Source organism: Terrabacter sp. R4-6, from assembly GCF_057529065.1.
Genome location: NZ_CP197224.1, coordinates 1869123 through 1980782, shown reverse-complemented (window position 1 = coordinate 1980782; position 111660 = coordinate 1869123). Strand labels below are relative to the sequence as shown.

The 111660-nt window shown below is 72.6% G+C and carries 106 protein-coding genes and 1 pseudogene (1 of these 107 cut by a window edge); 63 read left to right on the top strand and 44 right to left on the bottom strand.

Translation table 11 applies throughout. The features are described 5' to 3' along the window. The 3 genes from ACSSS0_RS09360 to ACSSS0_RS09350 all read left to right on the top strand — a co-directional run. Positions 1-611, top strand: partial view of a carbohydrate ABC transporter permease gene (locus tag ACSSS0_RS09360; protein ID WP_435984257.1) — the 3' portion only. It extends 217 nt beyond the left edge of the window; only the last 611 of its 828 coding nucleotides appear in the window; the start codon falls outside the window, past its left edge; it ends in the stop codon at positions 609-611. 27 nt (positions 612-638) lie between these two features. After that, positions 639-2948, top strand: coding sequence for a family 43 glycosylhydrolase (locus ACSSS0_RS09355; protein WP_487230913.1), 2310 nt, complete (start codon positions 639-641; stop codon positions 2946-2948). Between the two features lie 101 nt (positions 2949-3049). Beyond that, positions 3050-3976 carry a glycoside hydrolase family 43 protein gene (locus ACSSS0_RS09350; protein WP_487230912.1) on the top strand — a complete coding sequence of 309 codons (927 nt, stop codon included), beginning with the start codon at positions 3050-3052 and terminating at the stop codon, positions 3974-3976. A 189-nt stretch (positions 3977-4165) separates the two neighbouring features. Here ACSSS0_RS09350 and ACSSS0_RS09345 read toward each other — a convergent pair whose 3' ends face one another. Beyond that, complete coding sequence (locus ACSSS0_RS09345; RefSeq protein ID WP_435984260.1) at positions 4166-4858, bottom strand: zf-HC2 domain-containing protein; 693 nt, start codon at positions 4856-4858, stop codon at positions 4166-4168. Then, positions 4855-5343 (bottom strand): sigma-70 family RNA polymerase sigma factor, encoded by a 489-nt coding sequence (locus tag ACSSS0_RS09340; RefSeq protein ID WP_487230911.1) that lies wholly within the window; start codon positions 5341-5343, stop codon positions 4855-4857. Before ACSSS0_RS09340 ends, ACSSS0_RS09345 begins: the two co-directional genes overlap by 4 nt. Before the next feature lie 142 nt (positions 5344-5485). Here ACSSS0_RS09340 and ACSSS0_RS09335 point away from each other — a divergent pair, with 142 nt between their 5' ends. Then, positions 5486-6328 (top strand): uracil-DNA glycosylase, encoded by an 843-nt coding sequence (locus tag ACSSS0_RS09335; protein WP_487230910.1) that lies wholly within the window; start codon positions 5486-5488, stop codon positions 6326-6328. On the opposite strand, the gene ACSSS0_RS09330 is transcribed toward ACSSS0_RS09335, so the two are convergent. Further along, the gene (locus ACSSS0_RS09330) at positions 6312-7295 is read right to left on the bottom strand and encodes an ArsR family transcriptional regulator (RefSeq protein ID WP_487230909.1); all 984 of its coding nucleotides are present in this window, start codon (positions 7293-7295) and stop codon (positions 6312-6314) included. The genes ACSSS0_RS09335 and ACSSS0_RS09330 overlap by 17 nt on opposite strands. 215 nt (positions 7296-7510) lie before the next feature. On the opposite strand from ACSSS0_RS09330, the gene ACSSS0_RS09325 reads away from it, so the two are divergent. Further along, entirely contained in the window at positions 7511-8092 is a 582-nt protein-coding gene (locus tag ACSSS0_RS09325) for a M23 family metallopeptidase (RefSeq protein ID WP_487230908.1), read from the top strand. Between the two features lie 66 nt (positions 8093-8158). Next, positions 8159-8593: a GNAT family N-acetyltransferase gene (locus ACSSS0_RS09320; protein ID WP_487230907.1), complete on the top strand. Its 435-nt coding sequence runs from the start codon at positions 8159-8161 to the stop codon at positions 8591-8593. A 2-nt stretch (positions 8594-8595) separates the two neighbouring features. Here ACSSS0_RS09320 and ACSSS0_RS09315 read toward each other — a convergent pair whose 3' ends face one another. Next, positions 8596-8979, bottom strand: a complete 384-nt coding sequence (locus ACSSS0_RS09315; RefSeq protein ID WP_487230906.1) for a VOC family protein — start codon at positions 8977-8979, stop codon at positions 8596-8598. A 115-nt stretch (positions 8980-9094) separates the two neighbouring features. Between ACSSS0_RS09315 and ACSSS0_RS09310 the strand changes: the two genes are divergently transcribed. Beyond that, a complete protein-coding gene (locus tag ACSSS0_RS09310; RefSeq protein WP_487230905.1) occupies positions 9095-9418 on the top strand; it encodes a hypothetical protein in 324 nt (107 codons plus the stop codon). An 18-nt stretch (positions 9419-9436) separates the two neighbouring features. On the opposite strand, the gene ACSSS0_RS09305 is transcribed toward ACSSS0_RS09310, so the two are convergent. From ACSSS0_RS09305 to ACSSS0_RS09285, 5 genes are all read right to left on the bottom strand, one after another. Continuing rightward, the gene (locus ACSSS0_RS09305; protein WP_487230904.1) at positions 9437-9829 is read right to left on the bottom strand and encodes a hypothetical protein; all 393 of its coding nucleotides are present in this window, start codon (positions 9827-9829) and stop codon (positions 9437-9439) included. Between the two features lie 72 nt (positions 9830-9901). Further along, the gene (locus ACSSS0_RS09300; protein WP_487230903.1) at positions 9902-10432 is read right to left on the bottom strand and encodes a GNAT family N-acetyltransferase; all 531 of its coding nucleotides are present in this window, start codon (positions 10430-10432) and stop codon (positions 9902-9904) included. Between the two features lie 24 nt (positions 10433-10456). After that, entirely contained in the window at positions 10457-11899 is a 1443-nt protein-coding gene (locus ACSSS0_RS09295; RefSeq protein WP_487230902.1) for an HNH endonuclease signature motif containing protein, read from the bottom strand. A 91-nt stretch (positions 11900-11990) separates the two neighbouring features. Beyond that, positions 11991-13766, bottom strand: coding sequence for an ABC transporter ATP-binding protein (locus tag ACSSS0_RS09290; RefSeq protein ID WP_487230901.1), 1776 nt, complete (start codon positions 13764-13766; stop codon positions 11991-11993). Then, the gene (locus tag ACSSS0_RS09285; RefSeq protein ID WP_487230900.1) at positions 13763-15607 is read right to left on the bottom strand and encodes an ATP-binding cassette domain-containing protein; all 1845 of its coding nucleotides are present in this window, start codon (positions 15605-15607) and stop codon (positions 13763-13765) included. Before ACSSS0_RS09285 ends, ACSSS0_RS09290 begins: the two co-directional genes overlap by 4 nt. Positions 15608-15689: 82 nt before the next feature. Here ACSSS0_RS09285 and ACSSS0_RS09280 point away from each other — a divergent pair, with 82 nt between their 5' ends. Then, positions 15690-16037, top strand: a complete 348-nt coding sequence (locus tag ACSSS0_RS09280) for an META domain-containing protein (protein WP_487230899.1) — start codon at positions 15690-15692, stop codon at positions 16035-16037. Between the two features lie 12 nt (positions 16038-16049). Here ACSSS0_RS09280 and ACSSS0_RS09275 read toward each other — a convergent pair whose 3' ends face one another. Next, positions 16050-17243 (bottom strand): TadE/TadG family type IV pilus assembly protein, encoded by a 1194-nt coding sequence (locus ACSSS0_RS09275; protein WP_487230898.1) that lies wholly within the window; start codon positions 17241-17243, stop codon positions 16050-16052. Positions 17244-17471: 228 nt separating this feature from the next. Between ACSSS0_RS09275 and ACSSS0_RS09270 the strand changes: the two genes are divergently transcribed. The 5 genes from ACSSS0_RS09270 to ACSSS0_RS09250 all read left to right on the top strand — a co-directional run bounded on the left by ACSSS0_RS09270 (position 17472) and on the right by ACSSS0_RS09250 (position 24903). Then, positions 17472-17978 (top strand): DnaJ family domain-containing protein, encoded by a 507-nt coding sequence (locus ACSSS0_RS09270; RefSeq protein WP_487230897.1) that lies wholly within the window; start codon positions 17472-17474, stop codon positions 17976-17978. Positions 17979-18077: 99 nt separating this feature from the next. Continuing rightward, positions 18078-19256, top strand: a complete 1179-nt coding sequence (locus ACSSS0_RS09265) for a helix-turn-helix domain-containing protein (RefSeq protein ID WP_487230896.1) — start codon at positions 18078-18080, stop codon at positions 19254-19256. Positions 19257-19371: 115 nt separating this feature from the next. After that, the gene (locus ACSSS0_RS09260; protein ID WP_487230895.1) at positions 19372-21153 is read left to right on the top strand and encodes a flavin-containing monooxygenase; all 1782 of its coding nucleotides are present in this window, start codon (positions 19372-19374) and stop codon (positions 21151-21153) included. Positions 21154-21220: 67 nt separating this feature from the next. Further along, positions 21221-23119 (top strand): glycerophosphodiester phosphodiesterase, encoded by a 1899-nt coding sequence (locus tag ACSSS0_RS09255; protein WP_487230894.1) that lies wholly within the window; start codon positions 21221-21223, stop codon positions 23117-23119. Between the two features lie 146 nt (positions 23120-23265). Continuing rightward, entirely contained in the window at positions 23266-24903 is a 1638-nt protein-coding gene (locus tag ACSSS0_RS09250) for an HAD family acid phosphatase (RefSeq protein WP_487230893.1), read from the top strand. Positions 24904-24924: 21 nt separating this feature from the next. Here the strand turns inward: ACSSS0_RS09250 and ACSSS0_RS09245 are convergent, their stop codons facing one another. Further along, positions 24925-25728 (bottom strand): HAD-IIA family hydrolase, encoded by an 804-nt coding sequence (locus tag ACSSS0_RS09245; protein ID WP_487230892.1) that lies wholly within the window; start codon positions 25726-25728, stop codon positions 24925-24927. 34 nt (positions 25729-25762) lie between these two features. Then, a complete protein-coding gene (locus ACSSS0_RS09240; protein WP_487230891.1) occupies positions 25763-26968 on the bottom strand; it encodes an ROK family protein in 1206 nt (401 codons plus the stop codon). A 154-nt stretch (positions 26969-27122) separates the two neighbouring features. Between ACSSS0_RS09240 and ACSSS0_RS09235 the strand changes: the two genes are divergently transcribed. The 19 genes from ACSSS0_RS09235 to ACSSS0_RS09145 all read left to right on the top strand — a co-directional run bounded on the left by ACSSS0_RS09235 (position 27123) and on the right by ACSSS0_RS09145 (position 49302). After that, positions 27123-28607, top strand: coding sequence for a sugar ABC transporter ATP-binding protein (locus ACSSS0_RS09235; protein ID WP_435984283.1), 1485 nt, complete (start codon positions 27123-27125; stop codon positions 28605-28607). After that, entirely contained in the window at positions 28604-29692 is a 1089-nt protein-coding gene (locus ACSSS0_RS09230; protein WP_487230890.1) for an ABC transporter permease, read from the top strand. Before ACSSS0_RS09235 ends, ACSSS0_RS09230 begins: the two co-directional genes overlap by 4 nt. A gap of 84 nt (positions 29693-29776) precedes the next feature. After that, positions 29777-30838 carry a substrate-binding domain-containing protein gene (locus ACSSS0_RS09225; protein WP_487230889.1) on the top strand — a complete coding sequence of 354 codons (1062 nt, stop codon included), beginning with the start codon at positions 29777-29779 and terminating at the stop codon, positions 30836-30838. A 102-nt stretch (positions 30839-30940) separates the two neighbouring features. Next, positions 30941-32173, top strand: a complete 1233-nt coding sequence (locus ACSSS0_RS09220) for a Gfo/Idh/MocA family protein (RefSeq protein ID WP_487230888.1) — start codon at positions 30941-30943, stop codon at positions 32171-32173. Positions 32174-32271: 98 nt separating this feature from the next. Beyond that, entirely contained in the window at positions 32272-33381 is a 1110-nt protein-coding gene (locus ACSSS0_RS09215) for a sugar phosphate isomerase/epimerase family protein (protein WP_435984287.1), read from the top strand. 207 nt (positions 33382-33588) lie between these two features. Further along, on the top strand, positions 33589-36849 hold the full coding sequence (locus ACSSS0_RS09210) for a PQQ-dependent sugar dehydrogenase (protein WP_487230887.1): 3261 nt from the start codon (positions 33589-33591) through the stop codon (positions 36847-36849). Between the two features lie 89 nt (positions 36850-36938). After that, positions 36939-38096, top strand: a complete 1158-nt coding sequence (locus tag ACSSS0_RS09205) for an inositol-3-phosphate synthase (protein WP_487230886.1) — start codon at positions 36939-36941, stop codon at positions 38094-38096. Next, positions 38066-38989: an SCO3242 family prenyltransferase gene (locus ACSSS0_RS09200; RefSeq protein ID WP_487230885.1), complete on the top strand. Its 924-nt coding sequence runs from the start codon at positions 38066-38068 to the stop codon at positions 38987-38989. The genes ACSSS0_RS09205 and ACSSS0_RS09200 overlap by 31 nt, the downstream gene beginning before the upstream one ends. Further along, positions 38986-39840 carry a sugar phosphate isomerase/epimerase family protein gene (locus tag ACSSS0_RS09195; protein ID WP_487230884.1) on the top strand — a complete coding sequence of 285 codons (855 nt, stop codon included), beginning with the start codon at positions 38986-38988 and terminating at the stop codon, positions 39838-39840. Before ACSSS0_RS09200 ends, ACSSS0_RS09195 begins: the two co-directional genes overlap by 4 nt. Then, positions 39837-40424 (top strand): EboA domain-containing protein, encoded by a 588-nt coding sequence (locus ACSSS0_RS09190; protein WP_487230883.1) that lies wholly within the window; start codon positions 39837-39839, stop codon positions 40422-40424. The genes ACSSS0_RS09195 and ACSSS0_RS09190 overlap by 4 nt, the downstream gene beginning before the upstream one ends. Before the next feature lie 9 nt (positions 40425-40433). Continuing rightward, entirely contained in the window at positions 40434-41330 is an 897-nt protein-coding gene (locus ACSSS0_RS09185; protein WP_487230882.1) for a TatD family hydrolase, read from the top strand. Between the two features lie 3 nt (positions 41331-41333). Next, complete coding sequence (eboE, locus tag ACSSS0_RS09180; protein ID WP_487230881.1) at positions 41334-42530, top strand: metabolite traffic protein EboE; 1197 nt, start codon at positions 41334-41336, stop codon at positions 42528-42530. After that, positions 42527-43951 carry an alkaline phosphatase family protein gene (locus ACSSS0_RS09175; RefSeq protein WP_487230880.1) on the top strand — a complete coding sequence of 475 codons (1425 nt, stop codon included), beginning with the start codon at positions 42527-42529 and terminating at the stop codon, positions 43949-43951. The genes eboE and ACSSS0_RS09175 overlap by 4 nt, the downstream gene beginning before the upstream one ends. 59 nt (positions 43952-44010) lie before the next feature. Next, a complete protein-coding gene (locus ACSSS0_RS09170) occupies positions 44011-45021 on the top strand; it encodes a sugar phosphate isomerase/epimerase family protein (RefSeq protein ID WP_487230879.1) in 1011 nt (336 codons plus the stop codon). Between the two features lie 32 nt (positions 45022-45053). Continuing rightward, the gene (locus ACSSS0_RS09165; protein ID WP_487230878.1) at positions 45054-45425 is read left to right on the top strand and encodes a VOC family protein; all 372 of its coding nucleotides are present in this window, start codon (positions 45054-45056) and stop codon (positions 45423-45425) included. 167 nt (positions 45426-45592) lie between these two features. Next, positions 45593-46570, top strand: a complete 978-nt coding sequence (locus ACSSS0_RS09160) for an alpha/beta hydrolase fold domain-containing protein (protein WP_487230877.1) — start codon at positions 45593-45595, stop codon at positions 46568-46570. 139 nt (positions 46571-46709) lie between these two features. Then, positions 46710-47093, top strand: coding sequence for a YciI family protein (locus ACSSS0_RS09155; protein ID WP_487230876.1), 384 nt, complete (start codon positions 46710-46712; stop codon positions 47091-47093). Positions 47094-47106: 13 nt separating this feature from the next. Further along, positions 47107-48351, top strand: a complete 1245-nt coding sequence (locus ACSSS0_RS09150; protein ID WP_487230875.1) for an RNA polymerase sigma factor — start codon at positions 47107-47109, stop codon at positions 48349-48351. A gap of 9 nt (positions 48352-48360) precedes the next feature. Next, a complete protein-coding gene (locus ACSSS0_RS09145) occupies positions 48361-49302 on the top strand; it encodes an alpha/beta fold hydrolase (RefSeq protein WP_487230874.1) in 942 nt (313 codons plus the stop codon). Positions 49303-49317: 15 nt separating this feature from the next. On the opposite strand, the gene ACSSS0_RS09140 is transcribed toward ACSSS0_RS09145, so the two are convergent. Further along, positions 49318-49842 (bottom strand): flavodoxin family protein, encoded by a 525-nt coding sequence (locus tag ACSSS0_RS09140; RefSeq protein WP_487230873.1) that lies wholly within the window; start codon positions 49840-49842, stop codon positions 49318-49320. Between the two features lie 134 nt (positions 49843-49976). On the opposite strand from ACSSS0_RS09140, the gene ACSSS0_RS09135 reads away from it, so the two are divergent. Next, entirely contained in the window at positions 49977-50597 is a 621-nt protein-coding gene (locus tag ACSSS0_RS09135; RefSeq protein WP_487230872.1) for a class I SAM-dependent methyltransferase, read from the top strand. Positions 50598-50607: 10 nt separating this feature from the next. On the opposite strand, the gene ACSSS0_RS09130 is transcribed toward ACSSS0_RS09135, so the two are convergent. Next, complete coding sequence (locus ACSSS0_RS09130) at positions 50608-50829, bottom strand: hypothetical protein (protein WP_435984304.1); 222 nt, start codon at positions 50827-50829, stop codon at positions 50608-50610. Positions 50830-50968: 139 nt separating this feature from the next. Between ACSSS0_RS09130 and ACSSS0_RS09125 the strand changes: the two genes are divergently transcribed. The 4 genes from ACSSS0_RS09125 to ACSSS0_RS09110 all read left to right on the top strand — a co-directional run bounded on the left by ACSSS0_RS09125 (position 50969) and on the right by ACSSS0_RS09110 (position 52676). Beyond that, entirely contained in the window at positions 50969-51367 is a 399-nt protein-coding gene (locus tag ACSSS0_RS09125; RefSeq protein ID WP_487230871.1) for a VOC family protein, read from the top strand. Positions 51368-51369: 2 nt separating this feature from the next. Next, a complete protein-coding gene (locus ACSSS0_RS09120; protein ID WP_435984306.1) occupies positions 51370-51705 on the top strand; it encodes a YnfA family protein in 336 nt (111 codons plus the stop codon). Positions 51706-51777: 72 nt separating this feature from the next. Continuing rightward, complete coding sequence (locus ACSSS0_RS09115; protein ID WP_435984307.1) at positions 51778-52038, top strand: metal-sensitive transcriptional regulator; 261 nt, start codon at positions 51778-51780, stop codon at positions 52036-52038. Positions 52039-52136: 98 nt separating this feature from the next. Next, positions 52137-52676, top strand: a complete 540-nt coding sequence (locus tag ACSSS0_RS09110) for a hemerythrin domain-containing protein (RefSeq protein ID WP_487230870.1) — start codon at positions 52137-52139, stop codon at positions 52674-52676. A gap of 9 nt (positions 52677-52685) precedes the next feature. On the opposite strand, the gene ACSSS0_RS09105 is transcribed toward ACSSS0_RS09110, so the two are convergent. From ACSSS0_RS09105 to ACSSS0_RS09095, 3 genes are read right to left on the bottom strand one after another with little or no spacing between them, the layout of a single operon-like run. Then, positions 52686-53978, bottom strand: coding sequence for a class I SAM-dependent methyltransferase (locus tag ACSSS0_RS09105; protein ID WP_487230869.1), 1293 nt, complete (start codon positions 53976-53978; stop codon positions 52686-52688). Further along, a complete protein-coding gene (locus ACSSS0_RS09100) occupies positions 53975-55426 on the bottom strand; it encodes an FAD-binding oxidoreductase (RefSeq protein WP_487230868.1) in 1452 nt (483 codons plus the stop codon). The genes ACSSS0_RS09105 and ACSSS0_RS09100 overlap by 4 nt, the downstream gene beginning before the upstream one ends. A gap of 46 nt (positions 55427-55472) precedes the next feature. Continuing rightward, positions 55473-56099 (bottom strand): LysE family translocator, encoded by a 627-nt coding sequence (locus ACSSS0_RS09095; RefSeq protein ID WP_487230867.1) that lies wholly within the window; start codon positions 56097-56099, stop codon positions 55473-55475. Between the two features lie 72 nt (positions 56100-56171). On the opposite strand from ACSSS0_RS09095, the gene ACSSS0_RS09090 reads away from it, so the two are divergent. Continuing rightward, positions 56172-56714: a DinB family protein gene (locus ACSSS0_RS09090; RefSeq protein WP_435984312.1), complete on the top strand. Its 543-nt coding sequence runs from the start codon at positions 56172-56174 to the stop codon at positions 56712-56714. Here ACSSS0_RS09090 and ACSSS0_RS09085 read toward each other — a convergent pair. From ACSSS0_RS09085 to ACSSS0_RS09075, 3 genes are all read right to left on the bottom strand, one after another. After that, on the bottom strand, positions 56701-57954 hold the full coding sequence (locus ACSSS0_RS09085; protein ID WP_487230866.1) for a DUF6596 domain-containing protein: 1254 nt from the start codon (positions 57952-57954) through the stop codon (positions 56701-56703). The two genes, ACSSS0_RS09090 and ACSSS0_RS09085, sit on opposite strands and share 14 nt — an antisense overlap. Then, positions 57955-58383, bottom strand: coding sequence for a YciI family protein (locus ACSSS0_RS09080; protein WP_487230865.1), 429 nt, complete (start codon positions 58381-58383; stop codon positions 57955-57957). It abuts the gene before it with no gap. Between the two features lie 128 nt (positions 58384-58511). Continuing rightward, positions 58512-59558, bottom strand: a complete 1047-nt coding sequence (locus ACSSS0_RS09075; protein WP_487230864.1) for a GTP pyrophosphokinase — start codon at positions 59556-59558, stop codon at positions 58512-58514. 62 nt (positions 59559-59620) lie between these two features. On the opposite strand from ACSSS0_RS09075, the gene ACSSS0_RS09070 reads away from it, so the two are divergent. Next, complete coding sequence (locus ACSSS0_RS09070) at positions 59621-60154, top strand: GNAT family N-acetyltransferase (protein WP_487230863.1); 534 nt, start codon at positions 59621-59623, stop codon at positions 60152-60154. A 27-nt stretch (positions 60155-60181) separates the two neighbouring features. Here the strand turns inward: ACSSS0_RS09070 and ACSSS0_RS09065 are convergent, their stop codons facing one another. Both ACSSS0_RS09065 and ACSSS0_RS09060 read right to left on the bottom strand, forming a co-directional pair. After that, positions 60182-62101 (bottom strand): APC family permease, encoded by a 1920-nt coding sequence (locus ACSSS0_RS09065; protein WP_487231200.1) that lies wholly within the window; start codon positions 62099-62101, stop codon positions 60182-60184. A 67-nt stretch (positions 62102-62168) separates the two neighbouring features. Then, the gene (locus ACSSS0_RS09060; RefSeq protein WP_487230862.1) at positions 62169-63455 is read right to left on the bottom strand and encodes an APC family permease; all 1287 of its coding nucleotides are present in this window, start codon (positions 63453-63455) and stop codon (positions 62169-62171) included. Positions 63456-63535: 80 nt separating this feature from the next. On the opposite strand from ACSSS0_RS09060, the gene pdxR reads away from it, so the two are divergent. Next, entirely contained in the window at positions 63536-65008 is a 1473-nt protein-coding gene (gene pdxR, locus ACSSS0_RS09055; protein ID WP_487230861.1) for a MocR-like pyridoxine biosynthesis transcription factor PdxR, read from the top strand. On the opposite strand, the gene ACSSS0_RS09050 is transcribed toward pdxR, so the two are convergent. Genes ACSSS0_RS09050 through ACSSS0_RS09035 form a run of 4 tightly spaced genes read right to left on the bottom strand, consistent with a single transcriptional unit; the run spans position 64971 to position 68171 of the window. After that, on the bottom strand, positions 64971-66161 hold the full coding sequence (locus ACSSS0_RS09050; RefSeq protein WP_487230860.1) for an MFS transporter: 1191 nt from the start codon (positions 66159-66161) through the stop codon (positions 64971-64973). The genes pdxR and ACSSS0_RS09050 overlap by 38 nt on opposite strands. 59 nt (positions 66162-66220) lie before the next feature. Beyond that, entirely contained in the window at positions 66221-66853 is a 633-nt protein-coding gene (locus ACSSS0_RS09045; RefSeq protein WP_487230859.1) for a cation efflux transmembrane domain-containing protein, read from the bottom strand. Continuing rightward, positions 66850-67791, bottom strand: a complete 942-nt coding sequence (locus tag ACSSS0_RS09040) for a cation diffusion facilitator family transporter (protein WP_487230858.1) — start codon at positions 67789-67791, stop codon at positions 66850-66852. Before ACSSS0_RS09040 ends, ACSSS0_RS09045 begins: the two co-directional genes overlap by 4 nt. Continuing rightward, on the bottom strand, positions 67788-68171 hold the full coding sequence (locus ACSSS0_RS09035) for an ArsR/SmtB family transcription factor (RefSeq protein ID WP_487230857.1): 384 nt from the start codon (positions 68169-68171) through the stop codon (positions 67788-67790). The genes ACSSS0_RS09040 and ACSSS0_RS09035 overlap by 4 nt, the downstream gene beginning before the upstream one ends. 87 nt (positions 68172-68258) lie before the next feature. Here ACSSS0_RS09035 and ACSSS0_RS09030 point away from each other — a divergent pair, with 87 nt between their 5' ends. Together ACSSS0_RS09030 and ACSSS0_RS09025 are read left to right on the top strand one after the other, a co-directional pair. Continuing rightward, on the top strand, positions 68259-69239 hold the full coding sequence (locus ACSSS0_RS09030) for a DUF389 domain-containing protein (protein WP_487230856.1): 981 nt from the start codon (positions 68259-68261) through the stop codon (positions 69237-69239). A 24-nt stretch (positions 69240-69263) separates the two neighbouring features. After that, entirely contained in the window at positions 69264-70262 is a 999-nt protein-coding gene (locus ACSSS0_RS09025; protein WP_487230855.1) for an aminoglycoside phosphotransferase/kinase family protein, read from the top strand. Here ACSSS0_RS09025 and ACSSS0_RS09020 read toward each other — a convergent pair. The 4 genes from ACSSS0_RS09020 to ACSSS0_RS09005 all read right to left on the bottom strand — a co-directional run bounded on the left by ACSSS0_RS09020 (position 70216) and on the right by ACSSS0_RS09005 (position 72672). Further along, positions 70216-70854: a hypothetical protein gene (locus ACSSS0_RS09020; RefSeq protein ID WP_487230854.1), complete on the bottom strand. Its 639-nt coding sequence runs from the start codon at positions 70852-70854 to the stop codon at positions 70216-70218. The genes ACSSS0_RS09025 and ACSSS0_RS09020 overlap by 47 nt on opposite strands. An 85-nt stretch (positions 70855-70939) precedes the next feature. Next, entirely contained in the window at positions 70940-71740 is an 801-nt protein-coding gene (locus ACSSS0_RS09015; protein ID WP_487230853.1) for a pentapeptide repeat-containing protein, read from the bottom strand. Further along, complete coding sequence (locus tag ACSSS0_RS09010; RefSeq protein ID WP_487230852.1) at positions 71737-72216, bottom strand: hypothetical protein; 480 nt, start codon at positions 72214-72216, stop codon at positions 71737-71739. Before ACSSS0_RS09010 ends, ACSSS0_RS09015 begins: the two co-directional genes overlap by 4 nt. 60 nt (positions 72217-72276) lie before the next feature. Then, positions 72277-72672 (bottom strand): DUF2237 family protein, encoded by a 396-nt coding sequence (locus ACSSS0_RS09005; protein ID WP_435984329.1) that lies wholly within the window; start codon positions 72670-72672, stop codon positions 72277-72279. Between the two features lie 41 nt (positions 72673-72713). Here ACSSS0_RS09005 and ACSSS0_RS09000 point away from each other — a divergent pair, with 41 nt between their 5' ends. The 6 genes from ACSSS0_RS09000 (at position 72714) to ACSSS0_RS08975 (ending at position 79283) form a co-directional block, all read left to right on the top strand. Beyond that, on the top strand, positions 72714-73160 hold the full coding sequence (locus ACSSS0_RS09000; RefSeq protein WP_435984330.1) for a hypothetical protein: 447 nt from the start codon (positions 72714-72716) through the stop codon (positions 73158-73160). A gap of 56 nt (positions 73161-73216) precedes the next feature. After that, positions 73217-75385 (top strand): penicillin acylase family protein, encoded by a 2169-nt coding sequence (locus ACSSS0_RS08995; RefSeq protein WP_487230851.1) that lies wholly within the window; start codon positions 73217-73219, stop codon positions 75383-75385. 114 nt (positions 75386-75499) lie between these two features. Beyond that, a complete protein-coding gene (locus ACSSS0_RS08990) occupies positions 75500-76774 on the top strand; it encodes a hypothetical protein (protein WP_487230850.1) in 1275 nt (424 codons plus the stop codon). Between the two features lie 114 nt (positions 76775-76888). Continuing rightward, on the top strand, positions 76889-77314 hold the full coding sequence (locus ACSSS0_RS08985) for a hypothetical protein (RefSeq protein WP_487230849.1): 426 nt from the start codon (positions 76889-76891) through the stop codon (positions 77312-77314). Positions 77315-77362: 48 nt separating this feature from the next. Beyond that, positions 77363-78445, top strand: coding sequence for a DNA polymerase IV (locus ACSSS0_RS08980; RefSeq protein WP_487230848.1), 1083 nt, complete (start codon positions 77363-77365; stop codon positions 78443-78445). Positions 78446-78485: 40 nt separating this feature from the next. Further along, positions 78486-79283: a phosphatase PAP2 family protein gene (locus ACSSS0_RS08975; protein WP_487230847.1), complete on the top strand. Its 798-nt coding sequence runs from the start codon at positions 78486-78488 to the stop codon at positions 79281-79283. On the opposite strand, the gene ACSSS0_RS08970 is transcribed toward ACSSS0_RS08975, so the two are convergent. Beyond that, the gene (locus ACSSS0_RS08970; protein WP_487230846.1) at positions 79245-79688 is read right to left on the bottom strand and encodes a MarR family winged helix-turn-helix transcriptional regulator; all 444 of its coding nucleotides are present in this window, start codon (positions 79686-79688) and stop codon (positions 79245-79247) included. The two genes, ACSSS0_RS08975 and ACSSS0_RS08970, sit on opposite strands and share 39 nt — an antisense overlap. A gap of 145 nt (positions 79689-79833) precedes the next feature. Here ACSSS0_RS08970 and ACSSS0_RS08965 point away from each other — a divergent pair, with 145 nt between their 5' ends. Continuing rightward, entirely contained in the window at positions 79834-81057 is a 1224-nt protein-coding gene (locus ACSSS0_RS08965; RefSeq protein WP_487230845.1) for an MFS transporter, read from the top strand. Here the strand turns inward: ACSSS0_RS08965 and ACSSS0_RS08960 are convergent. Next, positions 80973-82619 carry an FAD-binding dehydrogenase gene (locus tag ACSSS0_RS08960; protein WP_487230844.1) on the bottom strand — a complete coding sequence of 549 codons (1647 nt, stop codon included), beginning with the start codon at positions 82617-82619 and terminating at the stop codon, positions 80973-80975. The genes ACSSS0_RS08965 and ACSSS0_RS08960 overlap by 85 nt on opposite strands. Before the next feature lie 105 nt (positions 82620-82724). On the opposite strand from ACSSS0_RS08960, the gene ACSSS0_RS08955 reads away from it, so the two are divergent. Further along, positions 82725-83561 carry an alpha/beta fold hydrolase gene (locus ACSSS0_RS08955; protein WP_487230843.1) on the top strand — a complete coding sequence of 279 codons (837 nt, stop codon included), beginning with the start codon at positions 82725-82727 and terminating at the stop codon, positions 83559-83561. A gap of 24 nt (positions 83562-83585) precedes the next feature. Here ACSSS0_RS08955 and ACSSS0_RS08950 read toward each other — a convergent pair whose 3' ends face one another. Then, entirely contained in the window at positions 83586-83813 is a 228-nt protein-coding gene (locus ACSSS0_RS08950; protein ID WP_487230842.1) for a mycothiol transferase, read from the bottom strand. A gap of 19 nt (positions 83814-83832) precedes the next feature. Next, positions 83833-84009, bottom strand: a pseudogene (locus ACSSS0_RS08945) (mycothiol transferase); the annotation flags it as partial. Positions 84010-84267: 258 nt separating this feature from the next. On the opposite strand from ACSSS0_RS08945, the gene ACSSS0_RS08940 reads away from it, so the two are divergent. From ACSSS0_RS08940 to ACSSS0_RS08930, 3 genes are all read left to right on the top strand, one after another. Further along, entirely contained in the window at positions 84268-84876 is a 609-nt protein-coding gene (locus ACSSS0_RS08940; protein ID WP_435984341.1) for an ATP-dependent Clp protease proteolytic subunit, read from the top strand. Next, positions 84873-85484, top strand: a complete 612-nt coding sequence (locus ACSSS0_RS08935; protein WP_487230841.1) for a ClpP family protease — start codon at positions 84873-84875, stop codon at positions 85482-85484. Before ACSSS0_RS08940 ends, ACSSS0_RS08935 begins: the two co-directional genes overlap by 4 nt. A gap of 213 nt (positions 85485-85697) precedes the next feature. After that, positions 85698-87776 carry a hypothetical protein gene (locus ACSSS0_RS08930; RefSeq protein ID WP_487230840.1) on the top strand — a complete coding sequence of 693 codons (2079 nt, stop codon included), beginning with the start codon at positions 85698-85700 and terminating at the stop codon, positions 87774-87776. Between the two features lie 47 nt (positions 87777-87823). Here the strand turns inward: ACSSS0_RS08930 and ACSSS0_RS08925 are convergent, their stop codons facing one another. Next, a complete protein-coding gene (locus tag ACSSS0_RS08925) occupies positions 87824-90199 on the bottom strand; it encodes an ATP-binding protein (RefSeq protein ID WP_487230839.1) in 2376 nt (791 codons plus the stop codon). A gap of 232 nt (positions 90200-90431) precedes the next feature. On the opposite strand from ACSSS0_RS08925, the gene ACSSS0_RS08920 reads away from it, so the two are divergent. From ACSSS0_RS08920 to ACSSS0_RS08905, 4 genes are all read left to right on the top strand, one after another. Beyond that, positions 90432-90863 carry a hypothetical protein gene (locus ACSSS0_RS08920; protein ID WP_487230838.1) on the top strand — a complete coding sequence of 144 codons (432 nt, stop codon included), beginning with the start codon at positions 90432-90434 and terminating at the stop codon, positions 90861-90863. 119 nt (positions 90864-90982) lie between these two features. Then, a complete protein-coding gene (locus tag ACSSS0_RS08915; protein ID WP_487230837.1) occupies positions 90983-91732 on the top strand; it encodes a D-Ala-D-Ala carboxypeptidase family metallohydrolase in 750 nt (249 codons plus the stop codon). A gap of 2 nt (positions 91733-91734) precedes the next feature. After that, positions 91735-92829: a peptidoglycan recognition protein family protein gene (locus ACSSS0_RS08910; protein ID WP_487230836.1), complete on the top strand. Its 1095-nt coding sequence runs from the start codon at positions 91735-91737 to the stop codon at positions 92827-92829. Between the two features lie 12 nt (positions 92830-92841). Then, on the top strand, positions 92842-93795 hold the full coding sequence (locus ACSSS0_RS08905; RefSeq protein ID WP_435984349.1) for a phage tail tip lysozyme: 954 nt from the start codon (positions 92842-92844) through the stop codon (positions 93793-93795). 30 nt (positions 93796-93825) lie between these two features. Here the strand turns inward: ACSSS0_RS08905 and ACSSS0_RS08900 are convergent, their stop codons facing one another. Then, the gene (locus ACSSS0_RS08900) at positions 93826-94206 is read right to left on the bottom strand and encodes a helix-turn-helix domain-containing protein (protein WP_487230835.1); all 381 of its coding nucleotides are present in this window, start codon (positions 94204-94206) and stop codon (positions 93826-93828) included. 200 nt (positions 94207-94406) lie between these two features. Between ACSSS0_RS08900 and ACSSS0_RS08895 the strand changes: the two genes are divergently transcribed. Both ACSSS0_RS08895 and ACSSS0_RS08890 read left to right on the top strand, forming a co-directional pair. Further along, entirely contained in the window at positions 94407-95447 is a 1041-nt protein-coding gene (locus ACSSS0_RS08895) for an ATP-binding cassette domain-containing protein (RefSeq protein WP_435984351.1), read from the top strand. Further along, positions 95444-96298, top strand: coding sequence for an ABC transporter permease (locus ACSSS0_RS08890; RefSeq protein WP_435984352.1), 855 nt, complete (start codon positions 95444-95446; stop codon positions 96296-96298). The genes ACSSS0_RS08895 and ACSSS0_RS08890 overlap by 4 nt, the downstream gene beginning before the upstream one ends. 20 nt (positions 96299-96318) lie before the next feature. Here ACSSS0_RS08890 and ACSSS0_RS08885 read toward each other — a convergent pair whose 3' ends face one another. Both ACSSS0_RS08885 and ACSSS0_RS08880 read right to left on the bottom strand, forming a co-directional pair. After that, on the bottom strand, positions 96319-97356 hold the full coding sequence (locus ACSSS0_RS08885; protein ID WP_487230834.1) for a class I mannose-6-phosphate isomerase: 1038 nt from the start codon (positions 97354-97356) through the stop codon (positions 96319-96321). 23 nt (positions 97357-97379) lie between these two features. Then, positions 97380-98411, bottom strand: coding sequence for a LacI family DNA-binding transcriptional regulator (locus ACSSS0_RS08880; protein ID WP_487230833.1), 1032 nt, complete (start codon positions 98409-98411; stop codon positions 97380-97382). Between the two features lie 225 nt (positions 98412-98636). Between ACSSS0_RS08880 and ACSSS0_RS08875 the strand changes: the two genes are divergently transcribed. Beyond that, positions 98637-103766 (top strand): GH92 family glycosyl hydrolase, encoded by a 5130-nt coding sequence (locus ACSSS0_RS08875; protein WP_487230832.1) that lies wholly within the window; start codon positions 98637-98639, stop codon positions 103764-103766. A 64-nt stretch (positions 103767-103830) separates the two neighbouring features. On the opposite strand, the gene ACSSS0_RS08870 is transcribed toward ACSSS0_RS08875, so the two are convergent. Together ACSSS0_RS08870 and ACSSS0_RS08865 are read right to left on the bottom strand one after the other, a co-directional pair. Further along, positions 103831-104232 carry a DUF3224 domain-containing protein gene (locus ACSSS0_RS08870; RefSeq protein ID WP_487230831.1) on the bottom strand — a complete coding sequence of 134 codons (402 nt, stop codon included), beginning with the start codon at positions 104230-104232 and terminating at the stop codon, positions 103831-103833. Between the two features lie 52 nt (positions 104233-104284). Beyond that, positions 104285-104689, bottom strand: coding sequence for a DUF6855 family protein (locus ACSSS0_RS08865; protein ID WP_487230830.1), 405 nt, complete (start codon positions 104687-104689; stop codon positions 104285-104287). A gap of 130 nt (positions 104690-104819) precedes the next feature. On the opposite strand from ACSSS0_RS08865, the gene ACSSS0_RS08860 reads away from it, so the two are divergent. Next, positions 104820-105650: a DUF4118 domain-containing protein gene (locus tag ACSSS0_RS08860; protein WP_487230829.1), complete on the top strand. Its 831-nt coding sequence runs from the start codon at positions 104820-104822 to the stop codon at positions 105648-105650. A gap of 78 nt (positions 105651-105728) precedes the next feature. Here the strand turns inward: ACSSS0_RS08860 and ACSSS0_RS08855 are convergent, their stop codons facing one another. Both ACSSS0_RS08855 and ACSSS0_RS08850 read right to left on the bottom strand, forming a co-directional pair. Then, on the bottom strand, positions 105729-106625 hold the full coding sequence (locus ACSSS0_RS08855; protein ID WP_487230828.1) for a trypsin-like serine peptidase: 897 nt from the start codon (positions 106623-106625) through the stop codon (positions 105729-105731). A gap of 116 nt (positions 106626-106741) precedes the next feature. Beyond that, a complete protein-coding gene (locus ACSSS0_RS08850) occupies positions 106742-107536 on the bottom strand; it encodes a deoxyribonuclease IV (RefSeq protein WP_487230827.1) in 795 nt (264 codons plus the stop codon). A gap of 80 nt (positions 107537-107616) precedes the next feature. On the opposite strand from ACSSS0_RS08850, the gene ACSSS0_RS08845 reads away from it, so the two are divergent. Both ACSSS0_RS08845 and ACSSS0_RS08840 read left to right on the top strand, forming a co-directional pair. After that, positions 107617-109176: an MFS transporter gene (locus ACSSS0_RS08845; RefSeq protein ID WP_487230826.1), complete on the top strand. Its 1560-nt coding sequence runs from the start codon at positions 107617-107619 to the stop codon at positions 109174-109176. Positions 109177-109250: 74 nt separating this feature from the next. Then, positions 109251-109787 (top strand): DUF4395 domain-containing protein, encoded by a 537-nt coding sequence (locus ACSSS0_RS08840; RefSeq protein WP_487230825.1) that lies wholly within the window; start codon positions 109251-109253, stop codon positions 109785-109787. A 4-nt stretch (positions 109788-109791) separates the two neighbouring features. Here ACSSS0_RS08840 and ACSSS0_RS08835 read toward each other — a convergent pair whose 3' ends face one another. Both ACSSS0_RS08835 and ACSSS0_RS08830 read right to left on the bottom strand, forming a co-directional pair. Continuing rightward, positions 109792-110778, bottom strand: a complete 987-nt coding sequence (locus tag ACSSS0_RS08835) for an LLM class F420-dependent oxidoreductase (protein ID WP_487230824.1) — start codon at positions 110776-110778, stop codon at positions 109792-109794. Positions 110779-110864: 86 nt separating this feature from the next. After that, the gene (locus ACSSS0_RS08830; protein WP_487230823.1) at positions 110865-111584 is read right to left on the bottom strand and encodes an MBL fold metallo-hydrolase; all 720 of its coding nucleotides are present in this window, start codon (positions 111582-111584) and stop codon (positions 110865-110867) included. Positions 111585-111660 lie beyond the last annotated feature (76 nt).

Here is a 111660-nt window from a genome sequence, read left to right as displayed (position 1 = left end):
ACTCGATGCTGGCGGCGACCCTGCACGCCGCGCTCGTGCTCGTCGTCTGCTCGCTCGCCGGCTATGCCCTGGCGCGCATGGAGTTCCGCTTCAAGAAGGCGATCTTCGGCGTCATCATCCTCACCCTCTTCGTGCCGGGCTTCATCTTCCTCATGCCCAACTTCCTGCTCCTCGACAAGCTCGGCTGGCTCGACCAGATCTGGGCGCTCGTCGTGCCCGGGGCGGCGGGGGCGTTCGGTGTCTTCTTCATGCGGCAGTTCTTCATGGGCCTGCCGAAGGAGCTCGAGGAGAGTGCGCGGCTCGACGGCGCCGGCCCCTTCCGCACGTGGTGGTCCATCGTCCTGCCCAACGCGAGGCCCGCGCTCGTCACGCTCGGCGTGCTCAGCTACCTCGCCAACTGGAACGACTTCATCTGGCCGATCTACGTCCTCTTCTCCCCGGAGCGGCTCACGCTGCCCGCCGGCCTCAGCCGGCTCCAGGGTGCCTACACGATCGACTATCCCGTGGTCATGGCCGGCGCCATGCTCGCCGCGATCCCCGTCCTCGCGCTCTACGTCTTCGTGCAGCGCTACGTCATCGAGGGCGTCGCCAGCAGCGGCGTCAAGGGCTGAGGAGTCCGTATGCGTCCCCTGACCTCCGTGAGCGTCCGTGCCCTCGGGCGCGGAACCGCTTGTCTCGCAGCACTCGTCACGGCCGTCGGCGTCAGCATCGCGGTCCCGGCCGCCGGCGCCTCCGCGTCCGCCGGTCGTATGCCGTCCGCCTCCGTCGTGACGGCATCCGACAACGCCGTCTCCGACTTCTTCTCGGACACGTTCGCCGACCCGTCCGTCATCCGAGGACGCGACGGCTGGTGGTACGCCTACGCGACGTCGGACCCGCTGCGGGCCGGTGACGCGCCGGGCGCCATGCACCTGGCCCGCACCCGCGACTGGTCGAGCTGGGAGTATCTCGGCACGGTCTTCGACGCGGGCAACCGTCCCTCGTGGGCGACCCCGACGGCCGGGCTGTGGGCACCCGACATCCGTTACGTGGCAGGGCGTTACGTCCTCTACTTCACCGTCACGGACACGACGCTCAACCCGGGCGACGACTCGGCCATCGGGGTCGCGACGGCTCCCACCCCGGCCGGTCCGTGGACGGCAACAAGCGCCCCGGCCGTGCCGCCGCGGCCCGCACCGGGTGGCGGCTTCCTCTGGACCTTCGACCCCGCGGGCTTCACCGACGCCGACGGGCAGCGCTACCTCTACTTCGGCAGCTACTTCGGCGGGCTCTGGGTGACGCGGGTGTCGCCCGACGGGCTCTCTCCCGTGGGGTCCGCGACCCAGGTGGCGGTCGACAACCGCTACGAGGGCGCGTACGTCGTCCGGCACGGCGACTTCTACTACCTCATGGGCTCGGCCGCGAACTGCTGCGCCGGCCCGACGACGGGCTACTCCGTCTTCGCCGGGCGCTCACGCTCGCCGCTCGGACCGTTCGTCGACGCCGAGGGGACCCCGCTGCTCACGTCTCGCGTCGGTGGCACCACGGTGCTGACGCAGAACGGCAACCGTTTCGTCGGCGCCGGCCACCACGCCGTCGTCACGGATGCCGAGGGACGCGACTTCATCGCGTACCACGCCATCGACCGGACCAACCCGTGGCTCACGACGACCTTCGGCATCAACCGCCGCCCGATGCTCCTCGACCGCCTCGACTGGGTCGACGGCTGGCCGCGCACCCGCGCCGGGGCCGGGCCCTCGGACACGCCCCAGCCGGCGCCGACGTCGGCGTCCGGTCTCGGGATCACCCCGACCGACCCGTCGGCGAGCGGCTTCAGGGGGCTCGACGACGGGCCCGCCGACGCGGTCGCGGGCGAGACCGCCCTCGTGCACGGCACGGCGTCGACGACCTCGTCGGCCCCGGCCGGCCCGCTCCACGTCCGTCTCGACCACCGGGGCACCGAGCCGCTCCGTGTCCTGCTCGGTCGCGACCCGGCGCTCAAGGTCACCCTCGACCCCAGGGCGCGCCGCCTCACGGCCCAGGTCGAGCGCGACGGCACCGTCCGGTCGTCCACGACGGTCCTTCCCGCGCTCCCCACCGGCGCCTGGCGCACGCTCACCGTGGAGGCGACGGACGACGGCCTCACCGCCGAGGTGACCGAGAGCGACCTCGCCGACGTCACGGCCCGCGTGCGGGTGGCCGGCGACGCGCGTCCCGCCGCGGCGCCGGTGCGCCTCAGCAGCAGCCGCGCCGTCGTCGACAACGTCGTCGTCAACCCGGCCGCCCGCGACGCCGCTGCCCTCGTCCCGGTGCCGGTGGCAGGGGCGCTGCTGGAGGCCGAGGAGTTCGACGACCCGGGCCTCGCCGGCTTCACGTGGGTGCGACCCAACGCGGCCGTCACCGTCTCGGGCGGCAGCCTGCGCTGGCCGGTCGAGGGGTCCGACCTCGTCGGCGGCGGCAACACCGCGAGCGTCCTGCTCCATGACACCCCCGGCGACGGCGACTGGATCGCCGAGGCGAGGACGACGCTCGACCTCGGGGTCGACACCGTGCGCAACTACCAGCAGGTCGGCCTCGTCGCCTACGAGGACGACGACGACTTCGCGCGCCTCTCGAACGTCGCCATCTGGAACACGCGCCAGACCGAGTTCGGTCGTGAGACCGCAGCCGACCCGGGCGCCCCTGACGGCCCGACGAGCTACGGCGGCGCCATCATCGGCACCTCCGCCCCGACCCTGTGGCTGCGGCTCGCGCACCACCGGAACGCCGCCGGCGAGCACCTCTACCGGGCCGCCACGAGCCGCGACGGCGTGCACTGGACGTGGGGCGCGACGTGGGCCTTCCGCGCCGGCACCCACCCGCGCATCGGGCTCGTCGCCCACGGCGGTGCGTCCCCGGCCGTGACCGCCGAGGTCGACCACCTGCGCTTCTACGCGTCGAGCTGGCCGGCCGACCCGGGCGCCGGATGACCGGCCGCGGCAGGATCGTCCTCACTCTCGTCGCGGTCGCCGCGACCGTCCTCACCGGCGCCTGCCAGGCGTCCGGCCCCGACAGCACGACAGGAGACCGCGTGACGACCCCCGCGACGCAGTCCGCACCGGCCGCGACGAACCCGGTCTGGCCGAGCAACTTCCCCGACCCGCATATCCTCCCGGACGGCGACGGCTGGGTGGCCATCGCCACGAACGGCAACGGGATGAACGTCCAGACGCTCGTCAGCGACGACCTCGCCACGTGGACGCAGGGCAGCGACGCCCTGCCCGAGCTGGCGTCGTGGACGACCCCCGGCAAGGTCTGGGCGCCCGAGGCGCACCGCTTCGGCGACCGGTGGGTCATGTACTACACGACGATGGCCCCCGACCCGGCCATCCAGTGCATCGGCGTCGCGGTCGCCGACGACCCCAAGGGCCCGTACCGCGACACGAGCAGCAAGCCCCTCGTCTGCGAGCAGGAGCAGGGTGGCTCCATCGACGCGTCACCCTTCGTCGCCAAGGACGGGACGGCATACCTCTACTGGAAGAACGACGGCAACGCCGTCGGCATGGACACGTGGATCTCGGTCCAGCGCCTGTCGGCCGACGGCCTGCGGCTCGAGGGCGAGCCGAAACGCCTGATCCGGCAGGACCTCCCGTGGGAGGGGCAGCTCGTCGAGGCGCCGTTCGTCTGGGAGCGGGACGGCGTCTTCCATCTCTTCTACTCGGCCAACGACTACGGCAGCGACCGGTATGCCGTGGGCCACGCCACCGCGTCGTCGCCGACCGGACCGTTCACGAAGGACCCCGAGCCGGTGCTGACGAGCACCGACGTCGCGGCCGGCCCGGGTCACTGCGCGCTGCTCGAGAAGGACGGGCGCGTCCTCATGGTCTACCACGCGTGGGCGCCCGACTCGATCGGCTCGGAGGTGCCCGGGCGGACCATGTGGCTCAGCGAGGTCACCTTCGACGGGGCAGAGGTCTCCGTCACGCCGCCGGCCACGCAGCTGCCGTCCGGGTTGTGAGGACTGCGGTGTATCACCCCCTGCCGGTGCGGCTCTGAGTGTCAGGGGAAACGGTGCGGGGCAGGGGGGCTGCCCCGCACCACACCCCGAATCGCTTGGGCGGCTGGCCCGTTGAGGTACGTTAACCGCCATCAGGGCCCGGGATCGCAGACCTGATCAGTCGCGAGCCGGGCCCTCAGGCGTGCGCCGTCAGGTGCGGGCGGCGGCGAGCACCTCGCCGGTGCCGGTGCGCACCTCGAGAGCCTGGATCTCGTTGGGGCGCAGCGCCGTCGCCCCGGTCACGCGGGAGTAGCCGGCGGGCGTGGCGCGCCACGAGGCGGCCGTCGTCGCCTTGCCGCTCCGGTCGATGACCCAGAGGGCGAGCTCGCCATCGGTCGGCATGTCCTCGCAGTCGATGTCGAGCTGCGTGCCCCAGCCACGCGTCACGAGGGCGATGTCGATGCGGACCTGGCTGCCCGCGACGGCGGCCGCGGCGACGTGCGTCGTCGGCAGCGTCGGGGTGGCCGGAGACAGCAGCTGCGGACCGAGCCACGCGCCGCCGGCGAAGATGACGACCGCGGCCGCGGCGGCCACGACGGAGAGCCACGCCCGCCGGCGGCGGCGTCGTCGACCGACCTCGTCGAGCAGGGTGACGAGGTGCTCGTCGTCGTGGTCGGTCAGGAGCGGCGCGGGCACGGCGACGGGCTCGTCGCTGAGGTGCGGGCCACCCTCGGGGCCGGCGAGGTCGAGCAGGCGCGGCAGCCCCGAGACCTGGCCGAGCTCCGTCTGGCACTGCCGGCACGAGCGCAGGTGCTCGCTGAAGGCGCGGTGGTCGTCGTCGGACAGGCCCCCGAGCACGTACGCGCCGAGCAGCACGTGCAGGTCGTCCGATCCGGTGGTCATCTCGTCACTCCCATCTCGTCGAGGATGACGCGCAGGTTGCGCACGGCGTAGTAGGCACGCGACTTGACGGTGCCCTCGGGCACGCCGACCCGCGCGGAGGTCTCGGCGACGGTCAGGCGCTCGAAGTAGAGGTAGCGCACGATCTCACGGTGGTTGGTCTGGAGGCGGCCGAGGGCCTCCTCGACGAGCACCTGGTCGAGGGCGAGGTCGAGCGCGGAGTCCGACTCGGCCACGTCGACGAGCTGGGCCTGCTGGGGGCGTCGGCCGGCGGCGCGGTGCTGGTCGACGATGAGGTGGCGGGCCGTGGTGATGAGGTAGGCGCGCAGGTTGTCGGCCTCCGGTGCCTGCTTCCAGACGCGGAGGATGACCTCCTGGACGATGTCGTCGACCCGGTTCGCGTCGCTCGTCGCACGCCAGACGACGCGTCGCAGCATCGGCCCGTGCTCGCGGTAGATCTCAGCGACCGCCTCGTCGTCGAGCGGCATCCCGCAGCCACCTCCTCACTCGTGCTCCCGCGTCCAGAGACGCCTGCGTGGCCCGTCCGGTTCAGCGTGCCGACCCCGGAACCGTCTCACGCCCGTGTGCCGTCCCGCCTCATCCCGAGGCATCCCGGCCTAGCGTGGGGCCATGTGTCCCGTCGACCTGCCGAACCCGGCCCAGCACCCCGTCACCGGCGGGCTCTTCCTGTCGCCCGTGCCCGCGGGCTCCGGCTGGCCGGGTGACCCGGCGACGTCCGAGACGCCGGTCGCGGCCACGGCGGCGCAGGTGCGCCGGCTCGCGAAGGGAGCAGACGGCATACGCGAGCTCGATGCGCGCGTCAGCGTGTGCCGCGCCTGCCCGCGTCTCGTCGGGTGGCGCGAGTCGGTGGCGACGGAGGGACGCCGCGCGGCGTTCGCCGACCAGCCGTACTGGGGGCGACCCGGCCCGTCGTTCGGCGACCCGGACGCGGAGGTGCTCGTCGTGGGTCTGGCCCCGGCGGCCAACGGCACCAACCGGACCGGCCGGATGTTCACCGGTGACCGCTCCGGCGACTGGCTGTATGCCGCCCTCCACCGGGGTGGGTACGCGAGCCAGCCGACGTCGGTGGCCTCGGGCGACGGGCTCGTGCTGACGGGGCTGCGGATCGTCGCCGCCGTCCGGTGCGCCCCGCCCGCCAACAAGCCCACGACCGAGGAGAAGGCGACGTGTGCGGCGTGGCTCGACCGGGACCTCGAGCTGTCGGAGCCGCGCCTGCGCTCGATGCTCGCCCTCGGGTCGATCGCCTGGGACGCCGCGCTCGGAGCGGCCCGCCGCCGCGGCTGGGACGTGCCGCGGCCCAAGCCGAGGTTCGGCCACGGCACCGAGGCAGTGCTGACGACCGACACGGGACGGCAGGTGCGGCTCGTCGGCAGCTATCACGTGAGCCAGCAGAACACCTTCACGGGCAAGCTCACCGAGGCGATGCTCGACGACGTCATCGCGCGCCTCTGAGCGGGGACTCGTCGTCGTGCTCGTCAGGGCACATCAGCGCTCGCCCCGACGCGGTGACGGAGTAGAGGACCGACTTGCCCGCCCGGGCGCCGCGCACGAGGCCGGCTCTCTCCAGGTCGTGGAGCTGCTGGTTGACCGCCGACACCGTCTTGCCGAGGACTGCCGCGAGCTCCGTGGTCGTGCGGGGCTCCGCGAGCGACGTCATGAGGTCGGTCCGGGCCCGGCCCAGCAGTGCTGCGGCGTTGACGGGGGAGACGGGCCGGACCTCCTGCCGCTGACCGCGTGCCGGGTAGATGACCATCGGTGGGGCGGCGTCGCTGTGGGGGTGCGAGGCGGCGAGCGTGAAGAGCGAGGGCACGAAGACGAGCCGCCGGCCGCCCAGCGGCGCGGTGTACGACGGGCCCACGCGGCTGCGGGCGCTGAGGGCGGCCTCGTCGACCTTGATGCTCGGGTGCAGCTCGGACAGTGCGTGCAGCAGCCCGAAGCCGGCGGCCCGCGACGCGCGGTGCCGGACGTCCGCCTCGAGGATGCTGCGATGGCTCGTCCAGAAGGCCGCGAACGCGCGGGCCCAGTAGGCCTCGAGGGCGTCGAGGACCCGAGAGCGCACCACGGTCGACGTGCCCCGCACCGCCTTCGGGACCTCGCTCGGCCAGAGGCGCTCCAGGTCGCCCATGAGGATCTCGGCGGGGGCCGCCGCGAGGGCGGTCAGCTCGGCGGCGAGACGCGGTGACGGCGACTCCGGTCTCGGGTTGATGACGTCGGGCGTCGAGAACTCGTCGTTGACGAGCGCGAGGAGGGTCTCGCGGTGCCCTCGCGACTCCGGCATCACGAGGAAGGACTCGGCGACCCGGGAGGCGTAGGCCCCCGGGGCGCGCAGGCTGCGCAGGGAGAGACACATCTCGTTGAGCGGCGAGATGGCGAAGCGGCACGTCGCCACGTCCATGGGCGTCATCTCGTAGCGCAGCACGCGACCGCTCCTTGCTGATGGCGACGTTCAGTCAGGGGCCGCTCCCACCGTCGCACGGGGGCGCGGGCCCTGCCACCGGAGCCGGGTGGGTCGCATCGTTCAAGCCCAGCACTTGAAGGATTGCCGCTGCCCGGGGCGCTGGCTGGACTGGGGATCGCACGGCCGCGGGCACCGTCCGCACCGTGACAGCCCACCCATCGGAAGGAACGCGACACATGTTCGGAACCACGGCCCTCGTCGGTACGGGGCAGAAGAAGAAGGCACTGGTCCGCAGGCTCGGCGTCCTGGCGAGTGCCGTCGCGCTCGCCGCCACGACGGCCTTCGCCGGCGCGGCGCCGGCCACGGCGGCCGGCTACTTCGAGGCCCCCTACCCGGCGGGGGAGAGCTACCAGGTCAGCCAGGGCAACGGCGGCGGCTACTCGCACACCGACGCCTACAACCGCTACGCGTGGGACCTCGCCCTCCCGGCCAACTACGAGGTGTCGGCGACGCAGGGCGGCACGATCGTCATCTCGAACTGGTCGCCCTACTGGCAGAACGGCATCGAGGTCATCATCCGTCACCCCAACGGGCAGTGCACGCAGTACGCCCACCTCAACCGCTCGTTCTACGAGCCCGGCAACTGGGTGCCTCAGGGACGGATCATCGGCTGGTCCGGCAGCACCGGAGCGGCGTCCGCGCCGCACCTGCACTACTCCGTCATCGACTGCAACACGCGCGTGTCGCTGCCCTCGACCATCGAGGGCTACGTGCCCGCCACGGGGACGTGGGTGAGGAGCTCGAACACCCGGGCCTGAGCCGAGTCGAGGGGGCGCGTCGTGGAGGGCGCGCCCCCTCGGTGCGGCGTGGCAGGATCTGCCGTCGTGACTGAGGCAACGAACTACCGGTCCGTCGTCGGTGAGGCCGACGCGACCCTCGACCAGCGGCTCTCCGACGAGCTCGACGTCGTCAACGCCGCGGCGACCGCGGGCACGCCGGCGGCGCGCGAGCTGACGGTCCGCGTCGACGACGCGTCGGGCGAGCTGGCGGCCGGCGTCAGCGGCTGGACCTGGGGTGTCGCCGCCGGGATCGGCATGACCTGGGTGCGTGAGGACGTGCGCGGGACGGGGCTCGGCGAGCGGCTGCTGGCCGACTTCGAGTCCGAGGCGCGTTCGCGGGGCTGCACCCACGTCTTCGTCACGTCGTTCACGTTCCAGGCGCCCGGCTTCTACGAGAAGCAGGGCTACCGCGAGATCTTCCGCTGGGAGGGTGTGCCGACGGCCGATGCCGCCGACGTGCACTTCCGCAAGGAGCTCTGACCTCAGGCGACGCAGAACTCGTTGCCCTCGGGGTCGAGCATGACGACGTGACCGAGGGCGTCGCCGTAGCTCTCCTCGCGCACGACGGTCGCGCCGAGCGCGACGAGCTCGGGGACCCTGGCGCGGATCAGCCGCTCACGCTCGGCGAGGTCCCACGGGCCCTCGCCCGCGACCCGGATGTCGATGTGGAGCCGGTTCTTGGCCGACTTCGGCTCGGGCACCCGCAGCCAGCCGATCGCGGGGCCCCGGCCCTCGGGGTCGATGATCGAGGCGCCGTCGGGGTCGTCGTAGCCGGGCTCGGCGACGTAGCCGAGCGCCGCCGCCCAGAACGACGCGAGCCGGTGCGGGTCTGCGGCGTCGCAGCCGAGGGTCCAGTGAGTGGCCATGTCGACACCGTAGGAGCCGATCCGGACGTTCGGCGTCCTCGACGCGGACCGGGACCCGGCCACGCTGAGTAGGGGCGCCGATGCGGGCCGGGCGGTCGTGGGCGAGGGTGGGGGCGTGGAGCCACGCAGCGTTCGCCCGTACATCATCGCGCTCGGCCTGCTCTGGATCGTCCCGGCCGTCCTCGTGCTCGTGCTGCACCTGACGCTCCCGGACTACAACGCCTCGGGGCAGTGCACCGGTCTCGGCTTCGGCTGCACCCCGGCTCCCGCGGACGCCGTGCTCTTCCTCGGCTACCTCGCGGCGCTGCCCCTCTTCCTCCTCGGCATGGTGGCCTGCCTCGTCATCGCCGTCGTCCGCACGCGCCGAGACCGACGCGCTGCCGGCCGCGACGAGATCGAGACGCCGGACAGCCGCGAGGACGGCAACCCCGAGAGCTGACCTGCCGGAGCCCCGCCGTCAGAGGCGGGCGAGCGGAAGCAAGGGGTCGACACCGAGGACGGCGACCATCCCGGTCGTGGCCACCACCCCGGTGACCAGGGCGATCGGCAGGGCCGCCAGCACCGGCGGCCACGTGGCCGCTCGGGTCCGCAAGGCGAGTCGCGACAGGCCCAGCGCACCGAAGACGTTGGTGCCGACGCCGACCGCCAGCGCCAGCTCGTAGCGGTCGAGCTCCGGGTGGTCGATGGAGCCGACCTCGAGCACGTAGGTGAAACCGTAGGTCAGGGAGTGCATGACGAGCAGCGCGAACGCCAGACCGGCCAGGAGCACCGTCGTCAGGGCGCCGATGGCCAGCGACCACCACGGCAGGCTGAGTCCCCACCGACTCTCCTCCGGCTCTGTCGCGTCCATGCTCGCCATCCTCGCGACTCCTCGCCGTGCACCGCGTCCGTATGCGTACTCGACCGGGGTTGTCGGGCGCGGTCAGAGGGGGCGGGCGTAGCCGAGGAGTTCGGGGTAGGGCGCGAACGAGCTCCTGCTGCGCTCGCCGGTCGGCTCCCACCCCTGCTTCTCGTAGAAGCGGCGACCGCGACCGTTGCCCGTGAAGACGCGCAGCCGGGCGCGTCTGATGCCGCGCCCACGCATCTGGTCGAGCACGTCGTCGTGCGCGAGCGTCGCCAGACCGCTGCCCCAATGGTCGACGGCGATGCCGAAGTGCAGGAACTCGTCACCACGGGTGGCTGCGAAGCCCGCGACGGCGTCGGCGCTCACGACCACGAAGCAGTCGGTCCCGGGGAGGCCGATCTCGCGGATCCACCGTTCCGCGATCGCCTCCCTCGGGAACGGGTGCTCGTCCTGCGGGAAGACGGCAGCCAGCCCGAGGATCGCCCCCGGCTCCTGGACCTCGATGACCGCCGGAACGTCCGCCGCGGTCATCTCGCGGAGCACGCGCGTCGGCACGCGCGCTTCGGTCGCGCCTGACGTGATCTGGCGCATCGGATCGTCCCCCGTCACGTGGGGAGTATGACCCAGGTGTCGTCAGGTCGGGGTGAAGTCGACGAGGTGCAGGTGCAGGGGTCCGCCGGAGGGCGCGAGATAGCGGCGGCCGAGTCTGGCTGGTGGTCTGGATCGGTTCGGCTGGTTCGGGTCGTGGTCTGGGTGGGGGCTGGGGGCCGGGACCAGGTGTGGTGGTGGTGTCCGGGGTGGTTGGTGGGGTGGGCCGATGAGTAGTCCGGTGTCGGTGTGGAAGAGCAGGCCGTCGGGTCGGGTGGGGTCGCCGGTGATGGTGAACTCGCCGCGGTGGTGTCCGTCGTGGTGGGAGGTGCAGACGCCGAGGAGGTTGGTGTCGTCGGTGGGGCCGCCGTCGCGCCAGTGGATGAGGTGGTGGATCTCGAGGTTGCGGGTGGAGCCGCAGCCGGGGAAGCGGCAGCCGCGGTCGCGGTCCAGGACCAGGACTCGGGTGCGGTGCGGGACGACGCGTTGGGTGCGGCCGACGTTGACGGGGTGTCCGTCGGTCTGCCAGACGGGGGTCAGGGTCCCGTCGCAGGTGAGCTGGTCGGTGATGTGCTGGGGCAGGCGGGGGCGGCCGGTGAGCCAGGCGCCGTCGGTGTCGAGGTGGACCTGGACCCGGTACCGGGCCCGCCGAGCGGCCCCACCCGAGCCACCGGAGGAGCCGGAGGTTCCGTCGCGTGTCGTGGTGGCGGCGTCGAGGGAGCGGGTGGCGAGCACGATGAGGGCGTCGGCCCAGGTGACGCGGGGCCGGCCGCCGCTGGTGCAGGTCTGGTCGGGGTGCAGCACGTCCCCGTTCAGGGCCCGCTTCTGCTCGTCGGTCCAACCCTCGGGTGCGAGGGTGTGGAAGAGGTGGTCCTTGGCCTCCGCCAGGGCCGCTTCGACGAGCGCGCCGACCTCGGCGGGTGCGTCGTAGCGCAGCCGGAACCGCCCGTCGGCGTCGAGGCCCATGCTCAGGTGCGCCGGCTCGACCGGCTCCACCCGTGGCCGATCCAGGGTCGCGTCCTGCTCACCGGGGGATATCTCACCGGGCAGGCCGCGGCCGCGGTCGTCGACGCTGTCGGGTTGGAGGGTGAAGTCGTACCGGGTGACCGTGCGCTGCAGCTGGGTGACCGTCGCGTGCTGCGCGAACTCCGCCACGGTGGCGTCGAACGCGGCCGGGGTGTGCCGGGCCACGACCGCGGCCTGGTCCAGGCTGATCCGCCCCTGGCGCAACGCGGCGGAGGTCGCGGGCAGCTCCTGCGCCCGCCGGGCCAGCAGGACCACCGCGGACGCCTGGCCCCGCGACAGCCCGGCGCGCAGCATCAGCCAGTGCTCGGGTGACCGCAGCCCGGCGGCCTGCCAGGACCCGTCGGTCAGGACGGCCGCGACGAAGTCGACGAGCCGGGCGTGCGCGTCGTGCAGGTCAGCGGCCAGGGACGCGACGTGGTCCCAGTCCTGCTCGATCTGCTGCGCGCTCCGGCTCTGCTCCATACCCCTCATCGTACAGGTGTTCGAATGACCCGACAAGAGTTGTCCACACCGAATCCATTGCAGCACAGACGATCTCGCATCATCCGCACCCTCAGCGATACGACCGTGCCTGCAGCTCGAACAGCTCGGCATAGGCGCCGCCGGCGGCCATCAGCTCCTCGTGCGTGCCCTCCTCCGCGACGCGTCCCTCGACGAGGTGGACGACCCGGTCGGCTGCCCGGACCGTCGACATCCGGTGGCTCACGATGACGGTGATCCCACCGGTGAGCCGACTCGCCTCGCGCGCACGCTCGAGGTAGCCGCCGAGGATCGCGTCCTCGGCCTGGGCGTCGAGGGCCGATGAGGGCTCGTCGAGCAGCATGAGCAACGGCCCGTCCCGGAGCATCCCCCGGGCGATGGCCAGTCGCTGCCACTGGCCGCCGGACAGCTCGGTGCCGCCGGCGAACTGCCGCCCCAGCTGCGTGTCGCGCCCGCCCGGGAGACCGTCCACGAGTCCCGTCGCGTCGGCGCGGTCGAGGGCCGCGGCCACGCGATCGTCCGACGCGCCGGCCAGGTCGCCCATCGCCACGGCCTCGCGCAGCAGCACGTGCGGGGTCGCGTGGTCCTGGAAGACGGCGCCGAGTCGCGCCTGCCAGTCCGCGTGCGGGATGTCGCTCAGGGGGCGGCCGTCGACGAGGATCGAGCCGGCCGTCGGGTCGTGCAACCGGGCGAGCAGCGAGACGAGCGTCGACTTGCCCGCACCGTTCTCGCCGACGAGTGCGACGGTCGTGCCGCGCTCCAGCGTGAGGTCGATCCCCGAGAGGCTCGGCTCGGACGCGCCCGGATAGGTGAACGACACGCCCCGCAGCTCGAGTCCGCGGACCAGCACGGCGGGCGCCGAGCCGGACGGCGTGACGAAACCCGCCGCATACTGCTCCACCTCGTCGAGGCGCGCGACGTGCTGGGAGGTCTGGACGGCATAGACGGCGATCCGTTGGAGCGTCCCGACCATGTCCTCGACCTGGGGCACGAGCAGCACGAGCACGACGAGTGACCCGACGCCGACCGACCCGCCGCGCACGAGCCCGAACACCGCCAGCAGGGCGGCCGCGAGCGCGGCGATCCACGCGAGCCGGGAGAGCACCGCGAGCGTACGCGTGCGGCGGGCCGCCGCTGCCACCGCCGCGAGCCGCACGTCCAGTGCCGCTCCCTGCGCCTCCAGCAGCGTCGCGGGTGCGCCGCTGCAGCGCACCTCGATGCCGGTCGCCGGGTCGCGCGCGATGTCGAGGAGACGGTCGGCGACCCGGATGGCCTGGGCGTTCTCGCGCTCGGCGTCGACGCGCGCGCGGATGGCGCGACCCGATGCCCACGCCGGGAGGAGCGCCGCCGGGATGAGCAGGGTCAGCCACCAGGCGACCGAGGCGAGGACCCCGGCCAGCGCCACGGTCCCGACGAGGGCCGCGAGGTTCGTGGACAGCCGGATGCCGGCGTTGCCGAGCTGCCGGGCGTGCTGGCGCACGAGCGCGACGCGGTCGGCCATCTCCGGCATCTCGTGGTGGGCGACCGTCGGGATGCCGGCGATGACACGGAGGACGTGGTGGTGGGCGTAGCGCTCCCCGAGGTCGTCGACGAAGAACCAGACGAGCGGCCACGAGACCGACTGCAGCACGGCGACGACGATGCCCGCCCCGACGAGCCACAGCCCGCTCGTCACGCCGGCCGCGTCACCCGCTCCGAGGCCGTCGACGATCCGTCCGACCCCCAGCGTGGCGAGTGGTGCGAGCACGGCGGCCGCGAGGGAGATGACGAAACCGACCGTCGCGAGCCACGGGGCCGCGGCCAGACCGAGCACCAGCCACAGGCGCACCCGCCGCACCAGGGTCCTCATCGCCCCTCCCCGGCGAGCAGGCGCGACGACTGCAGCGAGAACAGCCGAGCGTAGGTGCGGCTCGCGACCATGAGCTCGTCGTGCGACCCGTCCTCGGTGATGCGTCCGCCCTCCAGCACGACGATGCGCGGGATGGGCCGCAGCACCGAGAAGCGGTGCGACACCACGAGCGACGTGATGCCGGAGGCCAGCCCGAGCTGGCGCTCGACGAGGTGCGCCTCGGACCGGGCGTCGAGAGCGGCAGCGGGCTCGTCGAGCACCATCATGCCCGCGCCGCGCGTGAGCCCGAACGTCGCTCGAGCCAGGGCGATTCGCTGCCACTGGCCGCCGCTGACGCCCTGGCCGCCGGGGTAGGTCGGGTCGAGCACGGTCTCCCACCCGGCCGTGAGGTCGCCGATGACGGCCGCAGCGCCCGAGCGCGCCGCAGTCACGTCGAGGTCCGCCTGGTCGGACTCCATCCAGCGTCGTCCGGCCCCCAGCGTGACGTTGTCGCGCGCGCTCAGCGGGTAGCGACAGAACTCCTGTGTCAGCACGGCGACCCGACGCTGCCAGCGGGTCACCTCCGCGTCGGACATCGTCGCGAGGTCGACACCGTCGACGACGACGCGTCCGCGGTCCGATCGCAGGGTCCCGGTCAGGAGCCGGATGAGGGTCGACTTGCCCGCGCCGTTGACGCCGACGAGGCCGACGTTCTCGCCCGCCTCGAGGCGGAGCGAGAGGCCGTCGAGCACGGGGACGTCGCGGCCGGCATACGCGAAGGTGACGTCGTGCAGCTCGACGGTCGGCGGTCGCCCGTGACCGCCGCGGTCACCACCGAGGGCGTATGCCGCCCGCCCGCCCCGTGTGGCCGCCGAACCGTCCGGGGGAGCGGGGGACTCAGGCATCGGCCGACCGTAGAGGCGCTCGGTCTCCTCGAAGTCCGCGAGGACCGCCGCGCCCCGGACGAAGAGCGGCAGGCCGCCGATCTCGGCCTGCGCGAGCAGCAGGACGAGCGGGATCGCGGTCGCGACCGCGCCGACGTCGAACTGCCCGTCGAGGGCGCCGCGCACGAGGTGGACGAGGACGCCGACGGCGATCGCAGCCCGACCGCCGTCGAGCGCCAGGGTCCAGACCGAGTTGTGGATGCGCTTGCGCCAGAACGGCTTCCACGACAGCTCCATCCGCTGCCAGTAGCGGTCCCCGAGCCAGTCGGCGAGTCCGAAGACCCGCACCTCCTTCGGGGCGAGCCCGGTGGCCAGACCGAACGCGTAGTCCGCGTGGCGCTGGTGCTCCGTGGCCCCGACCCACTGGTCGAGCTCCCGGCGCATGAGGATCGCCCGCACCACCGCCACCGCGAGCGCCGCACCGGCGAGGAGCAGGGCGCTCGGCCCGCCGACGACGGCGCCGACCGACAGCGTCGCGCCGACGAGCGTGAGGACGCCCGTGACGGCCATGCCGCCCTGCATGAGGCCCTGGTTGATCTCCCAGAGGCGCGACCGCACCCGCTGGGCACGGTCGAGGAAGTCGGGATCCTCGAGGTGCTCGATCCGGACGGGGGCGACGAAGAGACGGGCCAGCCGGCCGAGCACGTCCTTCTCGGTGCGCAGGCTGAGGTCCTGGAAGACCGGCTCCTGCGCGCCGGAGATGACGACCTGTGCAGCGAGCACCGCGACGAGAACACCGAACTCGAGCCCGATGGTGCCCGTCGGACCGCCCGCCGCAGCCGCAGGGAGGTCGGCGACGAGCCCGCCGACGAGCCAGGGCACCCCGACGGCGACGGCGGAGACGAAGAGTGCGTTGACCGCGACGAGCACCACGCCGAGCGGGTGCACGTGGAGCTGGTGGCGCACGAGTCCGAGCACGGTCTCCCCTGTCGTCGTGGACGCTGACTCGTCTCCGGTCTACCCGACCCCACCCACAGGCGCATCCGGTTAACGTGGGCGCATGGCTGACAAGGCGATCGCTGGCACGTCGTGGGTGGTCCAGGAGCTCGGCGGCACGGTCACGTCCGAACCGAAGCCCGAGCTGGCGTTCGGCGACGACGGCCGGCTCACCGGCACGACCGGCGTCAACCGGGTCATGGGGCGCTACGAGGTGGTCGAGGGGCTGCTCACCGTCGCCGATGCCGCGACGACCCGCATGGCCGGCGCGCCCGAGGCGATGGAGCAGGAGCAGCGGCTGCTCGCCCTCCTCGACGAGCCCCGGGCCTTCGTCGTGACGGGCGACCGGCTCGAGGTCGGCGACCGCGAGACCCTCGCCCTGCTCGTGCGGCCGAGCGTCCAGCCCTCCTGATGCCGGGTCGCCTCAGCCGATCGTCGACAGCCGCTTCGGCCCCCGGTCGGTGCCGGTGTTGGGCACGGCGTCCACCGGGATGACCGGCGAGACGAACCAGCCCCACAGGCAGTTCTTCTCCCCCGAGCACGACTCGGTGCCGTTGCCCGTGGGGTCGGTCGGCGTGAAGCCGTCGGTGTCGGAGTTGCCCGTGACGTGGAACCCGGCGAGGTAGAAGGCGGAGACCCCGTCGATCGTGTACTCGGTGTTGGCGCCGCGCCCGTCGACACTCGTGAAGATCGGGATGTAGACGATGGAGCCGACGCTGGCCTGGAGCACCGGGCCACAGCCGCTGGGCACGCTCGTCCCCGGTTTGCCCGAGGCCGAGATCGTGCCCTTGTCGCTCGTGAGGTCGACCGAGCACGTCTTCTTCCCGGTCGAGTCGAGCCAGCCGAAGTTGCCGGGCGTGTACTGGCCCGGGCCGCTCGAGCCGCACTTCTTGGTGCCGTCGACCTTCTCGTTCTTGGTCTGGAGGAGCACCTTGCCGATGTACCTCCCGGCGACCGGCACGCGAGGAAGCGGGTTCACCGCGGGCGTGCCGGACCCGGTCAGCGCGTAGGGCGGAGGGAGTGGGAAGTCGGTGCCGTTCGTCGTCGCGTCGTCCCACGCGCACTGTGACTGCACGACCGGCAGCACGGTCGAGGGGTGGCCGCCCGACCAGCCGACACGCGAGCAGGCGGCGATCGTCGAGCCGTTCCAGCCCATCGCCTGGGCGAAGAAGGGCTTGAGGATCGTCCCGGTGTCGGCGAGGTTCGTCGACGTGCGGGTCCGCACCTCGACGTAGGGTCCGGTGGACCCGGCCGGCGCCGGGAGGCAGTCGGTCAGGGCGCCCGTCGTCGCCGTGCACGGGGTGAAGGCGCCGGCGCTCGGGAACGTCCCGACCGCACACACCCGCTGGATGCCGCCGAAGCCGTCGGCGGCGTTCGCGTCGACGAGCTGCTTGAGACCCGGAGCCGCCGGGTCGCACGTGGCTCGCTGCGTCGCGCAGTCCTGCGCGAGGGCCAGCGTCGCGGCGTCGGCGCCGTTCTGCAGCTGGCGGCGCTCCCACATCATCGACCCGACGTCGACGACGAGCGCCATCATCGCGATGATGACGCCCGTCGAGAAGAGGATCGCGACGAGGGCCGTGACGGCGCCGCGATCCCGTGCAGCCCTTCGGCGCTGCACCCGTTGCAGGGCGCAGCGCAGTGCGGGCCCCCGAAACCCATTCATGGATCCCCCGATCCCCATGGACGTCCCCGAGCCCGTCTCGGGGCTGCTGCGGACAACCTAGAACATGCCGACCCGTCCCGGGCCGGCATCCCGTAGTTTCCCAGCAGCTCGCGCCGCGCGCACGCCGGGGTTGCCCGGGATGGTCCGGAATGTGAGCCCGCGTCATCGGTTAGCGTGGATCGCATGACGGGCCAGCCGTACTGGGAGAGCCCCGTGGACAAGCAGATCCGCGAGGCGCAGGAGCGTGGGGAGTTCGACAACCTGCCGGGTGCAGGCAAGCCCCTGGACCTCAGCGACTCGGGTGATCCCGACTGGTGGGTCAAGCGCTTCGCGGCGCGCGAGAACCTCGACCTCGGGGGTGCGCTGCCGGGGGCGCTGGGGCTGCGCAAGGAGGCCGCGGGCTACCCGGAGTCGCTCGTCGACGTCCGCACCGAGGCGCAGGTCCGCGAGGTCATCGAGGACTACAACACACGCGTCCTCGCCGACCGGCTGCGCCCCGCGGTCGGCAACCTGCCGCCGCTCATCGCCAAGACCCTCGACGTCGACGAGATGGTCGAGCGGTGGCGCCCGCTGCGCGCCGCGCTCGAGGAGCAGCAGCGCGCGGCGCGCGAGGAGAGGGCCGCCGCGGCCCGGGCGGCTGCTGCCGCCGCCCCCGGCCCGTCCTGGTGGCGCCGCCTCCTCGGCCGCTGAACGCGCCCTACCCAAGCGGCCTCCCGCGTGTCACGATCACGGGGAGCCGTGACCCCACGCATCCGACCTCCCGCGGGGCCACCCGTCGCAAAGGTGCGCATGTCCACAGCCTCCGGACTCGAAGCGGCCCTGACTGCGTTCGAGGACCCAGCAGCCAAGGCCCGGGACCTGCTGCGCCTGCACCGGGCCTGGGCGCACACCCACGAGGTGCCGCCCGGCGCCCGGGGTGTCGTCGCCCGCTCGTGGCTCCGGCAGACGCCCGAGGGCGACAAGATCTCGACGCCGATCTCCGACGATGCCCTCCTCGCCCGGCGCGAGCGCTCGCGCCTGCTCGCCTCCGTCGTCCCCGTCCTCAAGGACCGCCTCCTCCCACTCGCGCACGAGGCCGGCAACGAGCTCGTCATCAGCGACGACGAGGGCTACCCGCTGTGGATGTTCGGCCCGTCGCCGATCCGCCGCCGCAGCGACGGGCTCGGCTTCGTCGAGGGCGCCCGCTGGCGCGAGGGCGACGTCGGCACCAACTCGCTCGGCACCGCGATGGAGGAGCGGCGCCCGGTGCAGATCTTCGGCCCCGAGCACGCCCGCGAGGACCAGCACGCATGGGTGTGCACGAGCGCGCCGATCCTCGACCGGAGGGCGCGCACGCCGCTCGGCGTCGTCACCCTGAGCGGCGCCTTCCGCACCGCCCACCCGCACACGCTCATGCTCGTGACCATGGCCGTCCGTGAGGCCGTCGACACCCTCGCCGGGCAGCACGAGCGCGACCTGCGCCGGGTCGCCCGCGCCAGCGAGTCGTATGCCGGGTCGGGGCGTTTCGTCGTCGTCGACCGTCACGGGTGGGTGGCCCGGGCGGAGGGCTACGGCGTCGGCGAGCGCGTCTGGGTGCCGGGCAGCCTGCGCGAAGGCGCCGTCTGGGTGCCCGAGATCGGGCAGGTCCGCGCCGAGGCAAAGGCCGGCGGCTGGGTGCTCCACGAGGCGGTCAGCGCCCCGGAGACCCTCGAGGTCGTGCGTCACCCGAGCCCGCGCGTCCTCGTCACGACCGCGGGGTCGACCGTCGAGATCGCCCTGTCCGAGCGGCACGCCGAGATCGTCGCCCTGCTCGCGCAGCATCCCGCCGGTCTCGACACCGCCGCCCTCATGGCGCTGCTCGACGGCGCGACGACGCCGGTCACGATCCGCGCCGAGATGTCGCGCCTGCGCAAGCGCCTCGGCGGCCTCGTCGAGAGCCGGCCCTACCGGCTCACCACGCGCGCGACGGTGCGGCCCGACGCCACCTGAGCACCCGGCATACGCCATCGCGGTCGACATGCAACGTTCTGCAACCCTGTCCCGCGACCCCACGCGCTCCTAACGTCAGCACCACGACCCCACTACGTGGACAAAGGAGTTGGCGATGGGTGAGCAGTTGACGGCGGGCGAGTGGCTCGGGCGGTTCGGGGAGGCGCTGGCCTCCGGCGAGGTCGACCGGGTGGTCGGTCTCTTCGGTGACGAGAGCTACTGGCGCGACCTCATCAGCATGACGTGGAACATCCACACGTCCGAGGGGCGTGAGCAGATCGCCGACATGCTGGGCGGCGTCGAGCGCGGCTCATGGCCGACCGACGTCGAGCCGACGAGCGAGTCCGAGGCCGACGGCGTCCACGAGGCGTGGTTCACCTTCGGCAACGCCACCTTCACCGGCAAGGGGCTCGTCCGGGTCCGCGACGGCCTGGCCTGGACCCTGCTGACGAGTGCGCAGGCGCTCAAGGACCACCCCGAGCCGTCCGGCACGCGCCGACCGCGCGGTGCCGAGCACGGCGTCAACGTCTCGACGGAGAACTGGCTCGACAAGCGACAGCAGGAGATCGAGTCCTTCGGCGTCGACGCCGAGCCCTACGTCCTCGTCGTCGGCGGCGGGCAGGGCGGCATCGGCCTCGCCGCGCGGCTCAAGCGGCTCGGTGTGCCGACGCTCGTCATCGACACGTACCCCAGGCCCGGCGACCAGTGGCGCAGCCGCTACCACTCCCTGTGCCTGCACGACCCGGTCTGGTACGACCACATGCCCTACCTGCCCTTCCCCGACCACTGGCCGGTCTTCACGCCCAAGGACAAGATGGGTGACTGGCTCGAGAGCTACACCACGATCATGGAGCTCGACTACTGGAGCAACAGCGAGGCGACGTCGGCGAGCTTCGACGAGGCCACCGGAGCATGGACGGTCCACGTGACCCGCGAGGGCCGTGAGATCGTGCTCCACCCCGCGCAGCTCGTCCTCGCCACCGGCATGAGCGGCATCGCCAACGTGCCGACGCTGCCCGGGCAGGACGTCTTCCAGGGCGACCAGCACCACAGCAGCAAGCACCCGGGCGGTGCGCGCTACGCCGGCAAGAAGGTCGTCGTCATCGGGTCGAACAACTCGGCCCACGACATCTGTGCCGACCTGTGGCAGAACGGTGCCGAGCCGATCATGCTCCAGCGGTCGAGCACCCACATCGTCCGGTCCGACTCGCTCATGGACACGGTCCTCGGCCCGCTCTACTCCGAGGAGGCCGTCGCCAACGGGATCGACCACGACACAGCGGATCTCGTCTTCGCCTCGATCCCCTACAAGATCCTCGCCGACTTCCAGCGGCCCGCCTTCGACGCGATCCGCGAGCAGGACAAGGACTTCTACGCCGCGCTCGAGGCGGCCGGCTTCGACCTCGACTTCGGCGACGACGACTCGGGCCTCTTCCTCAAGTACCTCCGGCGTGGCTCGGGCTACTACATCGACATCGGCGCGTCCGAGCTCGTCGCCAAGGGTGCGATCCGGCTCGTGCGCGGGCAGGTCGACCACCTGACCGAGCACGCCGTCGTGCTCGCGGACGGCACGGAGCTCGAGGCCGACGCCGTCGTCTACGCCACCGGCTACGGCTCGATGAACGGCTGGGCGGCCCGGCTCATCAGCCAGGACGTCGCCGACGCGGTCGGCAGGTGCTGGGGGCTCGGCTCCGACACGACGAAGGACCCGGGTCCCTGGCAGGGCGAGCTGCGCAACATGTGGAAGCCCACCCGCCAGGACAACCTGTGGTTCCACGGAGGCAACCTGCACCAGTCGCGCCACTACTCGCGCTACCTCGCGATGCAGCTCAAGGCGCGCATGGAGGGCATCGACACCCCTGTCTACGCGCTGGCCGAGACCCACCACCTAGCCTGACCGAACGCATACGCAATCGACGGTTGCCGTTGGCCTGCGGGATACCCGCCGTGCCTAGCGTGAAGGGATGAGACCCAGGACAGCACTCACCAGCATCCTCCTCGCCGGCACCGTCGCCGCCAGCCTCGCGATCGCCCCCACGGTCGCGTCCGCGTCGCCGCCGCAGGCCCCACCGCCTGCGGCGGCGTCGGTCGTCCCCGCCGCTCCGACCGCTGACGGGGAGCGCGTCGTCCTCAGCGAGGACTTCTCGGGAGGTATGCCGTCCGGCTGGCGTCCCGTCGAAGGCACGTGGGCCGTCGTCGACGGTCGACTGCGGGGCACCGGCAAGGGCGGCATGCTGAGCCGGATCACCTTCGGTCCCCACCTCGAGGCCTACCGTCTCGAGGCCACGGTGCGCTTCGACAGCGTCGAGAACACCTCGCGCTGGGCCGCGCTCGGCCTCGACCTCGCCGCCGACGGCTCCGTGCCGTGGTGGATCGCGACGATGCGCACCAACACCGTCGCTCCCAACGGCCTGGAGTTCGCCGAGCGTACGGCGAGCAACGCCTGGAACGTCACCGACACGGCGGCGGCACCGACCGCTGCCGGCACCGGGCGCGACGTGAAGGTCAGGGTCGAGGTGCGCGGCAGCCGGGCCGCGTGGTTCTTCGACGGGACCGAGGTCATGGAGACGCGGCACCTCGTGCGCTCGGCCGACGGCGGCCTCGGCCTGCTCCTCAGCGGCGCCGTCGTGTCGTTCGACGACGTCACGGTCACCGAGATCCCCAACACCGCCGACTCCCTGCTGCGCCAGCCGGGCGAGGACATGGCCGTCATCGCGCACCGCGGCTACTCGCAGGTCGCACCCGAGGACACCATGGCCTCCTACGAGTCGGCCGCCCGCGCGGGCGCCGACTTCCTCGAGAACGACGTGCAGTCGACCGCCGACGGCGTGCCGATGATCCTCCACGACGACACCCTCGACCGGACGACCGACGGCACCGGCCGCCTCGACGCCGCGCAGTCGGCCGACGTGCGGACGCTCGACGCGGGCTCGTGGTTCTCGAGGTACTTCACCGGGCAGCGCGTGCCGACGAGCGTCGAGATGCTCCAGCACGCCAAGGCGAAGGGGCGCCAGGTGCTCCTCGAGATCAAGGGCCCGGAGACGCGCCCCGAGATCGAGCGGATCGTCCGCGAGGTGAGGGAGACCGCGATGAAGGAGTCGACCGTCATCCAGAGCTTCGACCCGGAGATCCTGCGCACCGTGCACGCCATCGACCCGACCCTGCGGCTCGGCCTGCTGCGCAGCACGCTGGACGCCGACCCCGTGGCCGCCGCGCGCAGCGCCTTCGCGTCGACGTACAACCCGGCGTGGACCGCGCTCGCGGGGCACCCGGACGCCGTGGCCGCGCTCCACGGGGCCGGGATCGCCGTCCAGCCGTGGACCGTCGACGACCCACGCCAGTGGGACGCCATGGACCGGATGGGCGTCGACGGAGTCATCACCAACCGGGCCGGGGGCCTCATCGGCTGGCAGGCGGCCCGGGTCGCACCGGCGAAGCCGACCGTCGCGTTCGTCGGCCCTGCCGCGGGGGCCGAGCTGACGCGCGGTGACCACCTCGTGCCCGCCGTCGACGAGTCGGGTGCCGACACCGTCGACCTGACCCTCGACGGCACGGCTGTCCGGGAGGGCGCCGCGGTCGACGTCGACACGCTCGCGCTCGGCGAGCACGTGCTCGTGGCCCGGGCCACGGGGCCCGGGGGCACGGCGACCGACACCGTCACGGTGACCGTCACGGCGACGCGCGAGGGCCTGCTGCACCTCGTCACCGACCGACGCGTCCCGACCTCGACCGCCCTCCCGCTCGTCCAGCACGTGCTCAAGGGCGACTGGGCGAAGGTCGCCCGCCTGGCCGCCACGTCGGCGGTGCCGAGCGACCTGCGTGCCCTCGTCGTCGGGGACGCCGAGGCGCTCGCCCGCGGCTGACCGGCCGAGTCTGGGAGGAGTCTGGGAACTCCATGCGATGTGCATGGGAATGCCCCCGCGGCGGGTCGTCAGACCCCCGCGGGGGCACGCGCAGGACGACGGTCGAGCGGTCCACCGGCATCCCGAGCAGCCCCAGAGGTGAACCCATGAGGCGTCCCACCCCCCGATCCGCCGGCCTCGCCGTCGCAGCCGTCGGATCGATCATCGGCTCCCTGGTCGTCGCCAGCGCGTCCCCGGCCCTCGCCCACGGCGACGCCGGTGGGCGCCACGACCAGACCCTGACCCCGCGCACCCACTTCGTCATGGCCGCGGACGGCTCGAGCGGCTCCCGTGCCGACGGCGCCGGGATCCCCAACATCGACTCGGTCAAGAAGACGATCTACAGCTACTACGGCGACCCCGGCACGGGTCTGGCCAACCGGACGAGCTCGCCCTACATCTCCGAGATGCGCCGCATCACCGACGGCCTGCGCGCCTCGCTCGAGCGCACGTACGCCGCCGCCGAGCGGAAGGGCACCAAGCCGGCGATCGTGCTCGACGCCGACGACACCACGCTCTGGACCTACGACATGGAGGTCGCGGACATGAAGTTCGTCTTCGACCCCACGCGCCAGGACTACTGGGTCCAGAACCAACTCTTCCCCGCGACGCCGACGATGGTCGACCTCGTCAACGAGGCTGACGCCATGGGCTTCACGATCTTCGGCCTGACCGGCCGCGGCGCCACCCAGAAGGACGCGACGATCGGCAACCTCAAGGACGTCGGCTACAACGCCTTCACGCCCGACCACTACTTCACGAAGTGGGCCGGGTCCACGCCTCCCGCCTATATCACGTGCGCCACGGCCACGTGCACGACGGTCGAGTACAAGGCCGGCACGCGCAAGCACATCGAGCAGGACCTCGGCTACGACATCGTCCTCAACATCGGCGACCAGTGGTCCGACCTGCAGGGCGGGCACGCCGACCGCAACGTCAAGCTGCCCAACCCGACCTACTACCTCCCGTCGCCGGACCTGCCCGGCGTCACGGAGCCGCGCCTCGCGCCCCGCACCCACTTCACGATGAAGCCCGACGGTTCGAGCGGCCTCACCGAGGGCGGCGAGGGCATCCCCAACATCGACTCCGTCAAGAAGACGATCGCCACCTACTACGGCGACCCGGGCACCGGCATCGCGGACAAGGTGAGCTCGCCCTACATCACCGAGCTGGCGGCCCTCGAGGCCCGCAACACCCGACGACTCGTCAGCGAGTGCCGCCAGGGCGTCCGGGCCGGCACGAAGCCCGCCGTCGTGCTCGACGCCGACGACACGACGCTGTGGACCTACGACATGGAGGTGGCGGACATGAAGTTCGTCTTCAACCCCGTGCGCCAGGACTACTGGGTCCAGAACAAGCTCTTCCCCGCCACGCCCGGGATGCCTTCTCTCGTCAAGGCCGTCGCCGACTCCGGCTGCACGGTCATCGGCCTGACCGGTCGCAACACCGGCCAGAAGGCAGCCACGATCGCCAACCTCCACGAGCAGGGCTACCCGCAGTTCACCGACGATCTCTACTTCACGAAGTGGCGCTCGAGCGAGACGCCGCCGGCCTACATGCAGGGCCACTGCAAGGCCTACCCGACGTGCACGACGATCGAGTACAAGTCGACGACCCGTGCGCACATCGAGCAGGACCTCGGCTACGACGTCGTCGCCAACCTCGGCGACCAGTACAGCGACCTCATCGGCGGCCACGCCGACCGAGCGGTCAAGCTGCCCAACCCGACGTACTACCTGCCCTGACTCGTCCGCCCCGACCGGGGCTCAGTGCTGCTCGCCGTCCTCGTGCGCCACGAAGCGCACGAGGTCGGCGACGGAGTCGACGATCCGGCTCGGGCGGTAGGGGAAGTGCTCGACCTGCTCGCGGCTCGTCGAGCCGGTGAGCACGAGGACGGTGCGCAGCCCCGCCTCGAGCCCGCTGATGATGTCGGTGTCCATCCGGTCGCCGACCATGATCGTCGTCTCCGAGTGCGCGTCGAGGCGGTTGAGGGCGCTGCGCATCATGAGGGGGTTCGGCTTGCCGATGTAGTAGGGCTGGCGGCCCGTCGCGGTCGAGATGAGGGCGGCGACCGAGCCGGTGGCCGGGAGGGTGCCGGCTGGGCTGGGCCCGCTCGGGTCGGGGTTCGTCGCGATGAAGCGGGCGCCCTTCTCGATCAGACGGATCGCGCGGGTGATGGCCTCGAAGGAGTAGGTGCGCGTCTCGCCGAGCACGACGTAGTCGGGGTCGCGGTCGGTCATGACGTAGCCGACGTCGTGCATCGCCGTCGTCAGGCCGGCCTCGCCGACGACGTAGGCCGAGCCGCCCGGGCGCTGCTCGGCGAGGAACTGGGCCGTCGCCAGGGCGGAGGTCCAGATCGCGTCCTCGGGCACGTCGATGCCGCTGCGGAGCAGCCGGGCGCGCAGGTCGCGCGGCGTGAAGATCGAGTTGTTCGTCAGGACGAGGAAGCTCCGGCCGGACTCCTTGAGGGCCGTGACGAACTCGGCGGCGCCGGCGATCGCGTCCTCCTCGTGCACGAGGACGCCGTCCATGTCGGTGAGCCACGTCTCGACGGGCCGGTGATCGGTCATGGACCCATTGTGGCGGGTCGGGCCGCCGCGCCGCTCAGGACGCCGACTGGGCGATGGCGAGGTCGACGCGGTCGGCCGTCAGGGCGTGCTGGATGACCATGGTCGCGGCGCCGATGACGCCCGCCTGGACGCCGGTGGTCGCCGGCACGATCTGGAGCACCCCGGTCGCGAGGGGGAGCGAGCGGCCGTAGACGACCTCGCGCACGCCGGCGATGAGGCTCTCGCCCGCCTGGACGAGCGAGCCGCCGATGACGATGACGGACGGGTTGAGCAGGCTGACGCACGTGGCGAGCACCTCGCCGATGGTGCGTCCGGCCTGGCGGACCGCGAGCGCGGCAGGGATGTTGCCCCCGCGGACGAGGTCGACGATGTCCTTGTTGGACTCGGCGACGATGTCGATCTCCTTGAGCGCCTTGGAGATCGCCGGACCGCTCGCGACGGCCTCGAGGCAGCCGACGTTGCCGCACGAGCACAGCACCTCGGCGGCGTGCGGGGCAGCGACGTGTCCGAGGTCGCCCGCGGCACCGACCGCCCCGCGATGCAGGCGGCCGCCGCTGATGATGCCGGCGCCGATGCCCGTGGCCACCTTGACGAAGAGGAGGTGCTCGACGTCGGGGTGGGCCATCGCGTGCTCGCCGAGCGCCATGATGTTGACGTCGTTGTCGACGAGGACGGGGACGTCGAAGTCGCGGCGCACGTGGGCCGGCACGTCGTAGCCGTCCCAGCCGGGCATGATGGGCGGCCGCATCGGGCGTCCGCTCGAGTGCTCGACGGGCCCGGGCACCCCGATGCCGATGCCGATGAGGTCGCGGGGCTCGCGGCCGGCCTGCTCGAGGAGGCGACGCGTCGTCGCGACGAGCCAGTCGAGGACGACCTCGGGGCCGTCGGTGATGTCGAGGTTCTCGCCGATCTCGCAGATCGGGCGGCCGCTGAGGTCGGTCAGGGCGACCCGGCCGTGCGTGGCGCCGATGTCGGCCCCGACGACGACGCGGGCCTCGGGGTTGAAGGCGAAGCGGACGGGCGGTCGGCCCCCGGTGCTGACCGCCTCGCCGCTCGGTGCGAGCAGTCCCGTCGCGAGCAGCGCGTCGACGCGGGCGCCGACCGTCGAGCGGGCCAGGCCGGTCAGCTTGGCGAGCTCGGCACGGGTGCGCGGCGTCTCGTCGCGCAGCAGCTGCAGCAGCTCACCGGCACCACTGACGGCGGTGGCGGCATACGCGGACGACGTTGGCTCTGGACGCACGTTTCCAGTCAAGCATACGCGGCTTCGGTATGCCATGCAGTCGGCTTTGGTGTCTCAACGAGAAAACTTTTGCTTGACGTGCCGACAAAAGTGGGTCACGGTGTGACCCATGGAATCTCGACGGCGAGATGTAGCAGGCGCCCCTCTCCTGCGAATGACGAACGTGGTCAAGCGTTTTCCCGGGGTCGTGGCCCTCGGTGGCGTCGACCTCGACGTGCAGCCCGGCGAGGTGCACTGCCTGCTCGGCCAGAACGGCGCGGGCAAGAGCACCCTCATCAAGGTGCTCGCCGGCGTCCACGAGCCCAACGAGGGCACCATCGAGTGGGCCGGCGAGCCGGTCACCCTGCACCACCCGCAGGCGGCCATGGACCTCGGTGTCGCGACGATGTACCAGGAGCTCGACCTCGTCGAGGGCCTCACCGTCGCCGAGAACATCTTCCTCGGGCACGAGCCGACCCGGTTCGGCTTCTCCCAGCGCACCGCGGCCCGCCGCGAGGCCGCCGCCCTGCTCGCCCGGCTCGGCCACCCCGAGATCTCGCCGTCCGTCGAGGTCGGCACGCTCTCGGCGGCCTCGTGCCAGATCGTCAGCATGGCTCGCGCCCTCTCCCGTGATGCCCGGCTCATCGTCATGGACGAGCCCTCCGCGGTGCTCGACGCCGGCGAGGTCCAGCAGCTCTTCCGCGTCATCGCCGAGGTGACCGGCCAGGGCGTCGCCGTCGTCTACATCTCCCACCGGCTCGAGGAGATCCGCGAGATCGGTGACCGCGTCACGGTGCTCAAGGACGGCAAGACGGTCGCCACCGGTCTCGACGCCAAGACGACGCCGACCCAGGAGCTCATCCGGCTCATGACGGGCCGCTCCATCGAGTACGTCTTCCCACCCAAGCCCGAGGTCGTCTCCGACGCCGAGCCGGTGCTCCGCGTCGAGGGCCTCAGCCGGACCGGCGAGTTCAGCTCGATCAGCTTCGACGTGCGCCCCGGCGAGGTCGTCGGGCTCGCGGGGCTCGTCGGGTCCGGACGCTCCGAGGTCGTCGAGACGATCTTCGGTGCCCGCAAGGCCACGAAGGGCACTGTCAGCGTCGGCGGCAAGGTCGTGCGCGCAGGATCCGTCGCCGCGGCCGTCGCGGCCGGCATCGGCCTGTGCCCCGAGGAGCGCAAGAGCCAGGCGCTCGTCCTCGGCGCGTCGCTCGCCTCGAACATCACGCTCGCGACGCTCCCGCGCTTCTCCCGGGGCGGCCTGCTCGACGGGTCGGCGGAGGTCGAGGCCGCCGAGGAGCTGCTCGAGTCGCTCGACGTGCGGCCGCGCGGCGTGCACCGCGAGTCGCGCACCCTCTCCGGCGGCAACCAGCAGAAGGTCGTCCTCGCCCGCTGGCTGCTCCGCGGCTGCAAGGTGCTCCTCCTCGACGAGCCGACGCGCGGCGTCGACGTCGGGGCCCGCTCCGAGATCTACGCGCTGATCCGGCGCCTCACCGACGAGGGCGTCGCCGTCGTCGTCGTCTCCAGCGAGATCCCCGAGGTCCTGGGGCTGTCCAACCGGGTGCTGGTCCTCGCCGACCGCACCGTCCGCCACGAGGGCCCGGCCGACGAGCTCGACGAGCACGCCGTCCTCGACATCATCCTGAAGGGAGACGCGGCATGAGCGCCGACGTCACGAAGACCGACCAGGCAGGGGAACCGGTCGCCGCAGATGCCCAGGGGGTCGCCGCGACGACCCCGAGCGGACCTCCCGTCGGCGGGGACGCGTCCCGGCGCGAGGGTGGCCTCACGGGTTTCCTCAGCGGGCCCGTCGGCCGCAACGCCGGTCTCGTGCTCGCCCTCGTGCTGCTCGTCATCGTCGGCATCATCACCGCCGGAGACCGCTTCGCGAGTCCCGAGAACGCGCTGACGATCCTGCGGCTCGGCTCGGTCATCGGCGTCGTCAGCGTCGGCATGACGTTCGTCATCTCGGGTGGCGGCATCGACCTGTCGGTCGGCGCCATCGTCGCGCTCTCGTCGGTCTGGGCCACCACGGTGGCGACCCAGACCATGGCCGCGAACTACCACTGGGTCGTCATGGTCATCGCGGCGCTCGTCGTCGGGGCCGTGTGCGGACTCGTCAACGGGGTGCTCATCGCATACGGCCGGATGGCGCCGTTCATCGCGACCCTCGCGATGCTCGCCGCCGCCCGCGGTCTGGCCGAGATCATCGCCAAGCGGCGCACCCAGATCATCCGCGACCGTGGCTTCATCGAGTTCTTCGGCGGCAGCGTCCTCGGCATCCCCGTCCTCGTCATCATGTTCGCGATCGTCGCCGTCGTCGGCTGGGTCCTGCTCAACCGCACGACGTTCGGGCGTCGCACCCTGGCGATCGGCGGCAACCCCGAGGCGGCCCGTCTCGCCGGCATCCGGGTGCAGCGCCAGACCATGTACCTCTACGTCCTGCTCGGCGTCGCCTGCGGCATCGCGGCCGTCATGATCATGGCCCGCACGACGACCGGCACCTCCACGCACGGCACCCTCTACGAGCTCGACGCCATCGCCGCGGTCGTCATCGGCGGCACGCTCCTCAGCGGTGGCCGAGGCACGATCGTCGGCACCGTCCTCGGCGTCCTCATCTTCACGACGCTGACCAACGTCTTCACCCTGAACAACCTCGACACGTCGACGCAGGCGGTGGCCAAGGGGGCGATCATCGTCGCCGCCGTCCTGCTCCAGCAGCGGGTCTCCCGCACGAGGTCGGGCTAGCCGAACGGCCCGGTCGACCGCACCACAGCACGGCACAGCACCACTCACCTCGCACCACCCCTCTTCGCTCACATAGGAGTCAGCGTGTCCGCATCACTCTCCCGTCCGACCAAGCGCGTCGCCGTCCTGGCCATCGCCCTGAGCTCGGCGCTCGTCGCCGCAGGGTGCACGAGCAACGACCCGGCCACGACTCCCGCGGCCTCGACCCAGCAGACCGGCGGCAACGCCGCGAGCGACAACGACGCTCCCGGCGACAAGGTCGTCATCGGCTTCTCCGGCCCTGCGGCCGACCACGGCTGGCTCGCGGCCGTCAACAACTCGGCGCAGGCCGAGGCCAAGAAGTACAGCGACGTCGAGCTCAAGTCGGCCGAGGGCACCAACGACGCCAGCCTCCAGATCAGCCAGATCGAGACCTTCATCAACGACAAGGTCGACGCGATCGTCCTGCTGCCGACCGACGGCGCCGCCCTCACCGAGGTCGCGACCAAGGCGATGCAGGCCGGCATCCCGGTCATCAACGTCGACCGCGAGTTCTCGAGCCCGTTCGCCGCCCGCGCGACGGTCCTCGGCGACAACTACGGCATGGGGGTCTCCGCCGGCACCTACGCCTGCAAGATCGTCAAGGACAAGAACCTCACCAACCCCGTCATCGCCGAGATCGCCGGCATCGACGCCCTGCCCCTGACGCAGGACCGGTCGAAGGGCTTCGCCGACGCGCTCAAGGCCTGCAACCAGACCGTCGACAACCGGGTCGCGGCGGAGTTCACCGTCGAGTCCGGCGAGAAGCAGGCGTCGAACCTGCTCCAGGCCGCACCGAAGATCGACGTGCTGTGGAACCACGACGACGACCAGGGTGTCGGCGTCATGGCCGCGCTCGACCAGGCCAACCGCCACGAGATGGCCTTCATCGGCGGCGCCGGTTCGGCCAACGCGATGCGCTGGATCCAGGAGGGCAAGATGGAGGCCACGGTCATCTACCCGCCGACCCAGGCTGCCGACGGCATCAAGCTCGCGCGCCTCATCGCCCAGAACAAGGGTCTGAGCGACCTCGTCCAGGTCGAGGTGCCCAACCGCATCGTCCTCAACGCGCCCGTCGTGACCAAGGAGAACGTCGAGCAGTACCTGCCCCTCGGCTTCGAGTCCTGACCGGTCGGTGCCCGCGCCGCTCCACCGGCGACGCGGGCACCGCACCGCACGCGTAGGACCGAACCGTCAGCGGTACCACCCCACGTCGGATGTGAGGACGTCATGAGCACACCCAGCAAGCCCACCCTCGGGGTCGGGATGATCGGCTACGCCTTCATGGGGCGGGCCCACTCCCAGGCCTGGCGCAACGTGCGCAGCTACTTCGACGTGCCGGCAGCGCCGGGCCTCGTCGCCGTGGCCGGGCGCAACGAGGCGGCCGCCCGCGACACGGCCGACCGCTTCGGCTGGGCCGAGGTCGAGACCGACTGGCGGCGCCTGCTCGAGCGTGACGACATCGACATCATCGACATCTGCACCCCCGGTGACACCCACGCGGAGATCGCCGTCGCGGCCCTCGAGGCCGGCAAGCACGTGCTGTGCGAGAAGCCCCTCGCCAACTCGGTGGGGGAGGCCGAGGCGATGGTCGTGGCCGCCGAGGCGGCCCGGTCGCGCGGGGTGCGCTCGATGGTCGGCTTCACCTACCGACGGGTCCCGGCCATCGCGTACGCGCGTCGCCTCGTCGCGGAGGGACGGCTCGGCCGCATCCTCCACGTCCGCGGCGCCTACCTCCAGGACTGGCTCGTCGACCCGCAGTCGCCGCTCACCTGGCGGCTCCAGAAGGAGCGGGCCGGCTCGGGGGCGCTCGGCGACATCGGCGCGCACATCGTCGACCTCGCCCAGTTCGTGACGGGTGAGCACCTCACCGGCGTCAGCGCGCTCACCGAGACGTTCGTGCGCGAGCGCCCGATCGCCGACCCGGCGACCGTCGGGACCGGCGGGATCAGCGGCTCGGCGGCCCAGAACGGCTCGGCCACCACCGGACCGGTGACCGTCGACGACGCCGCCGTCCTCGTCTCGCGGATGAGCGGCGGCGCCCTCGCCACCTTCGAGGCGACGCGTTTCGCGAACGGCCGCAAGAACGCGATACGGCTGGAGATCAACGGGACCGACGGCTCGCTCGCCTTCGACTTCGAGGACATGAACGTCCTGCACGTCTTCGACGGCCGTGTCCCGAGCCGCGACGCCGGCTTCACCCGGGTGCTCGTCACCGAGTCCAGCCACCCCTACGTGGCGTCCTGGTGGCCGCCCGGTCACGTGCTCGGCTACGAGCACGGCTTCACCCACCAGGCGGTCGACCTGCTGACCGCCATCGCCGAGGGCACCGACCCCCGGCCTTCCTTCTCCGACGGGCTCCAGGTGCAGCGGATCCTGTCGGCGGTCGAGACGAGCGTGGAGCGGGAGGGGTCCTGGACCCCGATCGACGGGGCCCACGCGACGTCGCCGGCCATGTCCTGAACGTTGCGGAGGCGCACCCGACCCTCGCCCCGAAGACAAGGAGATTCGGCTCGACCCGCACGTCTAGTCTCTGTCACCCCCTGAAGGAGCAAGCTCACATGCACGACAACGACGTCAACCCGCTCAAGCTCGTCAGCAAGCTCGGCCTCAACCGTCGCCAGTTCTTCGCGGCCACGACGGGCGTCGCCGCCGCCGTGACCCTGACCGGGACGGCCGCCAAGGCCGCCCCGGGCGCGAACGGCATCCTCATCCCGGCCCCTCGCCGCGGCATCATCCTCTACACCGTGCGTGACGCGGTCGGGCGCGACCCGCTGACCTCGCCGTACGCCTCCGGCTTCAAGGAGGTGCTCACCGAGCTCTCGTCGATCGGCTACCGCCAGATCGAGTTCGCCGGCTTCCGCCAGCACGCGAACGCCGAGGGCGGCGCCGACCTCAACACCGTCGCGGGTGCCACGCAGCTGCGCGCCTGGCTCGACGAGCTCGGGCTCGAGGCCGAGGGCAACCACGGCTCGATCCCGTCGACGATCACGGACACGACGATCGCGCAGTTCGACACGGCCTGCGAGATCGCCAACATCCTCGGCATGGGCCACATCGGCACCGGCTCCGACCCGACCGGCTCCGCGTACGTCGCGGACTGGGAGGCCGCCGCCGCGCGCTGGAACTTCTTCGGGGAGCGGGCGGCCCAGCACGGTCTCAAGCTCTACACGCACAACCACGACATCGCGTACAGCTTCCTGCTCGACAGCGGGCCGCTCGACGCGCAGGGGCGTCCGACGCGCTCGTCCGGCATCCGCCGCCTCGAGCACTTCCTCGCCAACACGGACCCGAAGGCCGTCTACCTCGAGATGGACATCTACTGGGCCCACGTCGCGCAGTACAAGCACAAGACGTACACGGCGCCGGACGGCTCCGTCGTCACGTCGGTCTTCGACCCGGCCGCGGTCGTCGCCGCCCAGACGTCGCGCTTCCCGCTCTTCCACGCCAAGGACGGCAAGGTCGACACGACGCAGGCCAACGGCTACGTCATGGCCCCCTTCGGACAGGGCGACATCGACTACTCGACGTTCCTTCGTCGGGTCGGTGCCAAGGGCTCGCACAACCCGATGTGGGAGATGGACACGGCTCCCGGCGGGACCGCTGCCCCGAACCAGTCGATGGAGCTCTCGAAGGTCAGCTACGACAACATGGCCGCCCTGCGCGGCTGACGTCGCCCCGGTCCCCCACCGTCCGGACCACGAAAACACCGGCCCCCGGGGAGAGCAGTGCCGTTGCAGCGGCGCGCTCCCCGGGGACCGGCTTCGCCCGTCTCTGTCAAGAAGGACGTACCGATGAATGCTACTTCGCGATCCAGGGCGAGGAGGCTGGTTGCCACAACTGCGGCAGCCGTCCTCGCCTGCACGGCGCTCGGCGCCGTGGCCACCCTGCCAGCCCAGGCCCACGACGGCGTCGACCACGGCGCCGAGCCGGCGCTCGACTGGTCGAACTACGAGAAGATCACGCTCACCAAGGACACCGGTGAGCCGATCGACATGGCCGTGCTGCCCGACCGGCGCGTGCTGACGACGGCCCGCAACGGCGACGTCCGGCTGGTCGACCCCGACACCGGGGTCACCAAGGTCGTCAACACGCTCTCCGTCTACAACAACTCGGAGGACGGTCTCCAGACCGTCACCCTCGACCCCGACTTCGAGACGAACCAGTGGGTCTACCTCTACTACGCGCCGCGCACCATGACGGCGCCCTACCCGACGTCGACGCCCACGGGCTCGGCGCCGAACAGCCTGCCCGTCGGCGCGGACGCCTCCTACTGGGACCAGTGGAAGGGCTACAACCAGCTGAGCCGCTTCAAGTGGGACGACGCGACCGACAAGCTGGACCTCAGCACCGAGCAGGTCATCATCAAGGTGGAGCAGCAGCGCGGCCAGTGCTGCCACGTCGCCGGTGACGTCGACTTCGACGCCGACGGCAACCTCTACCTCGCGACCGGCGACAACACACCCGCGAGCGCGCCGGGCGCCAACGGCTTCGCCCCGAACAACAACGCGCCGGGCTTCAACCCCGGCTTCGACTCGCGTCGAGGAGCCGGCAACACGAACGACCTGCGCGGCAAGATCCTGCGCATCAAGGTCGCCGCCGACGGCTCCTACACCGTCCCGGCCGGCAACCTCTTCGCCCCCGGCACGGCGAAGACGCGTCCCGAGATCTTCGTCATGGGCGTGCGCAACCCGTTCCGCATCGACGTCGACCCCGTCACGAACTCCGTCTCGTGGGGCGACTACGGGCCTGACGCCGGCGCGGCCGACCCGCAGCGCGGTCCGATGGGCTACGTCGAGTGGCAGACCACGGCCATCACCAAGCCGGTCAACGGCGGATGGCCCTACTGCCACGGCCCCAACGCGAACTACAACGAGTGGAACTTCGCGACGGCGACGCCCGGCCCGTGGTTCGACTGCAACGCCGGGGCGCTCAACAACTCGACGTGGAACACCGGCCTCGCCCAGGTGCCGCCGGCCACCGCGCCGACGCTCTACTACGGCGACAACAACACGCACCAGCCGTGGTCCGAGCTGACCGACTTCTCCCCGGCCGGCGGCCAGGGCCCGATGGGCGGTCCCGTCTACCACTACGACGCGACCAACCCGTCGACGACGAAGTTCCCGCAGTACTGGGACCAGAAGGCGTTCTTCGCCGAGTTCTCGCAGGACTACCTCGCGGTGTTCGACGTGCAGTGGCCGGGCGGCCCGGTCGACCACATCACGAACTTCCTGCCCAACGCCGCCCTCGAGACGAACGGGCAGCCGATCACCGACAGCCCGATCGACATCGAGTTCGGCCCGGACGGGTCGCTCTACGTCCTCGACTACGGCGACGGCTTCTTCCGTGCGAACCCCGACGCCGGCCTCTACCGGATCGACTACTCGCCCGGCAACAAGGCGCCGCAGGCGAAGATCTCGGCCACGCCGATCAGCAGCAGCAGCGCCCCGCTGACGGTGCAGTTCGACGCGTCCGGCTCGGTCGACCCCGAGGGTGGGGCCCTGACCTACGAGTGGGACTTCGACGGCAACGGCACGTTCGACGCGACCGGCGTCACGGCGAGCTGGACCTACACCGAGCTCGGCAAGTACACGGCGCGCCTGCGCGTCACCGATCCGGAGGGTCGCCGCGGCCTGACGAGCACGTCGATCAGCGTCGGCAACGTCGCCCCGACGGTCACCATCGCCACGCCGCCCAACGGCGCCTTCTTCGACTGGGGCCAGGCGGTGCCGTTCACCGTCACCACCTCGGACCCCGAGGACGGCACGGCGACGGTGTGCTCGCGCGTCTCCTGGACCTTCGGCCTGGGTCACGACGCGCACGCCCACCCGCTGAGCCAGGGCACGGGATGCCAGTTCGCGATCCCGACCCCGGCCGACGCGACCCAGCACGGCGAGACGGAGAACATCTTCGGCGTCGTCGTCATCACCTACACCGACAACGGTGCCAACGGCCTGCCCGGTGCGACCACCACCGAGCAGCTGGTCCTCAACCCGAAGAAGCAGGAGGCCGAGTGGGCCGACGCGACGCAGGGTGTCGAGATCACGAACGACGACGCGGCGAGCGGTCTGCGCAAGGTCACCTCGTTCGACGCCGGTGACTGGCTGGCCTGGGACCCGGCGAACCTCGTCGGCGTCACCGGTGTCAGCGCCCGTGCCACGGGCACCGGCACCCTGTCGCTGCGGTGGAACTCGCCGACGGCGGCTCCCTTCGGCACCATCGCGGTGAACGGCTCCGGCTGGACCGACACGGCAGCGTCCCTGTCGTCGAAGCCCACCGGCACCGGACGCCTCTACGTCACCTCGACGGGTGGGGTCGTGCTCGACTCCCTCACGTTCGTGGGCGACGGGGTCGCCGACGTCACGCCCCCGGTCGTCTCGGTCACGCTGAACCCGGCGGCGCCGAACGGTGCGAACGGCTGGTACACGAGCAACGTCACCGTCACGGTCACCGCGACCGACAACGGCACCGTCGCCTCGCGCCAGCGCTCCACCGACGGCGGGGCCACGTGGGTCAACGCCAACGCGGCCCTGACGGTGTCGACGGAGGGCACGACCACCGTGCTCTACCGGGCCACCGACAACGGCGGCAACGTCTCGCAGGTCGGGTCGGTGACGATCAAGCTGGACAAGACGGCCCCCGTGGTCGCCGTGTCCGGCGCCGCGGAGGGTGCGTCCGTCGGCAACGCGGGTGACCTCACGTGGACGGCCACCGACGCCACGAGCGGGATCGACACCGTGACGGCCACCGTCGACGGCACCACCGTCGCGGCCGACAAGCCGCTCGCCCTGTGGACGCTGTCGCTCGGCAGCCACACCCTCGTCGTCACGGCGAAGGACAAGGCCGGTCTCGTCACGTCGACGACGAGGACGTTCACCACGACGACCTCGATCCTCACGCTGACGGCGCTGACGGAGCGGCTGTCCCGCGAGGGACTCGTCACCCCGGCGGGCGAGAAGGAGCTCGAGAAGCGGCTCCAGCAGGCCGAGAAGCACATCGCGGGTGGGCGCACCAGCGCGGCCGTCTCGCAGCTCGAGGGCTTCATCGCGGCAGCGAAGTCCACCGCCTACGTCCGCGACGCGGCGGCCTCGGCCGCCCTGCAGCGCGACGCGGCGGCGGTCATCGCCCCGCTGCGCTGAGGTCCCGGTGGCCCGGCGGCGGGCACACGCCCCCGCCGCCGGGCCACCCCACCCGCACACCTCGCAACCACCTCCCGAGGAGAACGACCATGACGGACGAACGAACCGGACTCTGGCTCGTCGGCGCGCGCGGATCGGTCGCGACGACCGTCGCCACGGGTCTCGCCCTCATCACCGCCGGCGGTGCCGGTCCCGACGGCCTCGTCACCGAGCAGCCCGACCTCGCCGCGGCGGGCCTCGTCCCGCTCGACCACCTCGTCGTCGGCGGTCACGACGTCGCCGACGTCCCCCTCGTCAAGCGCGCGGCGCAGCTCGCCGACGCCGGCGTCGTCCCGCACACGGCCCTGGCCCTCGTCTCCGACGAGCTCGACCGCACCTGTGCCCGGATCCGCCACGGCCACCGGGACGCCGACGAGCGTCAGGCCGACGCCGTCGAACGGCTGGCCGCCGACATCCGCGCCTTCGCGGAGGCCGAGTCGCTCTCGCGCGTCGTCGTCGTCAACGTCAGCTCCACCGAACCGGTCGTCACCGACGACCGGGCGCACGCCTCCCTCGAGGCGCTCGAGCAGGCCTGGGCCGCAGGGGAGTCCCCGCTGCCGCCGAGCGCCGTCTATGCCGCCGCCGCCTTCACGGCGGGAGCGGCCTTCATCGACTTCACCCCCTCGACGGGCGCCCGCCTGCCCGCGCTGGAGGAGCTCGCCGAGCGCCGCGGCGTCCCGTGGGGCGGCAGTGACGGCAAGACGGGCGAGACGCTCGTCAAGTCCGTCCTCGCGCCGATGTTCGCCGCGCGCTCGCTGCGGGTCCGCTCCTGGGCCGGGACGAACCTCCTCGGCGGCGGTGACGGCGCCACCCTCGCCGACCCCGAGGCGATGGAGAGCAAGGCCCGCAGCAAGGCCCGCGGACTCGAGGCGATGCTCGGCCACCCCGTCGACGGTCCGGTCCACATCGACAACATCGCCGACCTCGGCGACTGGAAGACCGCGTGGGACCACCTGACCTTCTCCGGCTTCCTCGGCACGCGGATGTCGATGCAGTTCACGTGGCAGGGCTGCGACTCGGCCCTCGCCGCGCCGCTCGTCATCGACCTGGCCCGCCTCGCCGACCTCGCGCTCCGGCGTGGGGAGGTGGGCCCGCTCCCGGCCCTCGGCTTCTTCTTCAAGGACCCGGTGGGCTCCGACGAGCACCGCCTCTTCGAGCAGCACCGGACCCTGACGGAGTGGGCGACGGAGTGGGCGACGGCGTCGTGACGACCCTGCGCGACCTCGTGGAGCTGGTGCGGGCACCGGCCGCCCTCACCGTGCCCGGCGACACCCTCGCGGGTGCGGCGAGCGCGGGCTGGCCGGCCGGTGCCCGCTCGGCCGCCCTGCCGGTCGCGTCGACGTGCCTCTACTGGGCGGGCATGGCGCTCAACGACTGGGCCGACCGTCGCACCGACGCGGTGGAACGCCCGGAGCGGCCGATCCCGTCGGGTCGCGTGCCGGCACGGACGGCGCTCGCGGTCGCGACCGGTCTCACCGTCGGTGGCGTCGCCGTCGCGGCCGCGGCCGGTGGCCGACGCTCGGCCGCCACGGCCACGGTGCTCGCCGCAGCGGTCTGGGCCTACGACCTGTCCCCGAAGGAGGGGCCGCTCAGCGTCGCGACGATGGCCTCGACCCGAGGGTTGGACGTGCTCCTCGGGGCGAGCGCGGGCGGTCTGCCCGGGCTGCGAGCCGCCGCCGTGCCGGCCACGCTCGTCGCCGTCCACACGGCCGGGGTCACGGCCCTGAGCCGCGGCGAGGTCCACGGCGGCTCGACCGGGGTGGCCCGCGCCTGCGTCGCCGGGACGGCCCTCGTCGCCGCCGCCTCGGCCCTGCGACAGGTGCCCGCCGCCGGGCGTGGACGTGCCGGGGGAGCGCTCGGCGCCGCGGTCTCGCTCGCCCTGACGGGGACGTATGCCGTCAGCGTCCTGCGCGCCCAGCTGGCCGCGACCCGCACGCCTGACGCAGGCACGGTGCGCCGGGCCACGGGCGCCGGCATCCGGGGCCTCGTGCCGCTGCAGGGCGCGGCGCTCGCGGCGACCGGCCACCACGCGGCCGCCCTCGGGCTCGCCGCCTCCGCGCCCGTGGGGGCGGCGGCCATGAGGCGGGTGTCGGCGACATGAGCCTCCGCTTCGGTTACGGCCTCAACGGCTTCACCGACCACCGGCTCGAGGACGCGCTCGCGCTCCTCGCCGACCTCGGCTACGACGGCGTCGCCCTGACGCTCGACCACGCCCACCTCGACCCCTTCGCGCCCGACCTGGCCCGCCGCACGGCCCGGGCCCGGGCTCTGCTGGAGCGTCACGGTCTGGCGGTCGTCGTCGAGACCGGCGCCCGCTACGTGCTCGACCCGCGTCACAAGCACGAGCCGACGCTCGTGTCCCAGGCCGGCCGCGAGAGACGGATCGACCTGCTGGAGAGGGCGATCCGCGTCGCGGCCGAGCTCGGCTCGCCCGCGGTCTCCTGCTGGAGCGGCATCGCCCCCCGCGGCACGAGCCGGGACGAGCTCTGGGCCCGCGTCGAGGCAGGCGTCACCGCCCTGCTGCCGGTCGCCGAGGCCCACGGCGTCGACCTCGCCCTCGAGCCGGAGCCCGGCATGTTCGTCGAGCGCATCGCCGACGTGCTCGAGCTGCGGCGCCGGCTCGGGTCACCCGACCGGCTGCGCCTGACGGTCGACGTCGGGCACCTGCGCTGCACCGAGGAGGCCGAGCCCGCCGCCTGCGTCCTCGGTGCCGGAGACCTCGTCGCCAACGTCCAGATCGACGACATGCGGCGTGGAGTCCACGAGCACCTGCCCCTCGGTGATGGTGAGGTGGACTTCCCCCCGGTGCTGGCCGCGCTGGAGGCCGTCGAGTTCTCCGGGCTCGTCGCCGTCGAGCTGCCCCGCCACTCGCACGCCGCGCCGTCGCTCGCTGCGTCGAGCCTCGAGTTCCTCCGCGACGCCGCACGACGACCCCAGGAGGTGGGCCGATGAGCCCGGTGACCACGCAGGACGCGATCGCCCGGGTGGCGTCCGACCCCGACGCCATCGACCGGTACTTCCCGGCCGCTGCACGCACCGCGGCCCGTGAGGGCCTCGACGGCGACGCCGCACGCGAGGCGCTGCTGCTCGCGGTGCCCGGCCCGGCGGCATACGTCGTCGACGTCGTGCGCCGCGTCTACGACCACGGCGACGCCGCGGAGCGGCGCGCGGTCCTGCTCGCCCTCCCGGCCCTCGACGACCCCGACCGTGCCGACCCCATCGGGGACGGCGCCCTGCCGATCGTGCGAGATGCGTTGCGCACCAACGACACCCGACTCGTCGCCGCCGCCCTGGGGCCGTATGCCGCCGCGCACCTCGACGACGACGCCTGGCGTCAGGCGGTGCTCAAGGTCCTCTTCACCGGCATCCCCGTCGAGCAGGTCGCCGGGCTCGCCGAGCGTGCCGACGACGAGCTCGCACGCATGGTGCGCGACTACGCCGCCGAGCGAGAGGCCGCCGGCCGCGTCGTGCCCCCCGACGCCCGCACCGTCCTCGCCCTGTCCTCTGCACTGTCCCCTGCCCACCGAGCCGACTGAGGAGCAGCCGTGCGCATCTTCGACCCCCACATCCACATGACGTCGCGCACCACCGACGACTACCGGCGGATGCACGCCGCCGGCGTCCGTGCCGTCGTCGAGCCCTCCTTCTGGCTCGGCCAGCCGCGCACGAGCGTCGGCTCCTTCACCGACTACTTCGATGCGCTCCTCGGCTGGGAGCCGTTCCGCGCGTCGCAGTACGGCATCGCCCACCACGCGACGATCGGCCTCAACCCCAAGGAGGCCAACGACGCCCGGTGCCGCGAGGTCCTCGACGTGCTGCCGCGCTACCTGGCCAAGGACCGCGTCGTCGCGGTGGGAGAACTGGGCTACGACTCGATGACGCCCGAGGAGGACGACGTCTTCGCCGCCCAGCTCGCGCTGGCCGCCGAGCACGAGCTGCCCGCGCTCGTGCACACGCCGCACCGCGACAAGCTCGCCGGGACGCGCCGCACCCTCGACGTCGTGCGCGAGTCGGCGCTCGAGCCCGGCGCCGTCCTCGTCGACCACCTCAACGAGGTGACCGTGGACGCCGTCGCCGAGTCCGGCTGCTGGATGGGCTTCTCCGTCTACCCCGACACGAAGATGGACGAGCACCGCATGGTCGAGATCCTGCGCCGCCACGGCCTGGACCGGATGATCGTCAACTCGGCCGCCGACTGGGGCAACAGCGACCCGCTCAAGACCCGTCGCGTCGGCGAGACGATGCTCGCCGCGGGCTACACGGCCGACGACGTCGACCGGGTGCTGTGGCGCAACCCCGTCGAGTTCTACGGCCAGAGCGGTCGGCTCGAGCTGCCCGAGACCGAGGCGCCGGCAGGGACGGGCACGAGCGAGCTCGTCGGGCTCGTCGGCGCCGGCGCGACCTTCATGGGCAACTCCGTGCTCCGCGGCGCGAGGGAGTGAGCCGTGCGCCTGCTCCACGCCGACGGGCAGACCGTCCACGTCGCGTACTGCACCAACGTCCACCCGGGTGAGGACCTCGACACGATCATCGGGCAGCTCGACCGCTTCGCCCTGCCCGTGCGCCACCACCTCGGCGCCGACCTCCTCGGTCTCGGCCTGTGGCTCAGCGCCCCCGTCGCCCGGGGGCTCGCCGACGACCCGCGGCAGACGGACCGCCTGCGCGCGGCCCTCGACGAGCGCGGCCTCGAGGTCGTCACCCTCAACGGTTTCCCCTACCGCGGTTTCCAGGACGAGGTCGTCAAGCACCGCGTCTACCACCCCGACTGGACCGAGCCGGCCCGGCTCGCCTACACGACCGACCTCACCGAGGTGCTCGCCCGGCTGCTGCCCGACGACGCCGCCCGGGGCAGCATCTCGACGCTGCCCCTCGGGTGGCGGCACCCGTGGTTCGGCGACCGGCAGGTCCTGGCCGCCGAGCAGCTCGACCGTCTCGCCGACCACCTCCACGCCCTGCGCAACCGCACCGGCCGCGAGATCCGCGTCGGACTCGAGCCCGAGCCCGGCTGCGTCATCGAGACGACGACCGAGCTCGTCGACCGGATGGTGGGCTGGGACGAGGACGTCCTCGGCGTCTGCCTCGACCTGTGCCACCTCGCCGTCGGCTTCGAGGACGCGGCCGTCGCGGTCCCGCGCCTGTCCGCTGCCGGGCGCCGGGTCGTCAAGGCCCAGGTGTCGGCCGCCCTCCACGTCGAGCACCCCGGGGACGACGCGACCCGGCAGTCGCTGGCCGCCTTCGACGAGGACCGCTTCCTGCACCAGACCCGTGCCCCCGGGGCGGGCGAGCACGCCCCGCTGCGCGCCCGCGACGACCTCGGCGACGCCCTCGGGGGCGCCCGTCCCCTCGACCCGTGCCCGGGTGGGACCGAGCGGCCGTGGCGGGTCCACTTCCACGTGCCCCTCGACCACGCCCCCGAGCCGCCGCTCGCCGCCACGACCGGCGACCTGCGGCACTCGCTCGAGGTCCTCGTCGGCGGCGACGCCGCCCTGACCGACCACCTCGAGGTCGAGACCTACACGTGGACCGTCGTGCCCGAGGGGGTGCGCCCGACCGACGACGCGGCCCTCGCCGTGAGCATCGCCGGCGAGCTCGCCTGGCTCCGCGACACCCTCATCGACCTCGGCCTCAAGGAGTCCGCATGACCACGCCATCCACCCAGCCCACCCAGTCCACGCAGCCCACGAAGGTCCTCCTCCTCGACGTCGTCGGCCTGACCCCGCGGGCGCTCGCCGACATGCCGCGGCTGCGCCGTCTCGCCGGGTCCGGCTGGCAGTCCGCGCTCGAGACCGTGCTGCCCGCCGTGACGTGCTCGGTGCAGTCGACGATGCTGACCGGCCGTCCCGTCGCCGACCACGGCGCCGTCGGGAACGGGTGGTACTTCCGCGACCTCGGCGAGGTCTTCCTGTGGCGCCAGCACAACGCGCTCGTCGAGGGGGAGAAGGTCTGGGACGCCCTGTGCCGCGCCCACCCCGGCGCCCGCGTCGCCAACGTCTGCTGGTGGTACGCCATGGGCATGGACGTCGACTCGATCGTCACGCCGCGGCCGGTCTACCACGCCGACGGCCGCAAGTCGCCCGACTGCTACACGCGCCCGGTGGAGCTGCACGACCGGCTCGTCGAGCGCCTCGGCGACTTCCCCCTCTTCCACTACTGGGGCCCCACGGCGTCCATCGCGTCCTCGCGCTGGATCATCGAGGCGACCCGCATCCTGCTGCCCGAGCACGACCTGACGCTCTCCTACGTGCCGCACCTCGACTACGACCTCCAGCGCTTCGGCCCGGAGTCGACCGAGGCGCGCGCCGCCGCCCGCGAGCTCGACGCCGCCCTCGCGCCGCTGCTCGACGACGCCGAGCGGCTCGGGGTCAGCGTCGTCGTCGTCAGCGAGTACGGCATCACCGCCGTCGACCAGCCCGTCGACGTCAACCGGGTGCTGCGTCGGGCCGGGCTGCTCGACGTCCACACGCAGGCCGGCATGGAGTACCTCGACCCCTGGGCCTCCGAGGCGTTCGCCGTCGCCGACCACCAGGTCGCGCACGTCTACGTCAGGGACGCCGACCGGCTCGAGGAGGTGCGCGCGCTCCTGGCCGCCACCCCCGGCGTCGAGCAGGTGCTCGACCGGGCCGGCCAGACGGCATACGGCCTCGACCACGAGCGCAGTGGCGACCTCGTCCTCGTGGCCGACCCCCGCGCGTGGTTCACGTACTACTACTGGCTCGACGACGAGCGGGCCCCCGACTTCGCCCGCGGCGTCGAGATCCACCGCAAGCCCGGCTACGACCCCGCCGAGCTCTTCTTCGACCCCGCCGACCGCTCCGCCAAGGCGCGCGCCGGGCTCGGTCTCGTGCGCAAGAAGCTCGGCCTGCGGTATGCCATGAAGGTCGTCCCGCTCGACCCGCGGTGGGTGCGGGGCAGCCACGGACGGCTGCCCGACGACCCCACGGACGGACCCGTCGTCATCACCTCCGACGCGGCCCTGCGCCGTGAGACGGTGGCGGCCGCGGACGTCCACGACCTCGTCCTCGAGGCCGCGGGCGTGCCCGTCGCCGCAGCCACCAGCCACTGACCCCACCACCTCACACCAGCCGCACACACCAGCAGCTCACAGCAGCAAGGAGATCCACGATGGCCCGACCGATCACGCTCTTCACCGGACAGTGGGCCGACCTGCCCTTCGAGGAGGTGTGCCGCCTCGCGGGGGAGTGGGGCTACGACGGCCTCGAGATCGCCTGCTGGGGCGACCACTTCGAGGTCGACCGGGCCCTGTCCGAGGACGGCTACATCGAGTCCCGACGCGAGATCCTCGAGCGCCACGGCCTCAAGGTCTGGGCGATCTCCAACCACCTCGTCGGCCAGGCCGTCTGCGACGACCCCATCGACCAGCGGCACCAGGACATCCTGCCCGCGGCGGTGTGGGGGGACGGCGACCCCGAGGGCGTCCGGCAGCGGGCTGCCGAGCGGATGGCCGACACCGCCCGCGCGGCGGCGAAGCTCGGCGTCGACACGGTCATCGGCTTCACGGGCTCGGCGATCTGGAAGTACGTCGCGATGTTCCCGCCCGTGTCCGACGACGTCATCCAGGCGGGCTACGCCGACTTCGCGCGACGCTGGAACCCGATCCTCGACGTCTTCGACGAGGTGGGCGTGAAGTTCGCGCACGAGGTGCACCCCAGCGAGATCGCCTACGACTACTGGAGCACCGTCGCGACGCTCGAGGCGATCGGGCACCGCGAGGCCTTCGGTCTCAACTGGGACCCGAGCCACATGGTGTGGCAGGACCTCGACCCTGCGGGGTTCATCTGGGACTTCAAGGACCGGATCTACCACGTCGACTGCAAGGACACGCGCAAGCGGATCGGCAACGGCCGCAACGGTCGTCTCGGCTCGCACCTGCCGTGGGGCGACCCGCGCCGCGGCTGGGACTTCGTGTCGACGGGCCACGGCGACGTGCCGTGGGAGGACTGCTTCCGCACCCTCAACGCCATCGGCTACGACGGCCCGATCTCGATCGAGTGGGAGGACGCCGGGATGGACCGCCTCGTCGGCGCACCCGGCGCGCTCGAGTACGTCCGGGGCCTCAACTTCGAGCGCCCGACCGCCTCGTTCGACGCCGCGTTCAGCAGCAGCAAGGACTGACGCCCCGGCCGCGGCGGGTCTACCGTCGGGGCATGGGACTCGTCCAGATCGCCCAGCACGCCGACGACCTCGGTCGGGCCACCGCGTTCTACCGCGACCTGCTCGGCGCACCGCCCCTCGCAACGTTCGACCCCCCGGGACTCGTCTTCTTCGACCTCGGTGGCGTGCGGCTGCTGCTCGACCAGGGGGCTCCGAGCGCCCTGCTCTACCTGCGCGTCGACGACATCGGCGGGACGGTCGAGCGGCTCCGGGCAGCCGGCGTCGAGGTGCGCGGCGAGCCCCACGTCATCTTCGGCCACGACGACGACACCCTCGGGCCGGCGGGCACCGAGGAGTGGATGGCGTTCGTCGTCGACTCCGAGGGCAACCTCGTCGGGCTCGTCGAGCAGCGCCCGCGCGGCTGAGCGCCCGAATCGGGCCGTACCACCCCGTAGCGCCCGATCGTGGGTTATGGTTCCCGCGCTGGAGCGGGCCCGGGAGGGCTCCAACAGGGGCACTGGCAGGGGGCTTCACAGGGGCCGGATCTGACGTGCTGCCGGCATCAACCGACCGCAAGACGTCAGGAACACCCATGTCCACCACCACCCGCCAGGTCCGCCGCCGTCGGACCTTCGCCGCAGTGCTCGCCCTGCTCCTCGCCGCCGCGTCCGGCCTCGTCGTCTCGATGCGCGCCGCGGAGGCCGCGGGTGTCGGGCTGGCGCCCACCGCGCTCGTCGCCGTCGACGGCACGGCCGTCGTGGAGTCGTACCGCTACAACGGGGCCGACACCTACCAGAACCTCGACGCCTACTACGACACGAGCTGGGTCGGCGGCGCCGGACGCCCGGCCGTCATCGTCATCCACGGCGGCTCGTGGGCCAACGCGACGAAGGCGGCCTCGGCCCCGGTGTCGAAGAAGTTCTTCGACGAGGGCTTCGCCGTCTTCAACATGAACTACCGTCTGACCGCGCCGACCGGCAGCCACGCCGGCACGCCCTGGCCGGGCCAGCGCACGGACGTGAGCCTCGCGATCGCGTGGGTCAAGGCCAACGCCAAGAAGTTCGGCGTCAACCCCAACCGGGTCGCGCTCTACGGCTTCTCCTCGGGCGGGCACATGGCCATCACGTCGAGCGTCTACTACCGCAACGTCCGCGCCGCCGTCTCCGTGTCCGGCGTGCTCCAGCCGCACCGGGTCATGGACGTGGCCGTCAACGGCTCGAGCGGTGCCGACGTGCGGGGCACCGGCGTCGTGGTCCTCTCGCAGTGGGCGGCGCTCGCGGTCCAGTGCCCGTACTACCCGACGTGGAGCGAGTGCAACAGCCGCTGGAACTCCTTCAAGCCCGAGACGTACTTCTCGTCGGCGGCCCCGCCCTTCTACGCGATGATGGGCGACAAGGACACCGTCGTGCCGCCCGGCACCCTCGGCGCCGTCGACTACTGGGCCACGAAGAAGGGCCAGCCGCACGTCACCGTCATGGTGCCCGGCGCGGCCCACGACGAGCGGATGCTGACGAACGACCCGGCCCGCTGGGCCGCGATGATCACCTGGCTCAGGTCGAAGACGGCCTGACGGGTCGCCGGGCGGGGCGGCTCACGGTCCGTCCCGGCCCGATCTGTCGATCCGGGGTGCGCCCGCTCGTGTAGAGGGTGCAGGGTGCACACAGGGTGCGCCCCGGACCAGCCGGCAGCGCCGGCAGGAGGAGATCATCGTGAAGACCTACCTCATCAGCCTCTTCTCGCCCGACGGGCCGCCGCCGGAGGAGCTCGACCTCACCCAGGTCATGGCCGACCTCGAGGTCGTCAACGCAGACATCCGCGCCGCCGGGGGCTGGGTCTTCGCCGGCGGTCTCGCCGACCAGTCCAGTGCGACGACGATCCGACGCACGCGCGGCTCGGTGACCGACGCCGTGCTCACCGACGGGCCGTTCGCCGAGGCGAAGGAGCCCCTCGGCGGGCTGACGATCGTGCGCTCCGACGACTACGACGTCGTCCTCGGGTGGGCCGAGCGGATCGCCGGCGCGACCGGTCTGCCGGTCGAGGTGCGCCCCTTCCAGGGCGAGGACGACCCCGGCCAGGCGCCGACCGACCGGTGACGGCGCAGGCGACATGACGGTCTCGGGCGCGGACATCGCACGGGTCTTCCGTGCCGAGCACGGGCGTGCGGTGTCCGTGCTCATCCGGGCCCTCGGGGACATCGACCTCGCCGAGGACGCCGTCCAGGACGCGTTCACCGTGGCCGTCGAGCGCTGGCCCCGCGACGGTATGCCGCCGAGTCCCGCAGGCTGGATCATCACGACCGCGCGGCGCCGGGCCATCGACCGGCTGCGCCGGGAGGCGACGCGCGAGGCCCGCCACGCGGAGGCGCACGCGCTCCACGGCGCCGACGACGACGCCGGCGTCCCGGAGGAGGGACCCGTGAAGGACGAACGACTTCGCCTCGTCTTCACCTGCTGCCACCCCGCGCTGTCGCGGGAGGCCCAGGTCGCGCTGACGCTGCGGCTGCTCGGCGGCCTGACGACCCCCGAGATCGCGCACGCGTTCCTCGTGCCGGAGTCGACGATGGCGCAGCGGATCGTGCGGGCGAAAGCCAAGATCCGCGCGGCCGGCATCCCCTACCGGGTGCCGCATGACGCGGACCTGCCCGCCCGGCTCGCCCCGGTGCTCGCCGTGCTCTACCTCGTCTTCACCGAGGGGCACACGGCCACCGCCGGTGCCGAGCTCGGCCGCCCGGACCTCGCCGCCGAGGCGATCCGGCTGGCCCGCGTGCTCGTCGAGCTGATGCCCGACGAGCCGGAGGCGATGGGCCTGCTGGCCCTGATGCTGCTGACGGAGGCCAGGCGTCCGGCGCGCACCGACGCGGCGGGTGAGCTCGTCGTGCTCGCCGAGCAGGACCGCTCCCTCTGGGACCGGGCGCTCCTGCACGAGGGCCATGCTCTCGTGCGCCGGTGCCTGCGCCGCGGCGCCCCCGGCCCGTACCAGCTGCAGGCTGCGGTCAACGCCGTGCACACCGATGCCGCGACCGCGGCGGACACCGACTGGTCCCAGGTCGTCGCGCTCTACGACCACCTGCTGCGCCTCGCGCCGACGGACGTCGTGCGGCTCAACCGGGCTGTCGCTGTCGCCGAGCTCGACGGCCCGCAGGCCGCGCTCGCCCTCCTCGACGACCTCGACCTCGACGGCTACGTCGCGTTCCACGTCGTGCGGGCCGAGCTGCTCGGCCGCCTCGCGCGGTGGCCCGAGTCGGCCGCCGAGTGGGAACGGGCCGCCGGGCTGAGCGACAACGCGCCCGAGTCGCGTCACCTGCGTGCTCGGGCCGCGGGTGCGGCCGCGGCGGCAGGTGACCGGCGGTAACCTGCGTCCATGACGACCCCGCCGTCCACCGCGCCGCTCGACCTCGCGTCCCCGTGGGGCGGGGTCGGCCGCACCATCGACCTCGACGGTCCCGTCCACTGGGTCGACTTCGGCGGTCCCGAGGCCGAGCCGGGTGCGGTCGAGCCGCCGCCGGTCGTCCTCGTGCACGGGCTCGGCGGGTCGCACCTCAACTGGGTCGCCGTCGCGCCGGCGCTCGCCGCGCGTCGACGGGTCGTCGCGATCGACCTGCCGGGCTTCGGCCTGAGCCCGGCCCTCGGTCGCGCGACGAGCGTCAACCACAACGCCGCCCTGCTCAGCCGTTTCGTCCACGAGGTCCTCGGTCGCCCCGTCGTCCTCGTCGGCAACTCGATGGGCGGGATGGTGAGCCTGCTGCTCGCCGACCGTCGCCCCGAGCAGGTCGTGGGCCTCGCGCTCGTCGACCCCGCGCTGCCCAACCCGGGTGCGCGCCCCGACCCCCAGGTCGCCGCGACCTTCGCGATGTATGCCGTGCCACGGGTGGGCGAGCTCGTGCTGACCCGCTACAACAAGAGCGTCTCGGACCGGCAGCGCGTGCTCGGCACCGTGGCACTGTGCTTCGCCGACCCCTCGCGCGCCGACGACGACGTCGTCGAGGCCGGGATCGAGCTCGCCGCCTGGCGCCGGTCGCTCCCCGACCCCGAGAGCGAGTTCCTCGGTGCGGCGCGGTCCCTGCTGCGCGTGCTCCGCGGTCGGCGTGAGTACGACCGCATCATGCGCGACCTCGACCGGCCCGTGCTGCTCATCCACGGCACGCGTGACCGGCTCGTGCCCGTCTCGGCGGCACGCCGCGCCGCGCGGCTCAACCCGGCCTGGCGCACGGCGTGGCTCGACGGGATGGGGCACACGCCGCAGCTCGAGGCGCCCGAGGACGTGCTCGGGCACCTCGAGCCCTGGCTCGACTCGCTCGGCTGAGCGGGACCGACGGTGTCAGGCGAGGCCGGGGGCGACCCGCGTGGCCAGCTCGGCGCCCCAGGCACGCGCGCGCTCGAGCTCGCCGGCCTCGATGGGCCCGGGGGTGCCCTGCACCCAGAAGGTCTCGCCGCGCTCGGCGCGGCCGAAACCATGGTGCCGCAGGGCCTTCGCCGCGGCGCTCGCGGCCGAGCCCGGCAGCATCTTGACGTGCACCCGTGTGTCGAAGGTGACGACGGGGAGCTCGGGCCGTGGCGTCAGGGACTCGATCCACTCGCGGACCCCCTCGCGCGCGGCCGTGCCACCCTTCGTCGCGGCGTCCTCGCGCGTCTTCGGGCGGGTCATGCCGAGAGCGTGGGTGGGCCCGCCGACGAGCAGCAGGTCGACGTCGTCGGGGATCACCGTCGGGGCATCGTCGACGTGGACGAGCTGGACGTCGCCGTCCTCCGTCGGTCTGCCTCGGCGCAACCCGTCGGCGATGGCCGAGGCGATCTCGTGGGTGTTGCCGAACATGGACTCGTGGACGATGAGGACGTTCTTCATGGCATGCCTTTCCGCTGTCCACGCTACGCGGGCGCCCGGCGGGTGCGTCCGAATCGTGACGAACGAGACGTGCCGCGCCACGATGGGATTCGCGACCGGCACCCGGCCGCGCGATGACGACGAGGAGAGCAACCGTGGACGCCAAGGACTGGGACGAGCGGTATGCGGCACACGACCTCGTGTGGTCGGCCGAGCCGAACCGCTTCGTCGCCGAGATCATCGGCCCGCTGACGCCCGGTCACGCCGTCGACCTCGCCGCGGGCGAGGGGCGCAACGCGATCTGGATGGTCGAGCAGGGCTGGGTCGTCACGGCGTCGGACTACTCGCCCGTGGCCGTGGAGCGCATGCGGTCCCTCGCGACCGACCGGCTCGGTGACGACCTGAGCCGGCTCACCGCGGTCGTCGCCGACGCCACGCAGTCGACGCCCGGCGGTCCGGCCGGCTACGACCTCGCTCTGCTCTGCTACCTCCAGCTGCCGGCCGAGCAGTGGCGGCAGGCGCTGCGGTCGGCCGTCGAGGCCGTGCGCCCGGGGGGTCTCGTCGTCGTCGTCGGGCACGCCGGCCGCAACCTCGCCGAGGGCTGGGGCGGTCCGAGCGACCGTGCCGTGCTCTACGACCCCGAGGAGGTGCTCGACCGCGCCGAGGGGCTTCCCGTCGCGGCCCTGCAGTCGGGCATCCGGCAGCGCCCGGTCCCGACCGACGAGGGCGAGCGCGTCGCGCTCGACACCGTCGTCGTCCTGCGCCGCGAGGGGTGATCGCCGCGGTCTAGCGCCGGCCGTACTTCTTGTGGACGGCCTGGCGGGTGACGCCGAGCTGCTCGGCGATGTCGGCCCAGGCGAGGCCCTGGTTGCGTGCGCGCCGGACCACGGCCGCCTCGGTGCGGTCGGCGGTGCGCCGCAGCTCACGCGCGGCGGCGAGGGCCGCGCGCGGGTCGTCGTCACCGGTGGCCCGAGCGAGCTGGAGCATGTCGTCGACCTCCTTCGTCATCGCGGTCGCCTCTCGTACCGTGTCAACCTTCATTGACACGGTATGCCGGCAGGCGCCCTTCGTCAACCGACGTTGACGGCGTGCGTGGCCGGCCGCAAAGCAGTGGCCCGAACCGGCGCGCGCCCAGCAGGATGGCCGCATGGCACTCGAGCTCTCGCACACGACCGTCAACGCCCTCGACGCGCACGCGCAGTCCGTCTGGTGGGCCGACCTGCTCGGCTACCACGAGGACCCGTCCGACCCGAACGAGCCGGGGCACGAGGAGTGCATGATCTTCTCGCCCGACGAGTCGCACCGCCTGCTCTTCATCGAGGTCGAGGACGCCAAGCAGGTGCGCAACCGCGTCCACCTCGACCTGCGCCCCACCGACCGCCCGCGCGACGAGGAGGTCGAGCGCGTCTCGGGTCTCGGGGCGACCGTCGTGCAGGACTGCCGCACCGACGACGACCGGGGCTGGGTCGTCATGGCCGACCCCGAGGGCAACGAGTTCTGCATCCTGCGCAGCGACGTCGAGCGACGCGCGGCCGGGGACCTCTGAGCGTGACCGTCGCCCGCTCGATCCTGCTCTTCGTGCTCGCCGCCCTCGCCGAGATCGGTGGTGCCTGGCTCATCTGGCAGGGGGTGCGTGAGCACCGCGGCTGGCTGTGGGCCGGCGCGGGAGTCGTCGCGCTCGGCCTCTACGGCTTCGTGGCGACGCTCCAGCCCGACGCGAGCTTCGGGCGCATCCTCGCCGCCTACGGTGGCGTCTTCGTCGCGGGCTCGCTCGTGTGGGGCATGGTGGCCGACGGCTTCCGGCCCGACCGGTGGGACGTCGCGGGCGCGCTCGTCTGCCTGGTCGGGGTCGCGCTCATCATGTACGCGCCCCGCTCGGGCTGAGCGGCACCCAAGCGGACGGCATACGGCCGGGGGTATCATGGGGCGTTCTCGCAACGACCCCAGGAGGATGCTGTGGAGCTCGACCTCGACGAGATGCAGTCGGTCATCCGTCGCCTCAACCGCGCCCGCGGCCAGATCGGCGGCATCGTCAAGATGATCGAGGAGGGGCGCGACTGCAAGGACATCGTCACGCAGCTCGCCGCCGTCTCCAAGGCCCTCGACCGCGCCGGCTTCGCCGTCATCGCGACCGGCCTGCGCGAGTGCATCGCCAACCCGGACGGCGAGACGATGGACGTCGCCCAGATGGAGAAGCTCTTCCTGTCCTTGGCCTGAGGTCCGTGGCGAGCCGTGGTGCAGGCCCGATCGCGGGGCCGGTGCTCTGGACGAACGGGGCACCGCGGCGCGACCATGGAGGGCACGGAGGTCGCGCCATGAACGTCCAGCCGAATGCCGCCATCCCGCCCCTCGCCCCGGCGGGCAAGCTCGATGCGCAGGGCTTCGATCGTGGCCGCGTCGAGACCCCCGCCGACCTCGCCGTCCACCTCGACCGGGTGCGCCGGCACCGGTCCGAGCTGCGCGACTCCGTCGCCGCCGTCGACCTCGCGCTCGAGGCGCCGATCGCTCGCGGGGGGATGTGGCGCGAGCGGGTGCGGGCGGCGCTCGCCGAGCTGGCGCACGACTTCGACGACCACGTCGCGCTCACGGAGAGCCCGGGCGGCATCTACGACCGGGCGCGGCGCAGCGCCCCGCGGCTCTCCGTCCGCGTCGAGCGGCTTCTCGAGGAGCACCGTGACCTGCGGGAGGCCCTGCACGGCTACCTCGCGGTGCTCGAGCACGGCGGCACGATGGCCGACCTGCCCGTCTTCCGCGAGGAGCTGACGGTGCTCGTCGGACGGCTCGTGCGCCACCGCCAGAAGGGCGGCGACCTCGTCTACGAGGCCTACGACGTCGACCTCGGCGGGTCGGGCTAGGCCTGCCGGTCAGGCATCAGGCTCGAAGCGGGGCCGCAGCGAGAAGCCCGACACCCCCTCGCTGCTCGTGCGCGACGCGAGCACCTGGTGCAGCTGGATCCCGCCCCGTTCGAAGGCCAGCCGCGACCCTGCGAGGTAGAGGCCCCACACCCGGGCCGTGCCGAGCCCGGCGAGCTCGACGCAGTCCTCCCAGTGCTTGGCGAGGTTGGCGTTCCACGCGGCGCACGTGCGGGCGTAGTGCTCGCGGAGGTTCTCGTGGTGACGCACCTCGAAGCCCTCGTCCTCCATGACGCGCACGATGTCGCCGCTGCCCGTCAGCTCGCCGTCGGGGAAGACGTATCGGTTGATGAAGCCGCGGGGCGGCAGTCCCGGGTGCTGGTTGTCGGGGCGGGTGATGCAGTGGTTGAGCAGGCGGCCCTCGTCGCGCAGCCGCTCGCGCAGGAAGCGGAAGTAGGCGGGGTAGTTGCCGACGCCGATGTGCTCGGTCAGCCCGATCGAGCTGATCGCGTCGAAGCCGCGCTCGGTGACGTCGCGGTAGTCGCCGTGCCGCACCTCGGCCCGGTCGGCCAGGCCCTCGGCCTCGATCGCGGTCTGCGCCCACGTGGCCTGCTCGCGCGAGAGGGTCACGCCGACCGCCGTGACGCCGTAGTGCCGCACGGCGTGTCGCACCATGCCGCCCCAGCCACAGCCGACGTCGAGCAGCCGCATGCCGGGCCGCAGGCCGAGCTTGCGGGCCACGAGGTCGTACTTGTAGGCCTGGGCGTCCTCGAGCGACGCCTCGTCGGTGGGGAAGCACGCGCACGTGTAGGTCATCGACGGCCCGAGGACCTTCTCGTAGAAGGTGTTCGACACGTCGTAGTGGTGGCTGATGGCGGCGGCGTCGCGCGCCTTGCCGTGCCGCAGCCCGTGGGCGAGGCGACGCAGCTGGCCCGGCGTCTCCTCCGGGGGCAGCGCGGGTGCGTGCGGCCGGTGGTGGGCCACGAAGCGGGCCAGGAAGCGGGCCAGCTCGGCGGCGTCGTGCGGGTCGGGTCGGCGCGGGGTGAGCCCGTCGCCGAGGACGCGCAGCACCTCGTAGGGGTCGGCCTCGTCGATGCCGTCGATGACGAGGTCGCCGAGCAGGTAGGCGCGGGCGAGGCCGAGCTCGCCGGGCGCCGCGAGGAGGTGGTTGAGCGCGTCGGGGTTGGTCAGGCGCAGGACGAGCCCGTCGGGGCTGCCGCCCTCCGAGCCGTCCCACGCGACGACCCGCACCGGGGCCTCGGGGCCGAACACGTGGTCGAATGCCTGTCCCACTGTCGTGGTCATCGAGCCTGCACCGCCTTCTCGTAGAGCGTCGGGAACCGTCCCCCCGGGTCGTACCTGGCCTTGACGGGGCCGTATGCCGTGCCGCCGTAGAGGGCGGCGAAGGTCGCCTCGTCGTAGTACGCGTCGGAGTAGAGCGACTTGTGGCCGCCGAGCCGCGTCACCTCGGCCTCGATGCGGCGGTTGACGTCGCCGTCGGCCGCGCCGGGCTCGATGGCGACCGTCGACCAGAAGCCCACGTTGACGTAGCGCTCGTCCCGGCGCATCGGGTAGAGCGGCCACGGCGTCTCGTCGGGAGGCGTGCCGTGAGCGGGGCGCAGCTGGATCGGGCACAGCCAGACCGGCTCGATCGGCACCTCGCGCAGGAACCAGTCGACGAACTCGGCGGTGCGGGCCAGGGGGATCTCGACGTCCTGCACGACGCGCTCGCGGTCGGGCCGTCCCCGGAGCCGGTCGACGCGGCCCATGACGTGGTGCCGGTTCTCGAAGGCGACGATCCGCCAGTAGACGTCGCTGCGCAGCAGGTGGCGCGGCCAGAGCCGGCGGATCGCCGGGACCTGGGCGCCGAAGGCGCGGCTGCACCAGAACCAGTCGGTGTCCCACCGCCAGAGGTAGTCGTGGGCCGTCAGGACGTCGGTGCGGCGCTGCTGGATCGAGCGGTAGAAGACCTGGTCGCCGGTGTAGTCGCTCGGCCGGGCCTGACCCTCGAGGTGGTCGGTCCAGCGACCGAGGCAGAGGTAGGACTCGGTCGGGCCGAAGACGACGCCGTCGACGAAGTCGACCCGGTCGCCGTCCCACGTCTGGGACGACAGCACGTCGTCGACCGCCTCGGTGAGCGTCCGCACCGCATCGAACCGCACGTGGCGCAGGGCGACGTACGGCCTCGCCGGCTCGAGCTCGATGACGAGGTCGAGCGCGTAGCCGAGCGAGCCGTAGGAGTTGGGGAAGGTCCGGAAGAGGTCGGCGTGCTCGCCGTCGGGCGTGGCCGTGACGACCTCGCCGTCCCCGGTGAGGATCCGCATCTCGAGCACCGACTCGTGCGGCAGCCCGTTGCGGAACGACGCCGCCTCGATGCCGAGCCCGGTCACGGCCCCGCCGATCGTGATGGTGCGCAGCTGCGGCACGACGAGCGGGACGAAGCCGTGCGGCAGCAGCTCGTCGACGAGCTGCTCGTACGTCGTCAGACCTCCGACGAGCGCGGTCGCCGGAGCGCAGTAGGTCCCGGGGCGGACCTCGACGACGCCGGTCATCGCCGAGAGGTCGAGACCGGGGGAGTCGGTGGTGCGGCGGTCGCGGAAGAGGTTGGACGTGCGCTTCGCGAGCCGGACGGGCCGGTCGGGCGGCAGGGCGGCATACGCCCTCCTCACCTGCTCGAGCGCACGCTCGTGGGCGCGGACCCGCTGGAGGGGGTCGTGCCGATCCGCAGGAGACGTGACCTGAGGGGTTGCCACCGTTTCAGTGAAACAGATCCGGACCGCCCGTGCGCGGGATGTGCGACTACTCGCGAGCGAGCATCGTGGCGCCGAGGCCGACCATCATGACGCCGCCCGTGGCGCCGAGCGTGTCGAGCCGAGCGGGCTTGCGGGCGAACCACTCCCGGGCCCGCGCGGCGAGCAGGGCCCACACGCTGTCGCTGCAGATGGCCATGACGCCGAAGACGCCGCCGAGCACCGCCATCTGGACGCCCACGTGGCCCGCGCCGGTGTTGACGAACTGCGGGAGGAAGGCGACGAAGAAGAGGATCGTCTTGGGGTTGGTGAGGCCGACGACGGCACCGATGCGCAGGGCATGGCCACGCTTCGCCGACACCTGGGCCTCCATGGCCTGACGGGCCTCGTGGCGGTGGCGGATGGCCTGGATGCCGAGGTAGATGACGTAGGCGGCTCCCGCGACCTTGATCACCGTGTAGGCGGTGATGCTCGCGGCGACGACCGCGCCGAGGCCGACCGCGACGAGGACGGCCTGGACCGTGACGCCGATGGCGTTGCCGACGACCGAGAGCAGCGCCTCGCGCCGCCCCACGGTCAGGGCACGACCGATGGTGAAGAGCAGGCTGGGGCCCGGGACCTGGATGAAGAGGATCGACGCGACGAGGAACGCGACCCACTGGCTCGATGACGGCACCGGACCAGTGTGCTCCCGACGGCGGGTAAAGGGCAGGCGCTTTTCGAGGCTCGGACACTAGCGTCGGGTGCCATGACGACACCTGCCCGGACCGAGCGCACCGACCCGCCGCTGGCCGCCGACGAGGCCACCACCCTCGTGGCCTTCCTCGACTACCACCGCGACACCCTCCGACTGAAGACCGAGGGCCTGACCGCCGAGCAGCTCGCGCAGCCCCTCGCGCCCTCGACCCTGACGCTCGGGGCGCTGCTCAAGCACGTCGCGCTCAACGAGGCGAGCTGGTTCGGGGAGGTGCTGCACGGCCGCCCGATGCCCGAGCCGTGGGCGAGCGCCGACTGGGACGCCGACCGCGACTGGGAGATGACGTCGGCGCGCGACGACAGCCCCGAGGAGCTGCGCCGGATCATGGACGAGTCCGTCGAGCAGGCCCGTCGCGACATCGACGCGGCGCTCGCCGAGGGCGGGCTCGAGTTCCGGTCGGCGACGCTGTCGCGCAAGGAGGGCCAGACGTTCAGCCTGCGCTGGATCCTGCTCCACATGATCGAGGAGTACGCCCGCCACAACGGTCACGCCGACTTCCTCCGGGAGGCGGTCGACGGCGTCACGGGGGAGTGACGGCCCGACGGAGGCAGAAGCGACGGAGCGGCTCGGCGGGCATGACCTCCGCGAGGTCGCGGTAGCGCTGCGCCGCGTGCTCCCGTCGCCCCGTGCGCCACTCGAGGTCGGCGAGGGCGAGGCTCGCGTCACGGCTGGCGTAGGCCGGCGAGCCTGCCTCGATCCCGGTCAGCTCGGCCTCCACCTCGGCCGTCGACCCGTCGGGGTCGGTGGCGAGGACCCCCTGGGCGGTGGCGACGAGCCGGGCGACCCGGACGGACGGGGAGGGCCAGCGCTGCTCGAGCGCGCCGTAGAGCGAGACGATGCGCGGCCAGTCGGTGCGCTCGAACGACGGCGCGCTCGAGTGCAGGCCGGCGATCGCCGCCTCGATGGCGAAGCGACCCTCTCCCGCCGTGGCGGCCGTCGCGTCGTCGAGCCCGGCCCGGAGCAGGGCGCGGTCCCAGCGGCTGCGGTCCACCTCGTCGAGCGCGAGGCCGGTGCCGGAGTCGTCGACCCGGCCGGGCCGACGGGCCAGGCCGAGCCGGATGACGGCCCGCAGGCCGCGGACCTCGGTGTCGTCGGGGTAGGCCGCGACGAGGGCGTCGGCGATGGACAGTGCCTGGCGTCCGGTGTCGGCGAGGGCGTCGGCGGGGTCGAGCACGGTCCGGTGCGCCACCGTGAACATTCCCGACACGCAGGCGATGACGACCGGCAGGCGTCGGTCGCGCTCGGTGGCGTCGGGGACGTGGAAGGTGCCGCGGGCCTCGGCGAGGGCCCGCTTGGCGCGGGTGAGCCGGGCCGCGGCGGCGGTGTCCTGCACGCCGAGGTGGCCGGCGATCTCGGGGATCGTCAGGCCGCACACGACGCGCAGGGCCAGGACCATGCGGGACGCGGGCGAGATGGCCTCGTCGCACGCGACGAAGAGCAGGGCGAGGCGGTCGTCGAGCCCCTCGCGTCCGTGCAGGGACAGGTCGTCGTCGTCCATGGCGGTGCGGTCCGCCTCGGGACGGGCGAGCTCGGGGACCAGCCGGCGGAGCGTCGTGCGCCGCCGGGCGTCGTCGAGCCAGGCCCGCCTGGCCACCGAGGTGCACCACGCGGCATACGACTCGATCGGGGCCCCGCCGGCGCGCTCGTGGGCGGCGGCTCGCGCGACGGCCTCGGCGGCATACTCCTCGGCGTCGTCGAGGCTCCCGGTGAAGGAGGCGAGGGCGCGCACGATGCGCGGCCACGCCTCCTCGAACTCACCCGTCCCGAGCGGCACTCACATCCCCGTCGGGAAGACCTTGCGCCACTCGATGCGACTGCTCGTCGGCACGAGGGCGGCGATCCGGCGGGCGGTGTCCTCGTCGTCGGTCTCGACGAGGTAGAAGCCCGTGATGACCTCCGAGGTGTCGGTGAAAGGGCCGTCGGTGTAGACCGCGTCCTCGACGGCTCGGTCGCCGGAGCCGGGCGTCACCGTGCCGCCGTAGCGGGAGTTCTGCAGGGCGGCGCCACCCGTGATGCGGGCTCCGAGGTCGGCGACGGCCTGCTGGAAGGCCTTGTGCTCGGGGAACGACGCGTCCATGTCGGACGCGGAGGGGGCACTGGGGTCCTTGCCGGCGGGCCCGGCGTCGGTGGTGGGCCCGCCGGCAAGGTAGGCATCGGAGTCCCAGTCACCCTCGTGGATCAGGTAGACGTACGTGTCGGCCATGGCCGGCTCCTTCTCGAACAGGCGCGCAGCCGTGAGATCTGCGCGGGTGGCGACTCTCGCCACATCATCCTGACGAACTCGGTCCTTGGGAATCGACACGCGGCCCCGAGATGGTCCGGTCGGGTCGGTCAGCTCGTCCCGAGGCGCTCGAGGCGGCCCTCGAGCGAGGCCCGGCGGTGGGCGTTGCCCTCCAGGTCGAGGTAGCGCGTGCCGAAGGTCGCGAGCAGGGCGTCGTCGAGCCGGCGCACGGCGCCGGGCGGGTACTTGTAGCCCATCCGCTCGATGAGGTCGGCCCCGTCGACGGGGGCGATGACCTCGGCGAGCGCGTCGACCGACGTGATGCCGAGCTCGAGCAGCAGGCCCGACACCCACGTGTAGTGGTCGGTGCGCGACCAGCCGGCGTCGGCGTACTTCGAGGCGAGGAACTTCGCGAGGTCCTGCGTGCTGATGCGCGAGTCCTGCTCGACGGCGTCCGGTGGGCTGGCCGGCAGGGCCTCCTGGAGCCGGTCGCGGATGGCGGAGAACTCGCGGTCGGCGAGCTCGATGAGCCCGGCGGCCAGGGTGAACCGGCGGTCGAGGTCGTGGGCGTGCTCCTCGGGGACGGTGCCCTTGTAGCGGATGTCGTGCTCGAACTCGGCCCAGGCGTGCTGGAGCACGGTGCGGATCTGCACGGACGCGCTGCGTCGGCGGAGCGCCTCGTAGGCGGGCGGGACGGTGCGGCTCGCGTCGACCGCGACGAGCAGGTGGCGGCTCGCGTAGCCGAAGCGGCCCGACCGGGCGGTCTCGAGTCCCATGTCGCGGTCGTCGAGGACGGCGAGCTCCTCGGCCAGCAGCTCGGCGACCGCGGCGACGTCGTCGTGGACGTAGGTGATGACGCGGACGCCGATCTGGTCGGTGATGTCGGCGAGCGGGTCGGGGAAGAGCAGCTCGCCGTCGCGGCGTCGCTCGGCCTTGGCGGCGAAGGACGCCACGGACTTCGTGCGTCCGCTCACGCTGAGGTAGTTGATGCCGGCCTCGTCGAGCAGGCCGGTGACCATCTCGACGAAGAGCGCCGTCGCGGCCTCGACCTCGGGGCGCACCGCGGCGTACGCCTGCGCCACCTCACCGGCCTCGGTGGGCTCACTGGGCGGGCTCGTCGCCTCGTCGGTCTCGCCTGCGCCATCGCTGTCGGACATGCCGCCATCCTGCCGTGGGAATGGCGTGGACGGGTGGGCGGGGAGGGTGCGAGCGTGTCGCCATGCATCTCGAGACAACCCGCCTCACCATCCGTCCCTGGTCGCACGACGAGGCCGAGCGCCTGCTCGACATCCAGAGCCGCCTCGAGGTCGTGAAGTGGCTCGGCGACGGCGAGCCGGTCCTCATGAAGGACCTCGACGAGGCGCACGCCCGCATCGACCGCTACCTCGAGCGCAGCGAGGCGCCGCCGCTCGGCTTCTGGGCCGTCGAGGTCCGTGAGACCGGGGTCGTCGCCGGGTCCGTCATCCTGCTGACCCTCCCGAACGCCGACGACGGCGAGGTCGAGGTCGGCTGGCACCTGCACCCCGACTCGTGGGGCCACGGCTACGCGACCGAGTCCGCGACCGCGGTGATCCAGCACGGCTTCGACGGCGGGCTGCCCGAGATCTACGCCCTGACCCACACGACGAACGAGCGCTCGCAGGCCGTCTGCCGCCGTCTCGGCCTCGACGACCTCGGGATCATCGAGAAGTGGTACGCGGACGAGTCGCGCGTCTACCGCACCACCCCCGAGCGCTGGGCCAACCGCGCCTGAGCATGCCGTCCGGCGCGGCCGCCCGCGTCAGCCGCCGACGTGCACCTGCGGGCGACGGTCGGCGTCCGGCTCGGCGCGACGGATGATCTCGTGCGTCAGCGGCGGGATGTCGCCCTCGCCGGCGAGCAGGAAGCGCAGCACGTTCTGCCCCGGCGCCTTCTCGCTCCACTCGAAGTAGATGTGCGGCGGCTTGCTGACCCGGTCGCGGACGTCGAGCAGGACCGCGGCGAGGACGTTGGGCACCGACGGACCCGTCGCACGCAGGATGTAGTGGCCGCCGACGACGGCCGACCCGACGTGGACGGTCGTCGCGAAGTCGCTCGCGTCGCTGATCTCCACCTCGAGGAAGATCGCGCCCTGCCGGGCGTTGAGGTGGTTGTGCATGCGGACGTCGAGGGACTTCGCGCGGTACTCGTCGCGGTCGCCGGCGTTGATCTTGTTGGCGATGAACCGCAGCGGCTGGGGACCGAGCGCGGCGTCGTCGAGGATCGCGCGTGCGCTGTCGTCGTAGACGACCCGCTGCACGCGCAGCTCGGTCGAGCGCGCGATGCGCGACCAGACGCTGATGACGACGATGAGGGCGATGAAGATCAGGGCGATGACGAGGCCCTCGGGACGCTGCTCGATCGTGATCGTGATCGTGTAGACGAAGATCGCGCTGACGACGGCGAAGAAGGCTGCTGCCCCGCGGTGGCCACGACGCAGCTCCGTGAGGAAGACGGCGATCGCGGCGGACGTCATGAGCGCGAGCACGCCGGTGGCATACGCCCCCGCCTGCTCGTCGACGTTGGCCCCGAAGGCGAGGGTGACGACGGCGGCGATGAACGACAGGACGAGGACGAGCGGCCGCGTCGAGCGGGCCCAGTCCGGCGCCATGCCGTAGCGGGGCAGGTAGCGCGGCACGATGTTGAGCAGGCCGGCCATGGCGGAGGCGCCGGCGAACCAGAGGATGCCGATCGTCGAGATGTCGTAGACGGTGCCGAAGGCCTCGCCGAGCAGGTCGTGGGCGAGGTAGGCCAGGGCGCGGCCGTTGGCCTCGCCGCCCGGCTGGAAGGCGTCTGCGGGGATGAGCAGGGTCGTGACGAGCGAGGAGCCGATGAGCAGGACGCTCATGATGAGCGCTGCGGTCGTCAGCAGCTTGCGGGCGTTGCGGATGCGGCCCTCGGGGTGCTCCGGGGTGTCGGTGGGGTCGCCCTTGACGAGGGGCATGACGACGACGCCGGTCTCGAAGCCGGAAAGGCCGAGCGCCAGGGCCGGGAAGACGAGCAGGGACGCGCCGATGATCCCGAACGGTGCCGAGTGGGCCGACGTCATCGCCGTGATCCAGTCGCTGAACGCCGTCGGGTGGTCGCCGATCTCGACGACGCCGCGCACGACCACGACGAGGCTGAGGCCGAGGTAGGCGACGACGAGGACGACGGCGATGCCGATGGCCTCCTTGAAGCCCTTGAGGAAGATCCCGGCGAGGAAGACGAGCAGCGTCAGGGTGACCCCGACCTGGTGGCCGGTCAGGGTGCTCTTGAGGTAGGGGTTCTCGATGAGGTGCGCGCTCGCGTCGGCGGCCGACAGCGTGATCGTGATGATGAAGCCGGTCGCGACGAAGCCGATGAGGCAGAGCACGAGGATCTTGCTCGGCCAGTAGGACAGGAGGCGCTCGAGCATCGAGAGGCTGCCGTCGCCGTGCGGGCTCTCGGCCGCGACCCGGCGGTACATCGGGAGCGCGCCGAAGAGCGTGATGAGCACGAGGACGAGCGTCGCGACGGGGGACAGCGCGCCCGCGGCGAGGGCCGCGATGCCCGGCTGGTAGCCGAGCGTCGAGAAGTAGTCGACACCCGTCAGGCACATGACGCGCCACCACGGCTGCACGTGCTGCTGCTCGGTGGCCTCGCGCTCGCGCTCGTAGTAGCCGCCCGGGTCGGCCTCCTCGGCGTCGAGGAACCACCGCATGAGGGGTGTGCGCTCCGCGCGCTGTGCCGTCACGGCGGCGAAGTCTAGGGGGCGGCGCTGGGAGCCCCTACCGCCGCGACGGACGGGAGCGCGACTGGTAGGCCAGCGAGAGGACGACGAGGCCGAGGGCCCACAGCGCGTGGACGCCGTTGACGACGAGCAGCACGACGACGGACACGTGGGCGACGAGCGCGGTCCACCAGCCGCGGGTGCCGCGAGGCAGCAGGCGCAGCGCCGAGGCCGTGCCGAGCACGTAGACGACCGTGAAGCAGCCCGTCGCGAGCAGCATGAGCGGGGTGAGGCCGAGGTCGAGCACGACGGCGAGGACGAGCGAGACCACGGACCCGGTGGTGACGAGGGCGATGCTGCGGCGCGGCACCGCGCCGGCGTCGCCGCCGCGCGCCAGCCACCGCGGCAGCGCACCGTCCCGGGCCAGCGCCGCGCCCAGCCGCGAGCCGCCGGCGTAGTAGGCGTTCATCGCCCCGACCGTCAGGAGCACCGCCACGACGGCGGTCACGACCCGTGCCTGCTCACCGAGCGCGATCGCCATGAGGTCCGACAGCGGCGCCTGGCTGCGGCCGGTCGCCGGACCCAGCACGAGGATGCTCGTCGTCGCGAGGCCGAGGTAGAGCACGCCGACGACCACGACGGCGATCCCGGTCGCGCGAGGCACGTCGCGTCGTGGGTCGCGGTAGTCGCCGGCGAGCGAGGCGACGGCCTCCCAGCCGGCGAAGCCCCACACGAGCACGGCAGCCGCGGTGCCGACGGCGGCCCACCCGTGCGGCGCGAAGGGGGTCAGCGACGCCGTGCTGCCGTGCGGCAGGGCGACGGCCATCGTCGCGGTCATGAGCAGGGCGAGCACGGTCGCGAGGCCGAGCTGCACGCGGCCGGAGAAGCGCAGCCCCGCGAGGTTCATCAGGCCGGTGCCGAGGATGAGGGCGGCCGCGACGACGACGGTCGTCGTGCGTCCGCCGCCCACGACGTCGGCCACGTAGCCACCGGCCATCATCGAGGCGGGTGGGGCTCCGACGGGCACCGCGAAGTAGAAGCACCACCCGACCGCGCCCGCGGCGCGGTCCCCGAAGGCGCGACGGACGTACGTCGACACGCCGCCGCCGTCCGGGTGCCGCGCCCCGAGGGCTGCGAACGTGCTCGCGAGCGGCACCGACAGGAGCACGAGCGCCGCCCACGCGACCAGCGACGCGGGGCCGGCCACGTCCGCGGCGAGGGCGGGCAGCGTGATGACGCCGGTGCCGAGGACCGCACCCACCGACAGCGCGGCCCCCTGCGCGACGGTGAGCGTGCCACCCGTCGTGGTCGGGGTGGGCCGGGTCATGCCTGCGGTCGTCGCCATGGCTCCAGACTGACGCCCCGGTGGACCGGTCAGAAGTGCCACTTCTTGTCAGGCTGTTTGGGCCAATCCACACTGGGGTCATGGACCTCCACGTCACCCTCACGGGCACCGGCGACCTCACGGCCCAGATCTACGCCCAGCTGCGCGACGCCGTCCTCGACGGGCGCCTCGCCGGCGGTGACCGCGTGCCCGCCTCCCGCGACCTCGCGGCGAGCCTCAGCGTCTCGCGGGGCACGGTGACGGCGGCCTACGACCGGCTCCTCGCCGAGGAGCTCCTCGAGAGCCGCCGCGGCGCCGGCACCTTCGTCGCCAGCGGGTGCGTGCCACCGGCCCGGGCGACCGGGCGACGGGCCCGCGCCGGGGCCGTCACCGCCACGTCGCCCTGGGCGATTGCGCCGGCCGCGGCTCCCGCCCCCGCTCCCCAGGGCGCGGTGCACGACTTCTCCGTCGGGGTGCCCGACGACTCGCTCTTCCCCCTCGCGACGTGGCGACGTCTCGTGAGCGGCACGCTGCGCCGGGGCCGCCTCTCCACCGGCACCTACGACCAGGCCGGGGCCAACCGCGCGGGCAGCCGCCTCGAGGCCGAGATCGCGAGGTATGCCGGCGTGTCCCGCTCGGTCGTCGCCTCCGGTGCCGACGTGGTGACCACCGCCGGCGCGCAGCAGGCCCTCGACCTCGTCGCGCGCGTCCTCGTCGAGCCCGGGGACGTCGTCGCGGTGGAGGACCCCGGCTACACGGCCGCCGCGCGCCTCTTCGCGACGCACCGGGCCGTCGTCCGTGGCGTGCCCGTCGACGGTGAGGGGATCGTCGTCGAGGCACTCCCGGACGCGGCGCGTCTCGTCTACGTCACGCCGTCGCACCAGCACCCGACTGGTGTCGCGATGTCGCGCGCCCGGCGGATCGCCTTGCTGGAGTGGGCAGTCCGGCACGGTGCGGTGATCGTCGAGGACGACTACGACAGCGAGTTCCGGTTCGCCGACCGACCCCTCGAGCCCCTGCAGAGCCTCGACCGCGACGGTCGCGTCGTCTACGTCGGGTCGTTCTCCAAGTCGCTGCTCCCGGGGCTCCGAGTCGGCTACGCCATCGCGCCGGCCACGCTCACGCCGGCGCTGCGCGAGGCCAAGCGCGTCACCGTCTGGGACGGAGACGTCGTGACCCAGGGTGCGCTCGCGGACTTCCTCGCCGAGGGGCACCACGCCGCCCACGTCAAGCGCGCGACGAAGGTCTACCGCGCCCGCCGGGAGGCACTGCTCGAGGCGCTCACGAGTCCCGACGGCCTCGCCGACTGGCTCGAGGTCATCCCGTCGGCGGCGGGGCTCCACCTGTGCGCCAGGCTGCGCGACCCGGGTCTCGACGACGTCACGATCGCCGAGGCCGCCCTGGCCGCAGGGGTGTTCGTCGAGCCGCTGTCCGTGCGACACCTCGAGCAGCCGGCCCGCCACGGCTTCGCCTTCGGCGTCGGCGGCATACCCCTGACGGACATCCGTCCGGCACTCACCGTGCTGCGGGACGTCCTCAGCTCGACCCGGCCGGGACGCCCCGGCGGCGGATGATCGCGAACTGCGTCGCGAGCGGGATGATCCCGAGGATCAGCACCATCGGCACGGCGAAGCCGAGACGCAGGTTGTCCGAGCCGACGGCCCCGGTCAGCACGGCGCCGAGCAGCGCGCCGACGTAGTTGAACTGGTTGAAGCGGGCGACGACCTGGTCGGTCTTGTCGATCCGCTCGCCCGCCGAGTCGGCGTCACCGCCGGCGATGGCGCCCGCGGCCGAGAAGCTGAGCGGCGCGATGGTCGCGACGGCGCCGCCGAGGATCGTGAAGCCGACGACGGCCACGACCCACGTCGGCGCGAAGACGATGACGGCGAGCGACAGGGCCGCGACGACACCGCTGATCCGCAGCAGCCACACGGCGCCGTGCCGGTCGACGAGACGGTCGCCGACGGCTCGGGCCAGGAGCGTCGCGACGAGGTAGGGCAGGGTGGCGAGCGCGGTGAGACCCGTCGGGGCGTCGAGCGTGCCGTCGAGGTAGACCGGTCCCCACGTCGTGGCGGCCGTGTCGACCATGTAGAAGAGGACCATCGCCACGCCGAGCAGCGCGATCCGCCGCCACGGCACGTCGACGGTGGCGTCGGTCTCGGCGAGGCGGTCGCGGCGGACGTACGGCGCGGCGAGTGCCGCGACGGGGAAGACGAGCAGCGGCAGCAGGGCCGGGCCGAGGTCGACGCCGGACGTCGCCAGCGTGACGAGGGTGCCGAGGATGCCGCCGGCGGTCCAGAAGGCGTGGAAGGACGGCAGGATCGGGCGGCGGTAGAGGTGCTCGACCGTGACGGCCTGCATGTTCGACGACGCGTCGACGAGCCCGAGCGCGAGCCCGTAGGTCGCGAGGCCCGCGACGAAGACCCCGAACGCCGGCGCGACGAGCAGCGCGGCGAAGCCGACGGTGGCCACGACGAGCCCCACGCGCACGACCATGGCGCTCGACGACCGAGCGGCGACGACCTCGGCGACGACCGAGCCGACGCCGGCGAGGAGCACGACCATGAGCAGCAGGCCGCTGACGGCGAGCTCGTCGAGAGACCACTTCTCCTGCACCTGGGGCAGGCGCGTCGTCAGCGAGATGAAGAGGAGGCCCTGGACGAAGAAGGCGGTGCCCGCGGCGAGCCGCGCCCGCAGCAGGTGGGAGGAGTCGGCCCGGAGTGTCACGGGTGGTCACACTGTCGGTCGAGGGGTCCGCCGTCAAGACTCCCGGCCGGGCCATGCCCTCAGCAGCAGGCGTCGCCGCACCAGTTCGAGCGTCCCTCGCGCACCGCGACGGCCGCGATGACGAGCGCGGCCACGGCGTCGAGCCACCACCAGCCGAGGAGGGCGTTGGCGAGCAGGCCGAGGAGGAGCACGGCCGAGAGGTAGGTGCAGAGCAGCGTCTGGGTGCCGTCGGCGACGACCGCCCCCGACCCGAGCTCGCGGCCCGTGCGTCGCTGCCACCGCGAGAGCAGCGGCATGACGACGAGCGAGAGGGCCGCGAGCGCGATGCCGACGACCGAGGTGTCGGGCTCCTCGTGGGTCACGACGGCCCGCACGGACTCGACGGTCACGTAGGCGGCGAGGGCGAAGAAGGAGACGGCGATGAGGCGCCGCGCCCGGTGCTCGCGCTCCTCCGGCACGGGGTGGCCGAACTGCCAGAGGATGACGAGCCCGCTCATGACCTCGACCGTCGAGTCGAGGCCGAAGCCGACGAGCGCCGTCGAGTCGGCGATGCGCCCGGACGTGATGGCGACGACGGCCTCGGCGACGTTGTAGGCGACCGACGCGCCGGCCAGCAGCCGGGCCCGGCGCACGAGAGCGGTCCGCCGCGAGGGCGGCAGCAGCGAGAAGACGGGGAGGTGCGGGGTGCTCACCAGTCGGCTCCCCGGCACTCGGACCGGTCGGTCGTCTCGACCTGGAGGGTCGCGTGGGCGACGTGGAAGCGGTCGCGCAGCATGGCGCTGGCCGCCTCGAGCACCTCGGGCGCCGCGTCGGCGCGTGTCGTCACGAGGTGCGCCGTCGCGACGTCCATCCCGGAGGTCAGGGTCCAGACGTGCAGGTCGTGGACCTCGGTGACGTCCGGCACCTCGCCGAGCGCGGCCAGCAGGTCGGTGGGCTCGAGGCCTGTGGGGGCGTGCTGACCGAGGACGGCCACCACCTCGCGTCCGAGGCCGACGGCGCGCACGGTCACGAAGACCGCGATGGCGAGCGCGACGGCGGTGTCCCACCAGGCGCTCCCGGTCGTCCCGACGAGGACGGCGGCCGCGATGACGCCGACCGAGCCGACGGTGTCGGCGACGACCTCGAGGTAGGCGCCCCGGACGTTGAGGCTCTCCCCGGCGCCACCACGCAGCAGGAGGAGGGCGATGACGTTGACGACGAGGCCGATCGCGCCGACGACGAGCATGGTGCCCGAGGCGATCTCGGGGCTCGAGCCGATCCGCCCGAGCGCCTCGACGGCGATGTAGACGGACACGCCGAGCATGAGCAGCACGGCGAGCCCGGACGCGAACACCTCGGCGCGGTAGGAGCCGAACGTGCGCCTCCCGGTCGTGTCGGCGCGCGTCGCGATGCGCGTGGCCACGAGCGCGGCGCCGAGGGTCACGACGTCGGCGGCCATGTGGCCGGCGTCGGAGAGGAGGGCGAGGGAGCCGGACGCGAGGCCCGCGGCGAGCTCCACGCAGAAGAAGGCCGCGACGAGGCCGAAGGCGACGGCGAGCCGCCACCGGTGGCGGCCGCCGGCGTGGACCGCGGCGGCGCCCTGCGCCGGCCCGTGCCCGTGTCCGTGCCCGTGTCCGTGCCCGTGGCTCACCGGTGTCGCTCGCCGTCGTGGATGACATGCTCGCGCGTCACGTCGAGGAGCAGGCGGACGTGGGCGTCGGAGAGCCGGTAGTAGATGTTGCGTCCCTCGCGCCGGCCGGTGACGACGGCCGAGGCACGGAGCAGCCGAAGGGCCTGGGAGACCGTGGTCTCGGCCGTGCTGGTCGCGGCCGCGAGGTCGCAGACGCAGAGCTCCCCGGCCTCGAGGAGGGCGTAGAGCATCCGCGCCCGGGTCGGGTCGCCGAGCAGCTTGAAGACGCTGGTGACGCGCGCCAGCTCCTCGACCCCCGGAGCGTTGTCGGTGGCCAGGGCGACCTTCTCGGGGTGGACGCACGGTGCGGCGCAGCCGTCGAGCCCGGTGACGCTGCTCATGCGCCGTCCTCTCATCTGAATGGATGATCAGATGCCACTGTGGCGCCTCGCGCGCCACCGCGTCAACCGGGCGGCAGACTGTCCGGCATGTTGAGACTGACGGTCACCATCCCGAGCGCGCTGACCGACCAGGTCACCGCCGTGCTCGCCGAGTCGAGCGCCGTGAGCACGCTGTCCGTCCTGCGCGGCGCGGCGGTGCGCCCGGTGGGCGACGTCGTCATGGCCGACGTCGCCCGCGAGGGAGCCAACGTCCTCGTCGACCGCCTCCGCGACCTCGGGGTCCACGAGGGCGGGACCCTCCAGATCGAGCCGGTCACCACCTGGGTCTCCCGAGCCGGCTTCGAGGCCGACGAGGAGACGCCCGGGAGCAGCGCCGACGCCGTCGTGTGGGCGCAGGTCGCCCAACGGTCCTACGACGACAGCGAGCTGAACTGGACGTTCCTGTCCTTCATGTCGCTCGCGACCCTCATCGCCGGCATCGCGATCGTCCTCGACTCGCAGATCCTCGTCATCGGGGCCATGGTGCTCGGGCCCGAGTTCGGGGCGATCGCCGCCCTCGGCGTCGCCCTCGTGCGGCGTCGGCCGCTCCTGCTCGCCGTCGCGGCCCGCGCGCTCGTCGTCGGCTTCGTCGTGGCCATCCTCGTCACGTGCCTCGCCGGTCTCGCCGGGCGGGCCCTCGGGTGGGTCACGCTCGACGACATCTCCGGCGAACGTCCTTCGACCGGCTTCATCTACTCGCCCGACAAGTGGTCGTTCATCGTCGCCGTCCTCGCAGCCGCCGCGGGGGTGCTGTCCCTGACGTCGGCCAAGCTCGGCGGGCTCAGCGGCGTCTTCATCTCGGTGACGACGATCCCCGCCGCGGGCAACGTCGCGCTGGGGCTCGCCTTCGGGGCGTGGGACGAGGTGCGCGGCAGCGGCCTCCAGCTCGTCGTCAACATCGTCGGGATGGCGCTCGCCGGCTGGCTCACCCTCGCGCTGCAGGCCGCCGTGTGGTCGCGGGTGCCCGCCCCGCGCTCGCACTCGAGGCTGAGCCGTCGGATCCATGCGGAGCCGCCGCCGCCCCGCTAGCGTCGAGCCCGTGATGACGCCGTGATGACGCCGCCGCCGGACTTCTCCACGGACCTGCTGGTCGTGGCTCTGCGCGAGATGTGGGGTCTCGACGTCCGCGAGATCGGCTATGCGCCAGTCGGTTTCGGCAGCCACCACTGGCAGGCCGTCACGGTCGACGGCGCGCGCTGGTTCGTGACCCTCGACGACTACGCCGGTGCCGGGGCCGACGTCGAGCGCGGCGCCGCCCTCAGCGCGGCGTTCCGCACGGCACGGGCCCTCGCCGACGCCGGGCTCGGCTTCGTCGTCGCACCGGTCCCGGCCCGGGACGGCTCGGTCCCCTTCGAGCTCAGCCGGCACCGGTGGGTGTCGCTGACCCCCTGGACCGACGCGCCGCGCCTCTCGTCGCCCCCGCAGCAGACGGCGGACGACCGGCACGCCGTGACCGAGGTGCTGGGGCGGCTGCACGCGGCCACCCCCCACGCCGTCGGTGTCGCCGGCACCGACGACCTGCGTCTGCCAGAGCGCGACCTCCTCGACCGGGCCCTCGCGACCGACCTGCCACCCGGCGTCGGCCCCTACGGCGCCAGGGCCCGTGATGCCCTCGCCGAGCAGGCCGACGCGGTGCGGCGCGCCCTCGCCGTCTGGGACGAGCACGCGGTCCGGGCCCACGCCGAGCGCGACTCGTGGGTCATCACCCACGGCGAGCCGCACTGGCGCAACGTCCTCTCCGGCGCCGACGGACTCCACGTCGTCGACTGGGACACCGCCCTGCTCGCGCCCGCGGCCCGCGACCTCTGGCACGTCGCGGGCGCCGAGGGTGCCGGCGCCGACGAGGTGCTCGCCGACTACGCCGCACTGACCGGACGGCCCGTGACGACCGACGACCTGCGGGCCCAGGCGTTGCGGTGGGACCTCACCGAGGTGGCGCTCTACGCCGCCCGGTTCGGCCGGCCCCACGCGGACGACGCCGACGGTGAGATCGCCTGGGGCGGCTTCACGGAGTCGTTGTCGTCGGTCGGGGCGCGGGGGTCGGCAGCGTGAACGTCGTCGCCAGCGCACCGTTGACGAGCGAGAGCAGGATGCCGGTCTCCTGGCGGATGACGGCGTAACGGCTCTGGGCCACGGGCGAGCTCGCCGACGCCTCGTCGGACGCGGCGCGCGCGAAGAGCCCGAGCGAGGCCAGCCGGCCGTAGTAGCTCGGTGCGTCGAGACCCGGCGGGGGTCCGTTCGCGCCGAGGCGGCCGAGGTGCTGGGCCATGAGGTCGAGCTGGAGCGCGGCAGCGTTGCCGGACAGGGTCATCCGGTCGAGCAGGCGCACGTCGACGACGAGGTTCGAGTAGTCCGCCAGCGCAGCGGGACGGTTGAAGACGGTGCTCGTCGTCAGGCTCGGTCGCGGGAGCGCCGTGACGGTGACCGTCGGGGTGGCGACGACCGTCGTCGTCGTCACGACGGTCGTCGTCGCGGTCACGGTGCGCGTGTCGATCTCGGTCACCGTCACCGTCTCGGTCGGCACCGGCGTGCCCGTGGAACCGGCCGCCTGGCTGAGGTCGATCTCGGGCTTGCCGGACGAGCACCCGCCGAGCGCGAGCGCAGCTGACAGCGCCAGCGCTGCGGCAACCTCGACTCGGCGCACGATCGGCTCCAGTGCTCGACGTGGACAGTGGGTCGATTGTCATCGTTGCACCGTCCCCGTGGGAGCGAATGCGCGAATCGTCCGATCAGGTGCGCGCCGCCGCGAGCTGCGGGCGCGTCAGGAAGAGCGCTCCGTCGAGCCGTGCCCCGCGCAGGTCGGCGTCGCGCAGGTCGGCGCCGAGCAGGTCGGCCCACCGCAGGTCGGCGTCCCGTAGGTCGGCCGCGATGAGCAGCGCGCCCCGGAGGTCGGCCGTGCGCAGGTCGCGGCCGCGCAGGTCCGCGGCGACGAGGTCGGCCCCGGCCCGCAGCCGTCGAGGAGGAGTGCGTATGCCGTCACGCCGCCTCCGCCGGTCGCGTGCCGTGGCGCTCGCGGTCCGCAGCAGGCCACCGACGCGGGACCGCACGGCGACGAGGTCCACGGCGAGCAGCTCGTCGGGGGAGCCCGCCGTCGACCTCCTGACCTCCTCGGCGGCCGCCGTGAGCCCGGCGCGCGTCGCCTCGTCCGGGTCGAGCGCGAGGGCGTCGCCCAGGTGGGCGAGCATCTCGTGCAGCTGTCGCATCACGGGCAGGACGGCATACATCGTCGGGGCGGTCTCGGGGGCCTCGCGCCACGAGACACCGCCAAAGGTGACCTGCGAGACCTGCTGGCCCGCCCCGAAGCAGTCGAACGTCACGCACCCGCGCCACCCGCCCTCGAGCAGCCGGTCGTGGATGCCGCACCGGTGGTCGGCGAGGAGGTTGCGGCACGGCTCGCCGCCCGCCTTGTCGACGGGGAAGTCCGCCGACCGGGCGAAGGGGAGCGCCACGCAGCAGAGGCCGAAGCACCGGGAGCAGTCGGCCTCGAGCGCGGGGGAGTCGTCGGGGAGCTCGTCTGGGCTCGTCGTCACGGCAGCTCGTTGCCGACCATCGTCGTGCGGTCGGTCCCGCCGCCCTCGGCGGGGGTCTCGTAGCGGACCGGCATGCCGGGGTAGGCCGGGGCGAACCAGAAGGTCGCGCGGCCGGCCTCGCCGTCGTCGACGGTGTAGCGCAGCGCGTCGACGGTGCCGAGCGGCAGCTCCACCGGGTCGGCGGCGACCGTCACGAGGGACTCGGGGAAGGACGCGTGTCCCTGGAGCTCGAGCCAGGTCGTGCGCGCCTCCTCGATCTCGCCGACGCGCCGCCCGTCGGGCCCGATCCTCCAGCGCTGCAGCGTCGCCCCCTCCTCGTCGGGGGCCACGAACCGGTTGACGCGCTGCCACGGGGGCCCGTCGGCGGGCTCGACGAGGAGGGTGATGGTGCGCCCGTCGGGGCACCCCGCCCGGATCTCGTCGGCCGTGAACGGGGTCGGCGCCGTGCCCGGTGCGAGCACGTGGGGATCGCTCATCCCGTCAGTATCACCGGCTGTCGGGCACCTCGTCACCGTCGAGGTCGACGGACGTCGCCGTCAGAGAAGCGAGCTCGGGTCGTCCGGGATGTCGGCGGCATACGACTGGAGCAGCTGGAGCGGCACGACCTCGAGCGCCCGCTCGTGCGTGGCCGCGAGGAAGACCGGCGCCGCGGCGCCGTCCTGGTGCGCCTCGAGCCAGCGGCTCGCGACGACGCACCACCGGTCGCCCGGCGTCAGGCCGGGGAAGCGCCACTCCGGACGTGGGGTCACGAGGTCGTTGCCGACGCTGCGCTGGTGCTCGAGGAACTCGGTCGTGACGACGACGCAGACGGTGTGGCTGCCCCGGTCCTCGGGCCCCGTCGTGCAGTAGCCGTCGCGGTAGAAGCCGGTCACCGGGTCGGTGCCGCACGCCTCGAGCTCACCACCGAGCACGTTCCGTTCCCGCGCTGCCATGAGCCAAACCTAGTGGCCGAGTTGCTCGCTAGGCTGGCTCCATGCTGGGGATGAAGGAGTACGAGCAGGACTACATCGACGCCTGCCGGTCGCGGGTCGAGACCCAGGTCGTGATGTTCCACGAGGTCGCGCAGGCTGCGCGCGACCACGGTGACGCCGACGTCTCCCACCTCGAGGGCGCGCTCGAGTCGCTGGAGTACGAGTACTTCAACAACATGCTCATCGTCCTCGACGGCTACTTCGTCCACCGCCTGCGCGGCGTCGAGGGCAAGGACGGCAACGCGCTCAACGAGGTGCGGGTGCTCGCGCGCTCGCTCATGGAGAACGGCGGCACCGTCATGGCCGACCCCCAGATCCGGCTCGACCCGGCGCACAGCATCCTCGGCCTCGAGGTCGGGGCCCCCATCACGCTGACGCTCCAGCAGTACCGTCGGATCTCCGACGCCTTCCTCCGGGAGATCGAGAGCAAGTTCTCGCGCAACGACTAGCCGGGCAGTCGTCGCCACGCCCGTCCGAGAAGTCCCGAGGTCGAAGGAGATCCGCCGTGTCCCGCGCCCCGATGCCCGCCGAGGTGCGACGTGACGCCGTCGGGGTCCCGCACCTGCGCGCCGGCGACGTCATGGAGCTGGCCCGCCTCCAGGGGCGCATCACCGCCCTCGACCGAGGGTGGCAGATCGAGCACCACCGCTGGCGGATGGAGGGGCGCACGGCCGAGTACGTCGGCCCCGACGGGCTCCCCTGGGACCGGTTCGCCCGGCAGGTGCTGCTCGAGCCGACGGTGCGGCGCTGCTTCGAGCGGCTCGACCGCGAGACGCGGACGTGGCTGACGGCCTACGTCGACGGCGTCAACGACACGCTCGCCCAGGGGCTCGCGGGGACGCCCGAGGTCGCGCTGCTCGGGCTCCAGTCGTATGCCGCCGCGCCCCGTCGGTGGCAGCCGTGGACACCCCTCGGCATCTTCTGGGGCATCCACCTGCTCTTCGGGACCTTTCCGGCCAAGCTCTTCAACGCCCACGTCGCCGACCGCCTCGGCGCCGACGCCCTCGCGATGTTCAACGCCGAGGGCGTCGAGCGGGCGGAGGCCTCGGGGAGCAACGCGTGGGTCGTCGGTGGGGACCGGACGGCGAGCGGGCTGCCGCTCGTCGCCGGCGACCCGCACCGCACGGTCGAGCTGCCCGGCTGCTACCAGCAGGTCGGCCTCGCCTGTCCCGAGTTCGACGTCGTCGGCTTCACCTTCCCCGGGGTGCCCGGCGTGCAGCACTTCGCCCACACGGGCACCGTCGCGTGGGGCATCACGAACGCCATGGCCGACTACCAGGACCTGACGCTGGAGTCGCTCGGCCACGTCGGTCACGGGCCCGACGGGTCGCCGCTGCTCAAGGCGCGCGGCATCGACGGGTGGGAGCCGGTGCGCTCCACGACCGAGACGCTGAGGGTGCGGGGCGAGGCCGACGTGACCGTCCCCGTCGTCGTCACCTCGCGCGGGCCGATCGTCACGGGCCTCGAGGCCGAGATCGAGCGGCTCGTCGCCGAGGCCGAGGCGCCGCCGCAGTGGACCGACGAGAGCGTCCAGCCGCGGCGGGCCCACCCGGCCGCGCACAGCCTCCGCACGCCCACCCACGTCGAGGAGGACCTCGGCTTCGGCGCCCTGCTGCCCCTGCTCCGCGCGCGGACGGTCGCCGACGTCGAGGAGGCCCTGTCGCGCTGGGTCGAGCCGGTCAACAGTGCTCTCGTCGCCGACGACACGGGTCGCGTCCGCCACCTCGTGGTCGGCCGCGTGCCCGAGCGCGACGAGGTCGGCGCAGTGCTGCCCGTGCCCGCCTGGGACCCGCGGCACGTGTGGCACGGCTACCGGCGCGGACCTGCCGTCGACGTGCCCGACGTCATGGTCAGCGCCAACGACAGGGCCAGCGGCGGCGGGCTCGGGGTGGAGTACGCGACACCCTTCCGGGCCGGCCGCATCCGCGAGCTCATCGAGTCGGGGCAGCGGCTGACCGTCGACGACTGCGCGGCGATCCACGTCGACACCCGCAACGGGCAGGCGGACCTCATGCGCGAGCTCGTCGAGGCGGCAGACGTATCGGGCGCCGCCGCCGACGTGCGCTCCGAGCTGCTCGCGTGGGACGGCCACAGCGACACCGGCAGCCGTGGCGCGGCGCTCTTCGCCGCCTGGCGCACGGCGCTCGTGCGGTGGTTCTCCGAGCACCCGGCGCTCGCGGCGCTGCACGAGCCGAGCGGTCACTCACGCATCTTCGCGGCGTGGACCGACGTCGTGACGCAGATCGGGGTGGGCTGGCACTCGATGGCGCACCTCGGGACGGCCTACGGCATCGACGTGGACGAGGGCGTACGCGTGGCGCTCGACCGCGTCGCGGCGCAGCGCGACGCGCTGGGGACGTGGGGCGAGCGGCACTGGCTCGACCCGGTGCACGCGCTCGACGCGACGGGCCGGGCGCCCCGGGTCCGGCGCGACCCCGTCGGCGGCGACAAGGGCTGCGTCCTCGCCGCGGCCAGCGCCCCGGGCGTCACCGACCACTGCTACGGCGGACCGGTGGCTCGCTACGTGTGGGACCTCGCCGACCGTGACGCGAGCCGCTGGGTCGTGCCCTTCGGGGCGAGCGGCGACGCCCGTGACCCGCACTTCGCCGACCAGACGTCGGCGTGGCTCACCGGCGGGCTGCACCCGGTCCGACCGTCGGGCGGCACGGGGTAAAGGAGCACTTTGCCCTTCTTTTACTATTTGCGGTACAAAACGTGACTTTACGTCGTACTGTTCTCGCGTAGGTCCCTCGAGCAGGCCCCGCGAACAGCAGGAGTGGTGAGTCCGGTGACGACGAGCATGACGCCCACGCACGGCGACCCGTTGCGCCACGGCTCACGGTCCGTCGCCGACGGTGACCCCGAGCGCTGGCTGCCCGACCCGTCCTGGCCCGTGCCTCCCCGTGGGTGGCAGCTCTGGGCGGCCGCCGGCTCGAGCGCCCGTCCGGGACGAGCCGGACATGTCGGCGTCCGCCGGTCCGGGGACGAGTCGGAGCCCCACACCCGGGCCTCGATGGACCACACTGACGACGTGACGTCCGAAATGCCCCGTTTGGCAGTTCTCGAGGAAGCCTCGTTCACGCTGCCGACCCGTCCGAGCGCCCTGGTCGACCTCGAGCGGGTCGACCTGCTTGCCGACCGTCCCGCGCGACGGGTGCCCGAGGGTGCGGTCGCGGGCTTTGCGGTCCTCGGTGCGCTCGTCCTCTTCAGCTGCCTCGTCGGCGGCCTGACCGGCGGCCTCATCGTCATCGGCGTCTCGACCCTGCTCGCGGCGAGCGCCGCCCTCGTGCGAGGCCACCTCTCGCTCTCGCAGGTCGGGGGCCAGCGCGGCGCCGGGCTGCTCCTCGGCGCGGCCGTCACCGCCCTCATCGTCGGCTCGGTCGCGACGCACGACCGCCGGCCCGGCGTCGAGGTCCTGCCGAACGCGCCCGTGCCGGTCAGCTCCGAGCGGGTCACCGACAGCCACACGGCGTATGCCGCCGTCCCCTCGTCGCAGTCCTCCTCCTCCGTCGCGTCCGTGCCCCCCTCGCCTCGCGCGGTTCGGGCGGCCCGCTCCACGGACGCACCGGGGGCGGCAGCCCGCCCGACGCCGGTCGAGTCGGCCGCGTCGGACGCGTCGGACGAGTCGGCCGTCTCCGTCTCGGACGTGACCCCGGCACCCAGGCCCCGGGCTGACGCCTCGGTGCTGGCCTCGGGCCCCGCGGCCAGCGGCCAGGCCCTGACCCTCAAGCCCGACGCGCTGAGCCCCGCCGCGGTCGCACCGTCCGGGGGCACGGACCCGAAGGGTCCCAAGGCCGACAAGGCCGGCAAGGCCGGCAAGGCCGGCAAGGCCGGCAAGGACCCGAAGAGCCCCAAGGCCTCCACGGCCGCCAAGGACTCGAAGAAGGGCTCCGCCAAGAGCAAGGGCGCCAAGAGCAAGAACGCCACGCTCCCGACGCTGTCCGACGCCGGCATCGGCGGCTCGGGGGCGGCGACGACGTCGGTCACCGGCTTCTCGGTGACGCCCGGGATGCGAGCCGACGCGGCGCGCCACCAGGGCGTCGCGACCCTCGCGGCCCGCTGACCGTCCGCGTCGGGCCTGCCCCGAGGCGCCGGTGCCCCCGCCACGGGGCCACGCCCGATCGAGGTGCTCTCCGGTGGCCCGGACCTGTGCCACAGTGACCTCGTGGGGAATTCAATGACCCGGGCCACGATCATCTGGTTCGTCGGTGCCGCGGTCGTGGGCGCGATCGCCGGTGGCCTGCACCTGCTCCGTTCGGAGATCGGTGGCGCACGCACCGGGCTGCCGCTCGCGGTGTCCGCCTTCGCGCTGACCGTCCTCGCGGCCGTCATGCTCTTCCACGGCGTCATGCTCGCCGCGCGCGAGCAGGACGCCGCGGCCGGCCCCGCGCCCCGCTTCGCGGACGAGCCGCAGGACGAGCTCGCGTACACGCAGGACGAGCCGGGCCTCGCACGCCGAGCCTTTGCCGAGGCGGCGCCCGACGGCGTCGACATGGACCAGGCGTCGACCGACGGTCCGGCGGTGTACACCTTCCGTGGCGGCAAGCCGGTCGGCGACCGGTCGCACCGCCCGAGCCGGCGCGACCGCTCCTCCCGCAGCTGACGGAGCCGAAGCGGCCGGCCCGTCACACCCTCCGGGCACAATGACCGGATGAGCGCGGGCCCCACCCACTGGGTGCTGCACGTCGACCTCGACCAGTTCATCGCGGCGGTCGAGGTGCTGCGCCGACCCGAGCTCGCGGGCCTGCCGGTCATCGTCGGAGGCCGCGGCGACCCCACCGAGCGGGCCGTCGTGTCCACGGCGAGCTACGAGGCCCGTGCGTTCGGCGTCGGGTCCGGTATGCCGCTGCGCCTCGCCGCACGCAAGGTGCCCGACGCGGTGATCCTGCCCGTCGACGCCCCCGCCTACACCGAGGCCTCCGAGCAGGTGATGGACGCCCTGCGCGGCCTCGGCGCGGTCGTCGAGGTGCTCGGCTGGGACGAGGCCTTCCTCGGGGTCGACACCGACGACCCCGAGGAGTTCGCCGGCCGGGTGCGCGCGGCGGTGCTCGACGCGACGGCGCTGCACTGCTCGGTCGGTATCGGTGACAACAAGGTGCGGGCCAAGATCGCGACCGGCTTCGGCAAGCCGCGCGGCGTCTTCCGGCTCACCCGCGACACCTGGTTCGAGGTCATGGGCGACCGGCCGACCATCGACCTGTGGGGCGTCGGGTCCAAGGTCTCCAAGCGTCTGGCCGGCCACGACATCCACACGGTGCGCGAGCTGGCCGACGCCGACGAGTCGGTCCTCGTCGGCGAGTTCGGTCCGCGCATGGGGGTCTGGTACTCCCAGCTGGGGCGCGGCATCGGGTCGGCCGTCGTCGACGACACGCCGTGGGTCGCCCGCGGGCACAGTCGTGAGACGACGTTCCAGCGCAACCTCACCACGCCCGAGGAGGTGCGCGAGGCGGTGCGCGACCTCGCGTCGCAGGTCTTCGACGACACCGTCGAGGAGGGCCGGCCGGTCTTCCGCGTCACCCTCAAGGTGCGTTACGCGCCCTTCTTCACGCAGACGAAGGCCCGCAAGCTCCCGGCGCCGACGAGCGAGCGGGCCGACGTCGTCGAGGCCGCCGTCGCCCTCGCCGAGTCGCTCGACCCCGCACGCGAGGTGCGGCTGCTCGGGGTCCGCGCCGAGATGGTCATGCCCGACGGGGGAGACCCGGTGGAGCGCACCCCCGTGCGCGGTCGGCTCTGAGCGTTCGTCGCTCTCATCTTCATCGCCTACGGTCGTCCGCATGCCTTCTCCAGCTGACAGCGCGATGGACGTCGGGCGGCGGTCCGGCGGCGGACGGGCTGCCGGCGTCGTGCCGACCGTCGCCGTCGTCGTGGCCGTGGTCGCGCTGCTCTTCGTCGTCCGCGACGCCACCTACAGCGCCACCGCATCGGGCGCCGCGGCGCTGCCGTCGGTCGTCGGCGGTGTCCTCGAGGTCGTGGGCGAGCTCGGGCTCGTCGTCCTCGCCGGCGTCGCGGTCGTGCTCACGTGGCGCGCGCGTTCCACGGGTCTGGAGCACCTCGCGGTCGCCGTGGTGGCCGCGGTCTCGACGGTCGCCGCCTACGTCCTGAGCGAGGTCGTCAAGGGGTTCGTGCGCGAGGAGCGGCCGTGCCGGACGCTGTCGGTGCCGACCGTCGCGTCGTGTCCCGCCGCCGGTGACTGGTCGTGGCCCAGCAACCACGCGACCATCGCGGGCTCCCTCGCCACGGCGGTGGTCGTCCTCGCCCCGGTCTGGTGGCGGCTCGTCGTGCCGCTCGCGCTCGCGGTCGGCGCCTCACGGGTGCTCACCGGTGCCCACTACTGGCACGACGTCGTCGCCGGCCTCGCGGTCGGGGTGGTCGTCGTGTGGTTCGGCACGTGGGCCCTGGCGCCGGTGGCGCACCGTCTCCTCGCGCGGTCGGTCGCGTCGGGTCCGCCGGGATGGCGCCGGGCCGTCGGCCAGGGCTACGTCCCGAGGTATGCCGCGGGCGAGGTCGAGCAGGACGTCGACGGAGTCGTCGGGTCAGACCGTCGCGCCCTGCAGGAACCCGACGAGGGCTGACAGCTCGGGCACCTCGCCGGCGCTGCGGAGCGACTCCTCGAGCACGGCGTCGTGCGTGGGCGCGGCCTCGCGGTAGAGGGCCCAGCCGGCCTCGGTGAGCTCGGTGTAGATGCCGCGCCGGTCGTCGGCGCAGAGCACTCGCGTCAGCAGGCCGCGGTCCTCGAGCCGGTTGACGAGCCGGGTCGTCGCCGAGGACGAGAGGGCGGCGGCGCGGGCGAGCTGGCTCATCCGCATGTGCCAGCCGTCCTGGCGCGACAGCGCGTCGAGCACCGTGAACTCCACGACGGACAGCTCGTGGCGCCGGACCAGCTCGCGCTCGAGGGCGCCCTCGATGTGACCGTGCAGCGCAGCGAGGGTGCGCCACCCGGAGGCGCGCACCTCGACGGCGGAGTCAGCGATACCCATGGGCCCATCATAACGCGCGTTTGCAATATGCCGCGTCTGCAACTAACGTCCGTCGGGTCACATAGTTGCACACGCGGCATACCGGCGACAGCAGAGAGGCTCGGACAGGCGACCGCACCCCGTTCCGGAAGGACAGGCACCACCCATGCCACTCGGTCTCATCGCCCTCGCCCTCGGCGGCTTCGGCATCGGCCTGACGGAGTTCGTCATTGCCGGCCTCATCAGCACGGTCGCCACCGACATGGGGGTCAGCATCCCCACGGCCGGCTACCTCATCAGCGGCTACGCCCTCGCGGTCGTCGTCGGCGCGCTGGGCCTGACGCCGGTCCTCGGGACCTGGCGCCCCAAGCGCGCGCTCCTCGCGCTCATGGTCCTCTTCGTCGTCGGCAACGCCCTGTCCGCCGTGGCCTCCGGCTATGGGATGCTGCTCGCCGGTCGCGTCGTCGCGGCGCTCGCGCACGGTGCGTTCTTCGGCATCGGCTCGGTGCTCGCCGCCTCGCTCGTCCCGGCGGACCGTCGGGCCGGCGCCATCTCGATCATGTTCGGCGGGCTCACCCTCGCCAACGTCCTCGGCGTGCCGCTCGGGACGTTCGTCGGACAGCAGTGGGGCTGGCGCGCGACGTTCGCGCTCATCGCCGTCGTGGGGGTCGTCGCGGCCGCGGGCATCGCGCTCCTCGTGCCCGATGCCGGTGAGTCCGCCGGAGGTCATGCCACGCTGCGCGCCGAGCTCGCCGCCTTCCGCAACCGTCAGGTGTGGTTCTCGCTCGCGATGACCGTCCTCGTTTTCGGCGGCATGTTCGGCGCCTTCATGTACGTCGAGCCGCTCCTGACCCGCGTCACCGGGTTCGACGAGTCGGCGGTGCCGTGGCTGCTCGTGCTCTTCGGGGTCGGCCTCTTCGCCGGCAACCTGCTCGGTGGCCGGTGGGCCGACCGTGCGCTGACCCGGACGCTCGTCGTGCTGACGCTCGCGCTCGCCGTCTCGCTCGTCGCGTTCGCCCTGCTCGCGGGCAGCATGGCGGGCTCCGCGGCCATGCTGCTCGCGATGGGCTTCTTCGGCTTCGCGACCGTGCCGGGCCTGCAGATGCGGGTCCTCGAGCACGCATCCGGGGCATCGACCCTGGCGTCCTCGGCCAACATCGCGGCCTTCAACGTCGGCAACTTCCTCGGCGTCTGGGTCTCGGGTCTGGCCATCGGCGCCGGCCTCGGCTGGACCTCCCCGCTCTGGGTGGGTGCGGTCTTCGCGACGCTGGGACTGGCCGTCCTGCTCGCCGCGACCCGGCCCGGTCAGAGCGCGGCGGCCACCGAGCGCCCGGCGGTGCGGCCGCTGAAGAGGCAGCCGCCGAGGAAGGTGCCCTCGAGGGAGTTGTAGCCGTGCATGCCGCCGCCGCCGAAGCCGCTCACCTCGCCCGCGGCGTACACCCCGGGCAGCGGCTCGCCGCCGGCACGCAGCACGCGGCCGGCGAGGTCGGTCTCGAGCCCGCCGAGCGTCTTGCGGGTCAGGATGTTGAGTCGCACCGCGATGAGGGGGCCGGCCTTCGGGTCGAGCAGCTTGTGCGGTGTCGCGACGCGGATCAGCCTGTCGCCGCGGTAGTTCCGCGCCCCACGGATCGCGGTGACCTGGGCGTCCTTGGTGAAGTCGTTGTCCATCTCGTTGTCGCGCGCGACGATCGTGCGCCGCAGTGACTCGACGTCGATGAGGTCGTCGCCGGTCAGGGCGTTCATGCCACGGACGAGCTCGTCGAGCGTGTCGGCCACGACGAAGTCCTCGCCGTGCTGCTTGAAGGCCTCGACCGGGGCGGGGGCGCCCTTGCGCGCCCGCCCGAGCACCTGCCGGACGTCCTTGCCGGTGAGGTCGGGGTTCTGCTCCGAGCCGGAGAGGGCGAACTCCTTCTCGATGATGCGCTGGGTCAGCACGAACCACGAGTAGTCGTGGCCGCTGCGCATGATGTGGCCGAGGGTGCCCAGCGTGTCGAAGCCGGGGAAGTAGGGCGCCGGGAAGCGCCGACCGCGCGCGTCGAGCCACAGCGACGAGGGCCCGGGCAGGATGCGGATGCCGTGGTTGTCCCAGACGGGGTCCCAGTTGCGCAGGCCCTCGGTGTAGTGCCACATCCGGTCGGGGTTGATGACGTGGCCGCCGGCGGCCTGGGTGATGCCGAGCATCCGACCGTCGACGTGGGCGGGCACGCCGGCCACCATGCGGGCCGGGGGCGACCCGAGACGCTCGGGCCAGGCCCGCCGCACGAGGTCGTGGTCGCCGCCGATGCCGCCGCTCGTCACGATCACGGCCTGGGCCGTGATCTCGAAGTCGCCGACCTCCTCGCGGCTGCTCGGCCGACCCCGGTCGACGCCGTCCGGCGCGAGGAGGTGACCGCGTACGCCGGTGACGGAGCCCGCGGTCTCGACGAGCTCGTCGACGCGGTGGCGGAAGGCGAGGGTGACCCGGCCGCTCGCCACGGCCGCGCGGACCCGCCGCTCGAAGGGCTCGACGAGCCCGGGACCCGTGCCCCACGTGATGTGGAAGCGCGGCACGGAGTTACCGTGCCCGTCGGCCCGGCCGTCACCGCGCTCGGCCCAGCCGACGACGGGGAAGAGGCGGTGGCCCTGCTCGTGCAGCCACGCGCGCTTCTCTCCGGCGGCGAAGTGGAGGTAGGCCTCGGCCCACTTGCGGGGCCAGAAGTCCTCGTCGCGGTCGAACTGGGCCGAGCCCATCCAGTCCTGCGTCGCGAGCTCGAGGCTGTCCTTGATCCCCATCCGCCGCTGCTCGGGGCTGTCGACGAGGAAGAGGCCGCCGAAGCTCCAGAAGGCCTGGCCGCCGAGGGACTGCTCGCCCTCCTGGTCGACGAGCACGACCCGCTTGCCACGGTCGGCGAGCTCAGCGGTGGCGACGAGACCGGCCAGGCCGGCTCCCACGACGACGACGTCGGCATCCATGGTCAGAGCATGCCACCAGTCGACGGCGTTCTCGCCGGGGGCGCGTCGGGTACGGCCCCGGTGCCCTCGTGAGGGACGGGGGCCACCAACCGGAAGGAGACGTCCATGACCGACGTCACCGCAGACCAGGGCCTGGTCCACGACGTCAAGATCCACGTCGAGGACTCGGGCGGCGACGGGCGTCCCGTCGTGCTCATCCACGGCTGGCCGCTCTCGGGCGCGTCGTGGAGCGACCAGGTGCCCGCCCTCTCCGAGGCCGGCTACCGGGTCATCACCTACGACCGCCGGGGGTTCGGCGACAGCGACAAGCCGCACGGCGGCTACGAGTACGACACCCTCGCCGACGACCTCGCGAGCCTCCTCGAGGCGCTCGACCTGCGTGACGTCACCCTCGTCGGCTTCTCGATGGGCGGCGGCGAGGTGGCGCGCTACGTCGCCCGGCACGGCCAGGGACGCCTGCACAGCGTCGTCTTCGCCGCGGCCGTGCCGCCCTACCTGCTCCAGACCGATGACAACCCGGACGGTCCGCTGACCGAGGACGCGGCGAAGGAGATGGAGGAGGGGGCCAAGGGAGACCGCGACGCCTTCTTCGACCAGTTCACGACGCAGTTCTTCTCGGCGAACGGCGAGCTCAAGGTCACCGAGGACCAGCGCCAGCAGGCGATCGCGCTCTGCCGGCAGTCCGACCAGCGGGCACTCCTCGGGTGCATGCAGGCCTTCGGCACGACCGACTTCCGTGACGACCTCGCGAAGATCACGGTCCCGGCCCTCGTCGTCCACGGCGACTCGGACGCGACCGTGCCCTTCGAGGGCTCCGGCCGCCGGACGCACGAGGCGCTGGCGCAGAGCGACCTCGTCGTCATCCAGGACGGCCCGCACGGCATCAACACGAGCCACGCGGCCGAGTTCAACCGGGCGCTGCTGGACTTCCTCCAGAAGTGACCTGACCTCGACGGCGCCCCCGGCTCACTGGCCGGTGGCGCCGTCGACGCACTCCCGGAGCAGGTCCGCGTGGCCACAGTGACGGGCGTACTCCTCGATCATGTGCACGATCACCTCGCGCAGGTTGATCCGCGTGCTGGGGTCGACGCTGACGAGGTCGAGCGAGCCGGCCTGCTCCACGAAGGCCTCGGCGTACGCCACCTCCTCGCTCGCGCCAGCGCGCCCACGCGTCCTCGACGACGGCGTCGTCACCGACGGCACCGTTGAAGTCGGCGTCGCGGTCGTCCGGCGTGCGGTAGAGCCGTAGGACGTCCTCGCCCGCCATCGTCCGCCGGAACCAGTTCCGCTCCACCGCGGCCATGTGTCGCACGAGTCCCAGCAGCGAGAGCGTCGACGGCGGCACCGACCGCATCGCGAGCTGCTCGGCGGTGAGCCCGGCGCACTTCATCTCGAGCGTCAGGCGGTAGTTCGCGAGGTAGTCGAGCAGGGTCGTGCGCTCGTCCGCGAGCAGCGCCTCCTGCGACCGCGGGTCGTCCTCGGGGTCGACCCACATGTCTGGATAGGTCTTTCCGGCCATGCGACCCATCGTCGTGCCCCGGGACCGCGCGCGCCAACGGGATTTCGGGAGGGCGGCATACGCTGTCGGCGAATCTGCCCGTGGCAGAGGGGGACTCCCATCCGGCGACCGTCGGGTCACGCTGGGTGCATGACCGAACCACTCACGCCCTCGCCGCTCGACGACCAGCTGTCGATGCAGCTGCTCCACCAGCGGATCATCGTCCTCGGGGCGGAGGTCGACGACCCGATCGCCAACCGGATCACCGCCCAGCTGCTCCTGCTCTCGGCCCGCGACCCCCGCGCCGACATCAGCCTCTACGTCAACAGCCCCGGCGGTTCCGTCACCGCCGGCCTCGCCATCTACGACACGATGCGCCTCATCCCCAACGACGTCTCCACTCTCGCAGTGGGATTCGCGGCCTCGATGGGCCAGTTCATCCTCGGCGCAGGCACGCCCGGCAAGCGCTTCGCGCTGCCCAACGCGCGGATCATGATGCACCAGCCGTCCGCGGGCATCCAGGGCACGGCGGCCGACGTCGAGGTCCAGGCCGCCAACCTCAAGGCCGTCAAGCGCCGGGTCAACGAGCTGCAGGCCGAGCACACGGGCCAGTCCGTCGAGCAGATCACCCGGGACAGCGAGCGCGACCGCTGGTTCAGCGCGGAGGAGGCGGCGGCATACGGCATCGTCGACCACGTCGTCAGCGCCCTCGCGGACGTCCGGCCCGGCGGCGCCGAGCGGAAGGTGGGACTCCGGTGAGCAGCTACACGATCCCCTACGTCATCGAACGCACCCCGGCGGGCGAGCGCAGCTTCGACATCTACAGCCGCCTGCTCCAGGAGCGGATCATCTTCGTCGGCACCGAGATCGACGACGGCGTCGCCAACGTCGTCATGGCCCAGCTGCTCCACCTCTCCTACGTCGCCCCCGACCGCGAGGTGTCGCTCTACGTCAACAGTCCGGGCGGCTCGTTCACGGCGCTCATGGCCGTCTACGACACGATGCAGCTCGTCCAGACCCCGGTCGCGACCTACTGTCTCGGACAGGCGGCCTCCGCCGCGGCGGTGCTGCTCGCGGCGGGGGAGCCGGGGCGCCGCTTCGCCCTGCGTCACTCCCGGGTCCTGCTGCACCAGCCCTCCGCCGGCGGTCAGGGGACGGTGAGCGACCTCGCCCTGCAGGCCGACGAGCTCCTCCGGGTGCGGGCGCAGGTCGAGGAGGTGCTGAGCCGTCACACGGGCCGCTCGGTCGACCAGCTGCGCCTCGACACCGACCGCGACAAGGTGCTGACGGCACAGCAGGCCGTGGAGTTCGGGATCGTCGACCACGTCATCGAGCGGGCGACGGAGGCGGTGCCCGTCGAGGGGTGAGGCGGAACGGGCGAATCCGTGGACAGGCCCGGGGCGGTGGTGCAAGAGTGCTGAGTGCAAGGCCGAGTGACCCGGCGCCGAGGGCCCTCACGCGTTTGTCCATCCCTCGCCCGCCCCCGGCCCGCCCACCGTCCGACAGCGACGGGCCATGCCCCGGACGGGCTCCACTTCCTCGAAGGGGAGCTCATGGCTGGTTCACGTAGGTCGCGCCTCATGCGCATCAGTTCCATCTCCGTCCCGATCCTCGCCCTCGCCGCCCTCGGGCTGCCGGCGACCCAGGCCCAGGCCGAGTCCGGCTCGAGCGCCCACCTCGTCGGCACGTCGGCCGCGGCGACGGGGGCCTTCACCCCCTCCGGCAGCGGCGACGCCACCGACGAGGAGTTCATGGGTGAGCCCGACGAGGCCGACGGCGACGCCGGGCCGCCCGCCTACCCCGGCGTCATCACCGACCGCAGCCTGTCGAGCGGTCACGGCAGCGGGGTCGGCATCTCCGTCAGGAGCGGCCAGAAGGCCAAGTCGAACCCCCAGCTCGGGACGTCGTTCGAGGGTCTCAACCTCTTCCAGCAGCGGTATGCCCGTGGTGGCAACCAGTTCACCGTCGAGCCGCCGGACCAGGCCCTCTGCGTCGGCAACGGCTACGTCCTCGAGGCCGTCAACGACGTGCTCAACGTCTACGACAAGCAGGGCTCCTCGGTCCTGCCGGACAACACGGCGACCAACGTCGTCAGCGGCTTCCCGACCGACGTCCACCACGCCGTCGACCTCAACTCGTTCTTCGGCTACGCCCCGGCGATCAACCGTGCCACGGGCGTACGCGCCCAGAACATCACCGACCCCGTCTGCCTCTACGACGCCGCCACCCAGCGCTTCTTCGTCGCGGTCCTGACGCTCGAGACGACGCCTGCGGGTGCCCTCACCCTGCAGAACCACATCGACATCGCCGTGAGCCGGACGTCCGACCCCCGTGGCTCGTGGAACATCTTCACGTTCGACGCGACGAACGACGGCACCGACATCGGCGGCACGGGCGGCAACGCCGGACCGTACCTCGGCGACTACCCGCACATCGGTGCCGACGCCAACGGCATCTACGTGACGACGAACGCCTACCCGTGGAACGGCAGCGGCTTCGCCGGCGCCCAGATCTACGCCCTGTCCAAGGCGCAGCTCGCGGCCGGTGCCGCCACCGTCTCGATGCAGCACCTCGACACCTCCGGCACCGTCCCGCTGCCGAGTGACGCGGGTGCCACGCAGCCGGGCTTCACCGTCTGGCCGGCCCAGTCGCCCGGGACGGGCTCCTACGAGCTCGGGGCGAACGGCACGGAGTACCTCCTCAGCTCCACGGCCGCCGACGAGGCCACCCACCCCGTCCACGGCACCGGCGGCAGCTACGTGTCGAGCACCGTCGTCGTGTGGGCGCTGACCAACACGGCGTCCCTCGCCTCGGCGACGCCCGCGCTGTCGCTCAGCAACAAGGTCGTGCCGTCGGAGACGTACGCCATCCCGCCCAGGACGAAGCAGCCCGGAGCCGGGACCGCGCCGACCACGGCGACGCCCCAGGGCCACTGCATCAACGACACGACGACGCCGACCATCGCCGGCACCGGGTGCTGGAGGCTGCTCTTCGCTGGTGAGCCGGCGCACGACGAGGTCGTCTCGAGGCCGGACTCCAACGACACCCGCATGCAGCAGGTCATGTATGCCAACGGCAAGCTGTGGGGTGCCCTCGACACCGCGCTCAACCCCGACGGCGGCACCCAGCGCGCCGGGATCGCGTGGTTCGTCGTCAAGCCGTCGGTCGCCGGGGGCTCCGTGTCGGCGAAGATGGCGCTGCAGGGCTACCTCGGCAAGGCCGGGGCCGACCTGACCTACCCGGCCATCGGCGTCACGTCGAGCGGACGCGGTGTCATGGCGTTCAGCTACACCGATGCGACGACGTACCCGAGCGCCGGGTATGCCGCCATCGACGCCCTCGCGGGCACCGGGCCCATCTCGATCGCCGCAGAGGGCAAGGCCACCGACGACGGGTTCACGAGCTACACGTCCCAGGTCGGCAACCCGCCGCGCACCCGCTGGGGTGACTACGGCGCTGCGGCGGTCGACGGCGGCTCGGTGTGGATCGCCAGCGAGTACGTCGCCAGCGCGTGCGACTACACGACGTGGGGCGGCCGCTTCTTCGGGGCCACCACCGGCGACAACAAGCTCGGCACGTGCGCTGCCTCCCCGGGGGCGGCGGGGTCGCGCACCGCGCTCGGCAACTGGTCGACGCGGATCAGCCAGGTGACGCCGTAGCGGCGTCGGGCAGGGAGGGGTGGCGGTGGCGCAGGGAGGCGCCACCGTCACCCGGTTCCCAGCAGCTGGTGGGCCTCCGCGACCGCCCGCCACTCGCCGCGCCTCATGTGGATCCGCAGCGCTGCGTGCCAGTGCTGCTCGGCCTCCGCGCGACGACCGAGGCGGAGCAGGGCGAGACCGAGCCGCTTGCGCAGGCTCGCCTCCCACTGGCCCGAGTCGGCGTCGTCGACGAGGGCGAGCCCGTCGGTGAGGATGCGCAGCCCGACGTCCGGCTCGCCGGCGACGACGTGCCAGTAACCGAGCTCCTCGATGGCCTCCGTCAACCCGGCCCGGTCCCCGATCTCGTGGAAGATGGCGACGCTCCGCTCGAGGTGGGTCCGTGCCTCGGCGTGCTTGCCGGTGTCGCGCAGCAGGACGCCGAGGTTGACCGCTGCCATGGCGACCCCGCGCGTGACCCCGACCCGCGCGTAGAGCTCGAGGGACCGGCGCTCGTGGGCGACGGCGGTGACGAGGTCACCCTCCCGAGCGGCCAGGAGGCCGAGGTCGCGGTGTGCGGCGGCCAGCGCCCGGGTGTCGCCGAGGCGCTCGCTGATCCGTCGGGCCCGCTCACGCAGAGCGACGGCCTCGGCCACCCGGTCGAGACGACCGAGCAGGATCGCCTCGGTGCCCAGGGCCGCGGCCTCGGCGCGCACGGTGCCCGCCCGGCGGAAGACGTCGACCGCGTGACGGGCCTGCGCGAGGGCGGCGTCGTGCTCGCCGCGTCCGCTCAGAGCCAGGGCGAGGTCCTCGTGGAGGTGCCCGCTGACGGTGGCGTCCCGCTCGGTCGCCGCGACTGCGAGGGCCAGCATCTCGGGCCAGCCGGCGATGTCGACGCGCGTGACGAAGTAGGTGATGAGGCCGAGCGCGAGCCACGGCAGCCGTGACCGACCGGCTGCGGTGGACTCGGCGACCGCGACGGCCAGCGCGGTGAACTGGTCGGCGTCCGCGACGAGGGCGTCGAGGCAGTCCATGGGGTCGGTCAGCGAACCCGACGGCGCGACGAGCGCCTCGAGGTCCACGCCCTCCGGGGTGGCGCGGCAGTGGTGCCGGGTGCGCCAGGCGACAGCGACGTAGAAGGCCAGGAGGCGGTCGACGGCGGCCGCCCGCTCGTCCGGCGTGAGCTGCCGCTCGGCCCGCTCCCGTGCCACCGCGTGGACGAGGTCGTGCACGCGGTAGCGTCCTGGGCCGGTGGCCTCGACGAGGCTCACGTCGGCGAGGCGCTCGAGCGCCGTGGCCGTGGCCTCGGCCGGGAGGTCGACGAGGCTCGCCACGGCGTGGACCGAGAGGCCCGTCGCCGGGAGCAGGCCGCACCACAGGTGGACGCGTGCCGCGGCGACGTCGACGGGGTCGTCGCTCGCCTCGAGGTTCTCGACGGAGAGCGCGATGTTCGAGCGCACCGCGAGGTCGCCCGTGCACAGCTCGCTGAGGCAGGTGCGCGCCTCCGTCAGCCGGGAGGCCAGGAAGTCGAGGGGCCAGGTGGGGCGGGCCGCGAGCCGCGAGCCGACGATGCGCAGCGCCAGGGGGAGTCCGCCGCAGGCGCGCGCCAGCTCGGCTGCGGCGCGGGGGTCCTGAGCGAGGCGCTCGTCACCGACCAACCGGCCGAGCAGCCGGCGTGACTCGTGCACGGGCAGCACGTTCAGGGTCACGTGGTGGGCGTCGACGATGCCGGCGAGCGAGCGTCGGCTCGTGATCACCACGGCGCATCCGGGAGAGGCGGGGAGCATCGGCTCGACCTGTGCGGCGTCCGCGGCGTTGTCGAGCACGATGAGCAGCCGGGAGCCCGACACGAGCGACCGGAAGATGGCGGCCGCCTGGTCGACGTCGTCGGGGACCTCGCCCGCGTCGCCACCGAGGGCGCCGATGAGGAAGGTCAGCCCGCGCAGGGCCGTCAGCGGGGCCCGGGTGTCGTGCCCGCGGAGGTCCAGGTAGAGCTGGCCGTCCGGGTAGTCGTCCACGACGCTCGAGGCCGCCTGGACCGCCAGCGTCGTCTTGCCGAGGCCACCCATGCCGACGATGGCGACGAGGACCGGGGAGTCGCGGTGCTCGGGACGTGCGAGCAGCCCTGTCACCAGCGCGAGCTCGGTCTCGCGGCCGGTGAAGGACGGGCCGCGGGCCGGGAGCTGGCGCGGCACCCGGCTGCGCTGTGCGGCGCGGCTGGGGAGGGCCCGTGCGGCGGACTCGACGAGGGTGCGCCGCTCGTCCGGGCCGAGCCGGAGGCCGGCAGCCAGCAGGTCGACCGTGTCGGCCCGTGGGTGCCGCCGCTGTCCGCGCTCCAGCGCACTGATGCCCTCGACGCTGAGACCCGACCGGTCGGCGAGGGCCTCCTGCGTCAGGCCGGCCTGCTTGCGCAGTCGTCGCAGAGCCGTCCCGAAGTCTCCGTCCATACCGTCCCCTGATGCGGTTGGGGGCCACGGCGACGTGACCCACGAGAGCGAAGACGGGACCTGTCGAGGTCCCGCCTTCGCATCGTGGGGGAGGTGCGCCGTCCCCGCAACTCGGACGACCGATGTCCGGCCCCGTTGTCCGGGTTGTCCGTGGGACGCGCTGCCCCGCGCCGCGACGGTGGGACCACGGGCCACCACCAGGGAACGGCCCCGGACGAAAGGCTCCACCCGGATGAACCTGAAGAAGAAGGCGCTTCCCCTCATGGTCGGCGCGGTCGCCCTCCCGGCGCTCCTCCTCGGCCCGACCGGCTCGGCGTCCGCCGCGACCAACCGGTCCGACGCCTGCGGCACGAACGCGTGCGGCAGCACGACCCTGTCGTTCCAGAGCGCCTACAAGACCAGCGTGAACATGAGCGTCAAGGACCCCTACTGCAACGGCTACAACGGCTACATCCACCTCAAGGTCTGGCACACCGACGGCACGTACACCTACACGACCAAGCGGTACGACACGACGGGTGGCAACGCCTGCGACGGGCTCTACACGTCGTACAACGGCCTCTCCTGGACCGACTCCAAGCGGATCAGCCGCATCGAGGCCCGGGTCGGTGACGACTCCGGCTGGTCGCTCGTCGGCAACTCGGTCGACAACCCCTACACCTGACCGTTCCCCCCCTGCGCCGAGTGCATGGGGAGTGCTCCCCATGCACTCGGCGCGCGGTGACGGCGCGCCTCCGACAGTCTCGACATGCAGGACCAGGCATCTCACGAAAGGGAAATCGCATGCGCAGGAACCGACTGACCCACGTCATCGCCGCCGTCGCCCTCGCTCTCGGAGGCCTCGGCGTCGCGACGGCCACGGTGACCGCCACGGCACCGGCCGCCCACGCCGACGAGTGCTACTCGTGGCCCCGCACCCTCGGCGCCGGCACCTCCGGTGCCGATGTCACCCAGCTCCAGATCCGCGTCGCCGGCTGGGTGCCGCGCGGCCAGGTCATGGGCATCGACGGCTCCTTCGGGGCACAGACCAAGACAGCCGTGGCGAACTTCCAGAAGGCATACGGCCTCACGTCGGACGGCATCGCCGGCCCGGCGACCTTCTCGAAGATCTACGCCCTGCAGGACCCGGACTGCACGCCCGTCCACTTCACCTACGCCGAGGCCAGCTACAACTGCGGCCGGGGCTTCACGGGCACGGCGGCCAACAAGGAGAACATGAAGCGGGCCCTGTGGCGGGCCGAGGCGCTGCGCCACCAGCTCGGTGACCACCCGCTCAAGGTCACGTCGGGCTACCGCGACTCGACGTGCAACGCATCCGTCGGCGGCGCGAGCAACAGCGTGCACCTGAGCGGCGGCGCCCTCGATCTCGTCCCGGGCGACAGCGCGACCTCGATCTGCAGCATCGCCAAGCAGGCCCGCTACGCCGGCTTCGGCGGCATCTTCGGCCCGGGCTACCCCGCGCACGACGACCACGCCCACGTCGACATCCGGACGAGCATCGCCTGGGACGCCGACGCGTGCGCGGGCTGGTGACGGTGAACCCCGCACCCGGCTTCGGCCGTCGCTCCCTCCTCGTCGGCGCCCTCGGCGTCGGCGCGGCGGGAGCGCTCGGCGTCGCCAAGGCGACGCCCTCGAACGCCGCCGCCACGGCCGTCGCCCGTCCGGCCATCGCGTCGTGCGCGACGTGGGGCGCCCAGCCGGCGACCGGCACGGTCAGCATGACCGGGCCGCCGCAGAAGATCCTCGTGCACCACACGGCCTCGGCCAACACGACCGACTACTCGCAGGCGGCGGCACACTCCCTCGCCCGCAACATCCAGCAGTGGCACTTCGCTCGTGGCTGGATCGACTCGGGTCAGCAGTTCACGATCAGCCGCGGCGGCTTCACGATGGAGGGTCGCCACCGGTCGGTCGAGGGGCTCGGCTCCGGGTCGAGCACGGTCTTCCCGCTCGGCGCGCACTGCACGGGCCAGAACTCGACGTCGATCGGCATCGAGAACGAGGGCACGTACACGACCGCCCTGCCGACGACGGCGCAGTGGAACGCGCTCGTCACGCTGTGCGCGTACCTGTGCCAGACGTACGGCCTCGGGCCCGAGGACATCTACGGCCACCGTGACTTCCTCGACACGGAGTGCCCGGGAAACGCCTTGTACGCCAAGCTTCCACAGCTCCGCTCCGAGGTCGCGACCAGGCTCGGCACGAGCAACCCGCCACCGGCACCGACCCGCACGTGGCCGACGCTGCAGCAGGGCAACAGCGGGTTCCGGGTCACCACGGCGCAGTACCTGCTGCGCCACTCGGGCCGCAGCCTCACGGTCGACGGAGCCTTCGGCTCGGGCACCAAGGCCGTGGTCGTCTCCTTCCAGCAGGCGAAGGGGCTGACGGCCGACGGGGTCATCGGCGCCGCGACGTGGGAGTCGCCGCTCGCCGTCACGTGCACCCAGGGCCAGACCTCCGACGCCGTGCGCGGGGTCCAGACCGCGCTCACCGCGCAGGGGTATGCCGTCACGGTCGACGGCGTGTTCGGCTCTGGCACCGCCTCGGCCGTCAAGTCCTTCCAGACCGCCCACGCCCTCGACGCCGACGCGGTCGTGGGCCCCAACACGTGGAGCACGCTGCTCGCGTAGATCGGAGGAACCATGAAGACCAGCACCACCCGAAGGAGCCTCGCCGGGCTCCTCGCAGCTGCGGCCGTCGCCGTCCTCGGCGTCGTCGCGGCCCCGAGCGCCCTGGCCGCCTCGAACGACGAGATCGCCTTCGACTACTTCGTGTCCAAGGGCCTGACCGAGCGCCAGTCCGCGGGCATCGTCGGCAACCTCATCCAGGAGTCGGGCAGCCCGATCAACCCCTATGCCAACCAGCCGAGCGGCCCCGGCATGGGGATCGCCCAGTGGAGCGAGGGCGGACGCTGGGACACCGACTCCCGCGACAACATGGTCTGGTACGCCGGGCTCAGCGGTCGCAGCCGCTACGCCCTGGCGGCCCAGCTCGACTTCACGTGGTACGAGCTGTCGACGTTCTCCTCCTACGGTCTCGCCGACCTCAGGGCGTCGACGTCGGTGAGCACGGCCACGACCGTCTTCATGCAGAAGTTCGAGCGGTGCGGCACGTGCGCGACGACCCAGCGCATCGCGTACGCCAACGACGTGCTGGCCAGGTACGGCTCGGGCGGCACGGGAGGTGGCACGACGGAGACGAGCCTCCCCGTCCTGCGCAGCGGCAGCAGCGGCACCGCCGTGCGCACCCTGCAGTTCATGCTCCGGGCATCGGGTCGCAGCGTGACCGCCGACGGGTCCTTCGGCCCCGCAACGGACTCCGCGGTCCGCAGCTACCAGTCGGCCCACGGGCTCACGGTCGACGGCGTCGTCGGCAACAACACGTGGTACTCGCTGCTGCCGGTGCTGCGCCAGGGCGCGAGCGGCGAGGCGGTCAAGGGTCTGCAGCGCGAGCTCGTCGACGCGGGCTACTCGCTCACCGTCGACGGCTCGTTCGGTCCGGCGACGTACTCCGCGGTGCGCGCGTACCAGTCGAAGACCGGCCTCGTCGTCGACGGTGTGGTCGGCAACAACACGTGGGGCAGCCTCGTCGACTGACCTGCCACACCCCGACGGGGTCGGCGCTGCTCACGCGACGAGCAGCACCGGCCCCGTCGGCGCGTCCGCGGGTGCCGCGATGCTCGACCCGGCCCGCGAGGTGAGGTCGAGGACGCGCCCTCCGGCAGCCGGTCCGTCGGCGAGGTCGCGCAGCTCGCGGTGGGCGGCGCCGACGAGGCCCATGATGCTGGAGCCGAGCGCGACGCAGACGGCCTCGAGCACCTCGGACGAGGGCTCCTTGAGGCCGCGCTCGACCTCGGAGAGGTAGGCGACCGAGATGCCGGCGCGGGCGGCGACCTCGGCGAGGGTGCGGCCCTGGCGGGTGCGCAGGCCGCGCAGGAGCCGGCCGTAGACCTCGCGCAGCAGCGGCGTCCGGAGGGTGGTCTGTGCGCGCGGGGCGAGCTGGGTCATGGCGGTCTCCGATCTCGGTGCGTCGCTCCAGCGTCGCACGCGAGCGCGCGGATCGTGCCCCGGCCGGCGACCCAGGGCGTACGCCGTGGGCGAACTCGCCAAAAAATGTTGACGGCGTTCACTTGGTCGATGAGGCTGTCGGTGGTGACGCCTATGGTCGTCGCACGCCGCAACTCACCACCTCTCCGGGGAGCCCTCACATGACCATCACCACCGACGCGCGCGCCGCGCGCGACCGGTCCACGGGTCCGGCCATCGAGGCCGAGCACCTCGTCAAACGCTTCGGCGACATGACCGCCGTCGACGACGTCAGCTTCTCCGTGCCCCAGGGCACGGTCCTCGGTCTGCTCGGCCCCAACGGTGCCGGCAAGACCACCACCGTCCGGATGATGACGACGCTCAGCACGCCGACGAGCGGGTCCGCCCGCGTCGCGGGCCACGACGTCGTCCGCGACCCCGAGCTCGTCCGCCGCAGCATGGGCCTCACCGGCCAGGCTGCGACCGTCGACGAGCTGCTCACGGGCCGCGAGAACCTCCGGCTCATGGGTTCGCTCTACGGCCTGTCCAAGGCCGAGGTGCGCCGCCTCTCCGACGAGCTGCTCGAGCGCTTCTCGCTCAGCGACGCCGGCAACAAGGTCGTCAAGGACTACAGCGGTGGCATGCGCCGCCGGCTCGACCTCGCGGTCAGCCTCATCGCGACCCCGCCCGTGCTCTTCCTCGACGAGCCGACGACCGGGCTCGACCCGCGCAGCCGCGTCGAGCTGTGGGACGTGCTGCGCGGCCTCGTCCGCGACGGCACGACGCTGCTGCTGACGACGCAGTACCTCGAGGAGGCCGACCAGCTGGCCGAGCGCATCGTCGTCATCGACCACGGGCGCATCATCGCCGAGGGCACGCCGCTCGAGCTCAAGGACCAGTCGGGCAAGGCCGCCATCGTCCTGACCGTGTCGCACGCCGACCAGCTCGAGGCCGCCCGGGCGCTGCTCGCGGCCCACGTCCCCGAGGTGCACGTCGACGTGGCCGCCCGTCAGCTGACAGCCCCGGCCGACGGGCTGTCCGACATGACCCGCGTCGCGACGGTGTTCGAGCGCAGCGAGATCGTCCTCGACGACCTCGGCCTGCAGCGGCCCAGCCTCGACGACGTCTTCCTCAGCCTCACGGGCCACCGCGCCGAGCAGCCCACCGCCGACGGCGCCGAGTCCCCCACCGAGCCCAGCACGCAGATCGAGGAGCAGCGATGACCGACTCCGCCGTCAAGGACGCCACCCGGGTGGCGCACGTCGAGCCGCACGACTTCCAGCCGCCGGGCTTCGTCCGTCAGGTCACGACGATGGTGTGGCGCAGCCTCAAGCACATCAAGCGACAGCCCGAGATGCTCACCGACGTCACGATCCAGCCGGTCATGTTCGTGCTGCTCTTCGCCTTCGTCTTCGGAGGCTCGATCGTCATCCCCGGCTTCAACTACCGGGAGTGGCTGATGCCGGGGATCATGGCCCAGACCATGGCCTTCTCGGCGTTCATCGTGGCGATCGGCCTCAACATGGACCTCGGCAAGGGCATCATCGACCGGTTCCGCTCGCTCCCGATCTCGAGGGGCTCGGTGCTCGTCGGCCGCAGCATCTACAGCATCATCCACTCGAGCATCGGCATCTTCGTCATGTCGCTGACCGGCCTCGCGATCGGCTGGCGGATCCACAACGGCATCGGCAAGGCCCTGCTCGCCTTCGCGCTGCTGCTGCTCTTCGGCTTCGCCATGATCTGGGTCGGCATCCTCGTCGGCTCGTCGATGCGCTCGCCCGAGGCCGTCAACGGCCTGATGTTCACGACGATCTTCCCGATCACGTTCCTGGCCAACACCTTCGCACCGACCGTGGGCATGGCCGGCTGGTTGCGCACCATCGCCGAGTGGAACCCGATCAGCTCGCTCGTCCAGGCCATGCGTGAGCTGTGGGGCAACGGACCGGAGGCCCTGCCCGACGCCGCGCTGCCCCTGCACCATCCGGTCCTCACGACGGTGATCTGGTCGGTCGCGATCACTGCCGTCGTCGCCCCGCTGGCGGTGCGTGCGTTCATCCGCCGCACGACCGACTGAGGTCCGGGGTCCTGCCCCTCTCAGACGGCCGGCATGCAGCGCACGACGGTGAGGTCGCCCTCGACGCGGACGTCGCCCGCACCGTAGGGCACGAGCAGCACGTCGCCCCGCGCCACCTCGGTGGTGCGGGGCGCGTCCGTCCCCGTCGTCAGTCGGCCCCGGCCGGCGACCGCGACGACGACGGCGAAGGCCGCGTCGCCGGCGGCCGGCGCGTCCGGCGTCGCGCTCAGCACCTCGGCCCGGAAGAACTCCGTCGCTGGCTCGGGCAGGGCGTGGCCCGCGCCCGTGACGTCGACCCAGCGACGACGCAGGGCTGCGAGGCCGTCCGCGGTCAGCGGCCCACGGTCGACGCTCTCTAGCGCGCGCGGGACGGTGAGGCCGAGGAAGGCGTGTGCTTCCTCGAGGCCGAACCGGCGGTGCTCGAGCATGACGGAGAGGTCGGTCGGTTCCTGCAGCTCGAGGACGAAGACGCCCTCGCCGATGGCATGGGGCTGACCGCCGGGCACGAGCAGCGCGTCACCGGGCGACACCTCGATGCGGTTGAGGGCGGCGAGGAGCCGCTCGTCCTGCGCCTCGACGAGCTCGGCCAGCTCCTCGGCCGGGAGCTCCTCTCGGAAGCCGAGCCACACGCAGGCGCCGGGCTCGGCGTCGAGGACGATCCAGGCCTCGGTCTTGCCGTGGTCGCAGTCGAGGTGGGCGGCGGCGAAGGCGCGGTCGGGGTGGGAGTGGACGGGCAGCCGCTCTCCCGCGTCGAGCAGCTTCGTCAGCAGGCCCGGCTCGAGGCCGTGCCGCGCGACGTGGTCGGCTCCGAGCCAGTGGTCGGGGTCGTCGGCGAGAGCGTCGGGCAGCGGCGTCCCGTCGGCGAGCACCGTGACTCCGCCACCGCCCTCGGCGAAGAGCCGCGTCGTCGAGGCGAGCCAGTCCTCGGGGCGATGGTCGTCGAAGCCCTCCGGCACGTCGAGCCCGCGGAAGGCGAGGATCCGCTCGCCGCCCCGGTAGAAACGGTGGGGCGTGTTAGGCGGCAGTCGGGTCGGGTCGGACACGGTGGTCTGGGACACGGTGCTGGTGCTCCTCGGGTCGGTCAACGGGTCGGGGTGCCGCGGCGGACGCCCGAGGCGCGGACGATGAGCCGCGTCGGCATGACGACGGTCTGGGCCTGCGACTCGTCGCCGAGCAGGCGGGCGAAGAGCTGCTGGGCGGCCTTCTGCCCCATGGCCGCCGGGTCCTGGTGCACCACGGTGACCGGTGGGTCGATGAGGGCGGCGAGCTCGAAGTCGTCGTAGCCGACGAGCGACAGCGGCAGCCGCAGCTCGCGCAGGGCGAGCAGTGCGGCGAGGGTGATGCGGTTGTTGCCGGTGATGACCGCGGTGATCGGCTCCGGACCGGTCGTCCACTGGTTCAGCGACTCGTGCACGGAGACCGGGGTGTGCGGACCCATCGAGACGCGTGCGCTCGTGGGCAGGCCGAGGCTCTGCTGCGTCGTGACGAACGCGTCGCGGCGCTGCCGGGCCGTCCAGAACGCCGGGTCGTCGCCGTAGAAGGCGATGTTGCGGTGGCCGTGGGCGACGAGGTGCTCGACGGCGCTGCGGATGCCGCCGTGGTTGTCGCTGAGGATCGTGTCGCGCGGGGTGCCGCGCACGGGACGGTCCATGTAGACGATCGGGGTGTGGCTCGCCTCGAGGACGGCGTCCGAGGAGGCGCTCTCGTCGGCGGGGACGACGACGATGCCGTCGACGCGGCGGTTCACGAGCGCCTCGATGACGGCGCGTTCGCGGGACGGCGAGCCCTCCGCGGACGCCGTGATGAGCTGGTGCTGCCGGATGCGCGCCTCGCGCTCGACGGCTGCGCCGACCTGGGAGTAGAAGGGGTTGGCGAGGTCCTCGACGACGAGGGCGATGGTGAAGGTGCGGCCCTGGCGCATGAGGCGGGCGCCGTCGTGGCGTCGGAAGCCGAGTCGCTCGATGACGGCCCGCACCCGCTCGGCCGTGTCGGGACGCACGCCCGGCTCGTGGTTGACCACGCGCGAGACGGTCTTGACCGAGACGTGGGCCTCGGCGGCGACGTCAGCCATGGTCGGGCGGGCGGCTGTCCGGTGGTCAGACAACGCTGTCATGCCCCGCAGTCTGGTCAGCGAGCGCCCGGATGGCAACGCCACGACGGCGTTCGGGCACGCTGCCACGCCGTTCTGTCCGATCCGATGTCCTGACCGGACAAGATCGGTTCGGGCTGTTGACGCCCTTTGTCGGGTGCGGCGAGTCTCGCCGGGTCGGAGGCGGCTCGGGGTCGTCGGCGCCGACCTCACATTCAGCACGGCTCAACGACGAGCACGGAGGAACCCATGTCCATGAGATCCGGGATCCACAGAGGCGTCATCGCCCTGGCAGTCCTGGCCACGTCGACCGCGGGTGCGGTCGCCGGTCCCGCCCACGCGAGCGCCCTCGGCAGCACTGCCGCGGCGCCGCTCTCAGCACCCACGGCACCCACGGCAGCCGCCGGAGCGGGTGACTTCTCGACGTCGTTCGAGGCCGGTCAGCCGCAGCCGGAGCTCTCGACGGTCGAGGTCGGCCCCGATGGCCCGCGCCAGCAGAACGTCTCCGGCACGGCGAGCGCGAACGGCAGCCTCCTCGGCTCGGTCGTCGGCGTCACCGCGAGCGCAGAGAACGCCCCGGGAGAGGTCGCGGCGAACCTCGCCGACGCCAACCCCGACAGCAAGTGGCTCGCCTTCGCCTCGAGCGCCTGGGTGCGCTACCAGCTCGGCACGCCGGCCAAGGCCGTCCGCTACTCGCTGACCTCGGCCAACGACTCCCCTGAGCGCGACCCGAAGGACTTCACGCTCCAGGGGTCGGCCGACGGCACGACGTGGACCGACCTCGACCGCCGTACCGGCATCGACTTCTCGGGACGCTTCGCGACCCGGACGTTCGACGTGACGACGCCCGGAGCGTACGCGTACTACCGCCTCAACGTCACCGCCATCCACTCGGGCGGCACCGTCCAGCTCGCCGACTGGGACCTGTCCGACGGCAGCACGGGCTCCGGCCCGGCGACCCCGATGAAGACGATCGTCGGCTCCGGCCCGATCTCGGGCTTCAACATCAAGCCCCTCGTCGGCTGGACCGGCGTCAAGGCGCTGCGCTACTCCGGCGGCCACACGGCCGACGGTCGTGGCTACGCCTGGAACCGCCTCTTCGACGTCGACCTGCCGGTGACGCCGCAGACCCGGCTCAGCTACAAGATCTTCCCCGACATGATCGCCGGTGACCTCGAGTACCCGTCGACGTATGCCGCCCTCGACGTCCGCTTCACCGACGGCACGTACCTGTCCGACCTCGGCGCCGACGACCAGCACGGTGTCGCGGCCAGCCCGAGCGGTCAGGGCAAGGGCAAGATCCTCTACGCGAACCAGTGGAACGCGGTCTCGCTCGACGTCGGCACGGTCGCCGCGGGCAAGACGATCGACCGCGTCCTCGTCGGCTACGACAACGTCGGCGGTGCGACGAAGGACACCCGCTTCGGCGGCTGGGTCGACGACATCGCGGTCCAGGCCGACCCGGCCGTCATCGACGGCTCGGACCTGACGAACTACGTCGACGTGCGGCGCGGCACCAACGCGTCGGGCGGCTTCTCGCGCGGCAACAACCTGCCGATCAGCGCCGTGCCCAACGGGTTCACCTTCTTCACCCCGGTGACGAGCGCCAACTCGCAGTCGTGGGAGTACTACTACCAGTCGCAGAACAACGCGGCGAACCTCCCTGTCCTGCAGGGACTTGCGGTCTCGCACGAGCCGAGCCCGTGGATGGGTGACCGCAACCAGATGTCGGTCATGCCCTCCGTCGCGACGGGCACCCCGACGGGCAGCGCGTCCGGTCGCGGTCTCGCCTTCGACCACGCGACCGAGGTCGCCCACCCGGACTACTACAAGGTGGCCCTCGCCGGCGGCCTCACCGCCGAGACGGCCCCGGCCGACCACGGCGGCGTCTACCGGTTCGCCTTCCCCGCCTCGGCGAGCAAGGGCAGCCTCGTCGTCGACACCATCGACGACAACGGCACCTTCACCGTCGACGCGGCGACCGGCACCATGACGGGCTGGGTCGACAACGGCAGCGGCCTGTCCGCCGGCCGCAGCCGGATGTTCGTCTACGGCACCTTCGACCGGCCGGCCACCGCCGTGGGCACGGCGCCGGGTGGCCACACCGGCACCCGCTACGCGTCCTTCGACACGAGCACGAGCAAGCAGGTCACGCTCAAGCTGTCGACGTCGTTCATCTCGCTCGACCAGGCGAAGAAGAACCACGCCCTCGAGCTCGCGACGCGCGACTTCGACGCAGTGCGAGCCGCGGCCAAGACGGCCTGGAACGCACGCCTCGGCGTCGTCAGCGTCAAGGGCGCCAACGACACCGAGCGGACGACGCTCTACTCCAACCTCTACCGGCTCAACCTCTACCCCAACAGCCAGTTCGAGAACACCGGCACGGCTGCGGCCCCGCGCTACCAGTACGCGAGCCCCGTCACGGCCAAGAGCGGTTCGGCCACGGCGACGACGACGAACGCCGCCGTCAAGGACGGCAAGATCTACGTCAACAACGGCTTCTGGGACACCTACCGCACGGTGTGGCCGGCCTATAGCCTGCTCTACCCGGAGGTCGCCGCCGAGATCGCCGACGGCCTCGTGCAGCAGTACCGCGACGGTGGCTGGGTCGCGCGGTGGAGCTCGCCGGGCTACGCCGACCTCATGACCGGCACGAGCTCCGACGTGGCGTTCGCCGACGCGTACGCCAAGGGTGTCAAGCTGCCCGACCCGCTCGCGGCCTACGACGCCGCCGTGAAGAACGCGACGGTCCTGCCGACGTCGAGCGCGGTCGGTCGCAAGGGCCTCGACACCTCGACCTTCCTGGGCTACACGAGCACCGACACGGGCGAGAGCGTCTCGTGGGGCCTCGAGGGTCTCGTGAACGACTTCGGCATCGGGACCATGGCGGCCAAGCTCGCCAAGGACCCGGCCACGCCGACGTCACGCCGCGCGCAGCTCGTCGAGGAGTCGAAGTACTTCCTCGAGCGGGCGACGCACTACGGCAACCTCTTCAACCCCAAGGTCGGCTTCTTCCAGGGCCGAGGCGCCGACGGCACCTTCCCGTCGAGCTTCGACCCCGAGGACTGGGGTGGTGACTACACCGAGACGAACGCCTGGAACTTCGCCTTCCACGCGCCCTTCGACGGCAACGGCCTCGCGAACCTCTACGGCGGCCGTGACGCGCTCGCGAAGAAGCTCGACACGTTCTTCTCGACGCCCGAGACGGCGACGAAGCCCGGCGGCTACGGCGGCGTCATCCACGAGATGCTCGAGGCACGCGACGTCCGCATGGGCCAGCTCGGCCAGAGCAACCAGGTGAGCCACCACATCGCCTACATGTACGACTGGACCGGCCAGCAGTGGAAGACGGCCGAGAAGGTCCGCGAGATCATGCGTCGCCTCTACGTCGGCGGCGAGATCGGCCAGGGCTACCCGGGCGACGAGGACAACGGCGAGATGTCCGCCTGGTACGTCCTGTCCTCGCTCGGCATCTACCCGCTCCAGGTCGGCTCGGCCAACTGGGCCATCGGCTCGCCGAAGTTCGACCAGGTCACGGTCAAGCGCACGCAGGGCGACCTCGTCGTCAACGCGCCCGGCAACTCCGAGCGCAACATCTACGTGCAGGGCGTCACCGTCGACGGCAAGAAGCACAAGAGCGTCTCGATCAGCCAGGACGAGCTCACGGGCCCGACCACGGTCGACTTCGCGATGGGTGCCAAGCCGTCCGACTTCGGCTCGCGTGCCCAGGACGCCCCGCCGTCGCTGACGCAGGGCACCGAGGCGCCGAAGCCGCTCAAGGACGCGACCGGTCCCGGCCGCGGCACCGCGACGGCGACCGACCTCGCGTCGGGTGCCGACGCCAAGGCGCTCTTCGACAACACGTCGCGGACCGGGGTGTCCTTCACCTCGGGCACGCCCTCGGTGACCTTCGCCCTCTCGGGCGTCGGCCAGCGCGCCACGTGGTACACCGTCACCTCGGGCCCCAAGGCCGGCGACCCGTCGGCGTGGCGCCTCGAGGGCAGCAAGGACGACGGCGCGACCTGGCAGACGCTCGACACGCGCACGGAGCAGGTCTTCCCGTGGCGGGTGCAGACGCGTCCGTTCGAGATCGCGCACACCGGGACGTTCACGACCTACCGCCTCGTCGTCACGGCGACCGTGGGTGGGGCGGCTGCGAACCTGTCCGAGCTCGAGCTGCTCACCGACGGCTCCAAGGCCCAGAACACCGGGCTCAAGGTCTCGGCGGCCGAGCCGTTCGAGGTCGCGGAGGACGCCGCCTGGTCGGGCACCGTCGCCACCTTCTCGGGTGGCGTCGGCCAGGGCACCGATCCGGCCGACTCGGCCACGGCGACCATCGCGTGGGGTGACGGGACGTCCTCCGCGGGCACCATCGAGGCCGGCGACCTCGGCTCGTACACCGTCCGTGGCACCCACACGTGGGCCGAGCCGGGGCCGTACCAGCCGAAGGTCACCGTCACGACGGCGAACGACAGCGGCTCCGCCCTCGGAGCCGTGACCGTGCACCAGGCGTCCACGCCGGCGTATGCCGCAGGGTTCGACTCCGTGTGCTTCGGCAACGTCGGCGACGTCGTCCACTGCGACGGCAAGGACGCGGGCCTGTCCCGTGCCGCGCTCGCCGCCGCGGGTGGCGTGCCGGGCAAGCTGCTCACCGTGCCCGGGACCGACCTGCGCTACTCGATGCCGGGCATCCCGGTCGGCGAGAAGGACAACGCGACGGGCGCGGGTCAGACCCTGCCCGTGACGCTGGCCCCGGGGGCGACGAAGCTGTCGCTCATCGGAACGGGCACGCAGCGCAACCAGGACACGACTGCCACGGTGCGCTTCACCGACGGCTCGACGACGAGCTACCCGGTGCAGTACGGCGACTGGTGCGGGTCCGCGCAGTTCGGCAACACCGTGGCGATCGAGATGGCCTACCGCCTCAACGGCACGGGCACCGACGGCTGCCGCGCCAAGCTGTTCGCCACCGCGCCGCTCACGGTGCCGGCCGGCAAGACGGTCGAGTCGGTGACCCTGCCGACGCAGACCGGTGACCCGACGACGGCCGGTCGGATCCACGTGTTCGCCGTCGCCGACAACGGGTCGGCCCTCACGGTCGCGGCCGGTGCCGACGCCACGGCGACGACCGGTGCCGACACCGACGTCACGCTCGGCACCGCCTCGGGCGGCGTCCCTGCGGCCACGGGCTACACGGCCCGCGTCCAGTGGGGCGACGGGACCGTGACCGAGGACGCCACCGTGACGACGGCGTCCGACGGCACCGCCACGGTGACGGGTGGTCACACGTGGGCCACCGCCGGCAGCTACACGGTGCGGGTCCTCGTCTCGGACTCGAGGTCCGACGTGCTGAGCTCGCTCACCGTCACGGTCGACTAGCCCGGAGGGCACCACAGCAGAGCGGCGCGGGGAACACGCCTCCCCGCGCCGCTCTGCTGCGTGCTCACCCGAGGTTGTGCTCGAAGTGCATGCGGTGGGTGCCGTCACTGTCGACGTGCAGCCGGACGGTGCCCGCGATGCCGGCCAGCTCGTCGGTGCCGCTGCCCGGCACGATGAGACCGTACTCGTTCGCTCGGTCCGCGCCGCTCGTCGAGGCTGCGTGCACGAAGTTGAAGGCGCCGCGCCTCCCGGCGACGGTGCCCTCGAACGACTCGAGCGCGACGTACGTGCCGACGCCGGAGGTCTGGTCGAAGGCCGACGTGAACTGCGTGACGCTGCGCCCCTCGACGTCACCGGCATACGCCTTGCGCAGGCGCAGGTGCCCGGTGGGTAGCGCCGTCGTGACGTCAGGGACGTAGTCGGTGACGTCGAAGTCGGACGTCGTGAAGGTCGAGGTGCTCAGCATGGACTCGACGCTATCGACCCGAATGCCGTTGGGATAGAACGTTCCCGACCGGTCACAGGGCTCGCATGCGGTTGTTGCGCGGCTGGTGCTCCACCTCGGCGAGCCCGAGCTCCTCGAGCAGCGGTGGCAGGTACATGGCGACGCGTCCGCGATAGCCCTTGCGCAGGCCGTACCAGCCGCCGAGCGGGTTGGCCTCCGAGCGCGCCCAGGCCTCCACGGTCCCCTCCTTGGCCGGCTTCTGCTCGTCGGCCGCCCCGAGCGCGACCCAGTCACCCTGCCCGCGCAGCCAGGCGTGGAGGTCGTCGACGACGCGGGCGTCGTAGGTCAGGCGCGTCGACCCCACCTGGCAGACGAGCTGGGCCGGCTCGGAGGTGTCGTCGCGGTGCATCGTGTACTCCGAGGTGCCCGGCGGGGTGCGCAGGACCCACGGGTCGTCGGGGCTTCCGGTCCCGCTCACGGGAGTCCTCCTGGCTCGGCGTCGTCGTCCCCACCCTTTGTACTCCCGCGTCGTCAGGATGGCGTCAAGATCGCGTCAGGATGACGACCGGGCCGCCCCGCGCCGCGGTAGGTGGGTGTTGCGTGGGCTCATGACCACCGACTGGCTCGCCGAGCACCGCGCGCTGACGCGGTGGGGATCCCTGCTCGTGCCGATCGCCGTGGGCGCGACCCTCGGGCTGCTCCGCGACGGGATGAACCAGAGCACCGCCGCCATGGTCCTCGTGCTCACGGTCGTCGCGGCCGCCGCCACCGGTGACCGGGTCGCCGGGGTCGCCGCCGCGCTCGCGGCCGCCGGCGCCTTCGACTTCTTCCTCACCGAGCCGTACTACTCGCTCTCGATCCACCACCGGGACGACCTCGAGCTCGCCGTCGCGCTCGTCGTGGTGGGCCTCGCCGTCACGGAGATCGCGCTCTGGGGTCGTTGGCAGCAGGCCGCCGCCCAGCGCCGGGACGGCTACATCACGGGTCTGACCCAGCTGCTCGACCTGCCGCCCGACACGACCGAGGACGCCCGGTCGACGGCCATCGCGTCCGCGATCACCACGGTCCTCGGCGCTGACCGGTGCACGTGGGACGCCGGCCACCCCCGCTGGAACGACGCCGTCATCGGTGCGGACGGCCAGGTCACCGCGGCCGGGCGCCGCCTTCCCGTCGAGCGCGCGGGGCTGCCCACCGACGACTACACGGCCGTCGTCGTCCGTCGCGGCAGCGACGTCGTCGGCCACTTCCGCGTGACCGCGTCGACCCACGTCGCGCGGCCGACCGCCGAGCAGCTGCGCGTCGCCGTGCTCCTCGCCGACCGGATGGCGAACGCACGAACGCCGCGGCCCGCCACCGAGGAGGGGATGGCGGGACGCGGCGCAGGCGTGCGGGCGCGAGGAGCCGGCATCGTCGGCGACCCGTTCGCAACCCCTGAGTAACCTAGGGGCCCGCGAGAGCCCGTTGGGTAAAGAGACGGTCAGAAATTCCTGAGACCGCGCTGGGAGCGCGGCCGAGGCTCAGGACGAGCTCGCCGCGGCGTAGACCGCCTGCTCGACGGAGCCGAAGTACGGGCCGTACATGACGTCCTTCTCGCCGCGGTAGCCGAACGAGTTGAGCGAGTTGAGCCTGCCGCCCGTGATCCATCCGCCGCCCGACGAGCCGCCGGTCATGGTGCAGGGGAGCCGGTTGTCGGTCGAGCCCTTCGTGTCCTTCGTCGTCGGGCCCGAGCAGCGCCACAGCGTCTGGCCGTCGTAGGGGCTCGCCTGGGGGTAGCCGTACGCGTCGAACGTCAGGTTGTAGCCGAGGTTGAACGCGATCGGATAGGAGCCGCCCACCGCCGCGACGAGCGTCTGGTTGTTGAGGGGGTTCATGACGGCGAAGCCGATGTCGTGGTTGAAGTCGCCGCTCGTGCGCCACTCCGTCGACGTCAGCAGCGTGCGCGCCGTGAACGTGCCATAGGGGCGGGCGCCGTTCTCGTACTTCGGCACGAAGGCGAAGTTCGTCACGTAGGCACCCGGCCCTTCGTTGACGCAGTGCCCAGCCGTCGTGACGACCGAGCCGTTGCCGCTCGCGGTCACGGTGCCGGAGCACACGTAGTTGAGACCCTTCTCGGTGAAGAAGACCTTGCCGAAGAGAGGCGTGGCGGGCACCTGGACGGCGGTCGCGCTGCTCGTGCCACCACCCGGCCTGCCCTTGAGCGGGACGTACGTGTTCTCGCGCGGGATGGCGCTCTTCATCCGGGCCGACGTCCAGTAGCCGGTGATCCGCTGCTGCTCGGCCGTCGTCGTCGCGGCCGCGTGGCGGTCGACGTGGCTGCTCGTCCTCGCCGCGGTCGCGGTCGGCGCCACGGCGACGACGACCGCCAGGGCCCCGGCCCCCAGAGCCGCCGTGGCGGTCTTGATGATCATGCGCATGAGTTCCTCCTCCAGAGGGAGGACCGCCGGCCAAGCCCCGAGAGGGGGCCACCTCGCACGCTAGGCCGCCGTCGCCCCTCCGTGAGGGTTGTCGGGGTAAAGAAGTGGTCAGGACCTCAGACCTGCGACCGCAGCCACGCGATGTCGGCGCTCTGGCCCTCGAGGCCGCCCGGGGTCTCGCACACGACCGGTGCCCCGGCCGCGCGGATGACGGCGGCGAGCGCCTCGCCCGCGATGTGCCCGGACCCGAAGTTCGTGTGCCGGTCGGCGCCCGAGTCGAACTCGTCGCGCGAGTCGTTGGCGTGGACGAGGTCGATGCGTCCGGTGATGGCGCGCACCCGCTCGACGACCGTGCCGAGGTCGTTGCCGCCGGCATGGGCGTGGCACGTGTCGAGGCAGAAGCCGACGTGCTCGCTCCCCGAGGCCTGCCCGATGGCATCCCACAGCCGGGCGATGGCCTCGAGCCGACGGGCCATGGCGTTGTCGCCGCCGGCGGTGTTCTCGATGAGGAGCGGCACCGGAAGGTCGAGCCCCTCGATGCACTTGCGCCAGTTGTCGAAGCCCGTGGCGGCGTCCTCGTCGGCGCCGAGGTGGCCGCCGTGGACGATGACGCCCTTGGCGCCGATCTCGGCCGCGGCCGTCAGGTGCTGCTGGAGCAGCTTGCGACCGGGGATGCGGATGCGGTTGTTGAGGCTCGCGACGTTGATCGGGTAGGGCGCGTGGACGTAGAGGTCGATCCCCGCGACCTCGGCGTCGGCCTTGAGCGCCTCGGCGCCACCGGCGTACCGGATCACGGGGCCCTTGTAGCTCTGCGGGTCGCCGAGGAAGAGCTGCGAGAGCGACGCCCCGCGCGCCTTCGCCTCCGCGATCGGGTCCTCCTGGTCGACGTGCGCGCCGATGTGTAGAGCCATGTCGCCAGCGTATGCCGCCTCGCCGACACCGATTTCGCGTGGCCGTGTCGAGATGGCGCGGGCCGGTTCGACGTGAGGGCATGACGACGACCTCGCAGCCCCAGACCCCATCCACCTCCCGGTCCACCTCCCGGTCCCCGTCGCGGTCCACGTCGCAACCGACCCGCCGCCAGCGGGTCGCCCTCGGCGTCCTCGCCCTGACGGCCCTGCTCCTCTCGCTCGACGTCAGCGTCCTGTACCTCGCGCTGCCCGAGCTGTCCGCCGACCTCGGTGCCAGCACGACCCAGCAGCTGTGGATGCTCGACATCTACTCCTTCGTCCTCGCCGGCTTCCTCGTGACGATGGGCGCGGTCGGTGACCGGATCGGCCGCAAGCGCCTGCTGCTCATCGGCGCGGTGGCCTTCGGCGTCGCGAGCGCGGCCGCCGCGTACGCCTCGAGCCCGGGCCAGCTGATCTTCTGGCGGGCCCTGCTCGGCATCGCCGGCGCGACCCTCATGCCGTCGACGATGGGTCTCATCCGCACGATCTTCACCGACGAGAAGGCGATGATGACGGCCATCGGCGTCTGGTACTCGTGCTTCATGGGCGGCATGGCCGTCGGTCCGCTCGTCGGCGGCGTCCTGCTCCAGCACTTCTGGTGGGGCTCGGCGTTCCTGCTCGGCGTCCCCTTCATGGTGCTGCTCGTCGTCGTCGGCCGTCGCGTCCTGCCGGAGTCCGACATCCGCGCCGGTGCGCGCGTCGACGTCGCGAGCTCGGTCCTGTCCCTCGCCGCCATCCTGCCGGTCATCTACGGTTTCAAGGAGATCGCCCGCGGCGGCGACACGACGACGGCCCTGCTGACGATGTCGGTCGGCTGCGCCCTCGGCCTCGTCTTCGTCCGCCGTCAGCGGCGCATCGCCAACCCGCTCGTCGACCTCTCGCTCTTCCGCAGCCGCGCCTTCTCCACGGCGCTCGCGGTGATGCTCGTCGGCGGCGTCGTCATGGCGGGCGTGTCGTTCCTCAGCTCCCAGTGGCTGCAGCTCGTCGCGGGCCTCGACCCGCTCGGCGCGGGCCTGTGGATGCTCCCGGCCAACATCGCCCTTCTCGTCGGTGCGTCGTCGTCGGCGCGGATCGCCCAGCGGCTCGGCACGGCGCGCACCATGGCCACCGGCCTGCTCGTCTGTGCTGCCGGCCTCGCGCTCTACACGCAGGTCGGCCCCGTCCAGGGCCTCGGTCTGCTCGTCTTCGGCATGTGCCTGACGTCCTTCGGGATCATGCTCCCGTCGACGCTGACGATGGGCGTCATGATGCAGTCGGCCCCGCCGGAGCGCGCCGGCTCGGTCGCGTCGATGTCGGAGACGTCGGGAGAGTTCGGCATCGCCGTCGGCATCGCCGGGCTCGGGTCGCTCGCGACCTTCGTCTACCGCGACCAGCTGACGCCGTATGCCGCCGCGCACGCCGGGAGCACCACGACCGCCGCGCTCGACTCACTCGCAGGCGCCGTCCGGACGGCGACCACGCTGCCGGCCGAGGCCGCCCACGAGCTCGTCGCCGCGGCGCAGGGCGCCTTCACCGCGAGCCTTGCCGTCGTGGCCGGCGTCGGGGCGGCGCTCTTCGTCGCCTGCGCGGTCGTCGCCCTCCGCGTCCTGCGCTCGCGCTGACCGGCCGGGCACGACGGTTCCGGATGCTGAGCAGACGTTGTATAACCTCACCTTATGTCGTGCATAATGCATGGGTGAGCTCCTCGCGCTTCCCCGCCGTCGTCGACGACATCACGGTCCGGCTCATCGCGGCCGTGGTGCTCGTCATCGGCGTCATCGCCCTCGCGACCCAGCAGTGGTGGCTCTACGCCGTCCTCGCGGTCGACTTCAGCCTGCGGGCCGCGCTCGGACCCTCGGCCAGCCCGGTCGCCCGGATCGTGCAGCGGTGGATCCGACCCGCCGTCGCCGCGCCCAAGCGCCCGACGGCCGGCCCTCCCAAGCGGTTCGCGGCGACCATCGGAGCCGTCATGACGGTCGCCGCGACCGCGCTCTGGGTCGTCAGCCTCGTCACCGGCTCGTCGGGTGCGCTCGCCGCCGTCGTCGTCATCGGCGTCGTCATGGTGCTCTTCCCGGCGCTCGAGTCGATCTTCGGCATCTGCGTGGGCTGCATCCTCTTCTCGGGCCTCATGCGCCTCGGCGTCATCCCGGAGGAGGTATGCCTCGAGTGCGCGGACATCACGAAGCGCCGCGAGCGTCTCCTCGCCGAGCGCGCGGGCCAGCAGGCGGCCTGACTCCTCAGCCGGCGGCGGCGCGCAGCTTCTCGAGCAGCGGCCCGGCGGCCTCGTCGAGGAAGCGTGCCTGGGCGTCCCCGCCGATCTGGACCAGTGCGATGTCGGTGAAGCCCGCCTCCCAGTAGGGGCGCACGGCCTCGACGACCGCGTCGAGGTCGGGTCCGCACGGGATCGACGCGGCGACGTCCTCGGGTCGCACGAACTGCGTGGCGCCGGCGAAACCCGCCGGGGTGGGCAGGTCGGCGTTGACGGACCAGCCGCCCCCGAACCAGCGGAACTGCTCGTGGGCGCGGGCCACGGCCGCGTCGCGGTCGGGGTCCCAGCTGATCGGGATCTGGCCGATGGCGCGCGCGCCGGACCCGATGCGCTCCGCGCCGCCGGTGCGGTTCCACGTCTCGACGAGGTCGGCCTCCGGCTGCACCGCGATCATGTGGTCGGCGAGCGGGGCGAGCCGCTCGATCGACGCGTCACCGCTCACGGCGACGGCCACCGGGACGAGGATGTCGGGCAGGTCCCAGATGCGTGCCGAGTCGACGTCGAAGTACTCGCCGTGGTGGGTCACGAGCTCACCGGAGTGCAGCTGCCGGATGATCTCGATGGCCTCGACGAGCATCTCCTGACGGGTCACGACCCCGGGCCAGCCCTCGCCGACGACGTGCTCGTTGAGGCTCTCGCCGCTGCCGAGGCCCAGGGTGAAGCGGCCGTCCGAGAGCAGCTGCATCGTCGCCGACTTCTGCGCGACGACGGCCGGGTGGTAGCGCATCGTCGGGCACGTCACGTAGGTCATGAGCTCGAGGCGCTCGGTGGCCTGGGCCACGGCGCCGAGCACCGACCAGGCGTACGGCGCGTGGCCCTGCTCGGTGAGCCAGGGGGAGTAGTGGTCGCTCGAGACCGCGAGGTCGAAGCCGACCTCCTCGGCGCGGACGGCCCACCGGACGAGGTCCTTGGGGCCGCTCTGCTCGGTCATCAGGGTGTATCCGAAGTTCGTCACGCGGGAGACCTACCCATTCTCGGCGCACTGCCTGTACAAGGTCTGTCCACAGTTGTGGACAGGTCTGTGGATGGTGGCCCGTCGCATCACGACGGGCGGTGCCTCCCGAGGAAGGTGCGGATGGCCTCGCGCGGTCGGTCGCGCAGCTCGGTGCCGTGCGTGAAGGCCGCGACGTCGTAGTCGAGCTCGCCGAGCAGGTGCGCGGTCTGCTGGGTCATGCGGAAGTCGGTGCAGAAGGCCTTGACGGGCCACCGCAGCCCCAGGACGTTGAAGATCGCGTCGCCGGTGATGAGGGTGCGCGACTCCTCGTGGAGCAGCGAGACGTGCCCGGGGGAGTGTCCGGGCGTGTGGACCACTCGCAGGCCGCCGGCGATGGGCAGCACCTCGCCGTCGGTCATCTCGCGCTCGACCGTGAGCGGCTCGAAGTCCCGGCCGGGCCGGGAGAAGCGGTCGACGAGCCGACCGAGCAGGAAGCTGCGGTCGCGCGGGGGTGAGGACCCCTCGACGGCGTACGCCGCGTCGCCGTGGTGGACGGTGAAGCCGCGTCCCGTCTCGCGGGCCACGTGCGCCGCCCCGCCGGCGTGGTCGGGGTGGGCATGGGTCAGCAGCAGCCGGGTGACGTCGGAGGGAGCAGCCCCGATGGCGCCGAGGGCAGCGATGACCTTGGGCCCGGAGCTCGACAGTCCCATGTCGACGAGCGTCACCTGGCCGTCGTCGTCGCGCAGGATGAAACCGTTGACGAGGTCGCGCACGAGCGGGATGCGCCAGACGTTCGGCGCGAGCGGAACCACCAGGTCCTTGGCCATGGGCCGACCCTAACCGCGACCGGTGCCGCCCGCCCGCGCTGTCGAACGTCGGGTGAGCCGCGGCGGCCCGGTGGGT

Excerpts from the sequence above, each read along its gene's own strand:
- ACSSS0_RS09025 (WP_487230855.1), top strand. The coding sequence starts at position 69,264 with ATGACGCCGCCGCCGGACTTCTCCACGGACCTGCTGGTCGTGGCTCTG.
- ACSSS0_RS09195 (WP_487230884.1), top strand. The coding sequence starts at position 38,986 with ATGAGCCTCCGCTTCGGTTACGGCCTCAACGGCTTCACCGACCACCGG.
- ACSSS0_RS09290 (WP_487230901.1), bottom strand. The coding sequence starts at position 13,766 with ATGAGGACCCTGGTGCGGCGGGTGCGCCTGTGGCTGGTGCTCGGTCTG.
- ACSSS0_RS09175 (WP_487230880.1), top strand. The coding sequence starts at position 42,527 with ATGACCACGCCATCCACCCAGCCCACCCAGTCCACGCAGCCCACGAAG.
- ACSSS0_RS09010 (WP_487230852.1), bottom strand. The coding sequence starts at position 72,216 with ATGAGCGATCCCCACGTGCTCGCACCGGGCACGGCGCCGACCCCGTTC.
- ACSSS0_RS09080 (WP_487230865.1), bottom strand. The coding sequence starts at position 58,383 with ATGGCCGACACGTACGTCTACCTGATCCACGAGGGTGACTGGGACTCC.
- ACSSS0_RS08930 (WP_487230840.1), top strand. The coding sequence starts at position 85,698 with ATGCGCATCAGTTCCATCTCCGTCCCGATCCTCGCCCTCGCCGCCCTC.
- ACSSS0_RS08850 (WP_487230827.1), bottom strand. The coding sequence starts at position 107,536 with ATGGCTCTACACATCGGCGCGCACGTCGACCAGGAGGACCCGATCGCG.
- ACSSS0_RS09000 (WP_435984330.1), top strand. The coding sequence starts at position 72,714 with ATGCTGGGGATGAAGGAGTACGAGCAGGACTACATCGACGCCTGCCGG.
- ACSSS0_RS08880 (WP_487230833.1), bottom strand. The coding sequence starts at position 98,411 with ATGACAGCGTTGTCTGACCACCGGACAGCCGCCCGCCCGACCATGGCT.
- ACSSS0_RS08960 (WP_487230844.1), bottom strand. The coding sequence starts at position 82,619 with ATGGATGCCGACGTCGTCGTCGTGGGAGCCGGCCTGGCCGGTCTCGTC.
- ACSSS0_RS08860 (WP_487230829.1), top strand. The coding sequence starts at position 104,820 with ATGACCACCGACTGGCTCGCCGAGCACCGCGCGCTGACGCGGTGGGGA.
- ACSSS0_RS08855 (WP_487230828.1), bottom strand. The coding sequence starts at position 106,625 with ATGCGCATGATCATCAAGACCGCCACGGCGGCTCTGGGGGCCGGGGCC.
- ACSSS0_RS09190 (WP_487230883.1), top strand. The coding sequence starts at position 39,837 with ATGAGCCCGGTGACCACGCAGGACGCGATCGCCCGGGTGGCGTCCGAC.
- ACSSS0_RS09110 (WP_487230870.1), top strand. The coding sequence starts at position 52,137 with ATGAACGTCCAGCCGAATGCCGCCATCCCGCCCCTCGCCCCGGCGGGC.
- ACSSS0_RS09160 (WP_487230877.1), top strand. The coding sequence starts at position 45,593 with ATGTCCACCACCACCCGCCAGGTCCGCCGCCGTCGGACCTTCGCCGCA.
- ACSSS0_RS09335 (WP_487230910.1), top strand. The coding sequence starts at position 5,486 with ATGTGTCCCGTCGACCTGCCGAACCCGGCCCAGCACCCCGTCACCGGC.
- ACSSS0_RS08970 (WP_487230846.1), bottom strand. The coding sequence starts at position 79,688 with ATGGGTATCGCTGACTCCGCCGTCGAGGTGCGCGCCTCCGGGTGGCGC.
- ACSSS0_RS08870 (WP_487230831.1), bottom strand. The coding sequence starts at position 104,232 with ATGCTGAGCACCTCGACCTTCACGACGTCCGACTTCGACGTCACCGAC.
- ACSSS0_RS09315 (WP_487230906.1), bottom strand. The coding sequence starts at position 8,979 with ATGGCCACTCACTGGACCCTCGGCTGCGACGCCGCAGACCCGCACCGG.
- ACSSS0_RS09030 (WP_487230856.1), top strand. The coding sequence starts at position 68,259 with ATGTTGAGACTGACGGTCACCATCCCGAGCGCGCTGACCGACCAGGTC.
- ACSSS0_RS09280 (WP_487230899.1), top strand. The coding sequence starts at position 15,690 with ATGGCTGACAAGGCGATCGCTGGCACGTCGTGGGTGGTCCAGGAGCTC.
- ACSSS0_RS09170 (WP_487230879.1), top strand. The coding sequence starts at position 44,011 with ATGGCCCGACCGATCACGCTCTTCACCGGACAGTGGGCCGACCTGCCC.
- ACSSS0_RS09090 (WP_435984312.1), top strand. The coding sequence starts at position 56,172 with ATGACGACACCTGCCCGGACCGAGCGCACCGACCCGCCGCTGGCCGCC.
- ACSSS0_RS09125 (WP_487230871.1), top strand. The coding sequence starts at position 50,969 with ATGGCACTCGAGCTCTCGCACACGACCGTCAACGCCCTCGACGCGCAC.
- ACSSS0_RS09230 (WP_487230890.1), top strand. The coding sequence starts at position 28,604 with ATGAGCGCCGACGTCACGAAGACCGACCAGGCAGGGGAACCGGTCGCC.
- ACSSS0_RS09265 (WP_487230896.1), top strand. The coding sequence starts at position 18,078 with ATGTCCACAGCCTCCGGACTCGAAGCGGCCCTGACTGCGTTCGAGGAC.
- ACSSS0_RS09140 (WP_487230873.1), bottom strand. The coding sequence starts at position 49,842 with ATGAAGAACGTCCTCATCGTCCACGAGTCCATGTTCGGCAACACCCAC.
- ACSSS0_RS09165 (WP_487230878.1), top strand. The coding sequence starts at position 45,054 with ATGGGACTCGTCCAGATCGCCCAGCACGCCGACGACCTCGGTCGGGCC.
- ACSSS0_RS09060 (WP_487230862.1), bottom strand. The coding sequence starts at position 63,455 with ATGGCGACGACCGCAGGCATGACCCGGCCCACCCCGACCACGACGGGT.
- ACSSS0_RS08965 (WP_487230845.1), top strand. The coding sequence starts at position 79,834 with ATGCCACTCGGTCTCATCGCCCTCGCCCTCGGCGGCTTCGGCATCGGC.
- ACSSS0_RS09295 (WP_487230902.1), bottom strand. The coding sequence starts at position 11,899 with ATGGAGCAGAGCCGGAGCGCGCAGCAGATCGAGCAGGACTGGGACCAC.
- ACSSS0_RS09035 (WP_487230857.1), bottom strand. The coding sequence starts at position 68,171 with ATGAGCAGCGTCACCGGGCTCGACGGCTGCGCCGCACCGTGCGTCCAC.
- ACSSS0_RS09220 (WP_487230888.1), top strand. The coding sequence starts at position 30,941 with ATGAGCACACCCAGCAAGCCCACCCTCGGGGTCGGGATGATCGGCTAC.
- ACSSS0_RS08915 (WP_487230837.1), top strand. The coding sequence starts at position 90,983 with ATGCGCAGGAACCGACTGACCCACGTCATCGCCGCCGTCGCCCTCGCT.
- ACSSS0_RS08895 (WP_435984351.1), top strand. The coding sequence starts at position 94,407 with ATGACCATCACCACCGACGCGCGCGCCGCGCGCGACCGGTCCACGGGT.
- ACSSS0_RS08905 (WP_435984349.1), top strand. The coding sequence starts at position 92,842 with ATGAAGACCAGCACCACCCGAAGGAGCCTCGCCGGGCTCCTCGCAGCT.
- ACSSS0_RS08830 (WP_487230823.1), bottom strand. The coding sequence starts at position 111,584 with ATGGCCAAGGACCTGGTGGTTCCGCTCGCGCCGAACGTCTGGCGCATC.
- ACSSS0_RS09205 (WP_487230886.1), top strand. The coding sequence starts at position 36,939 with ATGACGGACGAACGAACCGGACTCTGGCTCGTCGGCGCGCGCGGATCG.
- ACSSS0_RS09325 (WP_487230908.1), top strand. The coding sequence starts at position 7,511 with ATGTTCGGAACCACGGCCCTCGTCGGTACGGGGCAGAAGAAGAAGGCA.
- ACSSS0_RS09260 (WP_487230895.1), top strand. The coding sequence starts at position 19,372 with ATGGGTGAGCAGTTGACGGCGGGCGAGTGGCTCGGGCGGTTCGGGGAG.
- ACSSS0_RS09340 (WP_487230911.1), bottom strand. The coding sequence starts at position 5,343 with ATGCCGCTCGACGACGAGGCGGTCGCTGAGATCTACCGCGAGCACGGG.
- ACSSS0_RS09215 (WP_435984287.1), top strand. The coding sequence starts at position 32,272 with ATGCACGACAACGACGTCAACCCGCTCAAGCTCGTCAGCAAGCTCGGC.
- ACSSS0_RS08955 (WP_487230843.1), top strand. The coding sequence starts at position 82,725 with ATGACCGACGTCACCGCAGACCAGGGCCTGGTCCACGACGTCAAGATC.
- ACSSS0_RS09235 (WP_435984283.1), top strand. The coding sequence starts at position 27,123 with ATGACGAACGTGGTCAAGCGTTTTCCCGGGGTCGTGGCCCTCGGTGGC.
- ACSSS0_RS08845 (WP_487230826.1), top strand. The coding sequence starts at position 107,617 with ATGACGACGACCTCGCAGCCCCAGACCCCATCCACCTCCCGGTCCACC.
- ACSSS0_RS08875 (WP_487230832.1), top strand. The coding sequence starts at position 98,637 with ATGTCCATGAGATCCGGGATCCACAGAGGCGTCATCGCCCTGGCAGTC.
- ACSSS0_RS08940 (WP_435984341.1), top strand. The coding sequence starts at position 84,268 with ATGACCGAACCACTCACGCCCTCGCCGCTCGACGACCAGCTGTCGATG.
- ACSSS0_RS09270 (WP_487230897.1), top strand. The coding sequence starts at position 17,472 with ATGACGGGCCAGCCGTACTGGGAGAGCCCCGTGGACAAGCAGATCCGC.
- ACSSS0_RS08925 (WP_487230839.1), bottom strand. The coding sequence starts at position 90,199 with ATGGACGGAGACTTCGGGACGGCTCTGCGACGACTGCGCAAGCAGGCC.
- ACSSS0_RS08890 (WP_435984352.1), top strand. The coding sequence starts at position 95,444 with ATGACCGACTCCGCCGTCAAGGACGCCACCCGGGTGGCGCACGTCGAG.
- ACSSS0_RS09305 (WP_487230904.1), bottom strand. The coding sequence starts at position 9,829 with ATGGACGCGACAGAGCCGGAGGAGAGTCGGTGGGGACTCAGCCTGCCG.
- ACSSS0_RS09150 (WP_487230875.1), top strand. The coding sequence starts at position 47,107 with ATGACGGTCTCGGGCGCGGACATCGCACGGGTCTTCCGTGCCGAGCAC.
- ACSSS0_RS08975 (WP_487230847.1), top strand. The coding sequence starts at position 78,486 with ATGCCTTCTCCAGCTGACAGCGCGATGGACGTCGGGCGGCGGTCCGGC.
- ACSSS0_RS09130 (WP_435984304.1), bottom strand. The coding sequence starts at position 50,829 with ATGACGAAGGAGGTCGACGACATGCTCCAGCTCGCTCGGGCCACCGGT.
- ACSSS0_RS09070 (WP_487230863.1), top strand. The coding sequence starts at position 59,621 with ATGCATCTCGAGACAACCCGCCTCACCATCCGTCCCTGGTCGCACGAC.
- ACSSS0_RS09105 (WP_487230869.1), bottom strand. The coding sequence starts at position 53,978 with ATGACCACGACAGTGGGACAGGCATTCGACCACGTGTTCGGCCCCGAG.
- ACSSS0_RS08900 (WP_487230835.1), bottom strand. The coding sequence starts at position 94,206 with ATGACCCAGCTCGCCCCGCGCGCACAGACCACCCTCCGGACGCCGCTG.
- ACSSS0_RS09345 (WP_435984260.1), bottom strand. The coding sequence starts at position 4,858 with ATGACCACCGGATCGGACGACCTGCACGTGCTGCTCGGCGCGTACGTG.
- ACSSS0_RS08985 (WP_487230849.1), top strand. The coding sequence starts at position 76,889 with ATGACCCGGGCCACGATCATCTGGTTCGTCGGTGCCGCGGTCGTGGGC.
- ACSSS0_RS09250 (WP_487230893.1), top strand. The coding sequence starts at position 23,266 with ATGAGGCGTCCCACCCCCCGATCCGCCGGCCTCGCCGTCGCAGCCGTC.
- ACSSS0_RS08920 (WP_487230838.1), top strand. The coding sequence starts at position 90,432 with ATGAACCTGAAGAAGAAGGCGCTTCCCCTCATGGTCGGCGCGGTCGCC.
- pdxR (WP_487230861.1), top strand. The coding sequence starts at position 63,536 with ATGGACCTCCACGTCACCCTCACGGGCACCGGCGACCTCACGGCCCAG.
- ACSSS0_RS09255 (WP_487230894.1), top strand. The coding sequence starts at position 21,221 with ATGAGACCCAGGACAGCACTCACCAGCATCCTCCTCGCCGGCACCGTC.
- ACSSS0_RS09005 (WP_435984329.1), bottom strand. The coding sequence starts at position 72,672 with ATGGCAGCGCGGGAACGGAACGTGCTCGGTGGTGAGCTCGAGGCGTGC.
- ACSSS0_RS09245 (WP_487230892.1), bottom strand. The coding sequence starts at position 25,728 with ATGACCGATCACCGGCCCGTCGAGACGTGGCTCACCGACATGGACGGC.
- ACSSS0_RS09075 (WP_487230864.1), bottom strand. The coding sequence starts at position 59,558 with ATGTCCGACAGCGATGGCGCAGGCGAGACCGACGAGGCGACGAGCCCG.
- ACSSS0_RS09145 (WP_487230874.1), top strand. The coding sequence starts at position 48,361 with ATGACGACCCCGCCGTCCACCGCGCCGCTCGACCTCGCGTCCCCGTGG.
- ACSSS0_RS08980 (WP_487230848.1), top strand. The coding sequence starts at position 77,363 with ATGAGCGCGGGCCCCACCCACTGGGTGCTGCACGTCGACCTCGACCAG.
- ACSSS0_RS09065 (WP_487231200.1), bottom strand. The coding sequence starts at position 62,101 with ATGCGGTGGTTCCTCGACGCCGAGGAGGCCGACCCGGGCGGCTACTAC.